Source organism: Ralstonia sp. 110700041-2, from assembly GCF_056280165.1.
In genome coordinates this window covers 225335-339897 of record NZ_JBSFAI010000004.1, presented here as the reverse complement: position 1 = coordinate 339897, position 114563 = coordinate 225335, and the positions used below count along the sequence as shown (strand labels likewise).

The following is a 114563-nucleotide window of genomic DNA, read 5'->3' as shown; positions in this document are numbered from 1 at the left end:
CGTCATCCTGGTAATGATCGGGATTGCGATCGCGCTGCAGCAGGCCGAAGCCACGCGGGCTGTCGTCGGCAAAGCGCTGGCTGCGCAGCACGGGCGGATTGGCCAGCGGCCGCCAGATCCACTCGCCCGAGCCACGCCAGATGGCCAGGCCATCGGAATCATGGATTTCCGGGCGCCAGTCCGATGCGCGCCAGCGACGTGCGGCGCTATGGCGATCGCCGGCGCGGTCGGTGCGGTCGTTCTCGCCGTAGAGGAACATGCTGGTCAGCGGCGCGATGCCCAGACGCTCGATCGGCTTGCGCACGTAGAGCGTGGCGGCCACGTCCATCACGAGCGTGTCGCCGGGGCGGATGTCGAAGCGGTAGATGCCGGCCACGCTCGGAGAATCGAGCAGCGCATAGACGCGCGCCGTATCGGCATCGGCGGCCGGGCGCACCAGCCAGAATTCAGTGAAGTCCGGAAACTCTTCTGCGCGAGGCAACCCCGTATCAATCGCCAGGCCGCGCGCCGACATGCCGTATTGCCACTGCCCGCCGACGGCGCGAAAGTAGCTGGCACCCAGGAAGGCCGTCACATCGCGCGTCGGGTCCGCCTTGGTCGTCAGCCGAAAACCGGCGAAACCGAGATCGGCCGGCAGCGCCTGGTGATCCAGTCCGCTCTTGCCGTAATCGAACATGGCCGGGTCGTAGGCAATCAGGCGGGCATGGCCGTCCACCACCTCGTGCATCTGGACAGCCGACTTGAAGAACAGCCCGAGGTGGAAGAACTTGGCCTCGAACGGCAAGTGCTGGCCGGCCCACAATGCGTGATCGGGGCGATAGCCAATCGATTGATAGCCGTCCCAGCCAAGCGTGACCAGCGGCTTGGGCAACTGCGTGCTGCGGGGCCGGTATGGCCTTGTGGCCAAGGCCCGGGCACGCGCCAGCAGGCGGGCTTCGTCAAACGGTTCGGGGGCGCCAGCGGCGGTGCCGGGCGTGGCGCTGCGGGACAAACCAGGAGCCAGGGCAAGCAGCCCGGCGGCCAACTGCTTGAGCAGGTCGCGACGGTGCATGGATGGGGGCAGGACCAGGGGATGAGCCAGGGGTGATTCATCTTCGCACAACCCACGCCCAGGCAGCATCCGGTAAAAACCTTTCATTGGACCCACAACCCTGCGCCGTGACCGGGATTGCGCCAGTTGTGCGTGGCGCGGGGCCGCCAGTTGGAGCACAATCCCGGGTCTGTTCGCATGTACAACGCATATACGTCGCCTATGGTGAACAGAACAGATTCGAGCAATCGGCCTGGCTAAACGGGTCGACGCCCGCCACGATCATCACGGCGCCCATGCTTTCACAATCCTCCACGCCCCCGCTGCCCGATACGGCCTCGACCGAACCGTCCCCCGCCATTGCGGCTGCGCTGGAGTCATTCGGCCGCTACTACGACGACGTCCTGCTGCCCATGTGGCTGGGGCCCGGCTGGAATGCACAGGCCGGCCTCTGCTATGAGGCGCTCATCGTCGACAACGGCGCGCTGGTGCCGGCATCCACCGCGCGCTACCGGGCGATGGCGTGTGCGCGGCAGCTGTATACCTTCGCGCGTGCCACACAGCTCTCCAGGCGCCACCGCGATCTCTGCGCCGAACGCGCCGCTGCCCTGTGCCACGCGCTGGACACGCGCTTTCGCGACACGATCCACGGCGGCTGGCTGTTTGCGATCGACAGTGCGCTGGCCCCGCACGACACCACCAAGGATCTGTACACGCACGCGTTCGTGCTGTTTGCCGCCGCACACTGGCTTGCCGTGAGCGGCGACCCACGTGCGGCCGCGCTGATGCATGACGCGCACGACGTGATCGCCCGCAGCTTTGCGCGGGCCGGGGTCAAACCGCTGCCGGTCGCGTCCATGGACGCCAGGTTCAGCACCACGCTGGCCGGCGTCGCGCAGAACCCCGTGATGCACCTGACCGAGGCCTACTTGGCCGCCGCCGCGCTCGACGAACCGCCCGCCTGGGCCGAGACCGGGGTGCGCACGCTGGCCGAGGGCATCCTCGCGCGCTTCATCGACACGCGCACGGGCAGCATCGCCGAGTTACCGATCGACGAGGCCAGCACCGACAACCGCATCGAACCCGGTCACCAGTTCGAATGGTTCTACCTCGTACGCGCGCACGCCGATGTCTTTACGCGCTCCGAAGCCGGCCTCCATCTGGCCGAGAGCCTTGCCCGCGCGGTGGACGCAGCCTGCGCCGACGGCGTGGATGCCGACACCCAGGGCGTGTGCCTGTCGCTCAATCTGGACGGCACGATGCGCGACGCCAGCCAGCGCATCTGGGCGCAGACCGAATACGGCCGCGCCCTCGCGCTGTGCACCGAAACGCAGGGCGCCATGCTCGCGCGCCTGCTGCCGGTGTGGTCGGCGCGCTTCCTGCACGCACAAGGCTGGAACGAGGTCATCGACCCGGCCGGCCAGCGCCTGCGTGCCGACATGCCGTCGAGCACGCCATACCACATCACCACCTTTTACGAGGCGGCCCGCAGTTCGCTGTCCGGCTCGCCCGCACGTTGTACCCAAGCTGTTGAATGACATCCACCATGCATACCACCAACCCCAATGAATCCAAGGCTCGCACCGTCTTCCGGGTGGTCAGCGGCAACTTCCTGGAGATGTACGACTTCATGGTCTACGGCTATTACGCCAAGGCCATTGCCGACACCTTCTTCCCCGCCGGCAACGAGTTCCTCTCGCTGATGCTGTCGCTGGTGACCTTTGGCGCCGGCTTCCTGATGCGGCCCCTGGGGGCAATCTTCCTGGGCGCGTACATCGACCGTCACGGCCGCCGCACAGGGCTGATCGTCACGCTGGCGCTCATGGCCTGCGGCACGCTGCTGATCGCGCTGGTGCCAAGCTACGCCACCATCGGGCTGGCGGCGCCGCTGCTGGTCCTGATCGGCCGTTTGCTGCAGGGCTTTTCGGCCGGCGTGGAGCTGGGCGGTGTGTCGGTCTACCTGGCCGAAATCGCCACCCCGGGCAAGAAGGGCTTCTTCGTGAGCTGGCAATCGGCCAGTCAGCAGGTGGCCGTCATGTTTGCCGCGCTGCTGGGCGTGCTGATGTCGTACCTGCTGCCGCCGTCTGAGATGAGCGCCTGGGGCTGGCGCGTGCCGTTCCTGATCGGCTGCCTGATCGTGCCGTTCCTGTTCATCATCCGCCGCTCGCTGCAAGAGACCGAAGAGTTCCAGAAGCGCAAGCACCGTCCGGACCTGCGCGCCGTGTTCCGCTCGATGGGCCAGAACTGGCGCCTGGTAGGCGCGGGCACGCTGATGGTCGTGATGACCACGGTATCGTTCTACCTGATCACAGCCTACACGCCGACCTTCGGCAAGAGCGTGCTGCACCTGTCCGACATGGACAGCCTGATCGTCACGCTGTGCGTGGGCGCCTCGAACTTCTTCTGGCTGCCGATGATGGGCGCGGTGTCTGACCGCGTCGGCCGCCGCCCGCTGCTGATCCTCTTTACCGTGCTGATGCTGGTGACGGCCTACCCGGCCATGCAGTGGCTGGTTGCTGCACCGTCGTTCGCCCGCATGCTGACCGTGCTGCTATGGCTGTCGTTCCTGTACGGCAGCTACAACGGCGCGATGGTCGTCACGCTCACCGAGATCATGCCGCCGGAAGTGCGCACCACCGGGTTCTCGCTGGCGTACAGCCTCGCCACAGCCATCTTCGGTGGCTTCACCCCGGCGATTGCCACATGGCTGATCCACGAAACGGGCAACAAGGCGATGCCGGGCGTGTGGGTGTCGTTCGCCGCGCTGTGCGGGTTGATTGCCACGCTGGCGATCGTCAAGCCGGCGGGCAGGCATGAGCATGGGGCGGGCACGGCGCCTGTGGCCTGACGGGCATTTGGGATGAAGGAACGCCTCTTGGAGGGGAATCTCTCTGAGGGTCGTTTTGATTTTCGGCTTTTGTTTTCTTCTGGGATTTTTTTGTGGCCCCCCCTTTCGTTCCCTGCCGGGACCGACTCACTTTTCTTTGTCTTGCCAAAGAAAAGTAAGCAAAAGAAAGGCGCGCCCGAGATGGCGACACCCCCTTGAATTTGTGTGACCGTGCGGGGAAGGAGGCAAACTCGCTGCGCTCAGACAGCCTCCTTCCTTGACCCGCCCGCTCATAAAAATTCAAGGCGCCATCAAGGGCTCAACGTCAAAAGAGAAAGGCCAACCCGTCGCGCGGTTGGCCTTGTCGTTTGGGCTGGCGCCCAGAGGGTGTGGCTTTTGTCTTTTGACTTTCCTGCCCTAGATGGCGCCTTGAATTTCTGTTGCAGGGAAGAAAAAGGAAGGGAAACTGTCTGAGCGCAGCGAGTTTTTCCCTTCCCCTCCCTGCGACAGAAATTCAAGGAGGGGGTCGCCATCTCGGGCGCGCATTTCTTTGCTTACTTTCTTTGGGCAAGACCAAAGAAAGTGAGTCAGCCCCGGCAGGGGATGAAACAAGGGATGCACCACCAGCAAAGAACCCCCCGTTCCTCCTCACTCCCAACCCCGCCATTCAGCACAACAAGCTTCACGCGCCCAGCGTTACTGAATCACCATCCCATTCGGCCCCACCACGCCCAACTCCACATAGTGCGAGCCCGGACGCGTGCGGTCGGAAAAGTCCACCATAAACCCGCCGCCAACATCGAAGTTGCGCAGGTGGGCCAGCTCGCGGCGCACCTGGTCGCGCGTGGGCTTGGGGCCGGCGCGGCGCACGGCTTCGGCCAGCACCTTCGCGGCCACAAAGCCTTCCACCGCCCGGAATGAAAGTTCGACATCCTTGGCGCCCACGGCCGCGCGTGCGCGGTTGAATTCGCGGATGACGGGGTTCACGCCCTTGCCGGGGTTCGGCATCACGAGCGCCAGCGAATAGCCGCGCACCGCGTCGATGCCGGCCACCCGGAGCAGGATGCCCGGATCAATCGACGACAGGCCCAGCAGTTGCGCGCCGCCACCGCGCGCGCGGTATTGCTTGATGAACTGCGCGGCGGGTTCGGCCGTGGCGCCCAGGAAGATGGCCTGCACATCGGCGCCGAGCAGCTTGTCGACGGCGGCGCTCACCGAAGCCGTATTGCGTGGGTACGAAGCCGTGCCGCCCATCGTGAGTTTGTACGGCTTGAGCGCGCGCTCCACGCCTGCCAGCACCTCCTTGCCGAGCGCATCGTCCTGATACAGCACGCCGATGCGCGTGACGCCAATGGTAACGAGCGCGCTCACCATCTTGTCGATCTCTTGCCGGTAGCTGGCCTTGATGGGAAACACCAGCGGATCGCCGGTCATGCTGGACGCCCCGGTGGCCGGCCCAACCAGCGGCAGGTTGGCTTCGGTCAGCACGCCGCTGCGCATGAGCGCTTCCACATTGGCGGTGCCGACCACGGTAAGCGCCGCCACCGGGTTGTCGATCTTGGCCATGTCGCGCACGTTGCGGACGGTCTGTTCGACCTTCTGCTCGTCGTCACGGGCGACCAGGCGAATGGTCTCGCCGTTGATACCGCCGTCCAGGTTGAGCCAGTCGAAATACAGCCGCGCGCCCGCATTGAGCGCCCGCCCCGTCGCGGCTTGCGTGCCGGACAGCGGCAAAGACTGGATGATGCTGATGTCGGCGTGGGCCGCTGGCGCTGTCAACGCGGCCATGCATGCCACACACGCGGCAAGCGCGGCCCACGGCCGCAAGCACCCCATCGCTCCGCGCGCCCCCCGGCTACGCGTGTGATTTCCCGTTTGCATTGTTCGCACCCATGTCGCCGCGTGCCTCCTGGGCAACGGCGTTTTTTTTTGTCGAGACCGCTTCGGCGGTCCGCTTTCTAGTGTGGCGCCCACCCTCGTCGACGCCGGGCGATAGCCTGCCATCGACCTCCGGCTTCCACAAGTCCTGCCGGCGCATTTACACTGGCCCGACTGTTTCTGTCGCGAACCCGCCATGCCACAGCGCCTCCTGCCTACCGATATCGAAGGCCGCACGCCGCCCTCCGCGGCGCACCCGGTGCGGCTCTACACGCGGCAGATGGAGGCCAATACGCGGTTTCCGCGCCACACGCATCCGTGGGCGCAGGTGGCGTATAGCCACAACAGCGTGCTGCGCGTGCAGGCGGGCGACACCGCCTGGGTGGTGCCGCCCTCGCGGGCGATCTGGATTCCGCCCGGCATCGAGCACGAGGTGTGGGTGGTCGAGGCCGCCTTCCTGCGCACGCTGTACGCTGACCCGTCCGTGGTGACGGGCGCGTTGGCGCAGTGCCGCGTGATGGAGGTGTCGCCGCTGCTGCGCGAGCTGATTGCCGCGATGGACGTCCGCCAGCCGCTGCCGGCCGCGCGCGAGCAGGCGCTGGCCATGCTCATCCTCGACGAGCTGCGCCGCAGCGCCCCGCTGCCGCTGGATCTGCCGATGCCCACCGACAAGCGCCTGCGCGCCCTGTGCGAACGCGTGATGGCCGACCCCGGCACCCCGCTCACCTTCGACGCGCTCGCCCGCGATGTGGGCGCCAGCGCACGCACGCTGGCGCGGCGCTTCCGAGACGAACTGGGTGTGAGCTTTTCGCAGTGGCGCCAGCAGGCCGTGCTCGCCAGCGCCATCCCGATGATGTCGCAGGGGATGCCGCTGTCGCGCGTGGCGCAGGAACTGGGCTACAACAGCCAGAGCGCGTTCTCTGCGATGTTCCGCCGGGCGTTCGGCAGCAGCCCGAGCGCGTTTCTGCATCGGCCAGGCGGCGACGAGACCTAGCTGCCCCGATCACCAACCGCGAGCGCGGCTGGTCGGGCCACATTGACGTGGCGGCGCCGGTCGTGAGCTAGGGCAGCGACACGATCACCGTGAGCCCGAGCCTGCATTTCGGCCCGAGCAAGTACATGCAGACGTACTTCGGGGTAACGCCGCAGCAGTCGTCCAACAGTGGCTTTGCGCAATACAGCGCAAGCAGCGGCCCGCAAGGCGCCACGCTCACGGTGTGGCCTGGACGCATACCTTCTCGCGCCACCGGGCCGTGCGGACGGCGGTGGGCACCTCGCGCCTGCTGGGCAATGCGGCCAAGAGCCCGATCGTGCAGAACAAGCAGAGCTACTTCGGCGGCACGGGCCTCGTCTACACGTTCTGATCGGGCCGCCAATCAAGCGAGGGCATCGAGCCACGCCACGGTTTCGCGCCACCACGGCGCACCGGACGATGCGCGGAAGAAGCCCATGTGGCCGACGCCCTTGGCGCCCAGCGCCGCGCCGCTCACCTGGCGGCGCGTGACGCGCGTGGCGGGCAACTTCGCGATGAGCGCGTCGATGGCGTTGGCGGGCGCCATCGGATCATCGTCGAAACCCCAGGCGAGCAGCGGCACGGCGAGCCTCGGGTAACGCGACGTATCCAGCCCCGCGCCAGGCGCAAAGAAATAGCCACGCCGACGGGCAAAGCGCGCCCAATCGCCGAGGATGGCAGCCGGAATCGACATCGGCCCCATGCCGACGGCCGCCAGCGGCAGCATGCCGCCGCGCACGCGCGCCACCGCCAACGGAATCCGCACATGCAGCAGCCACGCGAGCTGCGGACGCGTCAACAGCCCGCGCCACGGCCAGAGCCGCGCATTCGCCAGCGACACCGCCACGTGCACCAGCGCATCGGCGTGCACGATATGCGGCGCCAGCCCCGCCAATTGCCCGCCCGCGCTGTGGCCGAGCACCACCAGCCTGCGGCCGCTGCAGCCCTCGGGGACGAGCGTGTCGTGCACCCATTTCAGCACGGCGTCGATGTCGTGCCGGCCCCAATCGGCAAAGCGCGGCGTGCCCGGGCCGGTCGCGGCCGCCTCACCAATGCCGCGATAGTCGAACGTCACCACACGCCAGCCCGCCAGGCACAGGGCCCGCGCAAACGCCGCGTAGAACCGGCGCGGCACGCCCAACGCCGAGCAGATCACCACCGTGCCGTGCGCGCCCAGCCCAGGGCTGGTGACCGTCACGGGCAACGTCCAGCCATCGGCTGTGCGGACGTGGTCATCGCGGGTGGGAAGGGCATCGGCGGGGTAGTCGATCGGTTCGCGCTGCATGGGAACTCCGCTCGGGGTGTCGGGATGGACCCAGTATTGGTCCCGCCGAAGACGGTCACAATTACGCGGCACGTAATCGCAGCAGCTACTCGACTCTGCTTCAATAGGCGACATGACGCCCACCAAGCCCGCCTCCGCCCCGTCCAGCGACGACGACAACCTCATGCTTGAAGACGCCAACACCGTCCAAGCGGCGATTCATCCGCCTGAAGCGGCGCTCTCGCGCTTCCCGCAGTTGCTGCGCTTCTGGCGTACGCGGCGCGGGTATAGCCAGCTGGCGCTGGCCCTGGCGGCGGGTGTGTCGCAACGGCATGTGAGCTTTCTGGAATCGGCCCGCGCGGCACCCAGCCGCAACATGATCCTGCAACTGGCCGAGGAGCTGAACGTGCCGCTGCGCCATCGCAACCAAATGCTGCTGGCGGCCGGTTTCGCTCCCGCCTATTCCGAACGGGGCCTCGCCACGCCGGCCGATGAGGCTTCGCCGATGATGCAGGCAGTGCGCCATGCGGTGAAGCTGATCCTCGACAAGCAGGCACCGTATCCGGCCATCGTGCTCGACCGCTTCTGGCATGTGCTCGACGCCAACGCCGCGCATCGGCGCCTGATGCGCTGGGCCATCGGCGACGACCGGTCCGAAGGCGCGCCAGGCGCCGTCAACATGATGAAGCTGGTGTTCGACCCGACCGCGCTGTGGCCGGCCATTGCGAACCCCGATGTCGTCGGCCGCTACTTGGCCCGGCGCGTGCGGCAGGAGCTGGCCCTGCAAGCCATCGACCCCGCGACGCAACGGCTGCTGCACGACATCCGCGCGATGCAACCTGCGCTGTTCGATGCGGCTGATGCACCGCCCCCCCCCGCCGCATCAGCCCAGGACGCCGCTGATCCGCCGCCGTTCCTGCCCGTCTCACTGCAGCGCGACGGCGTGACGATCTCGCTGTTCTCCACGCTCACCACGCTGGGCACGCCGCGCGATGCGGGGCTGCAGGAAATGCGCATCGAGTGCTTTTATCCGGCAGACGAGGCGTCGCGGCGGGCGTTGGAGCGTATTACGCTGTAAGTTGCACCCGATTGCAACGAGAATCATTCTCATCTATATTGGCCGGTCGATTTGCCTCCCTCCGGCGGCCCTTGCGCCGCCTTGTGCTTCATGACCGACCTGTCCCATCCCCCGCTTGCGGCTGAGCCGGCCGCCAAACCGGCGGCCAATGCTCGCCCGGCCAAGGCCAAATCCGAACACCCGGCCAACCGCCGCACCACGATCGTCCGCTGGCTGCGCAAGACCCACGGCTGGTTCGGCCTGTGGGGCGCCGTGATGGGCCTGATCTTTGGCGTGTCGGGCATCTGGCTGAACCACCGCGCGGTGTTGAAGCTGCCCGTGACGCAACAGCGCATCAATACGCAGATCGCCCTGCCCGACCCCGTGCCCGCCACGCCCGAAGCGATGGCCGCTTGGCTACAGCAGACGCTGAACACGCCGGAACCGGCCACCCGCACGCGCGTGGAAAAGGCCAAGCCGGTGGCCTGGGCCGAGCGCCCGGCCAAGGGCGAAGGCGCCAAGGACGAGAAGAACGCCGACGCACCGCGCGGACCCGCCGCCAAGCCGCTGATGCAGCCCGAGCAATGGACCTTCAACTTCGGCGGCGCCACCTCGCAAATCCAGGCCGAATACTGGGCCGGCAACCGCTCGGTAGCGATCCGCCAGACCGATAACGGCTTCCTCGGCACGCTGATGAACCTGCACAAGGGCGTCGGCATGACCGTGCCGTGGATTCTGCTGGTGGATACGCTGGCCGGCTGCCTGATCTTCCTGTCGATCTCGGGCCTGTGGCTGTGGGTGATGACCACCAAGCGCCGCACGGTCGGCTGGACGATCTTCGGGTTGGGGAGCCTGCTGGCGATCGGGCTGGCGATCTCGCGGCTTTGAGTGCCGCATGTGTTGTGGATGGCGCCCGCGTGGCGCCATTTTTTTCCCCTTCGACGCGTCGTCGCGGTCGATTACGGGCGATCGACGCTGCGCTCGGTCAGCAGCCGCTGGATTGCCCGCATGCGCGAACGCACCATCTCGTCGCGGCGCTGCGCCACGCAGGTCATCAGGATTTCGATAACGGTCAGATGCACGAGGTACGCCTCGGTGCCGACCCGCATCACCGCATCTTCCGGCACGTCCACCGTCAGCGCGATCTGCGCGCGCTCGGCCAGTGGCGTGCCCGCTTGAGTGATGGCGATCACGCACGCACCCTGCTCGGCCGCATACGCGATCGACTCCAGCAGATACGGCATGCGCCCCACGTGCGAGAACGCCACCACGACGTCGGACGCGCCGAGCATGGCGGCTGACACGAGCTGCAGATGCGCATCGAAGTAGGCGTTGGACGCCAGCCCTAACCGCATGAGCCGCGCCTGCATGTCGTTCGCCATGAACGATGAGGCCGCACCGGCCGCATAGCAATCGACGCGGCGCGCGCGGGCAATGCGCTCGGCGGCGGCGTCGACCTGCGTGGTGGACAGCGATTCACGCAGCTTGGCCAGCGCCCGCGTAGCGCCGTCAATGACCTTGCTGGCGACCAGCGCAGGCGGGTCCGCCCGGCCGACATGGCCCGGCAGCGTCGGCTGCGCGTGCGCCAGCTCGGCGGCCAGCGTGGCCTTGAACTCGCGCAAGCCTTCAAATCCGAGCGCCTGGCACATCCGCACGATGGTCGGCATCGACACGCCGGCGCGCACGGCCAGCGTCTCCACCGATTGTTCGAGCGACAGCTCCGGCGCGTCCAGGATCAACCGCGCCACGCCCTGCTGCGCCGGCGAAAGCGCGGGCAGCTGGGCGCGCAAGGCGTTGAGCAGGGGAACGGAGAACGAAGGCATGGGCGATACGTGGGCGGCGAACAGAAATGAGCGTCGCCAGTGTAGCGGCAGCCCCGCCCCACGCCGCCTGCCCGAGGGAAAACCCCCAAGAATCTGTAAGCCGGCGGTTTACGCTCAGAGCCCCTTCAGAGGGCAACGCCCCGGCCAGCGCGACGCGTGCGGCGCTTTACCGGTGCATGCGTAACTTCAACCCTTACAGCGCAGACTTGCCTGAGAGTCGGCCCCCGAGCCAGGCCGGAAAACCCGTTCCGGCCAACACAACAGTCGTGACGACAATAAGGGAGCCACATGACCACTTCGATCCGTTCCATTCCGCTATCGGCCGTTGCAGTGTCGGCGCTGCTTGCCTGCGGCGCGGCGCACGCGCAATCGAGCGTCACGCTGTACGGCGTGATGGAAACCGGCCTGCGCTACAGCACCAACAACGACGCCGAAGGCCACGGAAAGGCCGAGATGGCGGGCGGCTACTACAGCGGCAGCCGCTTCGGCATTCGCGGCTCGGAAGACCTGGGCAACGGGCTGAAGGCCGTGTTCCACCTGGTCAGCGGTTTCGCGCCGGACACCGGCGTGGGCTCCACCAACGACATGGGCCTGGGCGGCTACAAACCGACCACGCCCGCCACCTCGCGCCTGTTCGGGCGCCAGGCGTATGTCGGCTTGGAAGGCGGGTTCGGCTCGCTCACGTTCGGCCGGCAAGAGAACCTCGTCTTCAACACGGCCGGCCAGTACGACGCGCTCTCCATCGGCAACCTCGGCGCAACGGCATGGCACGTCACCGCCACCGGCGTGCGCATCGACAACTCGGTCAAGTACGTGGGCGATTTCAACGGCTGGCGCCCGGGCGTGATGGTCGGCATGGGCGAGCAGGCGGGCGCGTTCTCCGCAGGCAACTACAGCGCGCTGTCGCTCAACTACGCCAGCGGCCCGTTCGCCTTCGGCGGCGCGTGGGAGCAGCAGAAAGACCTGCAGTCGGTCGGCACCCGTACGTGGACGACCGGCGGCAGCGTACAGGTCGGCCCCGCCAAACTGATGCTCGGCTACATCAACTACCGCGATGGCACGCCGACCAAGAACGACCTCATCCTGGGCGGCGTGAAGTACGACTTCAGCGGCCAGTACAACCTCGTGGTGGGCGGCATGGCCACGCGCCAGCGCGACCCCGACGGCCTGCGCTACACCGCCTACGCGATCATGAATTACGTGGTCAGCAAGCGCACGTGGCTGTACGTCGGCATGGACTACACCCACCAGAAAGACGCCGGCACCGTCCTGGCAGCCGCACTGCCGAAGGCCTCGCAGACCGGCGTCATGGTCGGCATGCGCCACGGCTTCTAAAACGAAGACACGGCCTGGGCGCCAACAAATGCGCCCAGCCGGTTTGGCTGTTGACTTTCCCTGCCCTAGATGGCGCCTTGAATTTCTGTTGCAGAGAGGAAAAAGGAAGGGAAACTGTCTGAGCGAAGCGAGTTTTTCCCTTCCCCTCTCTGCGACATAAATTCAAGGGGTGGGTCGCCATCTCGGGCGCGCCTTTCTTTGCTTACTTTCTTTGGCAAGACAAAGAAAGTGAGTCGGCCCCGGCAGGGGACGATACGCGGGATGGACCAGCAACACACCTTTAAGCCGGCGCCCCCGCAGCGGGTGGCTCGGCCGTAGGCGGCACCTTCCGCTCATCCGGCCCACCAACCCGCGCCATCCACTCCTCCAACGCCGCCGAAGTCCGCAACACCGTCCCCGGCGCCGCCAGCGGCACGTGCGCCTTGTCGAACGCATCCTTGAGCACAACGTTGAAGGCCCGCAACACATCCGCCTGCTTCTGCGGACGCGTCTTGAACCGCCCCTTGACGATCATCGCGCCGCCTTCAAAGCGATCCAGCCCGAAGATTTCCGCACCGCCGAGCAACGTGTAGCCAAAGCGCGGCTCACCCGCAATCTGGTCAGCCGCCGCGCGCACGAGATCGATCGCCTGCTGGGGCTCGGCCTCCATCGCCACGCGCACTTCAAAGTCGGCAAACGAGTAATCGCGCGAGAGGTTGCGCACGGTCTTGATCTGGCTGAACGGAATCGACAGCACCGCGCCCGTGCCATCGCGCAGCCGCACCGTCCGGATAGTCAGGTTGATGACGGAGCCCGTGGCCACGCCCACGTCCACCACATCGCCTACGCTGATCGTGTCTTCCATCAGGATGAAGATGCCGGTGATGAAGTCCTGCGCCAGCGACTGCGCGCCAAAGCCGACCGCCAGGCCGATCACGCCGGCGCCGGCCACCAGCGGCGTCACGTTCACGCCCAGGTTGGCCAGCACGCCAATGCTGGCCGTCACCACCAGCGTCACCTTCAGGCCATTGCGCAGCAGCGGGAGGATGGTCAGTGCACGCGTGCTGGGCTGCGCCCGCGCGGAGGCCGGCGACAGCGCCCGCAGGATCGCCGTGTCGAGCAGGATCCAGACGAGCCAGGTGGCAAACACGGTGCCGATCAGGCCCACCAAGGCATCGGCGATGCGCTTGCCGTTGACCGAACTGTGTGTGACCTCCACCAGCGTATGGCCCCACACGCGCAGCACCAGCTCTAGGAAGGCGATCCAGATGACGAGCTTGATCAGCGCGCCAACAAAATGCTTGAGCCGCTCGAGATAAGGCGAGCTGCGCGTCAGACGCAGGTGCGCGCGCCAATTCGCGCGGGGGCGGACCAGCGCCGACAGGAAGAAGGCGGCCACCAGCAGCAGCGACGTCATCACCGCGCGGCGCGCCACGACGTCAACGTTGTCGGGCATCGTCAGCGTGGCCATGACGGTGGCGCCCGCCAGCACCACCACCGGCACTGGCCAGAACGCCGCCAGCAGGCGACGGATCTGATTGCCCGTGTGTTCGCCGCTGCGCAGCTCCAGCGGACGATTGGCGATCAACTGGCCGATGGGCCGCCGCGCCCACAACGCGCCCACCGCCAGCATCAATGAAGACACCACGTTGCACACCGTGGCCAGCAGCAGACTGAGCGAGCCGCCCAGCACCAACGCGACGCGCGGGTCCACCAGCGCATCGCCGCAGGCGCCCAGACTGGCCGTCAGAAAGATCGGCCACATGCCATGCTTGAACAGGTATTCCACTGCCACGCGCCGATGCGCGCTGCCGGAAAACAGCGAGAACAGCATCGCCACGCCCGCCGTGATGATCGCGCCCCATACGATGGCGTAGGCCAGCACCAGCGCCAGGACGAAGCCCGGCGAGGCGTCGTGGTCGAGCCGCATGATGACGGCAAAGGAAATCGCCCACGGGCCGATCTTGCGCAGCGCGTCGATCAATAGCGCGCGCGTCGTCGGGTGCGGCCCGAGGCCCACGGTGAGGCCAAACACGCGGCGGATCAACCAGCCCAGGCCCAGCAGGCCAGCGGCGATGGCGGCCCAGATGCCAACGGTGCTCGCAAGGTCGGCAAGCAGCGGCATGCGCTTCTCGGGCGCGACGAGCAGGCTCGCGTTCCCGCTGGCGGCCTCGATGCGGCGCAGCCAGTAGCGCGGCGCACCGGCTTCCACATCGGCCTGCAACGAGCCGTTCTCGATGAGCGAAGCCACCGCGCCCAGCAGGCCCGGCGCCTGTTCGGCCTGCACCTTCTGCTGCGCGCTCATGCCGTCTCGCAACTGCTTCAGTTCATTGACGAGGGCGGTGCGTTGCTGGTCGTTGTTGAGCAGCGTGATGACGGTGTCGAGCGACTGGCGCGTCTGCGCAGGGTCCGCCGCGGGCGCCGATGCGCTGGCGGTGGAAGTCGGCAGCCCGGCCAGCTTGGCAAACGACACCGGCGCGGCATCGGCCATGTTGGCGACGCACGCCATCAGCAAGAGCAGGAGCGATGCGAGCGGCCACAGTCGCCGCGTGCAAAACAGGGAATGAGTACGCATGACAGGGAAAGCGATCGTGCAGACATCGATCACGGCACGATACGCGAATTCCCCGGGCGTACAACCTCAGCGCTTGGCGCCCGGTGGCAGCGGGGCGCGCCGCCAGAGCCAGACGGCTGTGCCCAGCGCACATGCCATGCAGCCCATCACCAGCGTCACGACGCCCGGCCAGCCCCACGGCGCGTAGAGCTTGCCGCCTGTCGTGCCGATCAGGCTGGAGCCCAGGTAGTACGCCAGCAAATACAGCGCTGCCGCCTGCCCCTTGGCACGCTGCGCGCGGCGCCCGACCCAGCCGCTGGCCACCGCGTGCGCACCGAAAAAACCAAAGGTGAGCAGCGCGATGCCGCCAATCACCAGCAGCAGCGGCCCCGCCAAGGTCAGCAGCACACCCGCCGACATCAGCACCGTGCCCGCCAGCAGCATGCGGCCCCGGCCATGGCGATCCGCCAATCGGCCGAACCATGCAGAGGCACCAATGCCGAGCAGGTACACCATGAAGATGCCGCCCACCGCCGTCTGGCTGAGAGCATACGGCGCATCGAGCAAGTGAAAACTCGCGTAGTTGTAGATCGTGACGAAGCCGCCCATCAGCAAGAAGCCCATGGCGAACAGCGCGCGCAGACCCGGCTCGCGCAGATGGGCGCCCAGCGTGTCGAACAGATCGGCCAGCGCCACACCCTTGCGCGGCACAAAGCGGCGCGACGGCGGCAGCAGCCACAGGAAGGCCATTGCCGCGAGCAAACCCAGCATGCCGGTAAAACCGATGGCGGCGCGCCAACCGAAATGGTCCGCCACGGCGCCGGTCATCACACGCCCCGCCATCCCGCCGAACGCCGTCCCGCCGACGTACAGGCCCATCGCCATGCCCAGCCCTTGCGGATGCACCTCCTCGGCCAGATACGCCATGGCCACCGCAGGCACGCCACCCAGCACCACGCCGAGCAACGCCCGCGTGGCCAGCAACCCGTGCCAGCCTGGCAACACCGCCGCCGCCAGCGTGAGCACCGACGACAGCACCAGTGACACGCCCATCAGCGTCTTGCGATGGATCGACTCCGACAGCAGCCCCGCAAACAGGATCGCAAACGCCAGCAGCAGCGTGGACACCGACAGCACCAAGCTCGTCTGCGCGGGGGTGAGGCCAAAGTCGTGCGCCAGCAGCGGCATTAGCGGCTGCACGCAATACAGCAGCGAGAACGTGGAAAATCCCGCCGCGAACAGCGCCAGATTGGCGCGCAGATAGCCAGGATGGCCCCGGACCAGCCAGCGGGAATGATCAGCGGGTTCGATGGCGGGTAGAGGGGACGGCGGCGGAGACGGCGAATGGGTCGGCGAAGGCGGAAGCGGAGCGTTCACGGCGGGCGGGTTGAAACAAGCGCAGGGGCGGGCGCCTATTATCGTTCGCAGGCACCGTTCCTGCTGCGATGCGACATCGACCTTGCTGCGCAGCCTCCATCTCGCTCATCTGCCCGATCATGGAAACCACGCTCTACTACTGGCCCGAAATCCAGGGCCGCGGCGAATTCGTCCGGCTCGCGCTGGAGCAGGCCGCCGTGCCCTATACCGACCTCGGCCGCGAAGATGCATCCGCCATCGAAGCGTTTCTCGACGATGCCGGCATTCCGACACCGCCGTTCGCGCCACCGTTCCTGGTGTCCGGCCCGCTGGTGATCGCACAGACGGCCAACATCCTGCTTTACCTGGGCCAGCACTACGGCCTGGCCCCGCAGGACGAAGCCGGTGGCCTGTGGACGCACGGCCTGCAACTGACGATTACCGATTTCGTGGTGGAAATTCACGACACGCACCATCCCATTGCGTCATGCGAGTACTACGAAGATCAGCGCGCCGAAGCCAAACGCCGCACACAGGATTTTTTGGATAATCGCGCGCCCAAGTTCCTGCACTACTTCGAGCGCGTGCTCGACCGCAACCCCGCCGGCCCGACATGGGCCGTGCGCGATGCGCTGACGTATGTGGACTTGTCGCTGTTCCAGATCGTGGCGGGGCTGCGCTATGCCTTTCCACGCCACATGCGGCGCTACGAACGCGAGCTGCCGCATCTGGTGGCGCTGCATGATCGCGTGGCGGCGCAGCCCAACATCGCGGCGTATCTGGAATCGCCGCGGCGCATCCCGTTCAACACGATGGGCATCTTCCGCCACTATCCGGAACTCGATGCGCTGAAATGACAAAACCCGGCGCAGGCCGGGTTCGCAGTGGATGCGTCGTTCCGGCTGCCAGCGGCGTAGCGAGCAACCGGCAGCGGATGTCTTCCAGCGCGGCGGGCCAGCTTTCGATGGCCGCCAGATCATGGATGTCCTGCAGATCGATCAGCAGGTCCACCACCTGATCGTCGTCGACATTCACGCCGGAGCTGCGTAGCGCACGCGCGAGTGGATCCTCGCTTGGCACACGCAGCAGGCTCACGCCGAGGCGCTCGATGGCGCTGCAATAGAACGCATCGTCGATGAGAATGCCGACGCCGCATCGGCGGTTATCGAGGCCGCGGTAGCGCGGCTCGCCGTCGGTGTCTTCAGAGCGGCATTGCTGCGCGAGCAGGTGCGCGCGCACGCGTTCAAAAATGTCCTCGATGGCGAGGAACGTCCCCTTCCCTTTCATGGCGTCACCTTCTTTAGGGTGATCTGTGACCGGCCGGTCGGTCAGAATGTATCGACGAGAGCGCCGCTCAGGCCGAATTGGCGCGCAATCGACTGCAGACGCTCCTTCCACTCCCACGTGCCGAACACGTCGTGCGCGTTCTGCAGCTTGGAGAGCAACTCGACGGTGTCGCGGTCATCCACATCGATGCGCGCACGCTTGAGCGCGCGGCGCAATGCGATGACGCCGGCGTCCATGTAACGCGGGATCTCGTTGGTGGGCTTGAGGATGTAACGCACCGGCACGCTTTCCATCGACGTGGTGTAGTCGCGCACGCCGATCAGGTTGCCGATGGGGCAGCAGCGGCCGCCCTGGCCGTGGTACGCAGCCCCGCCGCGCGGGAGGATGGCAGCGCCGCCCTGACCGAACAAATGGCGAACTGCGCCGTCGTAGATTTCTTGTTTGCTGAGATATTGCGTCTTCATGTTCTTTCCCCTGACCCCAGATTGCAGGCGTCGCCGATTCGATTCACTTCCGACTTCCGGCCTGACGTTGCGTCCGACGTCGCACATCTGCCATCCGTGCGATCTATCTTGGTTCAGGATGCACCAGAACCATGGGCCGAAAAAGGACCGGAATGTAAGTCATTTTTACCGTTTGCTTTTTGGCAACGGATTGCCCGAAAAGGTGCGCCAGTCAACGCTTTATAGGTGCCTTTCACACCACGCGATCACACTGTTTTCGGATGTCGTGATGCACGTTCGCAACAGCGTGTGCGCAAGGCTGCGCGCACGTGGCGCATGGGTCGTAGGCGCGGCGCTTACATCCCGATGATCTGGTCTGCGTGGCCGAGGCAAAAACCACGTCGGTCATGGTGCCCGCAGGTGGGCATCACCTCGTAGCCGGCGGCGCGCAGCAATACCGCACGCGCGGCAACTTCCACCGGAGGCAGGGGCTGCCCCGAGTGCTCATCGCGCACCAGCCGGCCGAGTTGGGCAAACGGCTGGTGCAGCAGATGGTCCAGATCCAGCGAACCGCAGTACCGCATCACATCACCTTCTTGAAAACAGCGGCGGCACCGGGGCACGCCGTTACATCGATTCGTCTGCCAGCTCAGGACACGGAACCAGCGTCTGGCGCACACGCGCATACGCGCCACGCTGTGCCCAGATCGCGTCGGTCAGAGCGGCGATCAGCGCGTCGCGCGGCAGGCTTTGTGGTGCCACGCCGAACTGCGCCTCCACGGTACGTAGAGCCTCCGTCACTTCGCTTCGCCATCGGGCGTCGAGTCGCTGGGTCATGTGGTTCTCGCTGGGTCGGTTCTGGCGCGGTGGGCGGCGGGCTGGTGCCCACTCTGGCCGCGCTGGGAAGGGATTGGCGGAATGGGTTCCGCTCTTGTTTGTGAAGAACGGCACACGGGGCCGAAACTTGATTGCCGCAGCGGGGGGTAACCGGTGCTCCGTCGTGCTTGGCAACACCCGGCGCCACTCCGCCAAACGGGTTCCCCCATTCGCGCAGCAACTTCGGCGCGCTACCGTGGCCCAATCGGTTCCGAAACCGCCCACCCCCTACCCACCGATGAAGATGGAGCGTCACGTGTCCCGACTGTCTTTCCTGCGCCGTACCGTCCTCGCCCTTGCGTGCGTGCTGGCCGTGCCCGCCGTTGCTACGGCCGGCGCGCCCGATCCGCGTCAATACATGCACGGCATCAGCGCGGTGCCTGGCGCAACGGCCAACACCTTCAACGTATTCTTCAGTAGCTCGGGCCTGCCCCCGCGCGGTGCCGATCGCAGTGGCAGCTGGCCGCACGATGTCTATGTCGCGCAATGGCATGCCGACACGGGCGTGCTCGATGCCCCGCGCATCTTCATCCAGAAGCCGGAAGCGCAGGAGCCCGTGACGGTGGCGCGCAACCGTGCTGGCCAGGTGATGGTGTCGTTTGAAGACGGCTGGAATGCGCCGGAAAACGTCAACCAGCGCTTCGGGATCTACGACACCGCGCTGCGGCCCATCAAGCCGTATCCGCAACTGGTGGAATCCGGTAGCCATTCGGGCCATATCACGGCCGTGGGCGAGCGCTTCGTGGTGTTCTATTCCGACGGCTGGATCACCGGCGGCGGCGTCGACAACCTCGGCAGCGGGAACGGCGTCTACCTGAAGGTCTACGACGGGCGCGGCCGTCGCCTGCACAACGTCGATGTTGCCGATGGCCGGCGCGAATGGTGGCCCATGGTGGCGGGCGGCAGCACCAATGCGCTGCTGGCCTGGCAGCAGTTCGTACCAGGGCAGACCGAAGCCAATCTGAAGATCGCCGTCTTTGATCCGGTCAGCGGGCGCGTGACGGGCGAGCAGCTTCTGCACAAGCATCTGCAGTACTACACCTACAACGTCACGTGGATGCCGGCGATCGAGCGGTACCTGCTGGTCGGCGTGGCCAAGGGTAACGGCTTTGCCGATCTGATCGACACCACGGGCAAGGTGCGCGCGTCCATTTCATGCATGCCGGCAACGGTGCGCGAGGCAGGCATCACCGTCAACCAGAGCACCGCCTATACGCCCGCCGCCGATGGCCGCCTGCTGCAACTGCAGGCGGGGCCGGATTCGCTCACGCTATCTGCCACGCTGCTGAACACCGATGGCAAGCGCGTGCAATGGCGCCCGGTGGGCAGCACCGGTTTGCTGCGCACGTCCGGGGCAATCGACTGGATGTCGCTGACGGAAAAAGGGTTGGAGCAGCTGCATTTCGACCCCGCCAAGACGCAGCCGGCCAACGCGGTCGATCAATGCCGCTAGCGCGACAGGCTTAGGCTAGGCGTCTGTGACGAGCACGCGCAGGCGCACAAGACCATCCCACCGCGCGTGGACGGCATCGGCAATGCGCGCGAGTTCGCCAGCCAGCGCGGGCGGCAAGACCAGGTCAACTTCCACCGCCCCATCAACGTAATGCAGCACGCAGTGGCGCGCGTCGAGCGGCGTGCCGGGCGGCAGCAGTTGTGCCAGCACGGCGCGCAGCGCCTCGCGGTCGGGCAGCGGCACGGGGTCGGTCGCGATATGCTCGCGAGGGTCGACGTGAATTTGCACGTCGAGCACCGCCATCGCCGTATGCGCCGTCAGCACGTTGGTGCGGGCCCGGACAGCAATCGCATGGCCCTCGCTCACGGAGACGCGCGGATCCACCTCGATATGCGCGTCGACCAATGCCTGGTCTCCTGTCACACGCGTACGCAGGTCGTGCACGTTGATCACGCCCGGCGTGGCTTCCAGGCTGGCACGAATCGCCTCCACCTGGGGGGGCGGCAAGGCCCGGTCCATCAGGTCATTGAGCGCTTCCCAACCAAAGCGCACGCCCACACGGCCAATCATCAACCCGACAACGCAGGCGGCCACCGGGTCGAGCCAGTGATAGCCCATCAGGTTGCCCGCCACGCCGACGGCCGCCACCAACGACGACACCGCGTCGGAACGCGCATGCCACGCATTTGCAATCAGCATGCGTGAGTTGATGCGCTTGGCCATGGCCAGCATGTAGCGAAAGAGCCCCTCCTTGGCCGCCAGCGCGATCAACGCCACCACTAGCGCCGGACCATGCACCGGCGCCGGCCCCTGCGGCGAGCGCAGGCTCTCCACCGCAGCCCAGATCATGCCCGCACCCGCCCCGACCAGCAGCAACCCCAGCCCCAGCGACGCGGCGTTCTCGTAGCGCGCGTGGCCGTACTGGTGGTCTTCGTCCGGTCCCTTGTGGCTGTTGCGGTTGGCAATGAAGACGATGCCATCGGCGATCAAGTCGGACAACGTATGCAGCCCGTCGGCCACCAAGCCCTGCGAGTGCGACCACAGCCCCGCCGCAATCTGCCCCGCCGAGAGCACGCAATTGACGCCCGCACTCACCAGGGTGGAGCGTTCGGCGCTCTGCTGGCGCGCGGCCGCGGAAGGTGCTGTCGAGGATGTGGGCGTCATGGGAAATCGGTGCAATTGAAGCGTGCGAAGCAATCGCGAGCATTGTGCCACGCACCAACGCGCCGCCTGAGTCAGATCTCATCGCCGCAATCACAACACGTTGCGACAAATTTGCACCAGAAGGGCGCGGATCGGGGGGGCACGAATAGGACTTTTCCGATGTTCCACGCTGGCGGCTTCGGCGATTCTCAGCAATGCGGCAAACACGTTGCCGCACGTTACACGCTCGGAGATACGTCGACATGCAGCCTCCCATCCAACTCGTCATTGCAGATGACCACCCCGGTGTGGTGGCGGCCGTGCGGCGCCTCGTGTCCGGCGTCCACGGCTTCGAGGTGGTTGGCGAAGCCAGCAACGCCGATGAGCTGCTCGCCGTGCTTGCGCGCGTGCGCTGCGACCTCGCCATCACCGACTACGCCATGCCCGGCAGCCGCTATGGCGACGGCATCATCCTGCTCGAATTTCTCATGCGTCGCCACCCGGACCTGCGCGTGATGGTGCTCACCATGCTTGAGACCCGCGCGCTGATGAGCAACATTCTGCGCGCGGGCATCAAGGTCATCGTCAGCAAATCCGACGAGCCGCAGCACATCCTCGAAGGCATGCAGGCGGCGGTGGATGGTCGCATCTATCTCTCGCCGCTGCTCAATGCCAAGCTGCTCTGCCGCAACGGCGAGCCGCAGCCCGCCCACGACGACCCGGTCGCCAAGCTCGGCAAGCGCGAGCTGGAAGTGCTGCGCATGTACGTAACCGGCAAGACGGTCAGCGAGATCGCCCAGCAGCTCAACCGCAGCGTCAAGACCATCAGTTCGCAGAAGCAGACGGCCATGCGCAAGCTCGAGCTTGGTAACGAAGCGGCGCTGTTCGACTTTGCCGTGCGTCACGGCCTGCTTGGCAGCGGCGAGGGCTGAGCCGATGCGGCGTTCCCTCTTCGCGGTTTCCGCCGTCGTCTGTGCGGCCATCCTCGTTTGGTGGGGCGGGGACGGCGCACGGCAAGCCGATACCGGCGACGCTGGGCAGGGGCCGGTGTATCGATTAGCCCGCTTTCCGCCGATGCTCATCGTGGGCGTCATCGGCAACGCGATGATGCCGCTGGAGGGCATTGAGGCGGACCGGCTCAGCGGTTTCTCCGGGGATCTCCTCATGCAACTGATCCCGCACGATCAAGTGCGCGTGGTACCGCGCGTATTCGCACGGCGCGACGAACTGCTCAAGGCAGCATGTCGCGGCGATGTCGACATCATCATGAGCGTGGCGCCACGCTCCCAATACGACCACTGCCTGGAGTATTCGGCACCGTATCTCGAACGCCCCACAGCGGTGGTCGCGCGCACGGAAAACGTCGAAATAGCGCAGAACCCGTTCGGCGCGGGCGTTCGCGTTGCGGTCGAGCAAGGCTCTTCACTGGAGGAGGAGCTGGCCCATGAATATCCGAACATCGCGCTGTTGAGCACGCCCACAGCAGCCGACGCTTTGGACGCCGTGCTCGACAAGACGGTCGACGTCTACGCTGGCGTCACCTACCCGACACGGGAATTGATAGCGCGGCCGCGCTACCGGGAGCTATCGATCGTGCAGCTTGCAAACCAGCAGGTCGATGCGCTCCATTTCGCCGCGCCCCGGGATCGCGCGACGCTGATTCGCCATCTGGATCGCCATCTCGCGCAGTTGCCTGACACCACGATGAGCCAACTTCGCGCGCGCTGGATCGCTCAGGGCGGTACGTCGACCGTGGCGCTGCAATTGTCGGACGATGAGCGCGCCATGCTGGCATCGCTGCCCCCGTTGCGGTATGCAGCCGACCCGGATTACATGCCGTACACATTTGACGACACTGGCGGCGGCCTGCTCGGCATCTTCCCGGAGTACCAGAATTTCCTTTCGCGAACGCTGGGCCTGCAGTTCGAGCGCGTCCCCGTGCGTGACTGGGCCGACGCGCTCGACAAGGCGGGCAATGGCGAGGTCGACATCTTGCTCGGCATGTCAGATCAGGATGCTCGCCCAGCTGGATTTGCGCTCACGCAGCCCATCGATGCCACGCCGCTGGTTATCGTCGGGCGCAACGATGCGTTGACTGTGGCGGCGTTGTCCGAGCTTTCCGGCAAGACTGTCGCACTGCCTGCCAGCGATACGCTGACCGCGATCTTGCGCCAAAACGTGCCGAAAATCCGCCTCGTGTCGGCGGGTTCGGTCGACAACGCGCTGTCCATGGTGGCAAGCGGCAAAGCCGATTTCACCATTGTCAATCTGCCGGTGGCCGACGCGTTGATCCGCCACCATTTTCCGGGCGAACTGAAGGTCACGGGCTCGGCCAACACGGTCGAGAGCATCGGCGTGGGCGTGTCGGCAAGGTACGCCGCGCTGGTGCCGCTCATCAACCGCGCGCTCTTCGCCATGCCCGAAGGCGAGCAAGTAAGCATCCGCAACAAGTGGCTGTCGGTCAGCTATCAGCTCGGTCCTTCGGCGTCGGCCGTGCTTGGCAAGTTTGGGCCGGTGGCCGCGCTGGTGCTGGCGGCACTGGTGGCGCTCTTCATCAAGCAGATGCAGTTGCGCCGTGAAAATCATCAGCGCCGCCGCGCTGAAGAAACCCTGGCCCAACAACTGAGCTTTCAGCGCGCGCTGATGGAGGCCGTGCCGTTCCCGCTCGTCGCCAAAGACGCCGCGCAGCGTTACGTTGCCGTGAATGCTGCGTTCTGCAACATGTTTGGCCAACCACGCGCTTCTTTGCTGGGGCGCACGCCGCAGGAGCTCGGGCTGTATTCGGTCAGCAACACGTCGCCGCTGTCCGACATCAACCAGCGCGCTGCGCAGATCAGCGAAAGCACGCGCGAAGAACTCATCATCGACACGCCGGACGGGCAATCGCGCAACGTGCTGTACTGGATCGAGCCGTTCCATCTGCCGGACGGGCAACCCGCGGGCACCGTCGCCTCGCTGGTCGACATCAGTGAGATCCGCGAGGCGCAAGCGCGAGCCGAACGCCTTGAACAGCGCCTGCGCGAGGTCACCGAATCGCTGCCCGCGCTGGTCTATCAGTTCGAGCTGCCACCGGGTCAGGTCCAGGGGCGCATCACCTACGTCGCGGGCAAAGCGTACGAGACGCTGGGCGTGCAGCCTCAGGATCTGCTGGACTACCTGTCGACCCCGGAGCTACTCATTCACGAAGACGACCGGCAGCGCATGCTCGACACGGTGCTGGTCTCGGCGCAGCAGCTGACGCCCCTGGACCAGCAGTTTCGCCATGTCAGCGCAGACGGCGTGGTCCGCTGGCTTCATGCGCGCTCGATTCCGCACCGCGAGGCGGACGGCCGCACGGTCTGGAACGGCTACCTGAGCGACGTCACCGCAGAGCGCGAGCAGGCCGACGCACTGGAAGCGGCCAAGAACGCGGCGGAATCGGCATTGCATGCGAAAGACCGCTTCCTGGCCATGATGAGCCACGAAATCCGCACGCCCATGAACGGCGTGCTGGGCCTGGTCGAACTGCTGCAGCAGACGAAGCTCGAGGGCGAGCAGAAGCAGATGGTCTCGCTGGTGCAGGATTCGGGGCGCGCGTTGCTGCATATCCTCGATGACATCCTGGACTACGCAAAGATCGAGGCCGGTCGCTTGGATATTTCTCCGGCGGCCACGGACCTGCGCGAGGTCTTTGATGGCACGGTCGGCTTGCTGGCGAGCCGCGCACACGAAAAATCGCTGGCGGTGCATGTGACTGTGGCTGCCGACGTGCCGGCCAGCGTCTCGGTCGACAGCATTCGTCTACGCCAGATCCTGTTCAACCTGCTCTCGAACGCCATCAAGTTCACCGACACCGGAAGCGTGCGCCTTTCAGCGGAATGCGCGCGCGTCACCGACGACACGGCGCATCTCATCATCTCCGTCACGGATACGGGCATCGGGATCTCGCCGGCGGTACAGGCCACGCTGTTCGCGCCATTCGTGCAGGCCGAGCGCTCGACCACGCGGCGCTACGGCGGCACCGGCCTGGGCCTGGCCATCTCCCGCCAGCTCGCGGGTCTGATGGGCGGGAAGCTCGTCATGGAAAGTGCCCAAGGGCAAGGCACCGCCGTGACGCTGGAACTGACCGTGCCAATGCTCAAGGCGCGGTATGCGCTGCCGCAACTGGAAGGCCGCAGCGTTGCCATTACCGTGGATGACGCGGCCGTGCGGCACAGCCTCACGCAGCTGGCGGTCGCGGCCGGGCTCCGGCCTGTGGTTGCTGCAGACGCCGACATCCTCCTGACCACCACGGCGCCGGCACACGAGCACGCCATCCGCATCACCTCCGAAGCCAGCTATGCCGAACCGGGCAACGCGCTGAGCATCAATCCGCTGAACTGGCACGCTTTCGTGCAGGCGTGCGAGCACGCGCTGCGTCGAGCCGGGCACGCGCACGTGGCGAGCGTGGCGGCCCACACACCGCCGGCCGCCGCGCCTTCAGAAGCGCCCGGTGCACATATCCTCGTGGCGGAAGACCATCCGATCAACCGCGAACTGATCGCCAAACAACTCCGGCTGCTGGGTTATCGGGTCACGCTGGCCGAAGATGGCGTGGTCGCGCTCGAACGTCTGCACGAACACCGTTTCGACGCGTTGCTCACCGATTGCCACATGCCGCGCATGGACGGCTTCGATCTGGCGCGGCATATCCGCCACGAAGAAGGCGACGGCCCTCGCCTGCCGATCATCGCCATCACGGCGACGACGCTGGCCGAGGAGCACGCACGCTGCCGCGCCGTCGGCATGGACGCCAGCCTGCTGAAGCCGACCACGCTCGCGACGCTGCAGGAAGCGCTGTCTGCGCTGTGCACCGGTGACGTTCCCGCGGGCGCCGGCGGGGCCGCGGAGGAGCCGCCCACCCTCTCGCTCGACGACCTGCACGCCGCGCTCGGGACGGACCCCGCAGCCATCGGTTTGGCGCAGGTCTTCCTCTCGTCGCTGGCCGATGACGCGCAGCGCCTCCAGCCGCTGCTGGACGCGATGGACCGTGCAGCGCTGCGCCGTTGGGCCCATCGCACCGGTGGTGCCCTCGCGCTGTTGCACAACCCGGGCGTGGATGCCGTAGCGGAAGCGTTCCGCCATGCCGTGCATAACGGCAGTGCGAACGACATCCGTGCTGCCGGGGCGCGCACGATGAGGCTTTTGACGCATATCAACGGACTACTCAGCGCCTTCGGATCCCCCGCCGCCGACGTTGTGCACCGCACGCAAGTGACGGATTCATAAGGGAAAACCGTTTCAAGCGGTGCATGCACCGCTTTTAGATTAACCGTTCCAATCGGCCGATTGACTCGGTCGGGGCAGCCTCCTACGATGACATCGATCAATGTCACATTAAGAGGCGCCCATGTGGTGCCCACGGAGACACCACGTGAACGCACGGACCGACTTTCCGCGCGCCGACGCCTTTGCGTCGGCCCCGCACAGCGCTGACGCCCCGCCCCTGATCGATGCCGCCATCATCGGGACGGGCTTTGCCGGCCTGGGCATGGCGATCCAGCTCAAGCAGCACGGCATCGACAACTTCCTCGTCTTTGAAAAGGCGGGCTCCGTCGGGGGCACGTGGCGCGACAACCATTACCCCGGCTGCGCGTGCGATGTGCAATCGCACCTGTATTCGTTTTCGTTCGCGCCCAATCCGGACTGGTCGCGCATGTATTCGCCGCAACCGGAAATCCGCGCGTATCTGGAGCGCTGCACGGATGAATTTGGCGTGCGCCCGCATGTGCGCTTTCATCACGAGCTGGCGCGTGCGGCCTTCGACGACGCTGCAGGCGTGTGGAACCTGGAGATGGCCGACGGCCGCCGGTATCGTGCCCGCACGCTGATCTCCGGCATGGGCGGCCTGAGCCGTCCGGCCTGGCCGAATATCCCCGGCATCGAGACCTTCCAGGGCAAGGCCTTCCACTCGCAGCTCTGGGAACACGATTACGACCTGCGCGGCAAGCGCGTCGCCGTGATCGGCACCGGCGCTTCGGCCATCCAGTTCGTGCCGCAGATTGCGCCGAAGGTCGGCCGGCTCGACCTGTATCAGCGCACGCCGCCGTGGATCCTGCCCAAGCCCGACCGCAAGGTGTCGCGCGCAGAGCACTGGCTGTTCCGCCACCTGCCGTTCACGCAAAAGCTGATGCGCACCGGCATCTACTGGATGCTGGAGTCGCGCGTGCTCGGCTTTGTGATCCATCCGAAGCTGATGAAGGCGGTGGAGCGCATGGCGCGCGGCCACATCAAGCGCCGCATTGCCGACCCCGTGCTGCGCGAGAAGGTCACGCCGGACTACACCATCGGCTGCAAGCGCATCCTGATCTCGAATGACTATTACCCGGCGCTCACGCGCAAGAACGTCGACGTGATCACGTCCGGTATCGCTCGCGTTGAGCCCAACGCCATCGTCACCACCGACGGCACGCGGCGCGAAGTCGATTGCCTGATCTTCGGCACGGGCTTTCATGCAACGGACCCGTTCCCGCGTGGCGTGCTGCTCGGCAGCCAGGGCGTGGACATTGTCGACATGTGGGACAAGCACGGCGCCGAGGCCTACCTGGGCACCACCGTGTCGGGCTTCCCGAATTTCTTCATGGTGGTGGGCCCGAACACGGGGCTCGGCCACTCGTCGATGGTGTTCATGATCGAGTCGCAGGTGGCGTACATCGTCGACGCGCTCAAGTCGATGCGTGCGCACAACGTGGCGGCCATCGACGTACGCCCCGACGTGCAGCGCCGCTTCAACGACGGCATCCAGAAGCGGCTGTCGCATGCAATCTGGTCTGCCGGCGGCTGCGTGAGCTGGTACCTCGATCCGAAGACCGGCAAGAACACGACGCTGTGGCCGGGATTCACGTGGCAGTTCCGTCGCGCCACCGCGCATTTCCGGCTGGCCGATTACCGCACGCGCCCGATGGCGGTGCCCAAGGGTGTGCCGCTGCGCGTACCCGCCCGCACAGTGCCGGCCGCTCAAAACACCCCCAACGAAGAAGCGCTCGACCGCGTCTGATGCGCGTCAGCCCCACGGAGACCCCGCCATGAAGTCATTCAACAACCAGGTTGCCGCCATCACCGGTGCTGCGTCGGGCATGGGCCGCTCGCTGGCGCTGCGGCTGGCACGCGAAGGCTGCCACCTTGCGCTGGCCGATCGCAATGAAGCGGCGCTCGCGCAGACGCTGCAACTGGTGCGTGCGCATGAAGGCGACCGCATCCGCGTGACCACGCATGCCGTCGACGTGGCCGACCGCGCCGCGGTGTACCGCTGGGCCGAAGAAGCGGCCGCCGCGCACGGCAAGGTCAACCTGATCTTCAACAACGCGGGTGTGGCGCTGTCCAGCACGATCGAAGGCATGGAAGACGACGAGCTGGCCTGGATCATGAACATCAACTTCTGGGGCGTCGTACACGGTACCAAGGCGTTCCTGCCGCTGCTCAAGGCAACGGGCAACGGCCACATCATCAATACGTCGAGCATCTTCGGCATCTTCGCGCAGCCGGGTATGGGCGCCTACAACGCCAGCAAGTACGCCGTGCGCGGCTACACCGAAGCGCTGCGCCAGGAACTCGATCTGATGGACTGCGGCGTGTCGGCCACGTGTGTCCACCCGGGCGGCATCAAGACCAACATTGCCAAGTCGAGCCGCGTCTCGCCGAGCATGAACGGCTTCCTGGTGCGCGACGAACAGCAGGGCAAGGCCGAGTTCGAGAAATTCTTCATCACCTCGGCGGACAAGGCTGCGGAGGTGATCCTGGACGGCGTGCGCAAGAACAAGCGCCGCGTGCTGATCGGCCCCGACGCGCACGCTGCAGACGTGATGGCCCGCGTGCTGCCTGCCGCGTATCAGGCGCTGGTCGTGCGCGAAGCGCGCCGCACGCGCAAGAAGGCACTGCGCGACGATGCGGCGCCGGCCACCGCGCGCGCCAAGTAGGAGGTGCCGATGACCACGGCCACCACCGGCGAACCGTTTGCCAGTCCCCCGCGCGCGAATCTGCTCAACGTTGCACGCGCCATGCTGCGCCCGGGCCGCATCGGCTTGCGCAGCATCGGCCGCGATGTGCTGATCGCGCGCTACGCCAAGCCGCAATCGCGCTACCTGCCACTGATGGGCACGCGCGTCCATTACACCGATGAAGGTGCCGCCAATTCCGAAGGCACGTTGCTGCTGATCCACGGCTTTGGCGCATCGCTGCACACGTGGGATGGCGTGCTACCGCAGCTCACGCGGCGCTACCGCGTGATCCGGCTCGACCTGCCGCCCTTCGGCATCACCGGCCCCCTGCGTGATGCGCAAGGCCGCCCGCGCGCAATGGAGCTGCCGCTGTACCGCGACTTCATCGACGCGTTTGTCGACACACTCGGCCTGTCGAAACTCACGCTGATCGGCAACTCGCTCGGCGGCATGGTGTCGTGGGACTTTGCCGTGCGGCACCCGGGCCGCGTCGAAAAGCTCGTGCTGATCGACTCGGCAGGCTTTCCGATGAAGCTGCCGATCTACATCGATCTGTTCAATCACCTGGGCGTGCGGCTGACGTCGCCGTGGATGCTGCCCGAGGGGATCATCCGCGCCGCCACGCGCGATGTATATGGCGACCCGTCGCGCGTGTCCGAACCGACGCTGCGCCGCTACGCCGATTTCTTCTATGCCGACGGTGCACGACAGGCCATCGGCAAGATGGTGCCGAAGTTCCGCTTTGACGATGTCGATACCAGCGGGCTGGCCTCGATCCGAGTGCCCACGCTCATCCTCTGGGGCCAGCGCGACCGGTGGATCCCGCCCGCGCACGCCGGCGAATTCGCCCGCCGCATTCCCGGCGCCACGCTGCGCATGTATCCGGCGCTCGGCCATATCCCGATGGAGGAAGACCCCGTACGCGTGGGGACCGACCTCTGTGCATTCCTCGATCAAGGGCGCGCATCGACGCGCCTCGCCGCAACCACATTCCAGGAGAACCGCCCATGATGCCAGTCCGCCGCGACGTGCATCCTCACCTGCCGGCTGATCGCATCAGCAACTGGCACGAGCGAGGCACGCACGTCACCCACTTCCTGAACGCGCTGTCGATCTTCTTCCCGACCGGCGAGCGCTTCTTCATGGACAGCGTGCGCAACTACCGTCATCTGGTGACCGACCCCGAGCTCAAGCAGGCCGTGGCCGGCTTCATCGGCCAGGAAGCCATGCATACGCGCGAGCACGTGTTGTACAACGACCTCCTCGATCGCGCCGGCCTGCCCGCCACGCGCATCGACCGCTTTGTCGGCAAGTTCCTGAACGTGCTGCGCAAGTGGACCCCGAAGTCGCACCAACTGGCCGTGACCGTGGCGCTGGAACACTACACCGCCATGCTGGCCGGCCAAGTGCTTTCACATGAAGATGGCCTGGGCCGCAACTCGGAGCCCGGCTACCGCCAGGTCTGGCTGTGGCACGCCATGGAAGAGACCGAACACAAGGCCGTCAGCTACGACGTGTGGAATCTCGCCATCAAGCCGGGCCTGCGCCGCTACATCCTGCGCACATCGACGATGCTGCTGACCACGCTGCTGTTCTGGTCGATGGTGTTCTACGTGCATCTGCGGCTGATCTTTGCCGATCGCACCTGCAAGAACATGTTCTTCGGTCTGGGCAAGGCATTCCACTTCCTGTGGATTCACCCGGCGCCGCTGCGCAAGATCATCCCGGAATTCTTCGACTTTTTCCGGCCTTCATTCCACCCGTGGGATGAAGACAACCGTGACGCACTTGAACGCCTGCCCAAGCTGATCTCGGAAATCGAAGCGTATGCGGCAGCGAACGGCGAAGCGCCGTCGCCGTCGATCCGCCGCAAGCTGTCGACGGCGGGTGCAGCGGGATCTTGAGCAGGCATTCAAAACGCCTGCAGCACCCGTCGTATCGGGATCAAACTAGAAATAGATCAGGCGCGCCCCACGCATGGGCGCGCTGGAGACACTAGCCTTTGTCCGGCCCGGGCGCGCTGCCCGGCGGTTCGTGCATGTGCTCGATGACCTGCGCCACGCGGTCGCCCAGGTATTTGTTGGCGGCCGTCTCAAGTGCGCGCATCAGCTCGGCTTCGACTGCCACCAGCGCCAGCGGACGGATGCGCCAGATCACGTCGACCAGACGCGGCACGTCTTCGACCGGCGGCAGATCGCTGCCGTACTTGTCGAGTTCGCGCACGACCATGGAGACAAGATCGTCGGCCACCGCCTGCGTATGCGGCCGGGCACGCTCGATGATGTCGAGCACCTCAACAAGCGGGAAACCGGCCTTTGCCATCTGCGCGCCGGCCAGCAGCGCCTTCGGGCTGCGCGCCAGATAGCCGAGGCCATCGGGCTCAAGCAGGCCGAGCGAGATGGCCCGCGCCAGCGCCTGACGCGACATGGCACGGCCAAACAGCTTGGCAAGCGCCAGGAGCGAGTAGTGCTTGGGCGACTCGTCCGACCAGGGGCTCGCGATGGCCGATTCGAGCCCGAGGATGGAGCGCAGGTCATGGCCTTCGACGATGGCCTTGAGCAGCTCCTGGATGTTGGAGAGCGTGTAGCCGCGCCCGAGCAGGTGATTGATGAGCTTGAGCCGCCCCAGATGCGCCTGCGTGTAGATGCCCACGCGTCCGCGCCGCTCGGGCGGATCGATCAGGCCGCGGTCCTGATACGAACGGACGTTGCGGACAGTGGTTTCGGCCGCGCGCGCCAGTTCGTCGATGGTGAACTCGCGGGCGGGCGGAATGGCAGGCGGACCGGCGTCGCCGGTTGGTTTGCGGGCGGGCATGCAAAAAATTCTACACGAGCGCGGCGACAGACCGCGTCGGTTGCCGGAACGTTTCCGGTGCGTTTCTCACGACGAGGAGACCGTCGATGTGGGACTTGACCTTGCGTCATCGAAATAGCGCGCTGCGGGCTGCGGGCGCAGTGGTGGCGGCGCTGCTGCTGCAAAGCTGCGCCACCGCCGGCGACGGATACGGCGCCATCGAAGCCGACAAAGCCAAACAGCTTGAAGATGCACGGGCCCAGGCGCGCGCGCCGTTCCAGGTGGGCAATCTCGCCACGCGCGAGGTGCGGCCCGCCACGCTGCGCGATTCGGGCCAGCCCGATGCGATCTCGTATCTGCGGCATGTCGATTTTCGTTTCGATGGCGGCGTCGGCTTCCTGGTCGACCAGCTCGCGCTGCGCATGGTGCCGCGTGCACCGGGCGATCCGGTGTGGCTCGACGATGTGTCGTCGTACACGCTGCAGCCGGTGAGCGGTTCGGTGCGCGTTACGGCCGAGAGCATGGCCGCGCTCTTCAACACCGTGGTGTTTGCGCGCGGGCCGGGTGAAGATCCGCCGCTGCGCGGCTTCAGCTTCTCGCTTGATGACGGCACGCTCGACATGCGCGCCGAGATGCACCGGCGCGGCGCCTGGGTGCCGATCGAGCTGCGCGGCCCGCTGGTGTTGCGCGATCCGCAGACCATCGTGTTCCACCCCAACGTGGTCAAGGTGCGCGGGCAGGACGCCGGCGCGCTGATGGGCGCGGCGCATATCGAACTGGCCGATCTGTTGCCGGTATCGACGCCTGCCGTGCAGCTGACTGGCAGCGAAATCGTCATGCAGGTGCCCAAGCTGTTTCCGCCGCCCGCGCTGGAGTTGAAGCTCTCCGCCATTCGCGTCACGCGCGACGGGCTGCTCATGCAGATCGGCGATGGCAACCCGCAGATGCCGCCGCTGGCCAACGCCGCCGACGCGCAGCGCCCGTACATCCTCTTCCGCGGCGGTGACATCCGCTTCATGCGCTCGATGCCGATGAACGCGCGCATCGATATCGTCGTGGCCGACCCGGCCAAACCCTTCGTGTTCAACCTGTACCGCTATCGCGACCAGCTTGTCGCGGGGTCGCTGCGCTTCTCGCCGGATGGCGGCATTCGCGTGCTGATGCCGTCGTTCGACACCCTCGCCGCTGCCAAAGCCGCCAAGGCAACAGCAATTGCCAAAGCAGGCAAGCCTGCCCTGCAACTCGCCAAGAGGACCGCGCCATGATCGCCCCCGCCTTCGCTCTCGCCGCTGTGATGTTGCGCCTGGCGCTGGTGACGCTTGGCTTGGCCGGGCTGCTCGCCAGCGCACTCGCCCGCGCCGCCGAGCCGCCGATGGCCAACGCCCAACGCAAGGAGTTGACGACGGTACGCCAGCAATGGGCGCAGCGCTGCGATCCGTCCTCCGGCGCGCCCAATGCCAGCGGCCCCGCCGTCGCGCGCGACTCCGGCACCGCACCGCCCGTCGTGCAGATGCGGGATGTGGATTTCCGCATCACCGGCGACATCGGTTTCCACGTGCATCAACTGACCGCGCAGCTCGTGCCGCACAAGCCGGGGCAGCCCGTCGACATGGACGACCCGGGGCAGTTCGACATCCGCATCCTCGGCGGGGAAGTGACGGTGCCCAAGGATTCGCTCGACGCGCTGTTCAACCGGTATCTGCTCGACTATTCACCGCGCTCACTCAATGCGCTGTCGCTGACACCCGGCGACGGCGTGCTCGACGTGTCGGGGGGGCTGAAGCTACGCAATCATTTTCCCGGCGTGTGGCTGCCGTTCGGCATGCGCGGCACCTTGGCGCTCAAGGAATCGCGCTTTCTCGTCTACACGCCCACCGAGGCACGCGTGATGGGCATCCAGACGCTGGCGCTGCTCAAAGGGATGGGGCTGGAGCTGTCGCAGCTTGCGCCGCTCAATCGCACCGGCGCCAAGCTGGATGGCAACGACATGGTGCTGGACCAATACACGGTCTTCCCGCCGCCGCGCCTGGTCGGTCAGATGAAGACGGCGCGTGTCACGCCGGACGGGCTGGTGCTCGGGTTCGGCCCCGCGCCCGCCATGTGTGCGCCGGCGCCAACCGACGCCGCGAGCCGCATCTGGATCCAGTCCGGCGACCTGAAGATGTACAACGTGCTGGTGGCCAACAGCCGCGTGCTCGTGACCGATACATCAACGCGCGGGCCGCTGCGCTTCGACCTGTACCACTACCGCGAGGCCGCCGCGCGCGGCACCACGCGCATGGATGCCGATGGCACGCTGCGTGTGGACCTCGCGCCGGCAGGGGCCGCTCAATAGCGCCATCGTCACAGCGCATTACTTCTGGCAGACGGCATGCAGGATCGCCTCGCCCTCTGAGCGCGGCACGACGGCCTCCCAGCGCGGGCCGTCGATGGTCTTGGTGAGCACCGTGCCGTGCTGGCTGTCCTGGATCAGCGCACTGACCGGCAGGATACGCCCCTCCTTGCAGTCGTAGACGGACGTGCGCGTATCGTATTGATACGCCTTGCCGTCCGAGAGCTTGCGCGGCGCGTCATAGGCGTCGCGCGTCGTGGCGCGCACAGTGCCATCCTTGTTGCGCTCGATGGAGTCTTTGTCCAGATAGAGCGAGCCGCCGTTGTCGGCCAGCGGGGCCAGCTTGACCCAGTTGTCGGCCGCCGTGGCCGTCGAGCTACCGATTGCCAGCGCAGCAGCTACCCAGTAGATCAGCGTCGTTCGTTCCGTTCGCATCGCAACCTCCGTTTGCCTCATTGCACAGACGTATGCGGGGCGCAGCAGCATGGCTGCATCGTTCTCCGCACATCAAAAAATGCGTAGCAAACGGCATGCCCCGCGCGTGACACTGCCGCGGCAGGCAACAAAAAAAAGCCCGCTCGGGGCGGGCTTCTTCGGGAATGCAAGGGCGGCTTACTTGGCAGCAGCGGCCATGTAGTCGACGGCGGCTTTCACGTCGTCATCGGAGCCGGCATAGGTGCCCTTGGGCGGCATCGCGCCCTTGCCGTGCAGCGCGGAGTCATACAACTTGGCCTTGCCTTGGGCGAGGCGCGGCGCCCAGGCGGCCTTGTCGCCAAACTTCGGCGCACCGGCCACACCGGCGGCGTGGCACATCTGGCAAGTCGACTCATAAACCTTCTTGCCAACTTCCCCCGCCGAGGCTTGCGGTGCGGCGGCTGCAGCCGGCGCGACCGGTGCTGCTGCCGGTGCCGGCGCAGCAGCGGCCGGAGCCTGTGCTGCCGCCGGTGCGGATGCATCCGGCGCTGCTGCCTGAGCCGGTGCTGCGCCCGCGCCTGCCGGGGCGGCCGGTTCCTGCAGCTTCCCACCGGCGGAGTTGGCCATGTAGACGATGGCACGCTCGATTTCGTAGTCGCTCACATCATCGGGCGACGTGCCGCCGCGTGCGGGCATGCCCCCCTTGCCGGCCAGCGCCACCTTCGTCAGGCCATCCAGGCCCTGCGGCAGCCGCGGACCCCAGCTTGCCGCATCGCCAAATTTCGGCGCGCCGGCCACGCCTGCAGCGTGGCAGGTCGCGCAGACTTCCTTGTAGAGCTGCTCGCCGGTCTTGAAAACGCGCGGTGCGTTCGGGTCTTTCAGTTCGAGCTGCGCAACGGGCTTGATGCGATCGTTGACGGCCTCTTCCGACATGCCGGAACCGCCTGCGCCTTCCCGGGCGCCCAGGCCAACGTAATTGGCCAGCAGGATGATGATGAGGATGGGAACGGCAAAGGCGGCGATGACCGCGATGATCAGCTGCTTGGGGGTCTTGATCAGAGGCTCGTGTTCGTCGTGTTGCGCGTCGCTCATGCTCAACTCTCAGGATGGTGGAACCGCTCTTGGAGCCCTCGGAGCGCCGCCGGCAAGGTCACGAGCATCGCCGGCAGTGCGTGGGGGCCGCATTGGATCGCGATGAGGGCAGGAAGACCATGGCGATTGAATCGCCGCGTCGGCCCAGACAGACCTGTCCCCGTCTTTCTTCTGGCAAATAACGCGCGATTATATCCGCAATGCTTGGGCCTTTGACACGCGGGACAGCCCTAGGCGCCGCTTTTCGACCTGCGTCAAAAACCCAACGAAACGTTGCAGCAGCCCGCCTGGTACCGGGCCGTTCACGGGTCTGCGATGGACGCTTGCGCCCAAATGCGCTATCCTGCGGGGCTTCTCTTTCGGTGCGTTCTGTGCCGATATGCGCCCGTAGCTCAATGGATAGAGTACTGCCCTCCGAAGGCAGGGGTTGCTGGTTCGATCCCAGCCGGGCGCGCCAAAAATCAAAGATTTACGCAACTTGTACGGTTTTCCGACGCCAGAACCGCGCTTCTGCGCTTCTGCCGCAACGTGCAGGCCTGCCTATTCCCGAACCTTATTCAGCTTCCCAGCCTTTTTCGATTCATCGATCGCGCTGCGGGCACGCTTAGAAAATAGTCACCTCATCAGGAGTCGAGTCGTGAGCCGTTACTGGAGCGATATCGTTCAGCAACTTGTGCCCTATGTCCCGGGCGAACAGCCGGCCATCGCGCGGCCCATCAAGCTGAACACCAACGAGAACCCGTACCCGCCGTCGCCGCGCGTGGTGGCCGCGATCGCTGCAGAGCTGGGAGAGACGGGCGAGAATCTGCGCCGCTATCCCGATCCGCTCTCGCGCCGGCTGCGCGAGACGGTCGCCGCGCATGTCGGCCTCAAGCCGGAACAGGTTTTTGCCGGCAATGGGTCGGACGAAGTGTTGGCGCACGTCTTCCAGGCGCTGCTCAAGCACGACAAGCCGCTGCGCTTTCCGGACATCTCGTACAGCTTCTATCCGACCTACGCGCGGCTTTACGGCGTGCAGTGCGAGGTGGTGCAGCTGGCGGACGACTTCTCCATCCGCGCCGATGACTATCTTGGCGACGCAGGCGGCGTGCTGTTCCCGAATCCGAACGCGCCGACCGGCCACGCGCTGCCGCTGGCAGAGATCGAACGGATCGTCGCTGCGAACCCGTCGTCTGTCGTCGTGGTGGACGAGGCCTATGTGGATTTCGGCGCGGAGTCCGCCATTGCGCTCATCGACCGCTATCCGAATCTGCTGGTTGTGCACACGACGTCGAAGTCGCGCTCGCTGGCCGGCATGCGCGTGGGCTTCGCGTTCGGGCACGCGGCGCTCGTCGAAGCGCTCAATCGCGTGAAGGACAGCTTCAACTCGTATCCGCTGGATCGCCTCGCGCAGGCTGCCGCCCAAGCGGCTTACGAAGACGAAGCGTACTTCCGCGCCACGTGTGCGCGCGTGGTGGCAAGCCGCGCGCGGCTGACGCAATCGCTGCAATCGCTGGGGTTCGAGGTCGTGCCGTCGATGGCGAACTTCCTGTTCGCACGGCATCCGCACCACGATGCCGCAACGCTGGCAGCACGGCTGAAAGAGCGCGCCATCTTCGTGCGCCACTTCAAGCTCGCACGCATCGACCAGCATCTGCGCATCACCGTCGGCACCGACGATGAATGCGACGCATTCTTAAACGCGTTGCAGGGTCTACTGAAGTAAGTACACACACGCGTGCGGCAAATTGCCACCGGGGTCGGCCGGCCATTTGGGGGGCGGCGCCCCGCGCTGACGGCTGCACGCCCCGATCGTACGGTGCATGTGGGTACTTGCGCGGCATGGCACGGCGCCAATCGAAGGCCACGAACATCCGCGATTGCTGCGCTCAGGTATGGGGAACATTGACCGGACGCAGATGCCGCCGCCCGATTGCTGTGCCAGAATGCACAAGCGGGTAAACGGCGCGCCGACGCCGTCCGCTGTCTCCTAGGGCGAGCCTGAGCACTGCGCGGGCGGCACGGGACGCCACACAACACACTCCCACAAAAGGAATCAGCATGTCCAATCGTCGTCAATTCCTGAAGAGCATCCCCATCGTGGCCGCCGCGGGCGCCGTCATGTCGATGTCGGACCTCGCACTGGCTGCACCGATGGTGGCGGAAACCGATCCGCAAGCCAAGGCACTGGGCTACGTGGCTGACACCACCAAGGCCGACAAGGCCAAGTTCCCGAAGCACACGCCGGATCAGCACTGCGGCAACTGCGCCCTGTACCAAGGCGGTACGGCTGCGCAAGGCGGTTGCCCGCTGTTCGCCGGCAAGGACGTCGCCAACAAGGGTTGGTGCAGCGCCTGGGCAAAGAAGGCCTGAGCGAAGCGGTATCGCATGCAAGCAAGACGGACCCTGCGGGGTCCGTTTTTTTATGGGCGCGCTCTACAATGCGTGCCATGCCGTTCACATTCACACCCACCGTCCTCGTCATCGACGACGAGCCGCACATCCGACGCTTCGTCCGCGCTGCACTGGAGGAGGAAGGCTGCGAAGTCCACGAAGCCGACCGCGTCGAGCGCGGCCTGATCGAAGCGGGCACGCGTCAGCCGGATGCGGTGATTCTCGATCTCGGCCTGCCCGATGGCGACGGCATGCAGTTGATTCGCGAGTTGCGCACCTGGACGGAAGTGCCGGTGCTCGTGCTTTCGGCCCGCGTGGATGAGCGCGACAAGATCGAAGCGCTCGATGCGGGCGCGGATGATTACCTGACCAAACCCTTCGGCGTGGGCGAACTGGTTGCGCGCCTGCGCGTGCTGTTGCGGCGACATGCCAAGCGCGGCGAAGACGGCGGCAGCGTCATCCGCTTCGGCGAGGTGGAAGTCGACCTGGCGCGCCGCCTGGTCAGCCGCAACGGCGAGGCGGTGCATCTCACCCCGATCGAATACCGGCTGCTGGCGGTGCTGCTCGGCCGCCGCGGCACCGTGATGACGCACCGCGAGCTGCTGCGCGAAGTCTGGGGCCCGGCGCATTCCGACAGCAGCCACTACCTGCGCATCTACATGGGCCATCTGCGCCACAAGCTGGAACGCGATCCGGCGCGGCCCGAACACCTGCTGACCGAAGTCGGCGTGGGGTACCGGTTTACGGCGTAAGCCGGCTCACTGTTCCTTGATGCCGGCGGCGCGCACGATGCGGCCGTTGCTGTCGTATTCCGCCCGGATGGCCGCGGCAAACTGTTCGGCCGTGCCGCCGGCCGGCACCACGGCGGCCTGCGTGAGGCGCTCGCGCAAATCGGGCGCAGCCAGCGCCTTGTTGATCTCTGCGTTCAATCGGGCAATCACGGGCGCAGGCGTCTTGGCGGGGGCGAACACGCCGAAGGTCGAGGCCATATTCGCCTTGGCGTAACCGAGTTCGGTGAAGGTCGGCACATTCGGCAGCGCATCGAGCCGGTGCGGCGCCCCAACCGCCAGCGGGCGCAGCTTGCCGCTGGTGATGTGTTGCATCAAGGTCGGACCGACGTTGGTCGACATGACTTCCACTTGGCCGCCCAGCGCATCCGTCAATTGCTGGCCACCGCCCTTGTACGGGATGAGCGTGATATCGACGTGCGCCTGCGACTTGATCTGCTCCAGCGCGAGATGCCCCACCGTACCCAGGCCCGATGTCGACCAGCGGATCGAGCCCGGTTTGGTGCGCGACTGGCTCAGCATGTCGGCAAAGCTCTTGCCTGTGAACGACGGCGTGCCCAGCAGGATCATCGGCGCATACATGACATTGGCCACGGGCGCGATGTCTTTCTGCGGGTCATACGGCAGCTTGCTGAAATGCGGGTTGAGCGTGAGCGGGCTGACCGATGAGAAGCCCAACGTGTAGCCATCGGGGGCCGACTTGGCCACGGCATCCATGCCGATGCTGCCGCCGGCACCGGCGCGGTTTTCCACCACCACCGGCTGGCCCAGTTGCGCCGACAGCTTTTCACCCAGTGCACGCGCCACGTTGTCGGAAATGCCACCAGTCGGATAGGCGACGATGATGCGGATCGGCTTGGCCGGATAGTCCTGCGCTTGCACCGGCGCAGCAGCAAGCAACGGCAGACCGGCGCACAGTAGCGCAGCAGAAGCAATCAGACGACGGCGGGCAGTACGTGCGGAAGTCATGGCGCAATGTCGGAGGAAAGAAACGGAAAGAAACATTGTAGGCCGATGCCCAGGCAAGCTCGCCCCGGCGAAATACAAAAACGGCAGGCAAAAGAAAAGGCGCCCGAAGGCGCCTTTTCCGTTCCCAATCGAGTGACAGCGTCGATTAGAAGATGTGGCGGATACCCACGCCAACGCTCGTCTGGTTCGACTTGCCAACGCCGGTTGCGTTGCCGCCACCCGACAGTTCCGGCAGAGCTGCGTCCTTGACCTTGTTGTAGTCGACCGTGCCATACACTTGCGTGCGCTTGGACAGGGCGTACTCGGCCAGCAGCACGCCGGTGTAGCGCTTGCCGTCGTTGCCGGCGGTCAGGGCAGCGTTGTTGATGCTGTCGTAGTAGAACGCGCCCGTCAGAGCCAGGGCCGGGGTGATGTTGTACGTCACGCCCAGGATGCCGACGTGGTCACGACGCTTCGTGGCGCCCGGGGTCAGGCCAGCGCCCGAGGTGGCGTTGCCGTAGATGTTCAGGCCGAAGGCGCTGCCGCCGACGCAGTTAGCCGAGCTGTTCACGCAACCCGTGGCGTCGCTGCTGTCGATGTAGCCTGCGAACAGCTTGGCTGCAGCGATGGTGTAGTTACCACCGATACCCCAAACGGTTTGCTTGTTGCCAGCAATATCCTTGTGCTGCTGTGCGAATGCGCCGATGTAGGCCGGGCCGAATTCATAGGCCACCGTGCCGCCAACGTACGAGTTCTGGCTTGCAGCACCCGGCACTTCGCCAAAGCCGTAGGCCAGGCCGACCGACAGGCCGTTCCACTTGCCTTCGTACTTCAGCATGTTCGATTCACGCAGACCGGTCAGGCCGTAGTACATCCACGAATTGCCGTCGTAGTTACCCACGCCCAGCGGGTCGAAGTTGCCGCCCGTCGTGAAGCCGAAGTTGTATTGACGGCCCAGGGGATGGTGCCCAGGTCCTTGTTCGACAGACCCACGAACGATTGACGGTTGAACAGCGTACCCTTGCTGCTCATCGTGCCCGAGTCGGAGTTGAAGCCGCTTTCCAGCACGAACAGTGCCTTGTTGCCGCCACCCAGGTCTTCCGAGCCCTTCAGGCCCCAGCGGCTGTTCGACACAGCACCGCTTTCCATCTGGGTCACGCTGTTGCCAGCTTGGTTGGCGTTGTTGATGTAGTGAATGCTGGTATCGACAATACCGTACAGCGTCACGCTCGATTGGGCATAGGCAGAACCTGCGAACAGGGCGCCAACTGCGACCAGAATGGCAGACTTTTTCATGTGGGCTCGTAATAAAAGAGTTGTCTCAAACCGCCCGACCCCGTGTGCATGAGGTTGGGCTCCTCCGTTTCCTTAACTTCCGTGTCGGAAGTGCCGCGCAAATTTAACAAAAGCCCATATGCGCGGCAAAGCAATTCACGGAATCGTTCTACCAAGTGTGGTAAGCGCGCATCGCTCTTAATGCGCTGCACCAAATCGGCCTATGGCAAGGCTTGCCGGCTCGGGACGCCCTGCTGTGGTGCATCAACGCCGAGCGCTGGCTTTCACCCCATCTCTTGATTAGACAAAAAGGTTGGGAGATTGCCGGTGGCGTTACGCCATTGGCGCGCTTTTCAGCGCCGTTCACGCTGACTTGCATCATTTCGGCGCCGACAACAAACCGTTCGTCGCTCCACCGTGGATGCGGCATGCCTCCTGACCTAGGCTGTAGACCGTGGCAGGACATCAAATGACCACGCCTAAAACAGCACCGAAAATCAGTTGAAGAAGGAGTTCGCCATGCGACTCAAGCAAATGGGGTTGGCCGCCATGTTGGCGGTCGGGGCCCTCGCGGCGGGCAGCGCTTGGGCGCAGGCCAGCCGCGTGGAAGTGTTCGGCCAGAATGCTCGCGCCGAACGGTTTGACGTCTATAGCGACGGTGCCCGCACCGGCCGCTTCGACACGTATACAGAAGGCGCGCGCGCAGGCCGCTTCGATCCCTATTCGGAAGGCATGCGCAGCGACCCGGCCGGCCGCTCCCGCGAGGGCGGCGGCACGGTCTACGGGTATCCGGTTCCGAATTGATGCGCTGAACGGCATTCACCGCGTTCGTCACGCAGCCGTCACGCATTGATCAGTTACGGGCCTGTCTCCAGGCATCCTCCGTTTTCCGCCTCTTGGCCCACTCTGGCCCCGCTGGTGATGCGCCGGCGGGGCTTTTTCATGCGCGCTCAGATGAGCTTGTCGAGCGTGATCGGCAATTCGCGCACGCGCCGGCCGGTGGCGTGATAGACGGCGTTGGCGATGGCCGCCGGCACGCCGGTGATGCCGATCTCGCCGATGCCCTTGGCGCCCAGCGGGTTGATGTGCGGGTCCGCCTCGTCGAGTACGAGGATGTCGATGTCGGGCACATCGGCGTTGACGGGCACGTGGTACTCCGCCAGGTTGTTGTTGACGATGCGACCGTAACGCGGGTCCAGCAGGCTCTCTTCGAACAGCGCCATGCCTATGCCCCAGACGATGCCGCCCATGAGCTGGCTACGGCCCGTCTTGGCGTTGAGCAACCGCCCGACGCCGTAGCTCCCCACTATGCGCGAGACGCGGATCACGCCCAGGTCCGCGTCGACATGGACCTCGGCAAACACCGCGCCGAACGAGTGCATTGAGAACTTCTGCTTCTCTTCGCCCGGCTGCACCTTGGCGGTCACCTCGATGGGGCGACCATAGCGGGCGACTACGGCAGCCGCCGGTTCCCGAGCACCGCTGTGTGCGCTCAGAACACCATCGGCCACCGTGATGGCGCCCGCGTCCAGCCCATGCAGCGGCGAACTGGCGTCGGCAATGGCCGCGGCAATCAATGCATCGCGTGCCTGCTGGCCGGCGGCCTGCACCGCGGGCGATACGCTGGCCACGCTCTGCGAGCCGCCCGACACCGGCGCTTCGGGCATGCGCGTATCGCCCAGACTGAAGAGCACGCGGTCGACGGGCATGCCCATGGCATCGGCCGCCACCTGCGTCATCACCGTGTAAGTGCCGGTGCCCAGATCCTGCGATCCCGATTCGACCTGCGCCGTACCGTCGGGCAGATAGCGCGCCGTGGCAGCAGCCGCGCTGCGATTGGCTGGGTACGTGGCCGTGGCCATGCCCCAGCCGACGCGCGTAGTGCCCTCGCGCATGCTGCCCGGCTGCGGGTTGCGGCGCGCCCAGCCGAAGCGCTCGGCGCCCGTCCGGTAGCAGGCAGCCAGGGATTTGCTCGACCACGGGATGCGTTTTTCCGGGTCTTGGGCGGCATCGTTGCGCAGGCGCAGTTCCACGGGGTCGATGCCAAGCGCGTAGGCCATCTCATCCAGCGCGACTTCCAGCGCGAACGTGCCAGTGGCTTCGCCGGGTGCGCGCTGGAAGGTGGGCGTACCGACGTTCAAACGCGCCAGCCGATGCGTCGTCCGCTGGTTGGGCGTGTCGTAAAGCATGCGCGTGACGATGGCGCAGGGCTCGGTCCAATCCTCAATCATCGACGTGGTGGTCAGCGAGTCATGAGAGATGGCGGTGAAGCGGCCATCGCTGGCGGCGCCCATGGCGATGCGCTGCTCGGTACGCGGGCGCCCGCCGACGGGGCCGAACATCTGCGCCCGCTCCAGAACAAGCTTGACGGGCCGCCCCGCCTGGCGCGCGGCCATCGCCGCCAGCACCACGTGCGACCACACCGAGCCTTTGCAGCCGAACCCGCCGCCCACGAACGGGCACACCACACGCAGCTTGTCAGGCGACAGACCTAGCGTCTTGGCGACGGTGCGGCGCACACCCGAGACGTACTGCGTGCTGTCGTACAACGTGAGCGAATCGCCCTCCCACACGGCGATGGTGGCGTGCGGCTCCATCGGGTTGTGCGCTTCCATGGGCGTCCCGTAGATGGCCTCGATGCGCTGCGCCGCCTGCGCCATGCCGGAGGCCATATCGCCGCGCATGGTATCGGCCGATTGCGTCTGCACCTTGCCGGGCGAGTGCGCATCGGCGCGGGCGGTTTCGAAGTCGAGCCGCGCCGGCTGCTGGGCAACCTCTACGCGCACCATGCGCGCTGCGGCCTGCGCGTGTTCCAGAGTGTCGCCCACGACGACCGCCACGGGCTGGCCGTTGTAGTGCACCTGATCGTCCTGCAGCAACGAGAGCACGCGTCCGGCCGGCGGTTCCAGCGCGGGCTTGCCATCGTTAGGCAAGCGCGGCGCGTTCTCGTGCGTCATCACCAGCAGCACGCCGGGCATGGCCTGCGCAACGTGTGTATCCACCCGGGTGATTCGGCCGGCGGGCACCGTGCTTTGCACCAGCACCGCATGCACCAGACGCGGCACCTGAAACTCGGCCGAGTAGCGTGCCTGGCCCGTGACTTTAAGCAGACCGTCAGTGCGGTCCAGCGGTTGGCCGACGTTGCTCATGCCACGCCTCCAGTCGGGTCGGAAGCCACGGTTAGCGCGCGCGCCACCGCACGCTGTGCGAGCGGCACCTTGAAGCCGTTGTCGCGCAGTGGCTGTGCGCCCTGCACGGCCAACGCGCCGGCCTGGGCAAACAAGTGCGCGTCCAGCACCTGCCCCGCCAGCATCTGCTCCGCCGCATGCGCACGCCACGGCTTGTGCGCGACGCCGCCCAGCACGATGCGCGCCTCCCGGATCGTCCGCCCATCCGCTTGCAACGCCAGCGCCGCAGCCACCGACACCAGCGCAAACGCATAACTGGCACGGTCGCGCACCTTCAGGTAATGCACGTGCGAGCCGAACACGGGCGGCGGCAGATCGATGGCGACGATCAGCTCGCCGGGCCCGAGTGTCGTGTCGATTTCGGGGTGCGCTTCCGGCAGCCGATGGAACGCGTCGATCGGGATACGCCGCTCACCGCGCGCGCCGTGCACCACCACCGTGGCGTCGAGCGCGGCCAAGGCGACGGCCATGTCGGACGGATGCGTCGCCACGCATGCCTCGCTCGCACCCAGAATGGCATGCATGCGATTGAAACCCTCGCGCGCGGCACAGCCGGAGCCGGGCTGCCGCTTGTTGCACGCCGGGTACGCCGTGTCGTAGAAGTAATGGCAGCGCGTGCGCTGCATCAGGTTGCCGCCGTTGGTGGCCATGTTGCGCAGCTGCCCCGACGCACCCGAGACAATCGCCTCGCTCAGGAGCGGATAGCGCGAGCGCACCAGCGGATGCGCCGCCGTGTCGGCATTGCGCGCCATCGCGCCCAGTCGCAGGCCGCCGTCGGGCAACGCGCGAATCTGCGCCAGCGGCAGGCGGCTCACGTCCACGAGGCGCTGCGGCTGCTCGATCCCGCCCTTCATCAGGTCCAGCAGATTCGTCCCGCCGCCGATATAGCGCGCGCCCGGCTCGTTGCCCAGGCGCACGGCAGCCTCGACGGAAGATGCACGGTCATAAGCAATCGATTGCATGAGGCTCCTCAGGCACCGTTGCCGGACTTGGCAGCCACCACGCGAATCGCCGCCACGATGTTGGGGTACGCGCCGCAGCGGCAGAGGTTGCCGCTCATGCGCTCGCGTATTTCGTCTTCGGTCAGCGCAACGGCGCCGTCATTACCGAGCGCCGCGGGCGACGTGACGGTGCTCGGCATGCCGCAGCGCGCCTCTTCCAGCACCGCCACCGCCGAGCAGATCTGGCCCGGCGTGCAGTAGCCGCACTGAAACGCGTCGCGTTCAAGAAACGCGGCCTGCACCGGGTGTAACGCCGCACGGTCGACCACGCCGTCGTGCACGTGCGCCAGGCCTTCGACGGTGGTGATGTCCTCGCCTTCGTGCATGATCGCCAGCGTCAGGCAGCTGTTGATGCGCCGGCCATTCACGAGGACGGTGCACGCGCCGCACTGACCGCGGTCGCAGCCTTTCTTGGTGCCGGTCAGACCCAGCACCTCGCGCAGCGCATCGAGCAACGTGACACGCGGCTCCAGCGACAGCCCATACCGCTTGCCGTTGATATTGAGCGACACCGGCCTTGCCGGTGCCAACGCGGCCGGGCGGGCCGCACCTGGCGCCGAAACGCGCGCTGCAGCCGGCTCATGCGGCAGCGCCAAGGCCGAGGCGGCGGCGGCCGCGCTCTGCAAAAAGCCGCGCCGGCTCGGCCGCGCGGGCGCTCCCTCCGGTTCGCAGGCGGGGTCGTTCGATGCTGCGGCGGGATGTTCGGACATGGCGCACGCTCCACCGGCCGGGCGGCCGTAGCTGGGGACATGCGTCAGGGGAAAGCAAGCGGAATACCCGGCACCCGGGCGGTGGGAAGCCGCAGGGCAGCGGCTTCGCGCAAGAGAGCTGCTGCGGCGCGTGTAAGGCTTACGCGCCGCATTGCAGTGCGGTTACTTGGCCGGGCCGACGCGATCGCGCGACACGTCCATGATCATGCGCGTCAACAGGTACAGGCGCGGCACGATGGAGTTCAGGTCGACATATTCGGCGTCATTCGAGTGCGCGCCAAAGCTCGCCAGGCCAAAACGCTCGATCACGGGCGCCTTCGTCTTCGACGCGGCAAACGCGGCATCGGTGCCGCCGCCTTCGGCCTTGTCGTCAATCTCCAGCGTCTTGCCGAGTTCGCCATAGATCTTCTGAGCGTGTTCGGCCAGCGCGCGCGACGCCGGCGTGGCTTCCAGCGGCGGGCGACGGCGCTCGAACTTGGCTGTGACCTGCGTATCCGGGATCAGTTTGTTCTTGATGCGTTCGTTGACGGTTTCTTCCAACTTGTCGGCGTCGGCTGCGCGCAGCAGGCGCACATCGGCCTGAGCGCTGGCCGCGGCCGGGATCACGTTGCGGTTCGTGCCTGCCTGCGCCACTGTCCAGTTCACCTTGAGGCCCGTTTCGGGCTTGGACAGATCGCGCATCTGCAGCACCTGGTGCGACAGTTCGTACAGCGCGTTGCGGCCCTGCTCCGGCGCGCCGCCGGCGTGCGAAGCCTTGCCCTTCACATCCAGCAGGATCGCGCCGATGCCGCTGGTGGCCACCGACAGCTTGTCCGACGTCACGCGCGTGCCTTCGCACGAGAACACGGCGTCCTGCTCGGCGCCCAGCTTGGCCTGCATGGCCCGCGCGCCCGGCGAGCTGATTTCTTCATCGCCGTTGATCAGCACCGTGAGCGTGCCGTATTGCTTGAAATTGACGGCCTGCAGGATCGACACCGTGTGGAGGATGACCGCGACGCCGTTCTTGTCGTCGGCAATGCCCAGACCGTAGGCGCGTTCACCGTCGATGCGGAATGGCTGCTGCGCGAGCATGCCCTTGAGATACACGGTATCCATGTGCGCAATTAGCATGATGTTGCGCTTGCCATCGCCCTTGAAGCGCGCGAGCACCATCTTGCCGATCTTCTCGGGGGTATCGGCCATGCGGTAAGCGTGGTCGCTGGGGTCGATGAGCTTGACGTCGCCGCCCATGCCGCGCAGGCGCTCGGCAATCACGCCGGCAATCTTGTCCAGGCCTTCGATGTCCTTGCTGCCCGATTCGATCGAGACCAAAGTCTTCATGGTGTCGATCAGCGCGGGTTTTTCCTGCTGGGCGCGCTTGTAGATTTCAGCCGGCGGCACGGCGGCAGCGTGGCCGGCAGCCAGCGCACCGACCAGTGCGACGGCGGCCAGCACTGCAGGGCGCAAACCCTTGGGCAACAACGGGGCTCTCATGGATGTTTCCTCACCTGTTCTTAGTTATGGTCTGCAACAAAACCGCGATTTTCTCACGCCAGCCTGAGGATTGCCCGAGGGCTATCCCCCCTTCGGATAGGCACATGACACCGCGCAAAGGAATACTGATAGAGATGCGTAAAACGAAAGCGCGGCGATGACACTCTCGCTACAATTGCTGCCATGCAATACATCCATGTCGTCAACGGCGAAGTTGCCGGCGCCACACTCAAGCAGGCGCTCGCACAGGCTGGCCGCCCCGATTCCGTAGTCGTGCTGCGCGACGATCTCGCCGTCGGGCCGCTGGTCGACGTCGACAGCGTCGCCATGGCGCGCTCCGGCTTCTGGCAGCGCGTGGCGCCCAACAGCAACATCGATTTCGCCGCCGAGATGCGGGACGCACTTGCGTCACTCGCCGACCTGCGCGATGCCACCACGGAAGTCGCCATCTGGCACGGCCAGAGCGCGTCGGATCAGCTCATGCTGCGCCGCGTGGCGTTTCACCTGCATCAATCGCCCCAGCGCATCAATGAAGTCGGCATGGATGTGCGCGAACTTGAGGCGCCCAACGGTCAGGGCCCGCTAACTACCATCGGCATGTATTCAGGCGCCCGGCTGGCGCGGCGGTTTTCGACCATCGCGCCGGTGTCGGTGCTGCGCATCGGCCGCCTGGCCTACGAATGGCAACAGACCGTGCGCGAGAACGCCGATACGCGGCTATGGAAGGGCAACACGCTGGTACCGGTGTCGTACGGCACGGTGGATGAAGTGATCCTGGAGCATGTTCCCACTGACTGGGCCAGCGCACGGGACGTGGTCGGCAGCATCATGGGCGCCATCGACGGGCTGCTCGCCAGCGACTGGTTTGTCTTCTGGCGCTGCCGCGAACTGGTCGGCAACGGCCAGTTGCTGTTGCGCGGCGAGGCCGATTCGCTCAGCACCTGCGAACTGCGGCGCAATGTGAGCGTGGCCGTGTAAGCGCCGCGCAATCCTGCCAGTCTGCCCCGAGGAGCGCCCAAAAGCGCTCCTTTTTGTTTGTTCACGCTGCTTGCGCCTAGAACGGGGTTCATCACCAGCGCGGGTCAGCCGTCGCGTCGGATGCCCGCGCGCGCGGGGCAATCAATCGGAGCGTCGGCGTCGCCACCGTCACCTTCGTTGGCCAGGTCGCTGTCGGGCTGCATGCCTTCCACGTCGCTGTGGTCGTCGCCCTCGCCCCAGGGCATGCCGGATTCGCGCAGGCGCTTGCGCTGCATGCGGTCGCGCTGGAACATTTCGGTCAGTTCGTCACGCCCTTGCTGTGCAAGGGAAACGAGCTTCTTCTGATCGCGGTAAACCGGGTAGACCTGCTCCATTGAATTGAGCGTGTGGCGGCGGAACGTCTGCGCGATGCGGTGCGCTTCGTAGGGCTCCTTGCCCAGGCCCTCCAGCACCCGGCGGCTAAGCATGAGCGAGCCCTCGAACATCTCGCGCTCGATCACTTCCACGCCGCGGTCGCGCAGTTGGTACACGTGCGACACGTTGCGCGCCCGCACGTACAGCTTCAGGTGGGGAAAGCGCTCGCGCACGCGGTCGACCACCTCCAGGTTGGTTTCCATGTCGTCGATGGCGACAACCATCATGCTGGCCTTGTCGGCGCCGGCGGTCTCCAGCAGGTCCATGCGCGTGGCATCGCCGTAGAAGACCTTGAAGCCGAAGCGGCGCAGCATGTCGATCTGGTCGGGGTCGTGATCGAGCACGGTGGCGCTGTAGCCCTGGCTATAGAGCATGCGACCGACAATCTGCCCAAATCGGCCGAAGCCCGCGATGATGACTTCGTTCTCCTGCGGCTCGATCGTGTCGGGCGCGCGCTTCTTGCCATCCATGAACCGCGGCACCAGCACCTTGTCGTGCAGGAGCAGCAGCAACGGCGTCGCGGCCATCGAGAGCGCCACCACGAGGTTGAGCGCAGCAGCCGTCTCCGCACCGAGCACGTTGCCCGCCACGCCGGGGCCGAACACCACGAATGCAAATTCACCACCCTGCGAGAGCAGGAATGCAAACAGCCACGCCTGCCCGCGCGCAATGCCAAAGCGGTTGGCGAGCAGGCGCAGCGCGCCAATCTTGACCGCCAGGAACACCGCAACCAGCCCGATCACAGCCCACGGCTGGCGCATCAGCACGCCAAAGTCGATCGACATGCCGACGGCCAGGAAAAACAGGCCGAGCAGCAGGCCCTTGAACGGCTCGATGTCGGTTTCGAGCGCGTGACGGTATTCGGAATCGGCGAGCAGCACACCGGCAATGAAGGCGCCCAGCGCCATCGACAGGCCCACGCCGTGCATCAGCAGCGCAATGCCCACCACCAGCAGCAGCGAGAACGAGGTGAACATCTCGCGCATGTTGGTGCGGGCAATTGCGCGCAGCACGGGCCGCAGCAGGGTGCGTCCGCCAAAGATCACGGCTGCCACCACGCCCACTGCCTTGGCCGCCGCCACCCAGCTATGGCCGCCGGACGCGTCGCTTGCGTCCGTCGCCAACAGTGGCAGCAGCGCGATCATCGGGATGGCCGCAATGTCCTGGAACAGCAGAATGCCGAAGCTGGCCGTGCCAGCGGGCGTGCGCATGAGGTTGCGCTCGGAAAGCGTGGCCAGCGCAATCGCCGTGGATGACAGCGCCAGGCCCAGCCCCGCCACCACAGCTGAGCGCCACGGATGGCCCACCGCCATGACCGCCAGCCCGACGGCCAGCGCACACACCACAATCTGCAGCCCGCCGTAGCCGAAGATGCTCCGCCGCAGCGACCACAGCCGCGCCGGCTCCAGCTCCAGGCCAATCACAAACATCATCAGTACGACGCCGAATTCAGAGAAATCCAGAATCGACTGCACATTGGTGATGAGCCGCAGGCCCCACGGCCCGACGATCACCCCGGCCAGCAGATAGCCGAGCACCGAGCCCAGCCCCAGCCGACGCGCCAGCGGCACCGCTGCCACAGCCGCAGCCAGGTAGATGACGAAATTGACGAGCAGATCGTGCGATTGCATAGGCAGGGAAGAGATCGGAAACGTCAGGCGACGGAGTTGGCGTCGGCATCGGCCCGGAGCCAGGGCTGCAGTGCGGCGCGGACCTGCGCGATATGGGCGTCGATGACGTCAGCAGACGCATCGTCGGCGTCGTGCAGCACATGCGGCGGCTGCCATTGCATGCCGCACAGCGCGGCGGTCTGCTGCAGCGGCAGCAGGAACATGTCGAACGTGTGGCCGTGAACGCCATCCGGGTTGTAGGAATGCGCGCGGCCGCCAGTGGTGGCGAGCACCATTAGATGCTTGCCGCGCAACGCCGTGCCGCCCGGCCCATAGGCCCAGCCCATCTCCAGCACCACGTCGATCCACTCCTTGAGCAGCGACGGCGTGGCATACCACTGCACCGGAAACTGGAAGACGATCAGCTCCGCCGCTTCCACCGCTTCCTGCTCGGCACGCACGTCGATGTCGAAATCGGGGTAATGCCAGTACAGGTCGTGCATGGCCACGCCGGGCAAGCTGGCCAGCGCACGCGCGAGTGGCTTGTTGGCGCGCGACCGGCGCGGCGCAGGATGCGCGTAGATCACAAGAATGCGCGAGGGTGTCATGGAAAATCAGGAGGCTGGGGCGTCTTGATGGCGCATCTTCGCACGGCTATTGTTGAGCGGCGTTACAGGCGGCGATCGTACTGCGGGTAGTGATGTAACGCGTGCGGCACTTGGAAAGCGCACGCCCCATCTCTTTTGCGCGACGCAGCATTTACGTTGTTGCTGCACCACACCGCTGGAGACCTTGCTCAGATGCGCTAAATCAATGATTTATCGGGAAATTCTATGGAAAGTCTGACACCAGACTTACGGGGAAACCCTGATTGCACTACAATAGCATGGTGCATTGCACAACACTCAGTTGCCCCCCCCTGAGTGCCCCGGAGGTGTCATCCGCGCCTCCAACTCATCACTTGCCGCCCTCCACTGAAGGGCGCGATCAGAACAGGAACCGTGTCGTGAACCCGCTCGAACTGAGCAAGGCCATCGGCGTCGTCACCCAGGACGACATCGACAAAACGGAAGCCGCGCAAGGTGCGCCGCGTTCCACCGTGCTGGTGCGCGAGCTTGCTGCGCACCACCGGTCGCGCCTGCTCAAACACCTGCTCGCCCTGGGCGAGGAAGACCGTCTGCTGCGTTTCGGCCAGGTGGTACGGGATCACGTCATCGAAGCGTACGTCGACAGCATCGATTTCGACCACGACAAGGTCTTCGGGGTCTACAACGAGCGCCTGGAGCTGACCGGCGTGGGCCACCTCGCCTACCTGCGCGACAACCCGCAAGGGCGCGTGGCGGAGTTCGGCGTGTCGGTGTCGGAATCGGCGCGCGGCAAGGGCGTAGGCAGTGCGCTGTTCCAGCGTGCCGCCATGCACGGCCAGAACACCAAGGTTCGCACGCTGTACATGCATTGCCTGTCGCGCAACGCGGCCATGATGCACATCGCCAAGAAGGCTGGCATGCGCGTGCAATACGCCTATGGCGAGGCCGATGCCTACCTCGAATTGCCGCCCGCCGACACGATGAGCCTGTTGACCGAAGCCATCGACGAACAGGTCGCCGATCTCGACTACATGCTCAAGCGCAACCTGCGCGATGTGCGCCGTTTCGGCCAGCGCTTCTGGCGCTCGCTGGTGCCGCAAAAGCGCGCTGTGTAAGCGCATCGCTCTGCAACAAACGCCCGGCTCACCACCGGGCGTTTTTGTTTGGTGTTGGGCGTTGCTCGCCATCTCCCGCCTAGGGCAATTGCGCGCTTGTCAGCCGCGCGGGTGCTTTCCCTACGATGAGGATGCGGCACCTCTCGCTCTCCAGCGGCGGCCATCAGCGTCGCCCGCGAGCCGATGCCGAGGCAAGAAGGAGACGACGATGAAGACACCATCCGCGCAATCGATACTGCTGCCAGCGGCCATGCTGCTGTGCCTGGGCGCCGCGCCCGCTGCCGCCCAAGACGCCGCCATGGGCGACATGACCATGATCAACCCATCCGCCCTGAAGTGGGTCGACGCGCCGCCCGGCTTGCCCAAAGGCGCCAAGCTTGCCGTGCTCTACGGCGACCCCGGCAAGGACGGCCCCTACGTCGTACGCCTGAAAACGCCAGGCGGCTACAAGGTGCCGCCGCACTGGCACACCGAGACCGAGAACCTCACGGTGATCTCGGGCACGCTGTACCTGGGCAGCGGTGACACCATGGACATGGGCGCCGCGCATGCGCTCAAGACCGGCGGTTTTCACAACCTGCCCGGAGGCATGCACCACTACGCCTTCACCAGGGCGGCGACGGTGGTGCAGATTCATGGCACGGGGCCGCTCGATATCAAATACGTCAACCCGCAGGACGATCCCTCGCCCAAGCAGTGAAGCCCGGCACGCCACCGATGCCAATTGCCAGCCACCGGCAAGGTACATCAACAGCCGTTAACACGCCGCCGACGGGCGCTGGCTACCATGCCCCTCCACAGGTCAAGCAACCACGGAGGGGCAGATGGTCACCAAGGCCCAGGCCAGACCGAAAACCGATTTCGAGCGCTGGCAGGACCACGGCGACGCCGCGTACATCCGGAAACTCGATTACGTGCTCACGCTCATCCCGAAGATCGGAACCGCCGCATGCAAGTAGGACGCCTCCTCGTCGCCGTATCGCTGCTGACCGCACAATCGACCATGGCCGCAGATGCGCTGACCGGAACCTTCCGCGGTGACGGCGTGCCTGCTACGGCGCCTTGTTCCTGCGCTCGAACACCATCGAATGGAATGCCAGCTTCTTCAAGTGCGGCCCCACGCGCTACAAGGTAATCGAGCAGGACTTGTCCGGCGACCACCCGCACGCGGCCTTCAAGATTGAAGACCATCGCAAGCGCTGCGGCCTGGCCGTCATCGAGGTCTCGCGCTACAGCGAGTTCTCCTGGAGCGTAAAGGGCTACCAAACAATGGAGGCGTACCAGAAGCGCGAAGAACCCGACTGGAAGGATTCCGCCGATCCTGCACGCCAGGTCGCCCTGTGCGGCATGCGCAAGGAATAGCGCAGCCAACGCGCCGCCGCCATGCAGCCGCTCCAACGCTTCGCCCTGGAGAAACACAGGGGCCCGTATGAGCAATGGCCCATGCGCACGCGCGTGATTGTCGACGGCGTGCCGCACCCGACGCTCACCATCCCCGGCTACGAACTGCTGCGGCAGTACCAGACCGATCTCGGCTTCGTCCTCATCACCAATTACGACTGCCCGTTTGAAGAGGCCGTCTCCATCACGCTCGTCGCGCCCGACCTTTCACGCGCGATCAGCACCGGCACCATCGGTGCGGCGTACTACACGTTCTGGCTGGATGAGGTGGAGTGGATCGATGCGGACCACTTTCGCCTCACCTGCGAAGACGCCGTGGGCGATTGGCTGGTCACGCTGCGCGCCCGGCATATCCCGGTGTTATCCCCGGCGGTTTTCATCAAGCGCCGCGTGGCGCCACCGACCCAGCCTGCGGCGTAGAGTGGAACGCCGCCCTATGCTGCTCGCGGCTACCCAATAGACCGCCGAGCGCCGCAGTTTTGGCCTCATGTGTCGCGCTCAAACACCTGAATTCGCTTGCATGAGAGCGACACCTCGCCGTCAAACTGCGGCGCGCGGGGCTCAAAGGTTCGCACTCTGCCCAAAAACATCCCACCCATCGGCCCTCCGAAGCCCACGCTTCGCCATCAGAGATACGAAGTCATCGAGTCGAGGCTGGCGTTCCGCCGTCAGAGGGTCGAAGCCGTCTGTCAGAGGTCGAAAGTTTCGACCTCTGACTGCGGAATGCGAGTATTTGAGACTCGCGTGCCGCCCGCAGCGATTCAGGCTCGAACAAGGAAGGCCCACGATCGGACCGCTGAGGTGCGTCATCGGCGGTTTAGGCCTTTATGGCGCAACTAGCCAATCCCTTAAACCACCACCGGCAACGCCGTCGTATCCTTGATCCGCTCCAGCGCAAAACTGCTCTTCACATCGATCACCGCCGGGTGGGCGAGCAACTGATCGCGGATGAAGCGCGCGAAGTGCTCCATGTCTTCCACGAACACCTTGAGCAGGTAATCCATCTCGCCGGTCATGGCGTAGCAGGTGACCACCTCGGGCCATGTCGCCACGGCGGCGCGGAAGATGTCGGACGGGCCTTTCCCTTTGGGCGCGCCGCCCTGCTTTTCCAGGCGCACGTTGATGTACGCCGACAGCCCCAGCCCGATCTTGGACGGGTCGAGCAGCGCGGCGTATTGGCGGATGACGCCGGACTCTTCCAGGCGCCGGATGCGTCGCAAACACGGGCTGGGCGACAGATTCACCCGCTCGGCGACTTCCAGGTTGGTGAGGCGGCCGTTGTTCTGCAGGACTTCCAGGATCTTCCGGTCGATCTTGTCGAGTTCCACTTTATTCATTTTGTTGCTCCGCACCAATTAACTCGGCAATTTTCTTGCGCAAATTTAGCAAGGTGGGCACAACTTCGCAATTTTTGCTTGGATGGACACACCTACACTGCGAGGATCGTCAAAGACCTGTGCGCTCCAGAGCGCGCCCCCACAGGAGACTCACCATGCAATTCACGCCTTGGGAAAACCCGATGGGCACCGCCGGCTTCGAGTTCATCGAATACGCCGCGCCGGACCCCGTTGCCATGGGCAAGCTGTTCGAGAACATGGGCTTTACCGCCATCGCGAAACACCGTCACAAGAACGTGACGCTATACCGCCAGGGCGAAATCAACTTCATCATCAACGCCGAGCCGGATTCGTTCGCGCAGCGCTTTGCGCGCCTGCACGGCCCGTCGATCTGCGCGATTGCGTTTCGCGTGCAGGACGCCGCGTTTGCCTACAAGCGTGCGCTGGAGCTGGGCGCCTGGGGCTTCGACACCCACAGCGGCCCGATGGAGCTGAACATTCCGGCCATCAAGGGCATCGGCGATTCGCTGATCTACCTGGTGGACCGCTGGACCGGCAAGAACGACGCCAAGGCCGGCGACATCGGCAACATCAGCATCTACGACGTCGATTTCGTGCCCATCGCGGGCGCCAATCCGAACCCCACCGGGCACGGCCTGACCTACATCGACCACCTGACGCACAACGTCTACCGTGGCCGGATGAAAGAATGGGCCGAGTTTTACGAACGCTTCTTCAACTTCCGTGAAGTGCGCTACTTCGACATCGAAGGCCAGGTCACCGGTGTGAAGAGCAAGGCGATGACGAGCCCGTGCGGCAACATCCGCATCCCCATCAACGAGGAAGGGACGGAGAAGGCTGGTCAGATCCAGGAGTATCTGGACATGTACCACGGCGAGGGCATCCAGCACATCGCGCTCGGCTCGACCAACCTCTTCAACACGGTGGACGCACTGCGCAGCAACGGCATCAAGCTGCTCGACACGATCGACACGTATTACGAACTGGTCGACAAGCGCATCCCCGGCCATGGCGAAGACGTGGCGGAACTGAAGAAGCGCAAGATCCTCGTCGACGGCGCCCCGGGCGACCTGCTGCTGCAGATCTTTTCGGAAAACCAGCTGGGCCCGATCTTCTTCGAGTTCATCCAGCGCAAGGGCAACCAAGGCTTTGGCGAGGGCAACTTCAAGGCACTGTTCGAGTCCATCGAACTCGACCAGATGCGCCGCGGCGTGCTCAAGGCCGACGACCAGCCGGCCTGAAGACCCTCAAGCTTCAGGCGTGCTGTACCCGCACCCCGATGGTTCGCCATCGGGGTGTTTTTCATGGGCGTTGCGGCATGCGCGCATGCGGCACTGACACGGCCCCGTAGCCAAACCAACCCGCACCGGTCTTGCAATGCATTGAGGATCGGAGGGGCGCAGGCAATAAAAAACGGCGCCCGAAGGCGCCGCTTGCGTGCGGAGATTCAGACGAGGCGTCACTCGCCCTTCGTCGCCGACGGGCCACCCGGCATGGCAGCGGCCGCCGGGGTGTTCTTCTGCGCCTTGCGGGCGTCGTGGCGGGCCTTCATGTAAGCGCGGATCTCGTCTTCGGTGATCTTGCCGTCGTGGTTGGCGTCGATCTGGTCGAAGTTCTTGGCCAGACGCGGCATGCCGGCCTGCACTTCGTCCTTGGTCAGGCTGCCATCGTTGTCCTTGTCGGCCGCCTTGAACTTGGCGTCCAAGCGCTGCGCCATCTTTTCGTGCATCTCGCCCTTGTGGGCCTTGTGCCAAGCGGCCAGCTCGTCCTTGCTCAGTTGGCCGTCGTGGTTGGTATCGATCTGGTCGAAGTTCTTTTCAAGCCACGCGTGGCCCTTGGCCTCGTCGCGCGAGACCTGGCCGTCGCCGTTGGTGTCGATGGCCTTGAAGCCGCCATGGTGGCCGGGCTTGCCTGCGCGGGCGTCAGGTTGCGGCGCGGCCGGTACCGTGGCGGTGGCCGGCGCCTGTGCGCTGGCAGCGGGGGCACTGGCATCCTGAGCGCGGGCGTTCATGCCCGACATGGCCAGGAACAGGGCCGAGGTGGCGAGGAAGGCTTGGACAGCACGTTTGTTGGTCATGGTCAGCTCCTTTTCACATGGACTGTGTAGCGGATTAGAACCCGACAATGCCGGCGCGTTGCCCGCATTTACACGCTGTTACCCCAATGACACCCGTTGTAATATGCGCCCGCCAACGCCTGGCGAGCCGCATCAGACGCGACATGCCTATTGGTCGGCGCCCGGCTGGGGGGTGTCGCCCTTGCGTGCGGCGGCCGCTGCGCGGTGGCGAGGGCCGACAATGCCGCCGCCCTGGCTCGTAGGCTCCTCACCCGTGTTGATCTGCGCTGGTGCAATGGGCAGCATGGCGCCCGGCATGGAGGTATTGGCCGGATTGTTGGCAACCGGCGGCGCTGGTGGCATGGCGGGCGTCGATAGCGGAGCTGCGGCGCCTGCAGGCGGCAGCGGCATCGCCGGTGCATTGCGATTGGCCGGCGACCCCCCCCCCAAGGCGCTCGCCGGCAGCGGAATCTCCTGGCGCGCGCCGTTGCGCTCGATCACCACCGAGCGTGCCTTGATTTCCACCAGCTTGATATTGGACGACAACGACTTGCCGGCGCGCACGGCCTGCGGTGCGCCACCGTCCACCGACACGATGGCTGCCCCGGAACCATCTGCCAGATCGGCCACCACGCCCATTACCTGCACATCGCGCGGACCGTTCTGCGGGCCACCGCCGAAGAGCGTGACGGCGGCGCCGGTCTCCAGGGCATCGGTCTGCGCCACGCGCGCCTCACGCGGCGCGCCCAGCGAGCGCAGCGACGACAGCGTCAGCACCCAGTGCGTCAGCAGCGCACACAGGGCAGCAAACAGTACAAGGCTGAGCAGGCGGGACGACTGTCGAGCGTTCATGAAATGGGCGAGGCACCGTAGGAATACGCCGATTCTATCCGCCCTTCATGCCGGTTCGGTGAACAGCTTGGAGGGGCGGCTCTAGCGCCAACGCAGCATGACCCCGCCACGCAATATATGGTCATATGTCACGGATATACTGTGTCTCTCACCCTAATTGCCAACTCTGTCGCCATGATGCAAGGCCAACTTCGCTCCTCCTTCCGCCAGCGCGCCCTCGCCCGACACGCAGCGCGTGGCTTCACCCTGATCGAAATCATGGTGGTGGTGGTGATCCTGGGCATCCTCGCCGCGCTGGTGGTGCCGAAGATCATGAGCCGCCCCGACGAGGCGCGCATCATCGCCGCCAAGCAGGACATCGCTTCCATTTCGCAGGCGCTCAAGCTCTATCGCCTGGACAACGGCCGCTACCCGACGACCGAGCAGGGCATCAGCGCGCTGGTCACCAAGCCGACCACTGAGCCGATCCCCAACAACTGGAAAGGCGGCGGCTATCTGGAACGCCTGCCCAAAGACCCGTGGGGCCATCCGTACCAATACCTGAACCCAGGCGTGCGCGGTGAAGTGGACGTCTTCAGCTTCGGCGCCGACGGCCAGGCCGGCGGCACGGGCAATGACGCCGATATCGGCAACTGGGACAACTGAGCCGCTGCAGTCGCCTCAGCCACCCTCGCACCATGTTCGGCCAATCACGCCGCCACCAGCCCCCTCGCGGCTTTACGCTGCTGGAGTTGCTGGTGGTGGTGGTCATCATCGGCATCGTGCTGGCCGTGGTGGCCGTGAACGCCACGCCCAACCCGCGCTCGCAACTGGTCGATGACGCGCAAAAGCTCGCCCGCCTGATCGAACTGGCTCAGGAAGAGGCGCAGCTCACGTCGCGCCCTGTGGCGTGGGAAGGCGATGCGCAGGGCTGGCGCTTCTACGAATCGACCCCCAACGGCTGGCGCCTGCTCACGCGCGACGTGCTCGCGCCGGGCCACTGGCGCCAAGGCATGGACAACGTACAGATCGTCGCCGGTGCCGCTGCGGTCCCGGGCGCACCGCAGCGCCTCGTGTTCGGCCGCGAGGCGATCGGCTTGCCGTGGCGCGTGGCGCTGACCTCGCAAGGATCGCGCGTCGACGTGGTATCCGACGGCGGCCCCCGCGTGCTGACGGAGATGCAAACGCAATGACGCGCAGCCATCGTCCCACGCGCACGCGCGGCTTCACCCTGCTCGAAGTCCTGGTGGCGCTGACCATCGTGGCCGTGGCGCTCACCGCCACCATGCGCGCCATGGGCAGCATGACCACCGCCAGCGATTCGCTGCAGACGCGCATGATCGCCACCTGGAGCGCCGAGAACCACCTGGCAAACCTGCGCCTCGCACGCGTCTTCCCAGACCCCGGCGCGCGCGGCTTCGCCTGCCCGCAGGGCGATACCCAACTGTGGTGCGAAGAGACCATCGCAACCACGCCCAATCCAGTGTTCCGTCGCGTGGAGGTCGCCGTCTATCCGGATGCGTCCAAATCCGTGCGACTGGCGTGGCTCGTGACTCTGTTGCCGAACGATGCGCGCAATGTCTTCTAATCGTTCCGCGAACATCGGCACGCGCGGCTTCACCCTGCTCGAACTGCTGGTGGCGATCACGCTGCTGGCCATTCTGGCCGTGATCGCCTGGCGCGGGCTCGACAGCATGACCCGCACGCACGAGGCGCTGGCCCAACGCGATGAACGCATCGAAGCACTCAAGACCGCCTACGCCCAGTTCGATGCCGATTGCACCCAACTGGCCGATCCGAACACGCTGTCGCGCTCACCGGTGGAGGTGGACGCCAACCGCGTGCTGATGGTGCGCGACCGACGCGGGGAGAGCGATAGCGGCCAGCCGCCCGCGTGGCAAGTGGTGCTCTACCGCATCGTCGACGGCCGGCTCGAACGCCTCCAGACTCAACCGATCACCAACCGCGGCGACCTGCGCAATGCGATGGACAACCTGCGCCAGGGCGGTGTGGGTGCCGCGCGCTACCTGCTCGCCGCCAACGTTGACAGCATCAGCGCCCGCGCCTGGATCGAACCCGGCGGCTGGATGGACAGCACGGGCGCGCTGTCGGCGGCACTGTTCCCGGCCGGCAGCAACACCACCACCCTCACCGGCTTGCCGTCGGCTTCCACGCCCAGCGCGTCGGCGCCCTCGGCCAACAGCCCCGGCGTGGTGGTGCCGGCCGCCTCGGTGCGCGCGGTGGAACTGGCATTGCTCGTGCGCATGACGCCGCAGGGCGCGCCGCAGCGCTTCACGCGCATCTGCATGACGGGGCTTTGACATGGCGCGATGCTCCCGTCGATTGTCTCAACGTCATCCGCAGCCCGGGCGCCAGCGCGGCGCGGCCATCATTACAGCGCTGCTCGTCGTTACGCTGGCCGTGGTGATCGTGTCGGGCATGCTGTGGCGCCAGCAGGTGGAGATCCGCGCGGTGGAAAACCAGCGCCTGAAATCGCAGGCCACGTGGATCGCGCGGGCGGGCATCGACTGGGCGCGCCTCATCCTGCGCGACGACCAGCGCCGCACCGGGGCGGTAGACCACCTGGGCGAAATCTGGGCCGTGCCGATCCAGGAAACCAAGCTGTCGGACTTTCTCGGCAGCTCGCTGCGCACGGACACGGCCGGCGAAGAGTCCTACCTGTCGGGCCGGATCTTCGATGCCCAGGCGCGCTTCAACCTGATGAACCTGCTGATAGCGCGGACGCTGGGCGGCCGCATGATCATTACCGGCCGCGACAAGAACGCCATCAAGGCGTACGGCCTGCTGCTGCAGTCGCTCAACATCGACCCGAGCCTGGCCAATGTCACGGCGACGTACCTGGCGCAGATGTTGGGCGGCTTCCAGTCGATCGAAGGCATGCAGGGCGGTCAGCAAGGCGGCGAAGACAGCGGCGGGGGCGGGAGCGGCGGCAGCAACAGCAGCGGCCCGCGACCGCTCGACGACGTGGCCAGCCTGCTGACGATCCCGGGCTACACGGCGGACATGGTCGCCAAGCTGCGCCCCTACGTGATCGTGCTCCCCACCCGCACGCAGATCAACGCCAACACGGCCAGCGCCGAAGTGCTGGCCGCCGTCATCCCGAACCTGAGCCTGGACCGCGCCCGCTCGCTGGTGCAGGCGCGCGACCGCGCGTACTTCCGCAACATCGGCGACGTCACCAACCAGTTGCGCGGCATCGCGCCGGGGGTTGACACCACCGCAGCGGCCAACCTGCTGGACGTGCAGACCCACTATTTCCTCGTCTACGGCATGGCCCGCCACGAGCGCGCCCGGATCGGGGAAGTGGCGCTTGTTTCACGTGGCGATCCGATCAACAATAACGCGACCCGCATCGTGTGGGTCCGCCGCATTGACGAGATTCCGTCATGACGGCGGCGCAACACCCCTCCGCGTGCGTACGCGCCGCCTGTAGACAGACCCTGGCCTTCGCCGTATTGTCATCCGCATCGTTCAGCATCGCGGGTCTTGCGCAATCCGGCGCTTCCGTTGGCAGTTCGCATTCACACTCTCAAGATCAATAGAGGAGCGGTTTGACGACCTCCCTGTACGTGCGCCTGCCGCACCGGCCCATTCAATCGCCCGAACGCTGGTCGACGGGCGCGCTTGCCTCCGTGCCGTTCGCGCTGGTGCGTGAAGAAGGCGCGCTTGGGACCCAACGCGTTCAGCGCGAAGGCACGTCGCGCACCGACGAACTGCCCGCGGCCGATCGGCTGGTCCTCCTGCTGCCCGCCGCCGATGTGTTGCTGGTGCCGGCCAACGTGCCGCCGCTGGCGCTGCCCAAACTGCGTCTGGCCCTGCCCAACTTGGTGGAAGAACGCCTCGTGCAGGACGCGCAGCAATGCCATATCGCCCTCGGCCCGCGCCTGGGGGATGCCCCGGCCCGTGGCTGGCGGGCACCCCGCGAGCCACAATCGCGCGCATTGATGATTGCCGACCGCGCGTGGGTCCGCTTCATCCTCGATACCTTTGCCGGCCACAAGCACCGCACCTGTCATCTGCTGCCTGCGCAGCTTTGCCTGCCGTTTGAAACGCCTGCCGCAGCCGCAGCGCTGGCTGCAGAACCGACAAACGCCGTCGAACGTGCGGAGCCGTCGCTCGATGCTTCTGCTGAACCTGTTGTCGAAATGCCCGTGGCTGAAGCCGTTGCGGCGGTCGCCCCAGCAACCATCGCGCTCGACGCAGCGCCACCGTCCGACCCGGACGCGCCTGTCGCCATCGACATCACCGTACGCACCGGCCGCGCCGAGGGCTACGGCCTGCGCGTGCTGCCGGCCAACGTCGGCAACTGGCTGGGGATTGCACCCACGCCGGCCACGCTGATGGTGTCGCCCGCGCTGCGCGAGTTGGCGCCCGGCCTGTCGACCGACCCCGCCACCGCCACGCTGGACTGGTCCACCTGGGCGGCCGGCGCACGCGACGCCCTCGCTTCAGGCGAAGCCGATCTTTGTCAGTTCGACTTTGCACGCGGCGGCGTGGCCGGCATGGACTGGAGCCTCTGGCGCCTGACGATCGCACTGGCCGTGCTGCTGGTGGTCGTGCAGCTCATCGGCATGAACGCGCGCTGGCTCACGCTGCGCGCCGAGCAGAAGCGGCTCGATACCGCCATGCGCGCGCAGTTGCAGACAGCCTTCCCGAATACGCCGGTGATCCTCGATCCGCCCGCGCAGATGCGCCGCCAGGTCGAGCAGCTGCGCCTGGCCGCCGGCAAGTCGGCTCCGGAAGACTTCCTGCCGCTGGCCGATCGCTTTGCCCAAGCCGCCACCGGTCTCGCGCCCGATGCGCTTCTCGCGCTCGATTACCACGGCCGCGCGCTCACGGTCACACTCAAGGACGGTACCGACACCGCCAGCCTGCGCACCGCGGCCCGCAATGTCGGCCTGAACATGGACACCGCCGAGGCCCCGCGCGGTGCCGAGGCGACCGTACCGGGCTCGCGCTGGACGGTCTCCATCGCCCAATAACGATTCCTCCATGGCGACTTCCTCCCCCTCTTCTTCCCGATCGGCATCCCGCCGCCTGCCGCGCATAGGCGTGCCGGACTCGGTGCGCGACGCGGCCACGACGTTCTGGATGCAGCGCGAACCGCGCGAACGCCGCATCCTGGCCGGTGGCGGCGTGGTGCTGCTGTTGGTGATCGTCTACCTCGTGCTGTGGGAGCCGGCCTTCGAAGGCCAGCGCCGCATCGAGAAAGCCCTGCCGCAAATGCGCAGCCAACTCGCCGAGATGGAAACGCTGGGCCAGGAAGCGCGCGGCCTGTCTGCCATTGCCGCCGCGCCGGTGCCGCGCGGTGCGGAACTGCAGCAGGCACTCAACACGAGCCTCACCAACCACGGCCTGAAGGCCACGCGCATGGCGATGTCAGGCGAGAGCGTGCAGGTGCAACTGGACAAGGTGCCCTTTGGCGCTGTCGCCGAATGGCTGCAGGAGGTGCGGCAGGCCCAGCGCATGAAGGTGATCGACACGAACATCAAGTACGTGGGCGCGACGGCCCTGGTCAACGTGACGGCGACGCTGCAAGGCCCCGCCGCCACAGGCCGCTGACGGGTCCGATCGTGCCGATGGGGATTGAATCGCTGCCGCCGCTGCGCCTGCGCCGCCGTGCCGGGCCGGACCAGCGCACGGGCCTCGGCTGGCGTGTGCTGTGGTGTGGCGTGGCGCTGCTGGCCGTGGGCGTGACCGTGGTGGCACAGTATCCGGCCGCGTGGGCGGCGGAGCGCATCGCCGCAGCCACGGGCCACCGTGTTTTGCTGGCCGACAGCCAGGGCAGTATCTGGCACGGCAGTGCAACGCTTGCGCTGACCGCCGGCAACGGCGGTGCCGATGCGACCGTGCTGCCCGGCCGGCTGTCGTGGTCGATCGACGTGCTGCCGCTGCTGACCGGCACACTGCGCACGCACCTCGAGCACGATCGCGCGCTGGAAAAGCCGGTCACGCTGACGGTCACGCCGGGGCATTGGGAAGCAGAGGCTGGCGCAGTCGCGCTGCCGGCATCGTTACTGGAAGGCGTAGGCGCGCCATTCAACACGCTCAAGCTGGATGGCCGGCTGCGGGCGGAGTGGACGCCGCTCTCGGGCCAATTCGGCAGCGGAAAGGGCCAGCCAAACACCGCCCAGGGCGCGCTGACTGTCACGCTCGAGCAGGTATCATCCAGCCTCAGCCGGGTACGGCCGCTGGGCAGTTACCAGGCGGTGGTGTCGTTTGGCGGCGTGAGCGGTGCGCCGATGCAGTTGTCGCTGTCGACACTGGCCGGGCCGCTCACTCTGCAGGGCCAGGGCACCCTTGGCCAGGGCGCGCATTTTGACGGGGTGGCGAGTGCCACCCCGGAGTCGGAACCGCAATTGATTGGCCTGTTGAGTCTGCTGGGCCCGCGCGACGGGTCGCACCATCGACTCCGCTTTTGATCCTCAAGCCGGCGCGCGAGCCAGCGTGCCGACAACCATGAACGAGACCATGTACAACGCCTCTTCCCGACTCACCGTTCGCGCCATCGTCCTGGCATGCTGCGCAACAATGGTGGCCGGCTCGATGCCAGTCTTTGCCGCCCCACCGGGCGCGGCATCCTCCCAGAACGGGGCCGCCGGCAACCCGGGGGAGGAGGTCTCGCTGAATTTCGTCAACGCGGATCTGGAATCGGTGGTCAGGGCCGTCGGCCAGGCCACCGGCAAGAACTTCATCGTCGACCCGCGCGTGAAGGGCACCGTCAACCTCGTCACCGAAAAGCCAGTGACGCGCTCGCAGGCACTCGAATCGCTGGGCTCGATCCTGCGCATGCAGGGCTACGCGATTGTCGAGGGCAACGGTTTCACCAAGGTCGTGCCGGAAGCCGACGCCAAGCTGCAAGGCTCGCCCACCAGCGTGGGCGCGGCAGGCGCGCGCGGCGGCGAGCAGGTCGTCACGCAGGTCTTCCGCCTGCAGCACGAATCGGCCAACAACCTGGTGCCGGTGCTGCGCCCAATGATCGCGCCCAACAACACGATCACCGCGTACCCGGCCAACAACACGCTCGTCATTACCGATTACGCCGACAACCTGCGCCGCATCGGCCGCATCATCGCGTCGATCGACACGCCCGTGGCCGGCGAGACCGAACTGATTCCGCTGAAGAACGCCGTGGCCATCGACGTGGCGGCCACGCTGCAAAAGCTGCTCGATCCGTCGGCCGGTGGTGCAGGCGGCGCGGCCGGTGCCGGCGCGGCGCTGTCGGACCCAAGCCTGCGTACGTCGGTCGTGGCAGAGCCGCGTTCGAATAGCGTGATGGTGCGCGCGTCGAGTGCGGCACGTCTGGCACAGGCCAAACAACTGATCGCCAAGCTCGATGTGCCGAATGCACGGCCGGGCAACATCTGGGTGGTGCCGCTCAAGAATGCCAACGCGGTGCAGCTGGCGACGACGCTGCGCGCGATCGTGGCGGCCGATGCCACGCTGTCGGCCTCCGCATCGACCGGGCCGGGCGGCCAGAGCGCCGCGCAAGGCGCGACTTCGCAGCCGGCCGGCGGCGTGAGCAACCTGCAGAACCAGAACACGCAGAACACCAACTACGGCAGCGGCTCGGGTTCGGGCAGCGGCTCGGGCAGCGGCAGCTCGTCGTTCCGCGCCTCGTTCGGGCAGAACAACACGCCGACCACCGGCGGCATCATCCAGGCCGATCCGGCCACCAATGCGCTCATCATCACCGCCAGCGAGCCGGTCTACCGCAACCTGCGCGCCGTGATCGACGACCTCGACGCGCGCCGCGCGCAGGTCTATATCGAATCGATGATCGTGGAAGTGACGGCCACCAAGGCTTCGCAGTTGGGCATCCAATGGATGGCCGGCGCGGGCGGGCCGACCACCTTTTTTGGCGGTGGCACCAACTTCGGCTCCGGCGCCAATAACCTGATCAACCTCGCGGGCACGATTGCCACCATCACCAGCGGCGGCATCGGCAGTACGGCCGCGCAGACTGCCATCGGCACGCTCTCAAACAGCGTTGGCCAGCTCAACGGCGGCAACTTCGGGGTGTTCAACAGGGGCAGCGGTTTGGGCGCCATCCTCAGCGCGCTGGGTTCGGACGGTTCGGTCAACGTGCTGTCCACGCCCAACCTGATTACGCTCGACAACGAAGAGGCCAAGATCCTGATCGGCCAGAACGTGCCGATCACGACCGGCTCATATGCGCAGACCGGCGGCGCGGCTTCGGTCACGCCGTTCCAGACCTTTGACCGCAAGGACGTCGGCATCACGCTGCGCGTCAAGCCGCAGATCACCGATGGCGGGCTGGTGAAGATGCAGATCTTCCAGGAGTCGTCGGCCGTGGTGCCGGGCACGCAGAATGCCACGCAGGGCCCGACCACCAACGTGCGCTCGATCGAGACCAACGTGCTGGCCAACGACGGCCAGGTCGTCGTGCTGGGCGGACTGCTGGAAGACAACTACCAGGACGGTGAGCAGAAGGTGCCGGGCCTGGGCGACATCCCCATCCTGGGTGCGCTGTTCCGCTCGGAGAACAAGACGCGTGTGAAGACCAACCTGCTGGTGTTCCTGCGTCCGATCATCCTGCGTACGGCCGATGCGACCGGCACGCTGTCGGACAACCGCTACAACTACATGCGCGACACGCAGCAGGGCTTTGTCTCGCCAAACATGCTGCCGACCACGTCGGACAAGGACACACCGGTGCTGCCCGCGCCCAACGCCATGCGCCCGGCTGAAAACTACGGCGACGTGTCGATCGTGCCGAAGGGCCCGGCCGGTACGCAGGTGCCCCCGGGCGCCCCGATGCCGATGCCGCAAGGCACCACGCGCAGCCAGCCGCGCCTGCAGAACTTCGCCGCGCCCACCTCGGGCGGCTACGACGGCAACGCGCCGCGTAATGGCGGCTGACAACGGACAACGAACCATGGCAACACACGCTTCCACCACCGACGTCAGCACGCTCGAGCCGCCCTCGCAGTCGGCCGTGCGGCTGGTGCCGTATGCGTTTGCGCGCGACGCCAAGTTGCTCGTCGCCCGCCAGGACGTCGACACGCTGGAGGTGTGGGTCTGCCCCGAAACCTCGCGCACGGCGCTGGCCGAACTCGGCCGCGTGTTCGGGTCGCTGCATCTGGTGACGCTCGACGCGGCGGCGCTATCCACCGCCACGCAGACGGCCTACAACGCGCAAGACGGCAGCGCGGCCCAGGTCGTGGGTGAAGTGGAGGGCGAAGTCGACCTCTCGCGCCTGATGCAGGACATTCCGGCCGTGGAAGACCTGCTCGAATCCGAAGACGACGCGCCGATCATCCGCATGATCAACGCGCTGCTCACGCAGGCCGCGCGCGAAGGCGCCTCGGATATCCACATCGAGCCGTTCGAGAATGCATCCGTCGTGCGCTTTCGCGTCGATGGGACGCTGCGCGACGTGGTGCGCCCGAAGAAAGCGCTGCACGGCGCGCTGATTTCGCGCATCAAGATCATGGCGCAGCTCGACATTGCCGAAAAACGCCTGCCGCAGGACGGCCGCATCACGCTGCGCGTGGGCGGTCGCCCGGTGGACGTGCGTGTGAGCACCCTGCCCACCGGCCACGGCGAGCGCGCCGTGCTGCGTCTGCTCGACAAGGAAGCCGGCCGGCTCGACCTCGGCAAGCTCGGCATGGGCGCCGGCACCCTGGCGCGCTTCGACCACCTGATCAACCAGCCGCACGGCATCGTGCTCGTCACCGGCCCCACGGGTTCGGGCAAGACGACCACGCTGTATGCGGCGCTGTCGCGGCTCGACGCGGCGTCCACCAACATCATGACGGTGGAAGATCCGATCGAATACGACCTCGACGGCATTGGCCAGACGCAGGTCAACCCAAAGATCGACATGACGTTCGCCAAGGCCCTGCGCGCCATCCTGCGCCAGGACCCGGACGTGGTGATGATCGGGGAAATCCGCGACCTGGAAACCGCGCAGATCGCCGTGCAGGCCTCGTTGACGGGCCACCTGGTGCTGGCGACGCTGCACACGAATGATTCCGCATCCGCCGTGACGCGCTTGATCGACATGGGGATCGAGCCGTTCCTGCTGTCTTCATCGCTGCTGGGTGTGCTGGCGCAGCGGCTGGTACGCCGCCTGTGCGTGCATTGCCGCCGCGAAGAAGTGCTCGAACTCACGCCTGCGGAAGTGGAAGCCGTGGCCGGCACGCCCGTGGCCGATGGTGTGGCACCGGCCACGCCGGCACGCAAATCGGTGTGGCATCACGTCGGTTGCGAGCGTTGCAGCAACTCTGGCTACCAGGGCCGGACCGGCGTGTACGAACTGCTGACCGTCACGCCCGAAATCCAGACGATGATCCACCGCCAGGCCGCTGAATCCGAGATCAAGGCGTTCGCCATCGGCCAGGGCATGCAGACGATGCGCTTGGATGCACAGCGCTGGATCGACACCGGCGCCACGTCGCTGGAAGAAGTGCTGCGTGTCACACGCGACTAAAGCGCGAATAAACGAATAGCGCATGCCAGCCTTCCGCTACGAAGCCGCCGACGCCACCGGCAAGACCGACAAGGGTGTCATCGAAGCCGACAGCGCACGCCAGGCGCGCACGCTGCTGCGCGCACGCGGGCTGACGCCGCTGCTGGTCGACGCGCTGGGCGCGCAGGCCACGAAGCGCAGCGGGTCCACCTTCGGCAAGCGGCTATCGGCGCAGGAAAACGCGCTCGTCACGCGCCAGCTCGCCAGCCTGCTGGTGGCGGGCCTGCCGCTCGATGAGGCGCTGGCCGCGCTGGCTGATCAGGCCGAACGCGCGTACGTCGGTGAACTGCTCGCCGCCATCCGCGCGGAAGTGCTGGGCGGCAGCTCGTTGTCGGTGGCGCTGGCGCAGCATCCGAAGGATTTTCCCGACATCTACCGTGCCCTCGTATCAGCGGGGGAGCACTCGGGCAACCTCGGGCTCGTGCTGTCACGCCTGGCCGACTACATCGAAAGCCGCAACGCGCTCACATCGAAGATCAAGCTGGCCTTCACGTACCCCGCCATCGTCACGGTGGTGGCGTTTGCGATTGTGATCTTTCTGCTGTCGTACGTGGTGCCGCAGGTGGTCAGCGTGTTTGCCAACACCAAGCAGAAGCTGCCGACGCTCACGATCATCATGCTGTGGCTGTCGGACTTTGTGCGGAACTGGGGCTGGCTGGCGGCGATCGTGCTGGTGGCGATCGGCGTGCTGATCCGCAATCTGCTCAAACAGCCGGCGTTGCGGTTGTCGTGGCACAAGTGGCTGCTGACTGCGCCGCTGTTCGGCAAGCTCGTTCGCGGCTACAACACCGCGCGGTTTGCGAGCACGCTGGCGATTCTGACCAGTGCCGGTGTGCCGATTCTGCGTGGGTTGCAGGCAGCGGGTGAGACGCTGAACAACGTTGCGCTGAAGACCAATGTTGAAGATGCGTCCACGCGCGTGCGCGAAGGGACTTCGCTGGCGCGGGCGTTGGCGGCGCAGAACCAGTTTCCGCCTGTGCTGGTGCACCTGATCCGCTCGGGTGAGGCGACGGGGAATCTGCCTGCGATGTTGGAGCGGGCTGCGCAAGGAGAAGCGCAAGAACTGGAGCGTCGGACGTTGTTCCTTACTGGCTTGCTGGAGCCGGCGCTGATTTTGACGATGGGTGTGGTGGTGTTGCTGATTGTGTTGGCGGTGTTGATGCCGATTATCGAGATTAATCAGTTGGTGCACTGAGGTTTTTTGTTTTTTGGGCTTTTGGCCCCCCCCCTTTCGTTCCCTGCCGGGACCGACTCACTTTTCTTTGTCTTGCCAAAGAAAAGTAAGCAAAAGAAAGGCGCGCCCGAGATGGCGACCCATCCCTTGAATTTGTGTGACCGTGCGGGGAAGGAGGCAAACTCGCTGCGCTCAGACAGGCCTCCTTCCTTGATCCGCCCGCTCACAAAAATTCAAGGCGCCATCAAGGGCTCAACGTCAAAAGAGAAAGGCCAACCCCATCGTGAGGTTGGCCTTGTCGTTTGGGCTTGTGCCCAGAGGGTGTGGCTTTTGTCCTTTGACTTTCCTGCCCTAGATGGCGCCTTCAATTTTCGTAAGCGGGCGGGAAAAAGGCCGGGAACTGTCTGAGCGCAGCGAGTTTTCCCCGCCTCCGCCCGGTTACGGAAATTGAAGGAGTCTTTCGCCATCTCGGGCGCGCATTTCTTTGCTTACTTTCTTTGGGCAAGACCAAAGAAAGTGAGTCAGCCCCGGCAGGGGATGAAACAAGGGATGCACCACCAAGACCAAACCAAAACCAAAACCAACGACTACCCCGCCCCCTCACGACATCACGACATCACCACATCCCCCACCGGCACCCGCGTACTATCCCTCCACTCCTGCACATAGTCAGGCGTACCCGCCGGCGCGGCCTCCACCACCGGCGGCAACGGCAACAGCGCCATCGGCAGCACCCCAGCCCACACAGGCAAGTCAAGGTCTTCAGCATCATCCTTCGGCCCGCCCGTGCGCACTTTGCACGCCGCTTCATCCAGCGGAATGCGCAGCACGGTCGTGGCAGCGAGTTCCTTGGCATTGCCGGGCCGCGCCTGTCGCGAACGGCCAGGCGCGAGCACTTCCATGAAGGTATCGAGCACCCCAGCTTTCTGCGCATCGGGCACAACTTCGAACGCACCGTAGATGACGGCCGAGCGGTAATTCATGGAATGGTTGAACGCCGAGCGCGCCAGCACCAGGCCGTCGATGTGCGTGATGGTCACGCAGACCTGCGCCCCGCTGCCTGCCAGCTTGAGCATGCGGCTGCCGTTGGAACCGTGGATGTAGAGATGACCGCCCTCGCGCCAGCACGCGGTCGGGATGCAGTGCACACCATGCTCGTCGGCGAAGGCGATGTGGCAGACGTAAGCCTCGTCGAGGATGGCGTGCAGCGTGGTGCGGTCGTAGTGGCCGCGGTGCGCGACGCGGCGCACGCGGGTGCGTGCGGTGGGCGATGTGGATTCCGTGGTGGACACGCGAGGCTCCGAATCTTGTATCGATGTGCCGACGATAGAAAAACCGTGGCACCATGAGTAGACCCATCAAAATGGAATGTATTGGAGCCACGATGGACTACGGCGTCCTGCTGTCGAACTACGAACGCACCGCAATGCACCGCGAAGGCGTGGCACGCGCCTCGCAGCAGCATCGGCTGTATGCCTGCCTGCGGGCGGCCATCCTGAGCGGACAGATCGAGGAAGGCACGCGCCTCGCGCCATCGCGCACGCTGGCCGAAGAACTCGGTATCGCGCGCAACTCGGTGCTCTACGCCTACGAGCAGCTCGCCACGGAGGGCTTCGTACTGAGCCGGCGGCAAGGCACGGTGGTGGCGCGCGTTGGCCTGCAGCAGACGCCTGCGCAGGCGCCCGAAGCCGCGCCTGCGCTGTCGCACCGCGTAAAAGATCTGGAACGCCCGCGCGGCGACATGGACGACCTGCTGCCCTTCCTGCCCGGCACGCCTGCGCTGGATGAATTCCCGCTGGCGCAATGGCGCCGTTGCATGGAGCGCGGATGGCGCCGCATCGGTCCCGGGCAGATGGGCTACGGCCCGGTCGAAGGCAATGTCGCCCTGCGTCAGGCCGTGGCCGAATACCTGCGCGTTTCGCGCGGCGTGCGCTGCGACGCGACGCAGGTTTTCATTACCGATGGCACGCAGAACAGCCTCGACATGTGCGCCCGCACGCTCGCCGATGCGGGCGACACCGCATGGATCGAGAACCCCGGGTACTACGGAGCGCGCGCCGCCTTGCAGGCCGCCGACATGCGCCTGGTACCGATCAGCGTCGACGCCGATGGCCTCGCCCCGCGCGAGGAGGACTGGCGCGACACGCCGCCCAAGCTCATCTACATCACGCCGTCGCACCAATACCCGCTGGGCGCGGTGATGAGCCTGGAGCGCCGCCTTGCGCTGATCCAGCACGCGCGCGCTGCCGGCGCGTGGATCATCGAAGACGACTACGACAGCGAGTTCCGCCACACGGGTGCGCCGCTATCCGCCGTGCAGGGCCTGACTGAGAATGCGCCGGTCATCTATCTCGGCACGTTCAGCAAGATGCTGTTCCCGGCGCTGCGCCTCGGCTATATGGTGGTGCCACCTGCGCTGGTGCCCGCGCTGAAGAAGACGGCCGGTGCGCTGATGCTGCGCGGGCGCGTGGCTGAGCAGCTCGCGCTGGCCGAGTTCATCGAGGCGGGACATTTCACGCGGCACCTTAGGCGCATGCGTCGCCTCTATGGCGAGCGCCGCGATGCGCTGCAGGCCGCGATCGAGCGTCACCTTGATGGCATCGTCACCGTATCGGGCGGCGCGGGCGGCATGCATCTTTCCGCGCGGCTCGACGCCCCGGTGCCCGACACCGAAGTCAGCCGCGCCGCCCGTGCGCACGGAATGGTGTTGCGGCCGCTGTCGCGCTTCTGCCTGCCGGGCACGCTGACCGCGCAATACAACGGCCTCGTGCTCGGCTACGGCAACGTGCCGGCCGAAGCGATGGACGGATTGGCCCTGCGCATACGCGACGTGATCGAGAGCGTAGCCGGCTGATTCACCAGCGCGGCTCTCGCCTGCATGGCTTTTTCGCAAATGTTGCATGCACCGCACAACCGGTGCAACCGCCCCGTGCGACGCGGTGCATGCGTGCATCGGACACCACAACCAAGGGAAAACCCACCCCCATTCTTGCTGCGTTGCACGGTGTCCGGAATGTCACGCGATGCTACGATGCCTCGACTTACGGCTGTCTGCCAGTTTCCACAAGAAGCGGCGCAGGCGGCACCAAAAGAGACCTGCTGTCGGTGATCCCGGCACACCCACACGGAGCACGCATGAATGCCCCTCTGAACGACGCGCTACGACGCGCGCTCGAAACCGTTTCCCTGGACGACAAGTACACGCTCGAGCGTGGCCGCATCTACATCAGCGGCACGCAGGCACTGGTGCGTCTGCCAATGCTGCAGCAGGAGCGTGACCGCGCCGCTGGGCTGAATACTGCGGGCTTCATTTCCGGCTACCGCGGCTCGCCGCTGGGGGCGCTGGACCAGGCGCTGTGGAAGGCCAAGAAGCATCTGGCCGGGCACAACATCGTCTTCCAGGCGGGGCTCAACGAAGACCTGGCCGCCACGGCGGTCTGGGGCTCGCAGCAGGTCAATCTGTATCCGAGCGCCAAGTTCAGCGGCGTGTTCGGCATGTGGTACGGCAAGGGGCCGGGCGTGGACCGCACGATCGACGTGTTCAAGCACGCCAACTCGGCCGGTTCGTCGGCGCATGGCGGGGTGCTGGTGCTGGCCGGTGACGATCACGCAGCCAAGTCCTCCACGCTGGCGCACCAGTCCGAGCACGTCTTCAAGGCGGCCGGCATTCCGGTGCTGTATCCGTCCAACGTGCAGGAATATCTCGACTACGGCCTGCACGGCTGGGCGATGAGCCGCTACTCCGGCCTGTGGGTGTCGATGAAGTGCGTGACGGACGTGGTGGAATCGTCCGCCTCGGTGGACGTCGATCCGCATCGCGCGCAGATCATCCTGCCCGAAGATTTCGCCATGCCGCAGGGCGGCCTGAACATCCGCTGGCCCGATCCGCCGCTGGTGCAGGAAGCCCGCCTGCTCGACTACAAGTGGTACGCCGGCCTGTCGTACGTGCGGGCCAACAAGCTCGACCGCGTGGTGCTCGATTCGCCGCAGGCGCGCTTCGGCATCATGACCGCCGGCAAGGCGTACCTCGACGTACGTCAAGCGCTGGTCGACCTCGGCCTTGATGAGGACACCTGCCGCCGCATCGGCATTCGCCTGTACAAGGTCGGCTGTGTATGGCCGCTGGAAGCACACGGCGCGCGCGCCTTTGCCGAGGGCCTGCAAGAGATCCTGGTGGTGGAAGAGAAGCGCCAGATCCTCGAATACCAACTCAAGGAAGAGCTGTACAACTACCGCGACGACGTGCGTCCGCGCGTGTACGGCAAGTTTGACGAAAAGGACAACGCCGGCGGCGAATGGTCGGTGCCGATGGCCAATTGGCTGCTGCCGGCGCATTACGAGCTGTCGCCTGCCCTGATCGCCCGCGCCATCGCCACGCGTCTGGAAAAGTTCGAGTTGCCGTCAGACGTGCGCGCGCGCATTGCCTCGCGCATCGCCATCATCGACGCCAAGGAGAAGGCGCTCGCCCGCCCGCGCGTCACCGCCGAGCGCAAGCCGTGGTTCTGCTCGGGTTGTCCGCACAACACGTCGACCAACGTGCCGGAAGGCTCGCGCGCGCTGGCCGGCATCGGCTGCCACTACATGACCGTGTGGATGGATCGCCGCACCGACACCTTCAGCCAGATGGGCGGCGAAGGTGTGGCGTGGATCGGCCAGATGCCGTTTTCGGGCGACCAGCACGTGTTCGCCAACCTCGGCGACGGCACGTATTACCACTCGGGCCTGCTGGCGATTCGCGCGTCGATTGCAGCCAAGGTGAACATCACCTACAAGATCCTCTACAACGACGCCGTGGCCATGACGGGCGGCCAGCCGGTCGACGGCCCGCTCTCCGTGCCGCAGATTGCCGCGCAGGTGCATGCCGAAGGGACGTCGCGCATCGTCATCGTCACGGACGAGCCCGAGAAGTACAACGCCGCCATCAAGCTGCCCGAAGGTGTGACGGTGCATCACCGCGACCGTCTCGACGCCATCCAGCGCGAGCTGCGCGAGGTGCAAGGCACCAGCGTGCTGATCTACGACCAGACCTGCGCGACTGAGAAGCGCCGCCGCCGCAAGCGCGGCACGCTGGTCGATCCGGCACGCCGCGCGTTCATCAACGACGCGGTGTGCGAAGGCTGCGGCGATTGCTCGGTCAAGTCGAACTGCCTGTCGGTCGAGCCGCTGGAAACGGAGCTGGGCACCAAGCGCAAGATCAACCAGTCGTCCTGCAATAAGGACTTTTCTTGCGTGAACGGCTTCTGCCCGAGCTTCGTGACGGCCGAGGGCGCGCAGGTGCGCAAGCCGGAATCGCACGGCGTGTCGATGGAAGGCCTGCCGCTGCTGCCGCATCCTGAGCTGCCCGCCATCCAGCGCGCGTACGGCGTGCTGGTGACTGGCGTGGGCGGCACGGGCGTGGTGACGATCGGCGGCCTGCTCGGCATGGCCGCGCACATCGAAGGCAAGGGCGTGACCGTGCTCGACATGGCGGGCCTGGCGCAGAAAGGTGGCGCCGTGCTCTCGCACGTGCAGATCGGCGAGCGTCCGGATTCGATCCACGCCACGCGCATCGCCATGGGCGAGGCGGATCTGGTGATCGGCTGTGACGCGATTGTCTCGGCGTCTGACGAAGTGCTGTCGAAGGTGCAGCACGGCCAGACGCGCGCGATCGTCAACAGCACCGCATCGCCCACCGCCGACTTCATCAAGAACCCGAACTGGCGCTTCCCGGGCAGCTCGACCGAAGCGGACATCCGTGCGGCCATCGGCGATGCCTGCGCGTTTGAAGACGCCAGCACGCTGGCCGTGCGCCTGCTGGGCGACGCCATCTACACCAACCCCCTGGTGCTGGGTTTTGCGTGGCAGAAAGGCTGGCTTCCGCTGACACACGACGCGCTCGTCCGCGCGATCGAACTCAACGGCGTGGCCGTCGAGAAGAACAAGACCGCGTTCGAATGGGGCCGCCACCTCGCGCAAGACCGCGATGCGGTGCTCAAGCTCGCCGACGACGCCCCGCGTGCCAAAGCGGATGTGATTGCGCTGCCCTCGCTGGACACGCTGATCGCCCGCCGCGTCGATCTGCTGACCGCCTACCAGAACGCCGCGTATGCCGCCGAATTCCGCGCTGTGGTCGAACGGGTGCGCGCGGCGGAAGCAGCCGTGGTCGGTGCAGGCCAGGCGCTGGCGCTGACGGAAGCCGTGGTGCGCAATCTGTCGAAGCTGATGGCGTACAAGGACGAATACGAAGTCGCCCGCCTGTACACCGATCCGGCATTCCTCGACAAACTGCGCGCGCAGTTCGAAGGCGAACCGGGGCGCGACTACCAGCTCAACTTCTGGCTCGCGCCGCCCATGATGGCCAAGCGCGACGAGAAGGGGCACCTGGTCAAGCAGCGCTTTGGCCCCAACACGATGCGCATCTTCAAGGTGCTCGCCAAGCTCAAGGGCCTGCGCGGCACGGCGTTCGACATCTTCGGCAAGACTGAAGAGCGCCGCACCGAGCGCGCGCTGATCGGCGAATACCGTGCTCTGATCGATGAACTGGTGAAGAGCCTGACGGCGCAGAAGCTGGCGCAGGCCGTGGAACTGGCCCGCCTGCCGGAAGACATCCGCGGCTTCGGCCATGTGAAGGAGGCCAACCTGGCCGCGGCGCGCATCCGCTGGAACAAGCTGCTCGCGCAGTGGCGCGATCCGGCTGCGGCACAGCAGGCAGCCTGATCGGCGCCAAGCATTCAGCATCGCCATGAAAAAACGGAGGCTTCGGCCTCCGTTTTTCTTTGTGCGCGTCTGACTCGTCAGCCCGGCACGATCTGCTGTGCGTAGTCGTACAGGTCCTGCAGGATGGTCTGCGCACGCGTGTCGCCGTTCTCTGCGGCTTCCGCGCCCAATTGCTGAAGCCGCTCGCCGAAGGTCTCGAAGGTCATGTAGCCATCGCGGCCTTCGAACAGGCGCTCGGCGCGCAATTGCTCCCACCGCTCGTATTCCTCTTCGTTCAACGTATCGGGAAAGTTGCGTGCGCGGTAGCGGAACAGCAGCTCCGGCAGACGCGCATCGGCAAACTCCGCATGCAGGCGCGCGAGCTGTTCGCCGCTGAGCGTGCGCAGCTCGTTGAGCAGGCGGCGATCGTCGTTGCCGACGAATCCGCCGTAGAGGTTCTGGTCGACGTCTTCAATCGGCTCCAGTTCTCGGGCGTACACCTGGCGCCACGTTTCCCGCATGTCGGGTGCGCCTTGGGCGATGGCGGCGTGGCGTTCGATCATGGCGAAGTCGATGCCCCAGCGTTCTGCCTGCGCGGGTTGCAGCGTCTTCATGTTGCTGATGACGATGGGTGACTTGTTGATGTGGATCGACTTGATCGGCAGCCGCGTGGTGCCTTCGGCCAGATCGGCCGTGCGCGTGAACATGCGTTCGCGAATCGTGGCGACGTCCATGTGGAACAGCTCGGACGGGTCGAACGCCAAGTCCCACACGATCAGTTCGTTCTTGTTGGCCGGATGACCACCCAGCGGCCACACCACGGCCATGCAGCCGCGCTCCACGCCGTACATCCCGGAGATGTGCAGCAACGGCCGCGGCGCATCGCCGATCTCGGCCACCACGCGGTCTTTCTTGCGCAGCGCCAGGCAGAAATCGAACAGGCGCGGCTGCGCATTGCGGATGAGGCGCGCCAGCGCAATCGTCGCGCGCACATCCGACACCGCATCGTGCGCCGCCTCATGCACCAGGCCGTTGGCCTTGGACAGATGCTCCAGTTTGAAGCTCGGCCGGCCGTCTTCATGGGTGGGCCATTGAATGCCCTCCGGGCGCAGGGCCCACGTGGTGCGCACCACGTCGAGCAGATCCCACCGCCCGCATTCGTTCTGCCACTCGCGGGCGTATGGGTCGATCAGGTTGCGCCAGAACAGGTGGCGTGTGACTTCGTCGTCGAAGCGGATGGTGTTGTAGCCTACGCCGATGGTGCCGGGCGTGCCCAGTTCGCGCTCGATGGCCTGCGCGAAACGGTATTCCGGAATGCCTTGCCGGGCGCACTGCTGCGGCGTGATGCCGGTGATGAGGCACGACACCGGATCGGGCAGCCAGTCGTTGGAAGGCTGGCAGAACAGTTCGACCGGCTCGCCAATCTCGTTCAGCTCGGCATCGGTGCGGATGCCCGCAAACTGCGCCGGGCGATCACGGCGCGGCACGGCGCCGAAGGTTTCGTAGTCGTGCCAGAGAAAGGTGGGAGTGACAGGCAAGGCAGCGGCTCGCTGGAAAACACTGAAGATGCCGGCATGCTAACAGCCTGCCGCCAGGGCCGCGCAAACCCGGGGTGGCGCGAGAGTAAGCTAACGCCGTTGCCCACCTTCACTGACGCGCCGACGCGCCCGAGCCACCCCCATGCGCATCCTTTTCTTCAGCAGCCACCGTTACGACGAAGACAGCTTCCGCGCCTCACTCGCGCGCGGCGGCCACAGCTTCGACCTTGTCTTCCAGCGTGCGCACCTCGACGCGCAAACGGCGTCTCTTGCCGCCGGCTTTGAGGTGGTGTGCCCGTTCGTGAATGATTCCCTCAGCGCGGAAGTGCTCGAAGCGCTGGCTGCGGGCGGCACGCGGCTGATCGCGCTGCGCTCGGCGGGTTTCAACCACGTCGATCTGCCGGCCGCCCAGCGTCTGGGGCTGACGGTGGTGCGCGTGCCGGCGTATTCGCCACACGCGGTGGCCGAGCATGCGGTCGGCATGATTCTCACGCTCAACCGGCGGCTGCACCGCGCCTGCAATCGCACGCGCGAAGGCGACTTCTCGCTGGATGGATTGCTCGGCTTCGACCTCGCGGGCAAGATCGTCGGCGTGATCGGCACCGGGCAGATTGGACAGGTGTTCGCGCGCATCATGGCCGGCTTCGGCTGCCAGTTGCTGGCATTCGATCCGTTTCCGCAAGCCTCGCTGGCGCCCCTGGGCGTGCGTTACGTACCGCTACCGGAATTGCTGGCGCAGGCCGATATCGTCAGCCTGCACTGTCCGCTCAACGCTGGCACACATCACCTGATCGACGCCAGCGCTCTGGCCAGCATGAAGCCGGGCGCGATGCTCATCAACACGAGCCGCGGCGGCCTGGTCGACAGCCCCGCGCTGATCGACGCCCTCAAGACCGGCCAGCTCGGCCACCTCGGGCTGGATGTCTACGAAGAAGAGGCCGATCTGTTCTTCGAAGACCGCTCCGCCGACGTGCTGCAGGACGACGTGCTGGCGCGCCTGCTGAGCTTTCCCAACGTCATCGTCACCGCGCATCAGGCGTTTTTCACGCGCGAGGCGCTGGCGGGCATTGCCGACACCACGCTCGCCAACGTGGCGGCGTGGGCGGCAGGTGCACCCGTCAATGTGGTGAAGGCTTAGGCCGGCCGATCAAGCTGCCGCGGCTTTCGGCTGCGACAGTTCGCTTTCGCCTTCCTTCACGTAGATGGAGTTGCGTGGCTTGGCCAGCACGCGTCGCACCATCGGCTCGAAGAACGAGAGCGGCAGGTTGTCGTAGTCGGGCATGAAGGCCGCGGCGTCGTACTTGGCGCAGAACTCGGCCGTGCGCTCGAACAGCTCAGGCTGGCTGCGGTACTGCTCGCGCAGGTTGCGGTCGAGCCCCAGGTGGTGGAAGAAGTAGTAGCCCTGGAAGATGCCGTGTTTCTCGACCATCCACAGGTTTTCGGGGCTCACGAACGGCTTGAGGATCGCCGCAGCGATGTCCGGGTGGTTGAAGCTGCCCAGCGTGTCGCCAATGTCGTGCAGCAGCGCGCAGACCACGTATTCCTCGTCGCGGCCATCGCGGTGGGCGAGCGTGGCGGTTTGCAGCGAGTGCGCGAGACGGTCGATCGGGAAGCCGCCGCAATCGCCGTCGAGCAGCTTCAGGTGCGCGAGCACGCGGTCGGGCAGGGCGCGGGCAAACGGCATGAATTCCGCCGAGATGGCGGCCCAGTCCTCGCGCGTGCCCTGCTCCATGTGAGAAAACGCCGCGCGCGGGGCGGTGTGCTTTGGATCGGTCATTGGGGGTGTCTCCTTCATCGCCGGAATGGTCGCGTTGGTGCCGCGTCGTAGTTCTTGAATGGCTGGATGCGCGGCTAGCCGACCATTCTCTGCCCGGCGCTTGCGTGCAGACTGTCAAGCGTTTGACAATGATCGGACTGCCCTCGCCGCATCCTGCCGCCATGCCCGCAGACGCCTCTCATACCGCCCCTGCTCCCACGCCCTCGCAACTCGCGCAGGGCTGGCTGCGCGACGCCCCCGCCGACCTGCTGGCCGAGATTGCGCCCACCGCGCGTGTGATCACCTACCCCGACGGCGAATGCGTCCACCCGCACGGCGGCCCCGCCCAGGGCATGTTCCTGATCATGCGCGGCCGCGTGCGCATCAGCCGGACAACCGACGGCGGCAGCGAACTCGTCTACGGCGTGCTGCGCGCGGGCGAATGGTTTGGCGAGATCGCGCTCATCGACGGCGGCGGCCGCACGCACAGCGCCCATGCGCAGGGGCCGACCACGCTCGTCCTGCTGGGCAGCGCGGCGTTTGCGCGTGTGGTGTCAGCCTACCCGGCCGGCATGTGGGCGCTAATGCAGCAGCTCTGCCAGCGCATCCGCCTGATCTTCGACGAGTTCGAGCACGCCAGCGAAATGCCCGCCGATGCGCGCCTTGCCCAACGCCTGCTGCAGCTCGCCCGCGCCGGTGATGGCCGCACCGTGGCCGCCAGCAATGAAGAACTCGGCCGCATGCTGGCACGCTCGCGACAGACGATCTCGAAGTACCTGCAGGCCTGGCAGCGTGCAGGCTGGATCCGCTGCCATTACCGGACAGTCGAGATCGTCGACGCGGCAGCTTTGCGGATGCTGATGGACGCGCACGCTTCCTGATCGTGCCTAACGCTGCGTCGCGTCCCGAGGTGACGCAATTGCCATGACGCATTCGGCACTTTGTGGACACAAGATTGCTTTTCGGAACCTTTGCAAGCGCACATCTGTCTTGAAAGATGGGACGTGATGTTTCATTCTCATAAGAGAGGCGGCCCGCTTTTTGCGAGATTGCCGACGGAGGAAACGCCTTGTCACAGGTTCGTCTGGAAACGCCATCTGCGAGCGAGCGCATGCCGTGGTCGATCCAAGAGATCGGCTACGACAGCATCGACGTTGCGCGCGTGCGCGAAAACCGCACCCTGTTCTACCTGGTTGCGAGTGCCTCGTTTGTCGAGAGCGGCTCCGACCTCTACGCCGGCAACCTCGCTCAGTACTACGCCGATCGGCCCGAAACCGCGCATTGGCTGACCCATCATTGGGAACGCGAAGAGCTGCAGCACGGTCGCGCGTTGCGCCGCTACGTTGAAACCGTCTGGCCCGAGTTCGACTGGGAGCGCGGCTACGCCCGCTTCTTCGAGGAATACTCGGTCACCTGTTCGGTCGACCAGTTCGAGCCCACGCAGGCGCTGGAAATGGTCGCGCGCTGTGTCGTCGAAATGGGCACGGCGACCTTCTATCGCGCCATCGCACAGGCAGCGGCTGAAGCCGATGAACCGGTGCTGCGCGACCTCGCCAGCCGCATCTCGGCCGATGAAGTCCGGCATTACAAACACTTCCTGCGATTCTTCAACGAGTGCAACGCAAGCGAGGGGGTGGGCCGCGCGCGCGTGCTCAGGGCGCTCGCCTCCCGCCTGCGTGAAATCAAGAATGAAGATTCGATGATCGCGCTGCGCAATGTGCTGCGCATCGAGCGCGGCCAGGAAGATGTGCCTGACGCCGATGTGCGCGCCCTGAACTCGCGCGTCAGCGCGCTGGTGCGCTCCTATCTGCCGCTCGACATGGCCGCCAAGATGCTGCTCAAGCCGCTGCACCTGCGCCCGGGCTTCGAGCGCTCGATCCGGCCACCCCTGGTGGCCGTGGTGCGGCGCGTGATGCTGCACTAGATCGCCGCGCACGAAGGAGGCGCCAACAAAAAACCCGGGTTGAAGCCCGGGTTTTTTATATCTAGCCGACAGAATGCCGATTAGAACTTGTGGCGGATACCGACCACGGCGCCCAGTTGGTTGCCATCGAACACTTGGTTCTGGTTCGATTGCAGCGTCGAAAGATTCGACGAGGTGCCATTGATGCCCGCGACGCCCAGAATCGAGCTGCGGCTGTTCTTGGCATAGGCCACGTTCATGTACGCATCGGTGCGCTTGGACAAGGCATAGTCAGCCCCGACCACGAACAGCCAAGGATTGCCGACGTTGGTATTCGCATCGTTGCTCGCCAGAGCACCCAGCAATTCGCCGTTCTTGAATGTCTGGTAGTAGGCGGTACCGGTCAGCGTCAGCGCGGGCGTCGCTTGATAGCCGGCGCCAAGCCAGTACAGGTTCGAACGCAGGTCGCCATTGACACCGGTCGAGCCCAGGTCATGGCTCATCTTGTACCAGCGGTAGCCTGCATAAAACTTGGCAGGGCCGACAGCGTAGGTTCCACCGATGGTGGCACGCTGCTCCTTCAGGTCCGCCATGAAACCGTTGGTGAAGAAGGCATTGCTAGCGCCATTCGACTGGTCATACACCGCACCGACCGCGAACGGGCCGGTGGCATAGTTCAGGCCGGCGCTCCACTCACGGCCCAATTTCGTCATGCCAGCTTGCTCGTTGCCGTCACGATTGAACGCGTATAGCGCCGATGCCGTCAGGCCGCCGAAGGTACCGACGTACTTGACCGCGTTATCAGCACGGCCAGCCAAGTAGGCATCTTGCGAAGCGATTGAATAGCGCGAGGCGATCGCCATCGGGTCGTATTGCAGCGCGAAGTCGTACAGCAGGTTCTGCTGGCGGCCCAAGGTCAGTTGGCCCCACTGGCCCTGCAGTCCGACGTAGGCAGCGCGACCGAACAGGCGGTTACCTTGCGCCGAACGGCCGTCGTCGATGTCGAAGCCGCTTTCCAGGTTGAAGACGCCCTTCAGGCCACCGCCCAGGTCTTCAACGCCGCGCAGACCCCAACGCGAGCCGGACATGTTGCCCGACTGCATGCCGACGCGGGAGTTGCCTTCCGTGCGAGCAGCATTCGGCGCCTTGTTGACCCACTCAACGCCGGCATCGACCACACCGTACATCGTCACGCTCGATTGAGCGAAGGCGCCAGCCGAAACCAGGGCGGCAGCAGCGGCCGCAAACAGCTTGATCTTCATATCGTCTTCCTTGAAAAACACTATCGCGAGGATTTGCGATCGGCGGCCATTATGTATTCCGGTTTCTCATCTTCACCAATTTCAAAAACAGCCTGTGGTAAATATGAAACCCAAGCATTTGCAGCGAAATTAATCATATGAATCAACACCTTGCTATCACAGTTCGAGAACCGTAAGCATGGCTTACGAGAAGGCAATCCCATGGCTTACGCGACGTAATCCATTGCATCAGAAAAATCATCCAAGCGATGATAAAAATTAAAGTATTAGCACGTGCGGATTTTCGATTATGATTCGGCCCGAAGCTTGAATGACAGTTTCACAGCTTCACATCGACTTTAAGAGACCGCCTTAAACAGCGGTCTCTTTTTTTGCCTGTCAATTGCGCCGATGGGTCAGGCGGGAAGTCCGACCTTCCTCAAGATGCGATGCTTGAACGTGGACACCGTCTTGGGCGAGATGCCGAGGCGCTTGGCGATCTCTGTGTTCCGATGGCCTTCGGCCAGCAGTTGGTTCACACGCATTTCGCGCTGGGTAAGCGTGGCAAGCCCAGCGCCTTCCGATGGCCCCATCGCAGAGGCGGGAAACGAGAGATAGCCGCGTGCCGCCAGCAACAGTGCCGCCGTCAGCACAGAGGTCGCTTCCGATTTCGGCACGTAGGCGTTTGCGCCCGCCAGGAAAGCGAGCCGTGCCTCGTTGCCGGTGGTCTGGGCAGACGTGACGACTAGGCCAATATCGCGGCGCTGCGCGCGCACGCGACGCACGAGTTCCAGCCCGTCCAGATTTGGCAGATTGATATCAACGATGGCGAGCTTAGGGCGCGCGGAGCGGATCAACTGCAGCCCCTGCGCGCCATCGGCCGCTGTGGCGACAAGCTGGAGATGCGGCGATCCGGCAAGCAAGGCTTGAATGGATTCGAGGACGATCGGGTGGTCGTCGATGGCAACGACCGAATGGAAGGTTGGTTCTGTGGCGGACATGGCGGGCGGTGACTGAGCGGGGTTCCATGTTGCGAGTCACCGGTGCGGATCAGGTTCCGCGCGGTACAAGTTTGCACGATTGCCAGTCAATCCTTGTACCGATTGCTACACCACATCATTAGTTCATGACATCTTGCCGCTTCAGGCGAGCCGGAACACGTCCACCGCGCCGCGCAGTTCCTGGGCTTGCTGGCGCAGGCTTTCGGCCGCAGCGGCAGCTTCTTCGACCAACGCAGCGTTCTGCTGCGTCACCTCGTCCATCGCCGTGACCGCGTGGTTGACCTCTTCGATGCCTTGCGACTGCTCGCGCGACGCGTGGCTGATCTCGCCCATCAGGCCGGCGATGCGCTCCACGCGCGTCACGATGTCCTGCATGGCGTCACCGGCGCCGCGGGCGGCTTCATTGCCGGCCTGCACTTCTTCGACCGAGCGACTGATCAGTTCCTTGATCTCCTTGGCGGCGGCTGCACTGCGCTGGGCGAGGCTGCGCACCTCGCCGGCGACGACAGCGAAGCCGCGGCCCTGTTCGCCTGCGCGGGCGGCTTCCACGGCGGCGTTCAGCGCCAGGATGTTCGTCTGGAACGCGATGCCGTCGATGATGCCGGTGATGTCGGCGATCTTCTGCGCCGTGGCATGGATGCCCGACATGGTGCCGACCAGCCGCTCCACGGTCTGCCCGCCTGCGTTGGCCGCCTCGCTGGCGGATTGCACCATGTCGTGCGCGTGGTGCGCGCTCTCGGCGTTCTGGCGCACGGTGGCGGCCAGTTGTTCGATGCTCGATGCGGTGCGCTCAAGGTTGCCGGCCTGCGCTTCGGTACGCGCGGAAAGATCGGCGTTGCCGGCGGCGATCTGGCCCGTGCTCGACGCGATGGTCGAGGCGCTGGCGCGCACCTTGTCGACGATGCCCGAAAGGCCGTCGCCAACGCCATTGACGGCGCGCATGACCTGGCCGATTTCATCGCTGCGCGTGGTGGGCAGGCGGTGCGTGAGATCGCCCGCAGCCACACGCTGCGCGACGTTCACCACCTCGGCCAGCGGCGTGCTCACGGTACGGCGCAGCATCCAGTACAGGCCGCCGGCCAGCAGCGCGCCGAGTGCCAGACCCAACAGCAGAAAGCGGTTGCGGGCAGCCACCAGATCGGCGTCCAGTTCATCCACATAGGCCGTACCGGCAATCACCAGTTGCCAATCCGGGTATTGGGTGAAGACGGTCAGGCGCTCGCGCGCGGTGCCAGCTTCCGTGTCGGCCAGCGTGTGGCGCAACGTGCCGTCCTTGCGCGCGATCATCTCGCGCACCCAGGCCTGGCCGGCCGAGTCCTTGGCGTCGAGCAGGTTCTTGCCTTCGCGGTCTTGCGTGTGGTCGATCAGCACCTTGCCCTGGTCTGCGCCGGGCTTGCCGTCGATAACGAAATAGCCGCCCGTCTTGCCGATGCCGTGCGAGCGGATTTTGTCCTTGAGCAGCGCCAGTTCCGAGCGCACGTCCACACCTACGTAGAGCGCGCCGATGACCTTGCCCGAGGCATCGCGCACGGGTTCGTACTTGCTCATGTAGGGCGCGCCAAACAGCCAGGCCAGGCCGCGGAACGGCTCGCCGGCCATCAGCGCCTTGTAGCTCGGGTGGGCGCGATCAAGCAGCGTGCCGATCGCGCGTTCGCCGTTTTCCTTCTTGAGCGAAGTGGTCACGCGCACGAAATCGTCGCCGGTCCGGGCAAACACGGTGGCGATCGTGCCGCCGGTGCGCGCGAAGAACTGGTCCGGCACGGTGAAGTTGAGGTTCAGCACCGTGTCACCGCTCTTGAACGTGGGCGTCGGCTTGCCGGCCACTTCAACGGTCTGCGCCGGATCTACGCTGTACGGCCCGGGCGCGGCGTCGGCAAAAGCGGTCAGGAAGCGGTCGGCCTCGGTGCGCATGGTGCCGTCGAACAGGCCGATCATGTCGCGCATGGCGGCCTCCTGGTTATGCATGGCCGATTGTGTATTGGCCTCCAGCATGCGCAGGCTCGATTGCGAGTTCGCCAAGGCAAACATGCCGAACACGAGCACCAGGGCGATCAGGCCAATCACCGCCAGCCTGGTACCGAGGCTTGTTGGAGGTTGTGAAACCTCAGAAAGGGGCGCAGACGCTCTCATGCTTTTTTCCTGGGGGTCGTCAGTCAAGTTAACAACGGATCAACCCAGAAAAGCTTGAGCGCAAACGTTTTGCAGCCCCTTATGTCTGGCAGACCAGACGAGTTTCCGCAATCTCGGACGTCATCTGTCGCAGGTCAGCTCGACGTGCTGAGGCGTGAGCCTGGCGGGGTTGCCCGCCCCCAGTTCGATACGCCAGTCAGCCCCGTGCACGGCGGTCACGTCGCGGCCGTCCACGGTCGCCCGGCAACGGGTTGCATTGGCAAAGCGGATGAACGGTCGCGTATAGCCGGCAACATCGACCGACAGCGAGCGGCCATCCGCACTGCGCCGCCAGTTCGACAACCGGCCGCTGGCCTCGCGCACGTAGGGCTGCGTTGGCGTGGTGTTCTCTAGCGCGAAGCGCGCCGAACCACTGGCCAGATGGATATAGGTTCCCCCCGGGCCCGCAGCGTAGCCGGCCACGTCGCGTGCATCGGCAAGGCGTGGCACGCCGGGTCCGGCCCAGCGCACGGTCCGCAGGTCGCCATTGCCGCGCACGACCCAGGCATCGCCGTCGCGGGCTACAGCGTAGGTGCGGAAATCGAGCACCTTGCGAATGTAGTCCGACGCGTAGACCGGCATGACCGGCTGCGCGACAGCCCAGTCATACACCTGCCGCAGAGCCGTCACCGAGGCCAGCTTGGTGCCCGAATACATGTGGTAGTAAATGCCGATTGGCTTGAAGCGGTAAGGCTTTTCGGTCAGCTCGAACGTTTCGATGGCCCGCGAGAAACCGTAATACGGGCCGTGCCAGAGGTTGGTGTAGATGTTCTCGTTCTGGTCGGGCGCAAATACCTGGAAGAGGCCATCGCCTTTGTCTACGCCCAGCGGCGCCACGGCGGTCCAGCTCGGGTTGGAGCGCGTGATGTAGGTGTCGCCGCCGTTCATGTTCAGCACACCGGCCTCGACGGTCTTTTGCACGGCAATCGGCGGCACCTGGCCGTTGCCGCTCCACAGCAGCACCTTCACCTGCTTGCCTGGCGGGGCGAGCTTGGTGTTGATGTAGTGGATGGAGCCCGCGATCTCGCGATCGAAGCTGAAGCGGTAATTCGGAATGTTCAACGAGAAGGCGGTGTCGGTGCCTTCGGCCGTGGCGGCGGAGGCCGGATCGGGCGGGTTGGTGGTGCGCAGCCAGTTGAACGGGTGCGAGAACGTATGGCTGGCCAGCTCCACGTAGGGCTGCGCAAAGAGGGTGCGCGCGATCGGCTCGAGCTGCGGCGTGAGCTTCGGGTACACGCCGTCGACCGCCACCTCGCCCTCGATGATCGACACGGTGGTCGGCACCTTGTAGCGATCGAGGATCTCGCGCAGCAATGCCTGGCCGGAGAACTCGCTCGGTGGAAACTCAGTGCGGGAGGCGAATCCGTCGCCGTCGATATGAACGGTCATCAATCGGCGGCCGTTCTCCGTCGTGGTATCTGGCACGGGCATGGCGGGCAGTTGCAGCGCGCGGCGCAGAAAATCGAGCGGCTGGATCACCCAGCGCGCCTGGTCGACATCGGGCATGCGGAAGACGCCAAACGGCTGCAGCACATAGCCGCCCCACGGCATGATGGCCGCCGCATCGTAGGCGTAACTGCCGGCGGAGAGCCGCAGCAGCGACTGCGCCCCCGCGACGCTGGGGTCGACCTTCACCCCCACGGCCATGCGCCGGTCGGGATGAGGCTGCAACTCGAAGCCCACCATGGGATCGCGCAAAACAATGTCAAGCGGCCCCGCCGGCGTGCCGGGCACGGTCTGTAGATCCAGCATCCGCGCCGTGGTGGCATCCATGTTCAGCCCGAACTGGTTGAACATCGCCACGCGAACACCGGCGCCCATCGTGCGCCTGAGCCACGATGACCACGTGCCCGGTCGCGATGCGTTGCCGTCGAACCAGGTGACGACGCCGGCATAGCGGTCGGGCGTCACGGCCGGCAACGGCTTGTTGGCGTCGGCAAATTCGGTGCGATAGCCGAGATAGTTGATGGGCATGGCCAGATAGAGCACCGATGGCGCGGTGTTGCGGCTGGTGCCGGGCTCCTGGGGTTCGACCAGCAGGACACGGCGCGGCATCACTTCCAGCCGGCCGATGCCGATGAAGTCGGCGCCGGGCGTGGTGGCGTAGCTGGTCACGCCTGCAGCGCGCGCCATATTGGCGGTCTCACGCAGACAGGTACGGTTGTAGTTGGGGCAGTAATCAAGTGCGACGGCGGGTATGCGGTACTGCGCACCGATCTTGCGCAGCGTGGCAACGCGTGCGGCGCGGTCGGCATCGGTCACCTCTTGCAAGCCTTCCCCGCCGGTGCGCTCGCGCACCAGCCCGGCCGTCACCACGCCGGACAACTGCGGCGCGAGCGTCTCAAGCCACGCCGTGCCGCCGGCCAGCAGCCTGGTCTGCGGTGCACGCGCATGCAACGCCTGGACCAGTGCCGCAACGGCATTGGCGGCATCGGGCGCGCCGCGCTGGAGCGCGTCCAGCCCATCCAGCAGGAAGCCCGCGTAGCCCTGCGCGAGCAGCGGCGCAAAGACCTGGTCGATCACGTTGGCAGGCCAGGCGCTTGTGCGCATTGCGTCGGTCTGCTGCGTCAGGTCCACGCGAGCGAACCAGAGCGTGGGCGATGGTTGCTTCGGATCGAAGCTGCCGGCCGTGGCCGGCTCCAGCACGACCCAGTCGAAGGCTTGCAGTTCAGCGACGGGGACATCGCGGCCGTAGTAGAAGGCGATCTGCGGCTCTGCCGAAGCGGACGTCGTCGGCTGCTGTGCACGAACGTTCGCAACGCCGAGCGCCAACGCCACGGCACCCAGCCACATCGGCCACATCGGCCACATCGGCCACATCGGCCACATCGGCCACCGCCACGATAACTTGCTGCCCTTTGCCTGCGTGTCCTGCATCCCGGTCCTCGAAAAGTCTGTCCGACATGCATTGTGCCGGGCGGCCATCCGATTGCAATGTTTGTGGGCCGGGGCGTGCCCGCCGCGATGCCCCTTGGGGGCACATGGCGGGAACCCGGCTCAGTAACCGACCACCGTGTAGTGCGGGAATTCCGCTTCGAACGCCTTCTCCAGGTCGTCGACGCTGGCGACAGCCGACGTGTAGACAACAGTTGTCGAGCCGCTGTCGTAGGCCAGCGTGACAGCCCAGGTGCCATGCGCCTGGTTGACGCGATCGCGTGCGGCCTGGGCCGCCAGTTGACCCGGGCCGTTATCAGGTTTGGTTCCGTAGACTTTGCAGTGGGACATGGCAATCACTCCGAAGATGTGGAAGGAATGCCGCCGGCGCACGGGCAAGGACACGCGCGGTCTGCCTGGTCTGCGTTCTCAACGATACGGGCGAACAGACGCACTGCCGGCGGGTCCCGCCGGCATGCACCAGCGACACGGCCAGCGTAAAAGCCGGGGCCGCGCGCCGGAATGGTGCGTTCGTCAGGGCTGACGTTCTAGAACGCCGACTTCACCACGCCGCCGTCCACACGCAGCGCAGCGCCCGTGGTGGCCGACGACAGCGGGCTGGCCACGTAGGCAACCAGGTTGGCGACTTCCTGCGTGGTGGCAAAGCGCTTGATGAGCGAGGTCGGCCGCGCCGTCTCGAAGAAGGTTTTCTCGAACGCTTCGAAGCTCTGCCCGCCCGAGAGCTTTTCGACAAACGCGTCTACGCCTTCGGAACGCGTCGGCCCCGGCAGCACGGCATTCACCGTGATGGCCGTGCCCGCGGTCAACTCGGCCAATCCGCGCGAGAGGCCCAGCAGCGCGGTCTTCGTGACACCGTAGTGGATCATCTCCACCGGAATCTGCACGCCACTCTCGCTGCTGATGAACACGATGCGTCCCCAGTTCTGTGCACGCATACCAGGCAGGTAGGCGCGCGACAGCCGCGCGCCGCTCAGCACGTTCACGTTGAAGAAGTGCTGCCACTCGGCGTCGTCGATTTCCTCGAACGGCTTGGGGTCGAAGATACCGAGGTTGTTGATGAGGATGTCGACCTTGGGAAAGCGGCCGAGCAGCGCGTCGACCTGGCCCGGATCGGACAGGTCACCGGCAAAGCCCTCGACCTGGGCGTCGGGCACTTCGGTGCGCAGGCGTGCAATCGCGTCGTCCACGGACGCTTGGGTACGGCCGTTGACGATCACGCGGGCGCCTTCGGCGGCCAGTGCTACAGCAATGGCATGACCGATGCCCTTGGTCGAGCCGGTCACGAGAGCGAGCTTGTTCTGAAGGTGGAGGTTCATGGCATTCAAAAAAGGAAAATGGAGGAGGACGAGCACGCCGCGCCACATGGTGCAAGTTGGTCACGGCGTCGACGTTTCAACCATGATACGAACCGCCTCGCCCCTTGGCAGCCGCAATCGTTTTGCAGCGGTATCCAACGAGATTTGACGATCGGCGTTGGTATCGATCCCGGCTTGACGGCCTGGGCAAGCGACGATTAGTGTGCAATGAAGTACGCCCAGCGTTACGGGAACGCGGCGCGCCTTACAAGCCGGATCACCGGCAGAACGGGGAGCACGACCATGAGCATCGACGTACAGACACCTGAGGCCGCCGACACCAGCACCAGTGAAGGCGCCTACCAGCTTGACACCATGGACCGCGATACCAACATCGGTAGGCTCGTGCACCGGGTCCGACACGCGTTGGTGACGCATATCGACAGTGCCCTGGCATCGCTGGACTTGACAGCCGCGCAATGGACGGTCGTCATCTACCTGGCCGAAGACCTGGCCACCACGCCGGCCGAACTCTCGCGCCTGCTGCACTACGATCCGGGCGCGATGACGCGGCTGATCGATCGGCTGGAGAAGAAGAACATCGTCAAGCGCGCGCCCAGCGATGCGGACCGCCGCTCGGTGGTGGTCTCGCTCACCGAGCAGGGCCGCGCGCTCTATCCGGAAATCCGGCCGCTAATCATCGACGTGCTGAACCACCTGCTGCGCGGGTTTTCGCAAACCGAGGTCAAGCAGTTGGAAAACCTGCTGTTGCGCGTGCTGCACAACGCCTGATCGGATCAGGCGTTTTCGGTTGGGCAGTCTCAGCCGACAGCGTTGCCGGTGCGCTGGGGCTCGGGCGGGTGCCGCTTAGCGCTCACTGCCCCTCAAGCTCGTGCTTGATCTTGAACAGCTCGGTATCGGTGCGAATACCCAGCTTGCGATAGGCCGATTGCTTTTGCGAGCTGATCGTCTTGATGCTGCGCGCAAATTTCTCGGCAATGTCCGTGACCGACATGCCGTCCAGGCAGCAGCGCAGTACCTCGCGCTCGCGCGGGCTGAGTTCGGAGCGGTCGATCAGGGCGGACAGCTTGGTGCCATTGGTGACGGGCGCGGGCGCATCGGCGGAAAGCGCATCGCGCTCCATCTCGGCAGCCAGCGCGGCATTCAGGCGCTTGCCGCCCGCGGCCACCGTGCGGATGGCGCGTACCAATTCCGACAGATCCTCTTCCTTGCCGACAAAACCGCGTGCGCCGGCATGCATGACCATGCCCACCGTCGCCATGTTGTGATGCGCCGACGCCACCAGGATCTTCAAGTCCGGATAGCGCACGCGGATCAGGCGGATCAGGTTCAGCCCGTCAATCTCGGTGGGTCCGAGCGAGTAGTCCATCAGCAGGACATCCACCTCAAGGCTTTTGTCTTTGAGTGCCTGCACGATTTCGCGACCCGAGGCGAACATGCCGGAAACCTCGATGTCGGCCTCCTGTTTCAGGCGCGCAGCCAGACCATGGCGGACAACCGCATGGTCATCGAGCACGATCACGCGGATCGGCCGGGTCGCGGTCCAATTCATGTTGGCAGGTTCCTATTCGACGGGGATTACTCGCAGCACAAGAGCGCCCCAAGATGCCGCAGAGGCCGACATCTTAATAGCATTCCGGCGTAGCAACGGTGGTCACTTGGCCTCGACGATGGTGTCGTCTCGGGCGTAGACGCGGCAATTGACCCATCGCTCGGTACAGAAAGCCATCGCCCGAAATTCTGCGTTCTGGCCTACGGCCCAGGAGTAGTGATCGCCGTCGGAGGCGACAAAAATCTTCGGCCACGTTTTCTTCAGATACATATCGAAGCCGGCCTGTTGGTTTCGCCCGAGTTCGCCGGAGCGGCCTGGTGGCGCCGCCTGCGCGCTCGATGCGTAAGCGGCCGGTGCAGCCGTCGCCTGAGCCAGCGATTTCTGCCCGCGCGCAGGGACATCGGCAATCCAGTCCGCAGGAATCGCGAAGTTCAGGTTCTGCCCCATGGTGAGCACGACTTGATGGTCTGTTATGCCAATCAATCGGCCGTCCGCATCGAACAGGCCGCCCCCGCTGGACCCTTGTGAGATTGGGGCAGACGTCTGGATGCTCTTGAGACGTCCTTCGTCATCGGTACGCAATGACGAGATCAAACCCTCACTGATCGTCAGCTCCAGCCCCAGCGGATTGCCGACTGCGTACACCTTCTGCCCCGTCACGAGCGCGCTACCCGGAGCAAGCGTCACTGCAGGCGCGTGGAAATCCGCGACCCGCAGTTGACAGAGGTCGCGCTCCACGTCGGGATACTGCAAGCGAGCACCGTAGCTTGCGTTGCCGCGTTTGAGCCAGACTTGCTTGCCGCCGCGCAGCACATGGCAGTTCGTAATCGCCACACCATCGGCAATGACCACTGCGCTGCCAATGGACAGCGGCCGGCCGTCCGAACCCGCAACGCGGACCTCCCAGACGCTAGGCGAGACCTTGGCAAAGACCGCTGCGGGCTCAAGCGCGACCGCGCGCTCTGCAGCGCCGGCGCAGACCACGGCAGCAGCCAGCAGTGAAACCAGTCGAACGATATGCATGTTAGTCAAGCGGGCCGCCTCATTGGGGCACCAGCAAATCTTTGAGGTCGCTCAGCGTGGTCGATCCATCTTCCGAACGGGTGCGATCACGCATGTGCGCGATATCGGCGTCGGTCAAGGGCTGGCAAGCAGATTGCGTTGCCCATTGCCGATAGCGCGCAGCCACCGGGCGCCATGACAGCCCATTGCTGGATTCGATGAGTGCCGCCCGACAGCCCCGCTCGCTTTCGGAGTAAGTCGAACGCAACTGGTAACGGTGCCCCGTCAGCGGAACGAAACTCACCGCAACCGAGCAGAAATAGGTCAGGTTCCCCGCCGGACGCACGAAGTTCACGGCCATGGTCGTCGGCACGTCGGTCAGCACACGCACGGAGCGCGCTGGCTGGTTCGTGGCAATTGCCACGCGTTGCCCCGTGCATGTGCGGGCGTCATCGAATACCAGCAATGCGGCGGCCGCGCCGCTGGCGGGCCGTATAAACTCAACCGGCACGGTCCGGGCACCCGCGGGCGGTTCTACATACGGCTGTGCGCAGCCCGCAAGCCACAAAGCGCCTCCCAACAAAGAGGCGGTCATTCTGAGCGTCATGCGCTCCCCCCCAAAGGCAACCTTTTCTGAGATCGGCATTTCCTTCTTCGAGCGCAGTGGCACGCACGCTCGATGCCGCTGAAGTGTAACCAAAGGTGACGGAGAGGGACTGACCTGAGTACCAGCGTTGTGCGCGCGCGTCGGCCGCGGGTCAGCCGCGCTCAGGCCAGCGCCGCGTCGATGCGCGCCTGCGTGCTGCGGCGCGCGCGCTCGAACACCGCCATGTCGCCCATCAGAAACGCCACGTTGGCGTTGGAGCGAAACGATTCGATCTCAAAGACGAGCTGATCGACGTCGACATCCGCGCGCAATTCACCGGCCGCCTGCGCCGCGGCAATCGTCTCGCGAAACCGCGCACGCACCGACTCGCGGTGTCCGCGCACACGATCCTGGATCGCGCCCGGGCGGGCCCGGTATTCGTAGCTGGCCGCGCAGACAAAGCAGCCGCCTGGCGATGCGCCGCTGGCCACGTAGTCGAACCAGCCGTCGGTCAGCGCCCGCAGGCGGGCAAGCGGGCTTTCCAGCGCCAGCGCGGGCTTCACCACCTTCTCGCGGTAGTGCACCACGCCCGCGTCGAGCGTGGAGAGCTGCAGCGTTTCCTTGTCGCCGAAGAGCACCTGGATATTGCCCTTGCCCACGCCTGCATCCGTGGCCAAGCGGCCGATGGTGAGGCCCTCCAGCCCATCGGTGGAAGCGATGGCGGTGGCGTGCTCCAACACCTGGGCGCGCGCGCGTTCGCCACGCTGGCGGCGGCCGTCGGTTTTGTTCATGGCAATGCCCTATCGATGAGTGGGGTCAACACAATCGACCCTTGACGTGGGCCAATCGCCCTTTAGTATACGTACGACCGTATATTAATAACCCGAGATCGCCCATGTCAACGGAATCCCTTTCCGCCGGTAGCGTTGCCTCGCCAGCCAAACGGCACTGGCCCGCGCTGGCGGCGCTGCTGACCGGCAACTTCGTCACCATTCTCGACCTGTTCATCGTCAATGTGGCGATTCCGGACATCCGGGCCGGCCTGCATGCGAGTTTTGCCGAAATCCAGCTCGTGATGGTCGGCTACAGCGCGGCGTATGCGGTGTTCCTGCTCAACGGCGCGCGCCTGGGCGATCTGTTCGGACGCAAGCGCATGTTTCTGGCAGGCATGGCGCTGTTCACGCTCGCATCTGCGCTGTGCGGGCTGGCCACCACGCCGTGGATGCTGATCGCCATGCGTGTCGGCCAAGGCCTGGGCGCGGCCATCCTCATGCCCCAGGTGATGGCCTCGCTGCGCGTACTGTTTGACGGCGATGCGCGACGCCGCGCATTCGGCACCATGGGCGCCGTGCAGGGCGTGGCGGCGTCGGTCTCGCAAATCATCGGCGGCTGGCTGATCGCGCATCCGCTGGCGGCCAACGTGTCGGGCTGGCGCGCGGTATTCCTGGTGAACGTGCCAATCGGCATTGCGGCGCTGCTGGCGGCGCGGGCCTCCGTGGCGGAATCGCGTGCGCCGGTGGCCGCGCGATTGGACGTGCACGGCGCCGTGGCCGGCGCGGTGGCGCTGGCAATGCTGCTGGTGCCGATCATGCAGGGCCGCGAGTCCGGCTGGCCGTGGTGGTCGTGGGCGGTGCCGCTGGCTTCTCTGCTGGTCTTCCGCCACTTTGTGCGGGTGGAGCAGACGCTGTCGGCGGCGGGCCGCGTCCCCATCATCGAGATGGCGCTGTTCCGCAACCGCAGCTTTGTGCTGGGCGTGCTGGCGATCTTCCTGTTCTACACGGCCATCAGTTCGTACTTCCTGGCGCTGACGATCCTGCTGCAGTTCGGGCGCGGCTTGTCGGCGTTGGCAGCGGGGCTGGTGTTCACGCCGGCGGCCGTCGCCTTCTTTACGGGCTCGCTGACGGCGCCCCGCCTGGCCGAACGCATCGGGCAGCGCGCCTTGTTGCTGGGCGTAGCGATCTTCGCCGTGGGCATGGTTGTCCTGGCCACCATGGCGCAACTGGGCGCGGGCACTGCGTGGCTGATCCTGCCGCTGATGCTCAACGGCTTCGGGCAAGGCATGGTGATTCCGCTGTCGCTCAACACCATCCTGAGCGGCGTGGAAACAGCCCAGGCCGGCATGGGCGCCGGTACCGTTACGACCATGCAGGCCGTGGGCAATGCGGTGGGCGTGACGGTGGTGGGCGTGCTGCTGTTCTCGCTGCTCGGTCAGGTGGAGGGGGCCGATGGCGCGGTCGCGGCGGAAGCGGCAACACACGCTGCGCACTACGGCCACGCGTTTGCGCTGGCCACGCTCTACAACGTGGCGGCGACGGTGCTGTCCTTCGTGCTGTTCTGGCGCGCGTGGCGCCGTCACGCCTGAGCGGGCTTACTTGCGCACCCAGCCGCGCCGCACGCAGGGCGCCAGCACCACGCCATGCAAGGCCAGCCCCAGCCGGTGCAGCGGCTCCGACAGCGTATACGCCACACGCCCGCTGCAAAGCCATGCGCACAGGGCCGACACAGCCGCCGCGCCCAGCATGTCGAACGGATAGTGCACGCCCAGGTAGATGCGCGCCCACGCCATGGGCAAGCCCAAAAGCGCCAGCAACACGCCCACGCGGCGCAGGCGTGCGTTCCACATCAGGCTGAATGCCACGGTCCACAGCGCCGTCAGGTGGTCGCTGGGGAACGACGAATCCGGCGCGTGCGGCAGCAGATTCGTGCCCAGTTCAATCGCAAACGGCCTGGGGTGATACCACGCGAGGCCGAAGCCGACGTTGATCGACAACGCCAGCGCTGCAGCCACGCCGGTCTGCAGTGCCTGCCTGCGCGTGGTGGGCTCACCCCACAGCCAGCCGGCGACGAGCGTGAGCGGCACCAGCCAGATCGCGTATTCGGCAAAGGCCATCGCCAGCCAGACGGTGGCAGCCGATGCGTCGGCCGACGCGTTGATCCAAAGAAACAGCGTGTGATTGAGTGATTCCATACAGCGTTGGCCAAGGGCCCGGGGGTTTCAACAACCGTGAGATGCCGGACCCACACTACTAAAGATTCCCTTCAATTCCCTTGGAACCGGCCTGTGGGCAAGCCTAGGCCACCCGACTTAGGCCAGCCGTAGCGATCTCCTTTTTGCCCGGATCATTGCCTAGGCTTTTCCCACCGCCTGACGCTCCCTAGGATGTAGGCACACCGACACGCGGGCAGGTCGGACACGCACAGTCTCGAACTCCGGGGATGAATGGAAAGTTTTCTGATTCAGCGGGACACACGCCGGCAGGCGACGTTTGCCGGTGCGATTGCGCTGCTGATCTTGTTGACGCTGGGCGTCGCTGCACCACGCGCAGGCCTGCAATGGTCAGCGACCAACCCCTTCATGCCGATGTGCACGCTGACCGCGTTCACCACGGCCAGCATCGCCGCGTTTCTGCTGGGCGCGCTCACGTAACGCACATCAAACATCAAGCACCCGTGAGCGTTTGCCCTGCCCGTCTTTGCTGTCTTCTTTATTTCTTCTGTATATAAAAATAGTAGTAGTAGATAACGGTGGACCGTTTCTGTGGATAGCTGCAGAAAACGCTTTTGCGTCAACGGCTTGCGAATTGCACAACCCATCGGACAGTGTGTGCCGTTGCGTGGATGACTCGTGCAGGGCACGCCCCACCCTCTCGGCAACCACCAAAGTTATGCCCGTGCTGCGGACAACCTGACCCCGGGCAGCCAACACAGTTGTCCCTGAAGTTCTTCACGCGCTTATCCACATATCCACAGCGGCAATCGCGACCATGTCCATGCGCGCAAACGCGCTTCCAGATCGGTGCCTTTGATTGCCATCCTCCAGCAGCATATTCTTGGGTAGATGCTCGGAAAACGGCCTCCAACTGGCGTGCCTTAGACGCCCGAACCCGCTGCGACGGGGCTTGATATGGATACCAACGCAGACAGATTGCGAAAACCGGCAAGCGATGCAGCCATCGCCCACGTGCCCGTGGAGGAGCGTTATCGCACCTTGGTCGACGCGATACAGGACTATGCAATCTTCCTCCTGGATCCCACAGGTCACATCGCAAGTTGGAATGCCGGTGCCCAACGCATCAAGGGCTATCACGCCGACGAAATCCTCGGCCAACACTTCTCGGTCTTCTATCCTGCCGAGGCAATTGCGCAGAACTATCCGGGCGAAGAACTCAAACGTGCCGCCGCCCTTGGCCGCTGGGAAGACGAAGGATGGCGCATCCGCAAGGACGGCTCGCGCTTCTGGGCCAACGTGGTGATCACTGCCCTGCGGGATGAAGACGGCGACCTGATCGGCTTTGCCAAGGTCACCCGGGACCTGACCGAGCGCGAGCGGCTCAAGCAGCTCGAGTACGCGAGCGAGTTGGCATCCCGGGTCGAAGCCACTCGCGAAGAAGAAAAGAAGCGTATTGCGCGCGAGCTTCATGATGACCTCGGGCAGCAATTGACTGCGCTGAAGATGATCATCACCGGCCTGCTTGCAGATGACAGCACCACGCCGGAAGCCCTGGCATACGCGCGCGAAAGAACACTGGCGATGAGCCATGCTATTGACCACGCGCTCGCGTCGGTCCGGCGTCTTGCAGCGGGCCTGCGGCCGACCATGCTCGACGACCTGGGGCTGCTGCCCGCGCTCGACTGGCTCGTCACCGATTTCGGACAACATACCGGCCTGCGGGTCGCACTGAACTGCAATACGCATACGGTGGCGTTCAACGACGCCGCCTCCACCGCGCTGTTCAGGATCGTGCAGGAAGGTCTGACCAACGTTGCCCGGCATGCGACGTCGGCAACGAAAGTCGTGGTCGATCTCCGATGCGACCGGGCAAATTGCGAGCTGGCGATTCACAACGATGGCGCCGTCGTCACGCACTCCACCAAACCCGCAGCCGGGCGGCCGCCGTCATCGGGGATCGCCGGCATCCGCGAGCGCGTGCGCCGCCTGGGAGGGACTTTCGCTGCGGGGCCGCTCCCGCAAGGCGGATACCGCATCCAGCTTGCGATTCCGCGGACAGCGATCGCGCTCGATGTGCCACCCGGTCGGTAGGCGTCTTCCACTCGACCGAATGGAAAGCCCCACCTGTTACGTGTGGCGCATCAAGTGGGGCATTTTCGAAACGTCAATGAACGATCGTTCTTCAACACGACCGGAGAACAGCGACGGATTCGCATATACGAACCCCATGGGCAGTGCGACGCAGAATGCCCGCGCCGCCCGCACAGCGTGCAATAGTCGTCCATGGCAATGACCTTTATCGAGAGCCGGATGTCACCGACTTCAGTATCTGTGTGACGCCCAGTTGTCGCTATCAGCGGGCGCTCATTGTGTTGTCCGGGCGCGCCCTTGTTTCTGTAGGTGAATACGGCAGGCGCTGTCAGCGCAGCCTGACAGCATTCGGCGCCCCAGGTTGGCGCCGGGTGAATGGCAACGGGTGCATCGGACTGGCTCAGGCGGAGCGAGCCGACCAGATCTTTTTACGGTTCAGCAGCAGCGGAATGACACCGATGGCGATGCCGCCCATGCCCACCACATTGGTGACCCAGTCGAAGGTCGGGATGCTGTAGAGCGCAATGAAGAAGAGGAAGAGCCCACTTGCCACCGGCCAGATGACATGGGTGATGGCGACCCACGGCCCCTGCGTCAGCACCTTGCGGTAGTACCAGCCGCAAGCCAGCCCGGTGAGCCCGAGGTAGAAGCAGATCTGGAAGCCGATGGCGGTAATCGAATCCTGCAGGATGACGTTGATCGTCGGCAGATAAGATGACACAAACAGCAGTGCGAGCCCCGTCAGCCAGATGAAGAAGATGGCGATGTGCGGCGTGCGCCAAACCGGATGCAGGCGCGCATAGCGCGCGTGCAGTGCGCCGTCGCGGCTTTTGGCAAAGAGCGTGCGCGTGAACTGCAGCATCTGGGTTTCGACGGTTCCCACCGTGCTCAGCAAGACCGCAACGATCGCGACGTAGCCCCAGGTCGGCCCAAACAGCTTCTCTGCAATGGCGAAGATGATGTTCGTGTTGTAGTGCTGGATCTCGGCATCGGACAGCCCGAGCTGCGTGATGACGATGAAGACAAGGAAGAACACCATCAAGAACACCATCGACCAGAACGCGGCGCGGCCGGGCGTGCTGTTCGCGTCGCGCGTCTCTTCGCTGAGGTTCATCGTCACGTCCCAGCCGTAAAAGAAGAAGATCGCCACCAACGCGCCGTTGGCGAACAGCTTGGGTGTGAACGCGAAAGGCCAGAACCAGACCCACGAGAACGGGTGCTGCGGCGTACGCGGAAACACCATGAAACTCGCGACGATGATCCCCAGCAGGATGACACCCTCGACAATCGTCATCAGCACCTGCACGTAGCTGGTGAGCTTGATGCCCTTGACGACTACCACGCTGACAAACGTCAGCCATGCCGCCGCGATCAACGTCACGTAGTGCACGTTGTTCATCATGGGCCGATCAAAGATGAGCAGCGTGGCATTTGCCGCCGGAATCATGGCAGACACCATGAACACGCAGCACAGCACCAGCAGCGCCCAGCCGGCAAAGAAGCCGAGTGCGCGCCCGAATACCATGCTCACCCACGAATACGAGGTGCCGGCACTCGCCAGGGCACGGTTCATGTTGATGAACGCGTACGCAATGCCAAACATGATGAGCCCGCACACCAGGATGCTGGCCGGCGACTGCGTGCCGGCCGTCCCGATGATGGTGGAAGTCGTGATCTCGATGCTGTAGGCCGGGGCAGTACCGGCGATGCCCATGATCACCGATTCAACGATACCCAGGGAATCGGCATTGAGCTTGGCGGGTTGGTCCATGGGTGCGCGACTCCCAGTCGAGATTGGGGGGCAATAGACCGATTTTTACCCTGTGCCGGATAGGCGGGCAATAGGGGCGTCTCTGGGCTGGAGCGGTGTCGTGGACGTGGGTTCTGGCAAGCCTTTGCTCTGTATGGCCAAGACGCTCGGAAAGAGCCAAGCCTGAAAATATCGACCGGGCAGCACATGCGCGCGCCCCTATCCCCTTTTGAGCTGGGTCGATACGGGACCAGGAATGCCGTCATGGTTGGGCGTGCAGCGGCGTTCTCGCGCTCTACATGGCCTCGTTGGCAGGCGTGACGTCTTCCGGGCCGGAGCTGGTAAGTCGAGCACTAATCCATCATGAGATGACGCATCAACAGTGCCGGGTCCGCGATCTCGAGAATGAGACGACGTAGCACGCGTTTGCGCATGTGCTCTTCGTCCAGCACCCACGGAGCGCTGACCTCGCTGAGATGCCGCGCGATCGCATCGCGGTGGTCGGCTCCTTCCGGAAGGCCCAGGCGTGCAGCCAGCAAGCCGGCAACGACGTCATCGATCTCTACGTCCAGGTGCTTCGCGTCAATGGTGAGTTGCAGCTTCATGGGCGTGATCGAACCTCAAAAAGCCGGCACCGCAACGGGAACTCGCGGCGCCGGAATGCAGTTGCACCGGCCGGCGAACCGGCCAGTCGATGGCAGCACAACTGCGTGGTTCAGTAGTCCAGCTCAGGGGCCGGCACTTGCGCGGGCTTATCCTCTTTCGGTGCCTCCGCGATGGTCGCATCCGTGGTCAGGATCAACCCGGCGACAGACGCAGCGTTCTGCAACGCGGTGCGCGTTACCTTGGTCGGGTCGACGACACCCGCTTCCACGAGGTCGCCGTACTCTCCGGTGGCCGCGTTGTAGCCGTAGTTGCCCTTGCCTTCGGCGACCTTCGCAATCACGACGGACGGCTCTTCACCGGCGTTGGCGACGATGGCGCGCAACGGTGCTTCCAGCGCGTGCTGCACGATGCGGATGCCGGCATCCTGATCGCTGTTCGCGCCCTTGAGGTTGAGCACTGCAGAGCGGGCGCGCAGCAAGGCCACGCCACCGCCCGGAACGATGCCCTCTTCGACGGCCGCACGGGTGGCGTGCAGCGCATCGTCGACACGGTCCTTCTTCTCCTTCATCTCGACTTCGGTGGCCGCGCCCACCTTGATGACTGCAACGCCGCCGGCAAGCTTCGCCACGCGTTCCTGCAGCTTCTCGCGGTCGTAGTCGCTCGTGGCCTCGTCGATCTGCACGCGGATGGACTTGACGCGGGCATCGATGCTGGCCTGGTCGCCGGCACCGTCGATGATGATGGTGTCGTCCTTGCGAACCTCCACGCGCTTGGCCCGGCCGAGGTCCTCCAACGTAGCCTTCTGGAGCTGCTTACCGGTTTCTTCGGAGATGACCGTTGCGCCGGTCAGCACGGCGATGTCTTCAAGCATGGCCTTGCGGCGATCGCCAAAGCCGGGGGCCTTGACCGCAGCGACCTTCAGGATGCCGCGCATGGCGTTGACCACCAGGGTGGCCAGCGCTTCGCTCTCGACATCCTCCGCCACGATCAGCAGCGGCTTGCCGGCCTTCGATGCCGCTTCCAGGATCGGCAGGAGGTCGCGGATATTCGAGATCTTCTTGTCGTGCAGCAGGATGAGCGCATCGTCCAGATATGCGGCCTGCTTTTCTGGGTCGTTGATGAAGTACGGGCTCACGTAGCCGCGGTCGAACTGCATCCCTTCGACCACGTCCAGCTCGTTGTCGAGTGACTTGCCATCCTCGACTGTAATGACCCCTTCCTTGCCGACCTTCTCCATGGCATCGGCAATGATCTTGCCGATGGCCTCGTCCGAGTTGGCCGAAATGGAGCCCACCTGGGCAATCTCGCGGTTGGTCGAAATCGGCTTCGACAGATTGCGAAGCTCATCGAGCACGGGGGCCACGGCCTTGTCGATACCGCGCTTGAGGTCCATCGGGTTCATGCCGGCGGCCACGTGCTTCATGCCTTCCTGCACGATGGCCTGAGCGAGCACGGTGGCGGTGGTGGTGCCGTCACCGGCAATGTCTGCGGTCTTGGATGCGACCTGCTTGACCATCTGCGCGCCCATGTTTTCGAAGCGATCCTTCAGCTCGATTTCCTTGGCGACAGACACGCCGTCCTTGGTGATGGTCGGGGCGCCAAAGCTGCGCTCGATCACAACGTTGCGGCCCTTGGGCCCGAGCGTCACCTTCACGGCATCGGCAAGAACATTCACGCCCTTGACGATACGGACGCGCGCGCTGTCGTGGAACTTGACGTCTTTTGCACTCATGTTTGTTGCTCCGGATAAGTCGTTGACTCAACACGTCGCGAACAACCGGCCTATTTGCGGTGTCCTGTCCGGCAGTGTTCGCGAGCGGCTCGAGGCCTCAGGCGGCCTTGGCAACCGCCTCGGCGTGGGTTTCGATGACGCCCATGACGTCTTCTTCACGCATGACGAGGAGTTCCTCGCCATCGACCTTGACGGTCTGCCCGGCGTACTTGCCGAACAGCACCTGGTCACCGGCCTTCAATTGGAGTTCGCGCTGCGTGCCGTCCTGAAGCAGGCGGCCCGTGCCGACCGCAATGACTTCACCTTGCTCGGGTTTTTCTGCGGCGGAATCAGGAATCACGATGCCCGAGGCCGTCGTCCGTTGCTGTTCGATTCGCTTGACGATAACCCGGTCGTAGAGGGGACGAATCTTCATTTCCATCTCCTGAGCGATAGATCACCAAAAAAGGGAATCCGGCTTGCGCGCCGTTCAAGCATGGCGCCTGAACGGGGCTGACAAGCCGTGCCAAATGCTTGGCGGATTGCAAAATAGAAGCGCTCCGCGGCGACTTCAAGAGGCTCGCGAACGGCGTGTTTGTAACAAAATGTTTCACGGCAACAGGATGCGCCGGACGGCTCCAAGGCGGTAGACCGTACGGCTGCGTACCGGCCGGTGGCGCGGTAGTTGGCGGGGGATTGGAAGGACAGGACAGGGCGGCTCGCGTCCACCATCCGGGCCGAGCGTATCGTCCGGCTCCTCAAGCGCCTGCCACACGCCACCCTTGACGGGCCGGAACAGCCAGCGCAGGTAGCCTTCGTTCGCTGCAATCTGCATCAACTCGGCACGATCGGGGGCGCCATCGATGAGTGCCTCGTCCGCCGATGCACCCTCGTAATCGCCGAATGCCTGACGGCATGCCAGCGCTTCACCTGCGGATGCGCCCACCACGTTGCAACCGCGTCGCTCGACGCGCTCAAGATCCCATGCACCGAGCTGCCAGGCGGCATCGAGCAGCGCCTCGTCAACGGCTTCGACGCTCTGCCAGGCGTGCGTTAGTTGAATGGCCGAGCCCGGTACGGAGCGCGGTGGAATGTCGACTCCCGGCAACACGAGCGGGCTGGCGCGGCGAAATCCATGCCAATGCAGGATCGCCACGAGCGGCGTATTCGGGCGCCGGGCCGCTGTCACGGTCACCGCGACCAACGGCAGACGCACCGCGTCCATCTGTTCATGCACTGTGCTGAAAAGGTCCATGAAGCCTCCGAATGATGTGTCCAATGGCCTCTTGAAATTTCTGCCTGCTTCCCTATTTTAGGTTTCGTCAATGCAGTCGCGGTTCTCGCGCTGCGTGTTTCGATTTGTTTGTCAGTGGCCCGCCACGGACGGATGAACTGGAGCGCGTAGTTCGGTTCAGTCTCCGTGCGGGCCCTTCAGGAGCCAGCCATGAGCGATCTGTTTTTTGGCACCGATCTGCTGGGCGAATTTGATCGCCTGCAACGGCAGATGGCCACTCTCTTTGCGGGGGCACCCGCCAGCCTGCGCGCCACGCGCCTGGGCACCTTTCCACCCGTCAACATTGGCAGCACCGATGACTCGGTCGAGATCGTCGCGTTCGCCCCGGGGCTCAACCCCGCGCAGATCGACGTCTCGATCGACAAGGGGCTGCTCACGATCAGCGGCGAGCGCAAGCGCCCGGATTTCGAGATGACCGACGACACGCGCGTATATGCCGACGAGCGTTTCACCGGCGCGTTCCGCCGCGTGATTGAGTTGCCACAGGACGTCGACCCCGACAAGGTCAATGCACGGTACGTCAACGGCTGCCTGACCATCAGCGTCGGCAAGTCGGAGGCATCGAAGCCGCGTCAGATCACAGTGCAAGGCTGAGCCACAGCTTGCCCAAGCATGAAGGAGCCCATCATGAACGACACCACACAATTGGCGACCCAGGCGCAGCCGGGTCGTGCCACGGTCGCAAAGCAGCCGGCGGAGCAACCCGCCGCACGCCAGACGCACCTGGCGCCGCCTGTCGACATCTTCGAAAACCGCCAGGGCATCACGCTGTTTGCCGACCTGCCGGGCGTGCCGCGCGAGAAGCTCGATATTCGCGTGCAGGATGGCACCCTCACGGTCGATGCCGAACTGATGGTGCCCACCCCGTCAGGTCTGCGTCTGCAGCATGGCGAAGTTCGGCACCCGCATTTCTCGCGCACCTTTGTGCTGAGCCCGGACTTTGACGCTTCGCGCATCGATGCGCAGTTGCGCGACGGCGTTCTCAAGCTGACCATCCCGCGCCGCGACGAGGCGAAGCCGCGGCGTATTGAAGTCCAGGCCGGCTGAGCCCATCACCGGCCGTCGTTTTGCCTTGCAGGCGGGCGCGCTCCTTGCGCGCCTGCATTTGGCACCGTGCCCCCTGGTTACGGTTGTTTGTTACTAGGAGACAAAGATGCTGAGTGCACACGAATTTGCCACGCTGATGTTGATCAGCCAGTCACCCGAGCAGGTCGACATGAACCGCGCTGAATTGGACGCGCTGCTGGAGCGGCAATTGGTCATGCTCGAACGCTCCGCCGAAGGGCACCGCCGCCGTGCGCGGCTGACCGATACCGGACGCTCCGTGCTGCGGGCGTTGAATGCGGTCGATCGTCAAAAACGCGTTGCACCGGGATCCGCTCGCCGGGATGCCGACTAGCCTGTGGCTTTGCACGCGCACCTCTCGAGCCAGGGCAGAACATCCCGCGCTCAGGCGCGTTCGTTGCGTTGCCGTTCGCTCCACCTACGTCACGTCTTGCCGTCTGCCGGGCGCCACGACCCCTGCGCTACCACGTGTACGGGAAGCGAAGCGTAAAGACGTAGTTCGGCGCGTCCGGCGTCAGGCCCATGGCCAGCGTGGCGCTGATCGACAAGTTCTTGGTCAGCACATGGCTGATCCCGAACGTCATCGTGCCTACGTTGGTTTTGCTGCCCACCACCGACTGTTCGGCGCCACCCTCTGGGGTGATGCGCGTGTTGCCGGAGAATGCGGTGCTGTAAGCCATCGTCAGCGCCGTGCGGTCGTTCAGCGCCAATGCAAGGCCTCCGCCCAGGGTGATGGTATCGCCCAGCTTGACCTTGCCCGGCTGCACCACGCCTTCGGTCGAGGAGATGTCAGCAAACGAGCGCGGCACGTAGTACGTGTAGCTGGCATTGGCAAACAACACCACCGGGTCGTACGTCTTCAGGAAAGACATGCCCAGCGTGCCGCTCCATACACCGTTGCCGGTCGGCAGTTGCTGGTCGATGATCAGGTTGTTGTTATTGCTGTCGGCATGGATCAGCTTGATGCCAAACGGTGAACGCCCGGTCGGTGCACGCACGCGAAAGCTGCCGACAATGTCCGGCAAATCCGCTGACTCTTTGACGAGCTGATAGTAGATGCCGGCACTCACATCGCCCAAGCCCGCGGACGTCTTGTCTGCCTCGCTGACGGTGCTCGATGCCCCACCCGCACCGCCGCTGAAGAACGTGCTGGAGCGATACACGGCCGGCACTGTGAAATCCGCGCTCAGCCGATCGCTGAAGCCATAGCGGCCGGTGACGTCGAAGGTCGTGACATTGGCCTTGGTCTGGACCAGGTTGATCTGCCCGAGAAAGATCGCATCCAGCGCCAGAAAGCCCGACAGCGCGAGGTTGCGGCGGTCGTAGTAGCTGTAGCTGATGCCGGTATCGATTGTGAAACGTCGCTCAAACAGCGGCGCGTGCTCGGATTGAAAGACAAGGTCCTTGCTCTGGATGCGAGGCTTGTCGTTGGGGTCGGGGCGCGCGGCGGTTGTGCTTTCCGACGCGGGCGCCGTGTTGCCGGATTGGGCGACCAGCGCAGACGACGGCGATTGTGTTGCCGTGGTTGCGCCCGCAGCGGATGCCTGTGCGTTGCCGGCACCGACGCCACGGCCGCGCACGCGCACCAGCTCGAGGTCGCCGACGCGCTCTTCCAATGCATCAATGATCTTCTGCTGCCGCTCGATGATGCGCTGCAGGCGCGCCAGGCGCGCGTCAAAGGAGTCTTCGGCAGACGGCGCCGATTGCGCTTCGGCCGCTGCAGGAAGCAACGACCAACATGCCACTGCCCACGCCACTGCCGTGCGTCGGTGTCCCATGTTTCCCCCCGGAAAGCAAGGCGGAGGCTAAAGAGCCTCCATTTCAGCGCACCGGCCCTATTGCCGAGCGCCGCCTCTCACTGCCTGCCTGTGTGTTCTTCTATTGCGTCGTTATAGGAAATTCTGCATCGGCACGTCTAGCGGCGTAAACCCGCCACCGCCTGCAATGCCTGCGCCACGCCGATCTGAGCCAGCTGCTGACGCGACATCGTCTGCATCTGCAGTTGGATCGACAACTGATTGGCAATCAACTGCGCATTGCCCGCCATTTGCGCCACCTGCATCACGCTCCCCGCCGCCCCGGCCAGATTGGGCGTCACCGACTGCGAGACGACGCCCATCGGGCTGGTGATGGCAACCTGCACGCCACCCGCGCCCGCCTGGGCCTGGGCGGTGAATCCGTTCTGCGCCGCCGTTGCCAACGCGCTGCCCGAAGGCAGTGTAGGCAATGGAGCGGTCTGCATCGAGATCGATGTGGTGTTACTCGCCAGATTGTTGTTGCCAGCCACCTGTGTCACCTGGCCGACACCGTTGACCTGTACACCGGCCCCGCCGGAGGCTGTCGCCCCGGGTGTGGCGCCCGCCAGAGCCCCTATGCCCATCTGCACCGACGCCAGTGTGCTCACTGCGACGCTGGCGGTACTGGTGCGCAGGTTGGTGGCGAGCAGCCGCGCTTCGGCCGCTGCCTGCCCTGCTTCGTTGCGCCATTGCGAGGCCATTTCAATCATGAATCCGCTGACGATGCTGGCGCCGAGGTATTTGCCGCGCTGCTGGGCCAGCTCACCGTCATCGGCCAGCTCGACTGCGGTGCCGGTATGAAACAGTACGGCACTGTCGTGCGCTTCGGCCGGCGCGGAAGGATCAGGGAGCGGCCCGGCGCTGGCTCCGGCACACCAGCCGGCATACGCGAGCGGCAGCATCCATGCGAGTGTCTTGGTTTTCATCAGAACAGGTCCCACCGGGCAGGTCCAAATTCCATCTGGATCGGCAGCATCCCTCCCGAGAACGCGGCGTTCTCACGCGCACGCAAGCTGGGAGCATTCGTCTGCAGCAATCCTGAATCGGCCTGGACCGACACGTCGCCGACGATTGCAAATACGAGGCCATTCCACGCAGGCGCAAATTCCCACTCCTGCATGATGCGATTGCCCAGTGCAGGGTCGGCGATAAACACCCGCCCCTGGGCCGCGCGCTTGACGACCACGAAATGTTGGTACCCGTTCAGGCTCAACAAGACGATCACCGGGATCGCCAGATCGCGCAATGCCGCCATGTCCACACGGTAGCCACGGCCCCTAAAGCCGAGTGTCTGCACATAGTTGCGCATATCGAGCATGGAGAATCCTTGCTCGGCGACCTGCTTCGGGTCGCTCACTTTCATCATGTCGGCAATGACGCGGCGCTCATCGATGTCCAAGCCATAGCCGTAGCGCAGCAACGTGCCGACCGCAGCCGCCCCGCAACTGAAATCCTGCTGCTGTCGCATCACACTGCGATAGCGCAGTTCCGCCATGCTCTTGACCGGCTTGTTCAGTGGCATTTCGCTGTCGGCGCGCAACGCAATCGCGCCCTCCTGGGCACTGGCCTGCGTTGCCCACAAGCCGCCTGCGCAGAAGAGACACAACATCACCCTGCCCACCGATTGCCGGTTCAGTCGCATGAATCCCCCCCTTGGGGAACGGACACCCGACCGCCGGAGCAGCGGCCGGGTGTTTGGACGCTAGCCTTAGTTGGCGGCCTTGGCCGTGGCGATTGCCAGGCCGTTGTGCTGCAGGTTGCCCGCGCCAGCCGCGATGTTCACGCCGATGTTGCCCATGGCGTTCATCAGTGCAGTGCCGTTCAGCGATGCGACATTGGTCGGATCGCAACCATTCAGGCGCAGCGAGTTGTTGTCAGCCGACTGCTTGTTGTAGTCGGTGGCCTTGGCGATACGGCCCGACGTGTTGGTCGATGCAGCCATGCCGTTCTCTTGCAGCTCACCTGCGCCCGCAGCGATGTTCACGCCGATGGTGCCCTTGGCGCCGTTCAGAGCGCTACCGCCCAGCGATGCCTTGTTGGCCGCATTGCCGATGGACAGGGACTCACCCGGGTCCGCCTGGTTATTGAACACCTGGGCCGAAGCGAACACCTTGCCGGCATCCACGGCCGCCAGCGCAACGTCGTTGGACTGCACATTGCCAGCGCCGGACGTGACGTTCACCCCGACTGCGCCCTGCGCGCCCTTGAGCGCCTGTCCATCAACCGTCGCCGTATTGCTGCCACGCCGCAGGTCGACCGAGTTGTTGTTGCTGGATTGCGTGGAATCGACAACCGCCGACGATTCCGAGCTGAACGGCACGAAACCCAGCGCGAGGCCGTAGCCCTGCACGTGGATGTCATTGCTGATTTCGGTCACGTTGCTGATAACCGCCCCGGAGGAGCGCGGACCGTCGTCTCGTCCCTGAGCGTGGGCTGCACCTGCAGCCAGCAGGGCGAGTACAGCAATGGCAGTCAGTTTGGCTTTCATGGTGATCTCCCTTCCTTCTGTTGCTGTTAAAAAAGAGTGCCCGCCGGGGGACGGAGCACAAAGACGTTGGATACGACATTCCCCGTTCCTGCCGTCTGGTTGACCTGCACAACGCCGGAGGTATTGCGCAACGCCGTCGATGCGATCGACGCGTCTTGCCTGGCCTCCGCCGCGGGCGCGGCATCCTGACGACGAGACTGTGCAGCCACGCCCGACAGGGCATTGTCGGCAAGTGGCTCAATGTGATGGGATTGCTGTTGCACAACCGACGCAGTGGGGGCGATCACCGCGACGTTGAGCTGTGCGTTGCCGGCACCGCTGGCCTGATTGATCGACACCAGACCCGCCGCACCATTGAAAGACGCGCCCGCCAGCCGGCTCGATGCCGATACGCCCGACCGTACCCGCCCGACAAACTGCGATGACACGACGCGCGCCTCATCGGTCGACACGGCGGCTACGTTGGCCTGCACGTTGCCCGCCCCCGAGGCCTGATTGACGGCCACGCGCCCGGCCGTGTTTGCAGCGGCATCGCCCTCCACCACGGCGGACACCGGCGCACTTTGGGCCCACGCCGCGCCAGCCGGCACGGCGCTCAGCACCGCCACTATGAAGTGCCACGTTAGAGACTTCACGGCTGCCCGCCACGCGAGAGCGGCGCCAGTGCGCCGCTGATCTGCGACGCAATGCCCGCCGTGGCCTGCACCACTTGCCCGCCTACGCCGCCAACGGCAGCGCCGCTCACGGCATTACCGACGGAAAGCCCGCCCGCGGTGGGTTGCAATCCGGTTCCCGTGGATGAAGTCAGGGCGCGCTGCAGGCCTGTCGCTGCGTTGCCGGAAGCGGCGCGCGATGCGCCAAGTTCGCCGTCAGACAGCACCGACATGACCGACCCGACGGATTGATTGAACGCCTGCGTAGGAAACGGGCTCACCGCCGTGCGGATGGGCAGTGCATCGGTCTGAACGCCCCGATAGGCGACGCGCGGGGTGACATCGCGCTGCACGATGATGTCGCCCTCGTCGGCATGTGCCGGCGCCAAAGCAAGCGCCATCGCCAGACACGCAGCCAGTGCGGTTGGCTCTATCGCGCAAAAGGTCGCCCAACGCCAAGCATGGCGCTGCGAGGTGATTGTCGGCATGGCTCGCTCCTCCCCGGGGGCCCTAGAGCGACATCCATGCCATGACGACTAACCGCCTGATTTGTCTAGAAAATCACCCGTCAGGAGAGACCATGCACCCCTGCAGCACGCATTTTTGTGTCATGGCTGAAACAGGCAAGTCACTGAATTGAGCGAAGCAAGCCTGCCAGGACAAGGAATCGTCAGGGCGGGCATGCCAATTGGAATGTTTCAGCCGTGAAGCAGTCACTGCGACGACGCTCTCACCCTACGAGGCACGCTGCCTCGTTCCCGGCCACGCGGTTACACCATGGTCGCCAACCGCCCCGGCGATGAGAAGCTAGAATCGCGCGAGCTGCCACCAGCGACCAGCCGCAAAACGTCACGACCACTCACCCGCGGGGATTTGCGCAATGGCCATGAAACGCCTCGTCCTTTCGGTCCTGCTTCTGTTGGTGATTGTGGTGATCGCCGGCCTTGCATCGCCATGGCCCAGCGTGTTGGTCATCCGCGCCATCTTCGATCACGGCGCTGCGCAGGCATCCAAAGCATTGGAGCCGTTGGTTCCCAACGATGTGGCTGTGCAAACCGGCCTGGTCTACGACCCCAGCGACGCGGATGGGCGCCTGGACATCTATCGCGGCAAGGCGGCCACCCCGGACGGCCCTGTCGTCGTGTGGTTTCATGGCGGCGGATTTGTTTCCGGGCGCCGGGCCGATCTCGCCAACTATCTGAAGATCCTTGCAGGTAAGGGCTTTACGGTCGTCAATGTGGACTACACCATCGCGCCCGATGCGACCTATCCCACGCCCATCCGGCAGGCCAACATGGCGCTTGCGTTCCTGTCCACGCAGGCTTCGCAATTGAAGATCAATGCAAACAAGATGGTCTTGGCGGGCGACAGTGCGGGGGCGCAAATCGCGGCGCAGACGGCGGCCTTGGTGACGAACGAGCGCTATGCGCAAGCGCTGGGAATCTCACCCGAGCCATTGGCAAACCAGATCGCCGGCGTCTTGCTCTATTGCGGCGTGTACGACATCACGCAGATGGGCCAAAGCGGCGGCTTGGGTGCCTGGTTCGTCAAGGCGACCGCGTGGGCGTACAGCGGCAAGCGAGACTGGCATCAGGCCCCGGGGTTCGACACCATGTCGATCACCCCTTACATCGCCCGCGGCTTTCCGCGCGCGTTTGTGAGTGCGGGCAATGCCGATCCGCTCGGGCCGCAGTCGGTGGCCCTCGCAGCCGCGCTGCAGGCGCAGGGAGTGAATGTAACGAGCCTCTTCTTCCCGAAGGACTACCAGCCCCCGCTCGGGCACGAATATCAGTTCCGGTTGGACACCGACGCCGGCAAGGGTGCGCTGGCGCAATCGGTGGCCTGGCTCAGGTCGCTATAGGTGGAAGCGCCGCAAAGCGCGAGCGCGCCTGCTTTACAAGCTGCGGCGCGACGTGAGGTTTGCAGTGATCCACGCTGCCACGTGGCTAACCGGAATGGCATGGCGTTGATTGAACGCCCCGCCCCTGTCCCAGCCCGCCGAGCAAAGACTGCTCGATCCACTCCAGGCGGCTGAAGGGGCGGGCCAGAGCGGCCCAGGGCGGCTTCCGGCTTGCCGGCGACCCGCCCGTAAGTCACGGTGCCGCCCCGGCCGGCTACACGCTCTGGCTGGACGTCCGCCGCACTCAACGATCCGAACGCTCGACGACGACCTCGCTAATCTGAAGCACCGGTGCAATGTCGGTGTAGTTGACGATATCGGCCAGGATCTCCGCGCCGTGCTGCTTCATGGCCGCCTGGAACGCATCGGCCGATTCACAGATGAACGCGCACATCGCCACGTAGGCAGGTGGCGTGCCGGGTGCTCCGCCGGCCAGGCCTTTATCGACGGTGTAATACGCACAGGCATTGCCAAGTCGCGCCTTCGCCAGCGGCATGTGGCGTTCGCGGTAATAGTCGTGGTCGAAGCGTGCGCCTTCGGCGTAGGGGTACATCACGGTCACTTTGATCATGCGGTTCTCCTTGTGGTCATTTAAGGCTTGAAGGATAGAGTGATTGCGGTGGGGCAGAATCGAGCGCCGCCTTGGTTACCGTCGGGCGTCAACACGCCTTGGATGCGAAGGGTACGCAAGGGCGAGAGCCGGAACAGCAGGTCGCAAGTCGTTTCTCCGTTTCCGGTGTAGCGGTACATCCCCTCGGCGATTTTTTTCGCATCGCCCGCTTCAGAGTAAATGCGGTAGTCGGGGCCATAGATGCGAAACCAGAAACGTAGCCCCTTGTCGGGCGTCGGTTCTACAAACGCTTGGTCAACAACAAGTGCCCGATTGAATGGCTCGCGCGTCGCGAAGATGTTGTTGACTGTGGCGTATGCCTGAGGTTTGGCGCGCCATGCTGGTTGCTCCGCCTCTTCGGCGTGCGCGATGACGCAACCGCCGCAATCAAAAAGACACTGAGTTTTCGCGTCATTTTTTAGTCCCCCAGCAAGGCAGCCATGTGACCTCAGTCGATCGCCGAAACCTTGATCGGCGTCCCCTGCGCGGGCTGCTGGGTATGTGCGAACAGCTGACCGAGGCTTAGCCTTTCGTTCCAGATATGGCGCAGCCCCAGCCCATACCGCTTCTCAACATCCTTTGCCAAGGTTTCGAGTTCGAGCGCGTCTGGAGTCCATTGCCGTGGGTATAAGGTCCGATATATCGCCAGAATTTCATCATCCGGCCTGAGCATTAGCGTCTCCCCGTCGTGCAACGCAAACGCGCGGACAAACAGCAGCAGAAATTCTCGAATCTCTGGCTTTGAGGCTGACGGGAAAGCTCTGCGCCAGTTTTTTCCCTGACAGCTGCGGCCACTGAACGGTGCAGGCAACTTCGTTCCAGGGAACGCCGCCGATAGCAGGGCAACGAGAAACAGTGCGATAACAATCAAGGTGGTCATGACCCGCCCATATCCGAAATTGGAGACCCGGAAACCGCTGAGTTCTCGGAGTGCTGGCAACGTGCGTGCGGCCCATTCTAGCGGCCCGCCTTTGCGCGCGTTGATCACGCCCCGCCCGCACCGAAAACCCATCTAAAAAAATTAGCTTGCAATTCAATAGCACGCTATATATATTCCCCTCCATGAACACACGCAAGCCTTCCTCCGCACGCCGTGACCTCGCCCTGGACGAGCAGCTTTGCTTTGCGCTGTACTCGACCATGATCGGGATCAACAAGGCGTACCGGCCACTGCTCAAGGCGCTGGACCTGACGTATTCGCAGTACCTCGTCATGCTGGTGCTGTGGGAGCAGGACGCCCAAACGGTGTCGGAGATTGGCGAGCGCCTGTTCCTCGACTCCGCCACGCTCACCCCGCTGTTGAAGCGGCTGGAGGCGGCGGGGCTGATCGAGCGGCAGCGCTCGGCTGAGGACGAGCGGCGGGTGATCATCTCGCTCACGGCGGCAGGCAAGGCGCTGGAGAAGCGGGCCGAGAAAGTGCCGGCATGCATGGCTGCGGCCATGGAGTGCGCGCCCGGCGAGCTGGAAGAACTGCGCACACAGTTGAATGCATTGCGGGGGCGGCTCTTCAAGAACGCCGCCTGAGCACATACGTATCGCCGACGGGCGCCTGATCGCGTCCGTTTTTTTAAACCGATTAAATAGTGCGCTATTTAATCGTAAGCAATGCGGCACGGCCTCGACAGCCGATGCGCGTACCTCCCCTCTCACAGGAGAACCACCATGTCGATCGAAAACGTCCTCTACCGTGCCAATGCTCGCGCCACCGGCGGCCGCGATGGTCGCGCCATCACTGACGATGGCCGGCTCGACGTGCGCCTGACCACGCCGACCGAACTCGGCGGTGCCGGCGGCGAAGGCACCAACCCCGAACAGCTGTTTGCCGCCGGCTACAGCGCATGTTTCCTGGGCGCCATCAAGTTTGTGGGCGCGCGCGACAAGATCCGCGTGCCGGTAGATGTGTCCGTGCAGGGCACCGTTGGCATCGGCGTCATTCCGAACGGCTTTGGCATTGAAGTCGACCTGAAGATCAGCCTGCCCGGCATGGACCCGGCCGAAGCGCAAACGCTCATCGACCGCGCGCACATCGTCTGCCCGTACTCCAACGCAACGCGCGGCAACATCGACGTACGCCTGAGCCTGGTCTGACCCGCACCCCCCTCCCCCGACAACCGATAAGAAGCACTGCTATGAACCGCATGACCAAATTTGCCGCCGGCACCCTGCTCTCTGTGGCAGCAAGCGTTGCCCTTGCTGCGGGCAGCCCGGGCGTGGAACGCAACACCCAGTCCTTCCTCGACGCCCTGGCCGCGGGCGGCGGACAGCCGCTGGAAACACTGTCCCCCGCAGATGCGCGTGCCGTGCTGGTGGGCGCGC

At 65.2% G+C, this 114563-nt stretch carries 104 protein-coding genes, 1 tRNA gene and 3 pseudogenes (2 of these 108 running past the window's edge); 56 read left to right on the top strand and 52 right to left on the bottom strand.

From position 1 onward, the window contains the following. A protein-coding gene (locus tag ACUXH0_RS08340) for an OpgD/OpgG family glucan biosynthesis protein (protein WP_024542590.1) crosses the window boundary here: on the bottom strand, nt 1-1051 show its 5' portion. Its footprint begins 563 nt before the window's first position; only the first 1051 of its 1614 coding nucleotides appear in the window; its start codon is at nt 1049-1051; its stop codon lies beyond the left edge, outside the window. 275 nt (nt 1052-1326) lie between these two features. Between ACUXH0_RS08340 and ACUXH0_RS08335 the strand changes: the two genes are divergently transcribed. Further along, a complete protein-coding gene (locus ACUXH0_RS08335; RefSeq protein WP_012436604.1) occupies nt 1327-2568 on the top strand; it encodes an AGE family epimerase/isomerase in 1242 nt (413 codons plus the stop codon). A gap of 8 nt (nt 2569-2576) precedes the next feature. Further along, entirely contained in the window at nt 2577-3878 is a 1302-nt protein-coding gene (tcuC, locus tag ACUXH0_RS08330) for an MFS transporter (RefSeq protein WP_024542591.1), read from the top strand. 675 nt (nt 3879-4553) lie between these two features. Here the strand turns inward: tcuC and ACUXH0_RS08325 are convergent. Further along, the gene (locus ACUXH0_RS08325) at nt 4554-5645 is read right to left on the bottom strand and encodes an ABC transporter substrate-binding protein (RefSeq protein ID WP_037022384.1); all 1092 of its coding nucleotides are present in this window, start codon (nt 5643-5645) and stop codon (nt 4554-4556) included. Between the two features lie 286 nt (nt 5646-5931). On the opposite strand from ACUXH0_RS08325, the gene ACUXH0_RS08320 reads away from it, so the two are divergent. Together ACUXH0_RS08320 and ACUXH0_RS08315 are read left to right on the top strand one after the other, a co-directional pair. Continuing rightward, nucleotides 5932-6729 (top strand): AraC family transcriptional regulator, encoded by a 798-nt coding sequence (locus ACUXH0_RS08320; protein WP_012436607.1) that lies wholly within the window; start codon nt 5932-5934, stop codon nt 6727-6729. Between the two features lie 223 nt (nt 6730-6952). Next, nucleotides 6953-7099, top strand: coding sequence for a MipA/OmpV family protein (locus ACUXH0_RS08315; protein ID WP_310735954.1), 147 nt, complete (start codon nt 6953-6955; stop codon nt 7097-7099). 12 nt (nt 7100-7111) lie between these two features. On the opposite strand, the gene ACUXH0_RS08310 is transcribed toward ACUXH0_RS08315, so the two are convergent. Next, nucleotides 7112-8032, bottom strand: coding sequence for an alpha/beta hydrolase family protein (locus ACUXH0_RS08310; protein ID WP_012436608.1), 921 nt, complete (start codon nt 8030-8032; stop codon nt 7112-7114). 112 nt (nt 8033-8144) lie between these two features. On the opposite strand from ACUXH0_RS08310, the gene ACUXH0_RS08305 reads away from it, so the two are divergent. Together ACUXH0_RS08305 and ACUXH0_RS08300 are read left to right on the top strand one after the other, a co-directional pair. Next, entirely contained in the window at nt 8145-9089 is a 945-nt protein-coding gene (locus ACUXH0_RS08305; protein WP_182593885.1) for a helix-turn-helix domain-containing protein, read from the top strand. 90 nt (nt 9090-9179) lie between these two features. Continuing rightward, a complete protein-coding gene (locus tag ACUXH0_RS08300; RefSeq protein ID WP_182593884.1) occupies nt 9180-9956 on the top strand; it encodes a PepSY-associated TM helix domain-containing protein in 777 nt (258 codons plus the stop codon). 71 nt (nt 9957-10027) lie between these two features. Here ACUXH0_RS08300 and ACUXH0_RS08295 read toward each other — a convergent pair whose 3' ends face one another. Beyond that, a complete protein-coding gene (locus tag ACUXH0_RS08295; protein WP_004628926.1) occupies nt 10028-10891 on the bottom strand; it encodes a MurR/RpiR family transcriptional regulator in 864 nt (287 codons plus the stop codon). Nucleotides 10892-11179: 288 nt separating this feature from the next. Between ACUXH0_RS08295 and ACUXH0_RS08290 the strand changes: the two genes are divergently transcribed. Continuing rightward, on the top strand, nt 11180-12226 hold the full coding sequence (locus ACUXH0_RS08290) for a porin (RefSeq protein WP_012436611.1): 1047 nt from the start codon (nt 11180-11182) through the stop codon (nt 12224-12226). A 280-nt stretch (nt 12227-12506) separates the two neighbouring features. Here ACUXH0_RS08290 and ACUXH0_RS08285 read toward each other — a convergent pair whose 3' ends face one another. After that, the gene (locus ACUXH0_RS08285) at nt 12507-14780 is read right to left on the bottom strand and encodes a mechanosensitive ion channel family protein (protein ID WP_012436612.1); all 2274 of its coding nucleotides are present in this window, start codon (nt 14778-14780) and stop codon (nt 12507-12509) included. 66 nt (nt 14781-14846) lie between these two features. Beyond that, the gene (locus ACUXH0_RS08280) at nt 14847-16136 is read right to left on the bottom strand and encodes an MFS transporter (protein ID WP_012436613.1); all 1290 of its coding nucleotides are present in this window, start codon (nt 16134-16136) and stop codon (nt 14847-14849) included. Between the two features lie 119 nt (nt 16137-16255). On the opposite strand from ACUXH0_RS08280, the gene ACUXH0_RS08275 reads away from it, so the two are divergent. Beyond that, nucleotides 16256-16972 carry a glutathione S-transferase gene (locus ACUXH0_RS08275; protein ID WP_182593883.1) on the top strand — a complete coding sequence of 239 codons (717 nt, stop codon included), beginning with the start codon at nt 16256-16258 and terminating at the stop codon, nt 16970-16972. Nucleotides 16973-17012: 40 nt separating this feature from the next. Here ACUXH0_RS08275 and ACUXH0_RS08270 read toward each other — a convergent pair. From ACUXH0_RS08270 to ACUXH0_RS08255, 4 genes and pseudogenes are all read right to left on the bottom strand, one after another. Next, nucleotides 17013-17402: pseudogene (locus tag ACUXH0_RS08270) on the bottom strand (hypothetical protein); the annotation flags it as partial. Nucleotides 17403-17443: 41 nt separating this feature from the next. Next, entirely contained in the window at nt 17444-17866 is a 423-nt protein-coding gene (locus ACUXH0_RS08265) for a hypothetical protein (protein ID WP_012436616.1), read from the bottom strand. 335 nt (nt 17867-18201) lie between these two features. Continuing rightward, a complete protein-coding gene (locus ACUXH0_RS08260) occupies nt 18202-18429 on the bottom strand; it encodes a hypothetical protein (protein ID WP_012436617.1) in 228 nt (75 codons plus the stop codon). 43 nt (nt 18430-18472) lie between these two features. Further along, nucleotides 18473-18682 carry a hypothetical protein gene (locus tag ACUXH0_RS08255; protein ID WP_004628910.1) on the bottom strand — a complete coding sequence of 70 codons (210 nt, stop codon included), beginning with the start codon at nt 18680-18682 and terminating at the stop codon, nt 18473-18475. 277 nt (nt 18683-18959) lie between these two features. Here ACUXH0_RS08255 and ACUXH0_RS08250 point away from each other — a divergent pair, with 277 nt between their 5' ends. Beyond that, on the top strand, nt 18960-20174 hold the full coding sequence (locus ACUXH0_RS08250; protein WP_012436618.1) for a hypothetical protein: 1215 nt from the start codon (nt 18960-18962) through the stop codon (nt 20172-20174). A 15-nt stretch (nt 20175-20189) separates the two neighbouring features. Here ACUXH0_RS08250 and ACUXH0_RS08245 read toward each other — a convergent pair whose 3' ends face one another. Next, complete coding sequence (locus tag ACUXH0_RS08245) at nt 20190-21338, bottom strand: cation diffusion facilitator family transporter (protein ID WP_012436619.1); 1149 nt, start codon at nt 21336-21338, stop codon at nt 20190-20192. 242 nt (nt 21339-21580) lie between these two features. Between ACUXH0_RS08245 and ACUXH0_RS08240 the strand changes: the two genes are divergently transcribed. From ACUXH0_RS08240 to ACUXH0_RS08215, 6 genes are all read left to right on the top strand, one after another. Further along, nucleotides 21581-22249, top strand: a complete 669-nt coding sequence (locus tag ACUXH0_RS08240; RefSeq protein WP_012436620.1) for a response regulator — start codon at nt 21581-21583, stop codon at nt 22247-22249. Between the two features lie 4 nt (nt 22250-22253). After that, nucleotides 22254-26564, top strand: coding sequence for an ATP-binding protein (locus ACUXH0_RS08235; protein ID WP_012436621.1), 4311 nt, complete (start codon nt 22254-22256; stop codon nt 26562-26564). 145 nt (nt 26565-26709) lie between these two features. Further along, the gene (locus ACUXH0_RS08230; protein ID WP_024542303.1) at nt 26710-28332 is read left to right on the top strand and encodes a flavin-containing monooxygenase; all 1623 of its coding nucleotides are present in this window, start codon (nt 26710-26712) and stop codon (nt 28330-28332) included. A 28-nt stretch (nt 28333-28360) separates the two neighbouring features. Next, entirely contained in the window at nt 28361-29251 is an 891-nt protein-coding gene (locus tag ACUXH0_RS08225) for an SDR family NAD(P)-dependent oxidoreductase (RefSeq protein WP_004628897.1), read from the top strand. Between the two features lie 9 nt (nt 29252-29260). Next, complete coding sequence (locus ACUXH0_RS08220) at nt 29261-30283, top strand: alpha/beta fold hydrolase (protein WP_182593882.1); 1023 nt, start codon at nt 29261-29263, stop codon at nt 30281-30283. Continuing rightward, nucleotides 30280-31176, top strand: coding sequence for a metal-dependent hydrolase (locus ACUXH0_RS08215; RefSeq protein ID WP_012436624.1), 897 nt, complete (start codon nt 30280-30282; stop codon nt 31174-31176). Before ACUXH0_RS08220 ends, ACUXH0_RS08215 begins: the two co-directional genes overlap by 4 nt. Before the next feature lie 91 nt (nt 31177-31267). On the opposite strand, the gene ACUXH0_RS08210 is transcribed toward ACUXH0_RS08215, so the two are convergent. After that, nucleotides 31268-32086, bottom strand: coding sequence for a MerR family transcriptional regulator (locus ACUXH0_RS08210; RefSeq protein WP_012436625.1), 819 nt, complete (start codon nt 32084-32086; stop codon nt 31268-31270). Between the two features lie 86 nt (nt 32087-32172). Here ACUXH0_RS08210 and ACUXH0_RS08205 point away from each other — a divergent pair, with 86 nt between their 5' ends. Further along, complete coding sequence (locus tag ACUXH0_RS08205) at nt 32173-33330, top strand: hypothetical protein (RefSeq protein ID WP_012436626.1); 1158 nt, start codon at nt 32173-32175, stop codon at nt 33328-33330. Beyond that, entirely contained in the window at nt 33327-34400 is a 1074-nt protein-coding gene (locus ACUXH0_RS08200; RefSeq protein ID WP_012436627.1) for an LmeA family phospholipid-binding protein, read from the top strand. The genes ACUXH0_RS08205 and ACUXH0_RS08200 overlap by 4 nt, the downstream gene beginning before the upstream one ends. Nucleotides 34401-34418: 18 nt before the next feature. On the opposite strand, the gene ACUXH0_RS08195 is transcribed toward ACUXH0_RS08200, so the two are convergent. After that, nucleotides 34419-34832 (bottom strand): surface-adhesin E family protein, encoded by a 414-nt coding sequence (locus tag ACUXH0_RS08195; protein WP_004628885.1) that lies wholly within the window; start codon nt 34830-34832, stop codon nt 34419-34421. Nucleotides 34833-35009: 177 nt separating this feature from the next. Further along, nucleotides 35010-35903, bottom strand: coding sequence for a c-type cytochrome (locus tag ACUXH0_RS08190; protein ID WP_182593881.1), 894 nt, complete (start codon nt 35901-35903; stop codon nt 35010-35012). 381 nt (nt 35904-36284) lie between these two features. Between ACUXH0_RS08190 and ACUXH0_RS08185 the strand changes: the two genes are divergently transcribed. The 4 genes from ACUXH0_RS08185 to kdpE all read left to right on the top strand — a co-directional run bounded on the left by ACUXH0_RS08185 (nt 36285) and on the right by kdpE (nt 39028). After that, nucleotides 36285-36360: transfer RNA gene (locus ACUXH0_RS08185), tRNA-Arg, on the top strand. A gap of 180 nt (nt 36361-36540) precedes the next feature. Continuing rightward, a complete protein-coding gene (gene hisC / locus ACUXH0_RS08180; RefSeq protein WP_182593880.1) occupies nt 36541-37608 on the top strand; it encodes a histidinol-phosphate transaminase in 1068 nt (355 codons plus the stop codon). 335 nt (nt 37609-37943) lie between these two features. Then, nucleotides 37944-38255 (top strand): high-potential iron-sulfur protein, encoded by a 312-nt coding sequence (locus ACUXH0_RS08175; RefSeq protein WP_004628878.1) that lies wholly within the window; start codon nt 37944-37946, stop codon nt 38253-38255. Between the two features lie 68 nt (nt 38256-38323). Continuing rightward, nucleotides 38324-39028 carry a two-component system response regulator KdpE gene (kdpE, locus tag ACUXH0_RS08170; protein ID WP_004628876.1) on the top strand — a complete coding sequence of 235 codons (705 nt, stop codon included), beginning with the start codon at nt 38324-38326 and terminating at the stop codon, nt 39026-39028. Nucleotides 39029-39034: 6 nt separating this feature from the next. Here the strand turns inward: kdpE and ACUXH0_RS08165 are convergent, their stop codons facing one another. Together ACUXH0_RS08165 and ACUXH0_RS08160 are read right to left on the bottom strand one after the other, a co-directional pair. Next, nucleotides 39035-40033 (bottom strand): Bug family tripartite tricarboxylate transporter substrate binding protein, encoded by a 999-nt coding sequence (locus ACUXH0_RS08165; RefSeq protein WP_012436630.1) that lies wholly within the window; start codon nt 40031-40033, stop codon nt 39035-39037. Between the two features lie 145 nt (nt 40034-40178). Continuing rightward, nucleotides 40179-41308, bottom strand: a pseudogene (locus ACUXH0_RS08160) (porin). 498 nt (nt 41309-41806) lie between these two features. On the opposite strand from ACUXH0_RS08160, the gene ACUXH0_RS08155 reads away from it, so the two are divergent. Next, nucleotides 41807-42091: a hypothetical protein gene (locus ACUXH0_RS08155; RefSeq protein ID WP_004628870.1), complete on the top strand. Its 285-nt coding sequence runs from the start codon at nt 41807-41809 to the stop codon at nt 42089-42091. Between the two features lie 146 nt (nt 42092-42237). On the opposite strand, the gene ACUXH0_RS08150 is transcribed toward ACUXH0_RS08155, so the two are convergent. The 4 genes from ACUXH0_RS08150 to ACUXH0_RS08135 form a co-directional block, all read right to left on the bottom strand. After that, nucleotides 42238-44436, bottom strand: a complete 2199-nt coding sequence (locus ACUXH0_RS08150) for a xanthine dehydrogenase family protein molybdopterin-binding subunit (protein WP_012436632.1) — start codon at nt 44434-44436, stop codon at nt 42238-42240. Then, complete coding sequence (locus tag ACUXH0_RS08145; RefSeq protein WP_012436633.1) at nt 44433-45437, bottom strand: FAD binding domain-containing protein; 1005 nt, start codon at nt 45435-45437, stop codon at nt 44433-44435. The genes ACUXH0_RS08150 and ACUXH0_RS08145 overlap by 4 nt, the downstream gene beginning before the upstream one ends. Before the next feature lie 8 nt (nt 45438-45445). Then, the gene (locus ACUXH0_RS08140) at nt 45446-46186 is read right to left on the bottom strand and encodes a 2Fe-2S iron-sulfur cluster-binding protein (protein WP_012436634.1); all 741 of its coding nucleotides are present in this window, start codon (nt 46184-46186) and stop codon (nt 45446-45448) included. A 162-nt stretch (nt 46187-46348) separates the two neighbouring features. Then, nucleotides 46349-47659 (bottom strand): M20/M25/M40 family metallo-hydrolase, encoded by a 1311-nt coding sequence (locus ACUXH0_RS08135; protein WP_012436635.1) that lies wholly within the window; start codon nt 47657-47659, stop codon nt 46349-46351. Nucleotides 47660-47842: 183 nt separating this feature from the next. Between ACUXH0_RS08135 and ACUXH0_RS08130 the strand changes: the two genes are divergently transcribed. Then, nucleotides 47843-48637: a DUF1835 domain-containing protein gene (locus ACUXH0_RS08130; protein ID WP_004628859.1), complete on the top strand. Its 795-nt coding sequence runs from the start codon at nt 47843-47845 to the stop codon at nt 48635-48637. 104 nt (nt 48638-48741) lie between these two features. Here the strand turns inward: ACUXH0_RS08130 and kefC are convergent, their stop codons facing one another. Continuing rightward, entirely contained in the window at nt 48742-50682 is a 1941-nt protein-coding gene (gene kefC, locus ACUXH0_RS08125) for a glutathione-regulated potassium-efflux system protein KefC (protein ID WP_012436637.1), read from the bottom strand. A 23-nt stretch (nt 50683-50705) separates the two neighbouring features. Further along, nucleotides 50706-51269: a glutathione-regulated potassium-efflux system oxidoreductase KefF gene (kefF, locus tag ACUXH0_RS08120; protein ID WP_004628856.1), complete on the bottom strand. Its 564-nt coding sequence runs from the start codon at nt 51267-51269 to the stop codon at nt 50706-50708. Nucleotides 51270-51667: 398 nt separating this feature from the next. On the opposite strand from kefF, the gene ACUXH0_RS08115 reads away from it, so the two are divergent. From ACUXH0_RS08115 to ACUXH0_RS08095, 5 genes are all read left to right on the top strand, one after another. Then, nucleotides 51668-52363 carry a GNAT family N-acetyltransferase gene (locus tag ACUXH0_RS08115; protein WP_004628855.1) on the top strand — a complete coding sequence of 232 codons (696 nt, stop codon included), beginning with the start codon at nt 51668-51670 and terminating at the stop codon, nt 52361-52363. 208 nt (nt 52364-52571) lie between these two features. After that, entirely contained in the window at nt 52572-53063 is a 492-nt protein-coding gene (locus ACUXH0_RS08110) for a cupin domain-containing protein (RefSeq protein ID WP_004628852.1), read from the top strand. A gap of 124 nt (nt 53064-53187) precedes the next feature. Further along, the gene (locus ACUXH0_RS08105) at nt 53188-53322 is read left to right on the top strand and encodes a hypothetical protein (RefSeq protein WP_004628851.1); all 135 of its coding nucleotides are present in this window, start codon (nt 53188-53190) and stop codon (nt 53320-53322) included. Nucleotides 53323-53425: 103 nt separating this feature from the next. Continuing rightward, entirely contained in the window at nt 53426-53725 is a 300-nt protein-coding gene (locus ACUXH0_RS08100) for a hypothetical protein (RefSeq protein ID WP_012436638.1), read from the top strand. A gap of 21 nt (nt 53726-53746) precedes the next feature. After that, nucleotides 53747-54184 (top strand): hypothetical protein, encoded by a 438-nt coding sequence (locus tag ACUXH0_RS08095; RefSeq protein WP_012436639.1) that lies wholly within the window; start codon nt 53747-53749, stop codon nt 54182-54184. 428 nt (nt 54185-54612) lie between these two features. Here the strand turns inward: ACUXH0_RS08095 and ACUXH0_RS08090 are convergent, their stop codons facing one another. Beyond that, on the bottom strand, nt 54613-55101 hold the full coding sequence (locus tag ACUXH0_RS08090) for an Lrp/AsnC family transcriptional regulator (RefSeq protein WP_004628844.1): 489 nt from the start codon (nt 55099-55101) through the stop codon (nt 54613-54615). 155 nt (nt 55102-55256) lie between these two features. On the opposite strand from ACUXH0_RS08090, the gene hppD reads away from it, so the two are divergent. Beyond that, a complete protein-coding gene (gene hppD / locus ACUXH0_RS08085; RefSeq protein WP_012436641.1) occupies nt 55257-56363 on the top strand; it encodes a 4-hydroxyphenylpyruvate dioxygenase in 1107 nt (368 codons plus the stop codon). Nucleotides 56364-56581: 218 nt separating this feature from the next. On the opposite strand, the gene ACUXH0_RS08080 is transcribed toward hppD, so the two are convergent. Further along, nucleotides 56582-57199: an EF-hand domain-containing protein gene (locus ACUXH0_RS08080; protein ID WP_012436642.1), complete on the bottom strand. Its 618-nt coding sequence runs from the start codon at nt 57197-57199 to the stop codon at nt 56582-56584. 147 nt (nt 57200-57346) lie between these two features. Next, nucleotides 57347-58030, bottom strand: a complete 684-nt coding sequence (locus tag ACUXH0_RS08075; protein WP_182593879.1) for a type II secretion system protein N — start codon at nt 58028-58030, stop codon at nt 57347-57349. 174 nt (nt 58031-58204) lie between these two features. Here ACUXH0_RS08075 and gspG point away from each other — a divergent pair, with 174 nt between their 5' ends. From gspG to gspF, 11 genes are all read left to right on the top strand, one after another. Next, a complete protein-coding gene (gspG, locus tag ACUXH0_RS08070; protein ID WP_009239680.1) occupies nt 58205-58675 on the top strand; it encodes a type II secretion system major pseudopilin GspG in 471 nt (156 codons plus the stop codon). 32 nt (nt 58676-58707) lie between these two features. Beyond that, the gene (locus ACUXH0_RS08065) at nt 58708-59202 is read left to right on the top strand and encodes a GspH/FimT family pseudopilin (protein WP_012436644.1); all 495 of its coding nucleotides are present in this window, start codon (nt 58708-58710) and stop codon (nt 59200-59202) included. Then, the gene (gene gspI / locus ACUXH0_RS08060; RefSeq protein WP_004628832.1) at nt 59199-59597 is read left to right on the top strand and encodes a type II secretion system minor pseudopilin GspI; all 399 of its coding nucleotides are present in this window, start codon (nt 59199-59201) and stop codon (nt 59595-59597) included. Before ACUXH0_RS08065 ends, gspI begins: the two co-directional genes overlap by 4 nt. Next, a complete protein-coding gene (locus tag ACUXH0_RS08055; RefSeq protein WP_024542304.1) occupies nt 59578-60330 on the top strand; it encodes a PulJ/GspJ family protein in 753 nt (250 codons plus the stop codon). The genes gspI and ACUXH0_RS08055 overlap by 20 nt, the downstream gene beginning before the upstream one ends. A gap of 1 nt (nt 60331) precedes the next feature. Then, nucleotides 60332-61420: a type II secretion system minor pseudopilin GspK gene (gene gspK, locus ACUXH0_RS08050; RefSeq protein ID WP_012436645.1), complete on the top strand. Its 1089-nt coding sequence runs from the start codon at nt 60332-60334 to the stop codon at nt 61418-61420. Nucleotides 61421-61581: 161 nt separating this feature from the next. Next, nucleotides 61582-63012, top strand: coding sequence for a type II secretion system protein GspL (gene gspL / locus ACUXH0_RS08045; protein ID WP_182593878.1), 1431 nt, complete (start codon nt 61582-61584; stop codon nt 63010-63012). Between the two features lie 10 nt (nt 63013-63022). Further along, a complete protein-coding gene (gene gspM, locus ACUXH0_RS08040; RefSeq protein ID WP_024974032.1) occupies nt 63023-63592 on the top strand; it encodes a type II secretion system protein GspM in 570 nt (189 codons plus the stop codon). Nucleotides 63593-63609: 17 nt separating this feature from the next. Further along, the gene (locus tag ACUXH0_RS08035) at nt 63610-64452 is read left to right on the top strand and encodes a type II secretion system protein N (protein WP_012436647.1); all 843 of its coding nucleotides are present in this window, start codon (nt 63610-63612) and stop codon (nt 64450-64452) included. 37 nt (nt 64453-64489) lie between these two features. Beyond that, nucleotides 64490-66913, top strand: coding sequence for a type II secretion system secretin GspD (gene gspD / locus ACUXH0_RS08030; RefSeq protein WP_012436648.1), 2424 nt, complete (start codon nt 64490-64492; stop codon nt 66911-66913). Nucleotides 66914-66929: 16 nt separating this feature from the next. After that, nucleotides 66930-68486, top strand: a complete 1557-nt coding sequence (gene gspE, locus ACUXH0_RS08025; RefSeq protein WP_012436649.1) for a type II secretion system ATPase GspE — start codon at nt 66930-66932, stop codon at nt 68484-68486. Nucleotides 68487-68508: 22 nt separating this feature from the next. Beyond that, on the top strand, nt 68509-69720 hold the full coding sequence (gene gspF, locus ACUXH0_RS08020) for a type II secretion system inner membrane protein GspF (RefSeq protein ID WP_004628817.1): 1212 nt from the start codon (nt 68509-68511) through the stop codon (nt 69718-69720). A 587-nt stretch (nt 69721-70307) separates the two neighbouring features. Here gspF and ACUXH0_RS08015 read toward each other — a convergent pair. Then, entirely contained in the window at nt 70308-70991 is a 684-nt protein-coding gene (locus ACUXH0_RS08015; RefSeq protein ID WP_004628815.1) for a pyridoxamine 5'-phosphate oxidase family protein, read from the bottom strand. A 92-nt stretch (nt 70992-71083) separates the two neighbouring features. On the opposite strand from ACUXH0_RS08015, the gene pdxR reads away from it, so the two are divergent. Then, nucleotides 71084-72553, top strand: coding sequence for a MocR-like pyridoxine biosynthesis transcription factor PdxR (gene pdxR, locus ACUXH0_RS08010; protein WP_012436650.1), 1470 nt, complete (start codon nt 71084-71086; stop codon nt 72551-72553). A 281-nt stretch (nt 72554-72834) separates the two neighbouring features. Next, nucleotides 72835-76395, top strand: a complete 3561-nt coding sequence (locus ACUXH0_RS08005) for an indolepyruvate ferredoxin oxidoreductase family protein (protein WP_012436651.1) — start codon at nt 72835-72837, stop codon at nt 76393-76395. Between the two features lie 77 nt (nt 76396-76472). Here the strand turns inward: ACUXH0_RS08005 and sbcB are convergent, their stop codons facing one another. Further along, entirely contained in the window at nt 76473-77912 is a 1440-nt protein-coding gene (gene sbcB, locus ACUXH0_RS08000) for an exodeoxyribonuclease I (protein WP_012436652.1), read from the bottom strand. Nucleotides 77913-78054: 142 nt separating this feature from the next. On the opposite strand from sbcB, the gene ACUXH0_RS07995 reads away from it, so the two are divergent. After that, complete coding sequence (locus ACUXH0_RS07995) at nt 78055-79050, top strand: 2-hydroxyacid dehydrogenase (RefSeq protein ID WP_012436653.1); 996 nt, start codon at nt 78055-78057, stop codon at nt 79048-79050. Nucleotides 79051-79059: 9 nt separating this feature from the next. Here ACUXH0_RS07995 and ACUXH0_RS07990 read toward each other — a convergent pair whose 3' ends face one another. Then, nucleotides 79060-79689, bottom strand: a complete 630-nt coding sequence (locus ACUXH0_RS07990; protein WP_012436654.1) for an HD domain-containing protein — start codon at nt 79687-79689, stop codon at nt 79060-79062. 128 nt (nt 79690-79817) lie between these two features. On the opposite strand from ACUXH0_RS07990, the gene ACUXH0_RS07985 reads away from it, so the two are divergent. Continuing rightward, the gene (locus tag ACUXH0_RS07985) at nt 79818-80549 is read left to right on the top strand and encodes a Crp/Fnr family transcriptional regulator (protein WP_012436655.1); all 732 of its coding nucleotides are present in this window, start codon (nt 79818-79820) and stop codon (nt 80547-80549) included. A gap of 230 nt (nt 80550-80779) precedes the next feature. Continuing rightward, on the top strand, nt 80780-81592 hold the full coding sequence (locus tag ACUXH0_RS07980; RefSeq protein ID WP_012436656.1) for a ferritin-like domain-containing protein: 813 nt from the start codon (nt 80780-80782) through the stop codon (nt 81590-81592). 80 nt (nt 81593-81672) lie between these two features. On the opposite strand, the gene ACUXH0_RS07975 is transcribed toward ACUXH0_RS07980, so the two are convergent. The 6 genes from ACUXH0_RS07975 to ACUXH0_RS07950 all read right to left on the bottom strand — a co-directional run bounded on the left by ACUXH0_RS07975 (nt 81673) and on the right by ACUXH0_RS07950 (nt 90193). Continuing rightward, on the bottom strand, nt 81673-82833 hold the full coding sequence (locus tag ACUXH0_RS07975) for a porin (RefSeq protein ID WP_012436657.1): 1161 nt from the start codon (nt 82831-82833) through the stop codon (nt 81673-81675). Nucleotides 82834-83228: 395 nt separating this feature from the next. Beyond that, nucleotides 83229-83813 carry a response regulator transcription factor gene (locus ACUXH0_RS07970; RefSeq protein ID WP_004628799.1) on the bottom strand — a complete coding sequence of 195 codons (585 nt, stop codon included), beginning with the start codon at nt 83811-83813 and terminating at the stop codon, nt 83229-83231. 141 nt (nt 83814-83954) lie between these two features. Beyond that, nucleotides 83955-85943 (bottom strand): methyl-accepting chemotaxis protein, encoded by a 1989-nt coding sequence (locus ACUXH0_RS07965; RefSeq protein ID WP_012436658.1) that lies wholly within the window; start codon nt 85941-85943, stop codon nt 83955-83957. 120 nt (nt 85944-86063) lie between these two features. Then, a complete protein-coding gene (locus tag ACUXH0_RS07960; RefSeq protein ID WP_182593877.1) occupies nt 86064-88859 on the bottom strand; it encodes a polysaccharide deacetylase family protein in 2796 nt (931 codons plus the stop codon). Between the two features lie 120 nt (nt 88860-88979). Next, complete coding sequence (locus tag ACUXH0_RS07955; protein ID WP_004628794.1) at nt 88980-89207, bottom strand: hypothetical protein; 228 nt, start codon at nt 89205-89207, stop codon at nt 88980-88982. 197 nt (nt 89208-89404) lie between these two features. Next, a complete protein-coding gene (locus ACUXH0_RS07950; RefSeq protein WP_012436660.1) occupies nt 89405-90193 on the bottom strand; it encodes an SDR family NAD(P)-dependent oxidoreductase in 789 nt (262 codons plus the stop codon). Between the two features lie 282 nt (nt 90194-90475). Here ACUXH0_RS07950 and ACUXH0_RS07945 point away from each other — a divergent pair, with 282 nt between their 5' ends. Further along, nucleotides 90476-90964, top strand: a complete 489-nt coding sequence (locus tag ACUXH0_RS07945; protein WP_004628789.1) for a MarR family winged helix-turn-helix transcriptional regulator — start codon at nt 90476-90478, stop codon at nt 90962-90964. A gap of 82 nt (nt 90965-91046) precedes the next feature. Here ACUXH0_RS07945 and ACUXH0_RS07940 read toward each other — a convergent pair whose 3' ends face one another. From ACUXH0_RS07940 to ACUXH0_RS07925, 4 genes are all read right to left on the bottom strand, one after another. Continuing rightward, the gene (locus tag ACUXH0_RS07940) at nt 91047-91745 is read right to left on the bottom strand and encodes a response regulator (protein WP_004628787.1); all 699 of its coding nucleotides are present in this window, start codon (nt 91743-91745) and stop codon (nt 91047-91049) included. A 102-nt stretch (nt 91746-91847) separates the two neighbouring features. Continuing rightward, nucleotides 91848-92768 (bottom strand): S1C family serine protease, encoded by a 921-nt coding sequence (locus ACUXH0_RS07935; RefSeq protein ID WP_012436661.1) that lies wholly within the window; start codon nt 92766-92768, stop codon nt 91848-91850. A gap of 19 nt (nt 92769-92787) precedes the next feature. Next, complete coding sequence (locus ACUXH0_RS07930; protein ID WP_249262905.1) at nt 92788-93171, bottom strand: hypothetical protein; 384 nt, start codon at nt 93169-93171, stop codon at nt 92788-92790. A 344-nt stretch (nt 93172-93515) separates the two neighbouring features. Next, nucleotides 93516-94124: a TetR/AcrR family transcriptional regulator gene (locus ACUXH0_RS07925; RefSeq protein ID WP_012436663.1), complete on the bottom strand. Its 609-nt coding sequence runs from the start codon at nt 94122-94124 to the stop codon at nt 93516-93518. A gap of 104 nt (nt 94125-94228) precedes the next feature. On the opposite strand from ACUXH0_RS07925, the gene ACUXH0_RS07920 reads away from it, so the two are divergent. Next, nucleotides 94229-95695 carry an MFS transporter gene (locus tag ACUXH0_RS07920; protein WP_012436664.1) on the top strand — a complete coding sequence of 489 codons (1467 nt, stop codon included), beginning with the start codon at nt 94229-94231 and terminating at the stop codon, nt 95693-95695. Nucleotides 95696-95701: 6 nt separating this feature from the next. On the opposite strand, the gene ACUXH0_RS07915 is transcribed toward ACUXH0_RS07920, so the two are convergent. Continuing rightward, a complete protein-coding gene (locus ACUXH0_RS07915; RefSeq protein WP_182593876.1) occupies nt 95702-96301 on the bottom strand; it encodes an undecaprenyl-diphosphatase in 600 nt (199 codons plus the stop codon). Nucleotides 96302-96553: 252 nt separating this feature from the next. Here ACUXH0_RS07915 and ACUXH0_RS07910 point away from each other — a divergent pair. Then, nucleotides 96554-96751: pseudogene (locus ACUXH0_RS07910) on the top strand (diguanylate cyclase); the annotation flags it as partial. A 486-nt stretch (nt 96752-97237) separates the two neighbouring features. Beyond that, on the top strand, nt 97238-98374 hold the full coding sequence (locus tag ACUXH0_RS07905; RefSeq protein ID WP_182593874.1) for a PAS domain-containing sensor histidine kinase: 1137 nt from the start codon (nt 97238-97240) through the stop codon (nt 98372-98374). Nucleotides 98375-98774: 400 nt separating this feature from the next. On the opposite strand, the gene ACUXH0_RS07900 is transcribed toward ACUXH0_RS07905, so the two are convergent. The 5 genes from ACUXH0_RS07900 to ACUXH0_RS07880 all read right to left on the bottom strand — a co-directional run bounded on the left by ACUXH0_RS07900 (nt 98775) and on the right by ACUXH0_RS07880 (nt 103696). After that, nucleotides 98775-100145: an APC family permease gene (locus tag ACUXH0_RS07900; protein ID WP_004628771.1), complete on the bottom strand. Its 1371-nt coding sequence runs from the start codon at nt 100143-100145 to the stop codon at nt 98775-98777. 332 nt (nt 100146-100477) lie between these two features. Next, nucleotides 100478-100729, bottom strand: a complete 252-nt coding sequence (locus ACUXH0_RS07895) for a hypothetical protein (protein ID WP_004628769.1) — start codon at nt 100727-100729, stop codon at nt 100478-100480. A 110-nt stretch (nt 100730-100839) separates the two neighbouring features. Further along, a complete protein-coding gene (groL, locus tag ACUXH0_RS07890; protein WP_182593873.1) occupies nt 100840-102462 on the bottom strand; it encodes a chaperonin GroEL in 1623 nt (540 codons plus the stop codon). A gap of 97 nt (nt 102463-102559) precedes the next feature. Further along, nucleotides 102560-102877: a co-chaperone GroES gene (locus ACUXH0_RS07885; RefSeq protein ID WP_182593872.1), complete on the bottom strand. Its 318-nt coding sequence runs from the start codon at nt 102875-102877 to the stop codon at nt 102560-102562. Nucleotides 102878-103051: 174 nt separating this feature from the next. Beyond that, nucleotides 103052-103696 (bottom strand): hypothetical protein, encoded by a 645-nt coding sequence (locus ACUXH0_RS07880; protein WP_004628762.1) that lies wholly within the window; start codon nt 103694-103696, stop codon nt 103052-103054. A 189-nt stretch (nt 103697-103885) separates the two neighbouring features. On the opposite strand from ACUXH0_RS07880, the gene ACUXH0_RS07875 reads away from it, so the two are divergent. The 3 genes from ACUXH0_RS07875 to ACUXH0_RS07865 all read left to right on the top strand — a co-directional run bounded on the left by ACUXH0_RS07875 (nt 103886) and on the right by ACUXH0_RS07865 (nt 105134). Next, the gene (locus ACUXH0_RS07875; protein ID WP_182593871.1) at nt 103886-104329 is read left to right on the top strand and encodes an Hsp20/alpha crystallin family protein; all 444 of its coding nucleotides are present in this window, start codon (nt 103886-103888) and stop codon (nt 104327-104329) included. Nucleotides 104330-104362: 33 nt separating this feature from the next. Next, nucleotides 104363-104782 (top strand): Hsp20/alpha crystallin family protein, encoded by a 420-nt coding sequence (locus ACUXH0_RS07870; protein ID WP_182593870.1) that lies wholly within the window; start codon nt 104363-104365, stop codon nt 104780-104782. Nucleotides 104783-104888: 106 nt separating this feature from the next. After that, nucleotides 104889-105134, top strand: coding sequence for a hypothetical protein (locus tag ACUXH0_RS07865; protein ID WP_015855853.1), 246 nt, complete (start codon nt 104889-104891; stop codon nt 105132-105134). A 127-nt stretch (nt 105135-105261) separates the two neighbouring features. Here ACUXH0_RS07865 and ACUXH0_RS07860 read toward each other — a convergent pair whose 3' ends face one another. The 6 genes from ACUXH0_RS07860 to ACUXH0_RS07835 all read right to left on the bottom strand — a co-directional run bounded on the left by ACUXH0_RS07860 (nt 105262) and on the right by ACUXH0_RS07835 (nt 110225). Next, a complete protein-coding gene (locus ACUXH0_RS07860) occupies nt 105262-106578 on the bottom strand; it encodes a transporter (RefSeq protein ID WP_154208007.1) in 1317 nt (438 codons plus the stop codon). 137 nt (nt 106579-106715) lie between these two features. Beyond that, nucleotides 106716-107522, bottom strand: coding sequence for a hypothetical protein (locus ACUXH0_RS07855; RefSeq protein WP_182593869.1), 807 nt, complete (start codon nt 107520-107522; stop codon nt 106716-106718). Continuing rightward, complete coding sequence (locus ACUXH0_RS07850; protein ID WP_012436675.1) at nt 107522-108238, bottom strand: C39 family peptidase; 717 nt, start codon at nt 108236-108238, stop codon at nt 107522-107524. Before ACUXH0_RS07850 ends, ACUXH0_RS07855 begins: the two co-directional genes overlap by 1 nt. 66 nt (nt 108239-108304) lie before the next feature. After that, on the bottom strand, nt 108305-109084 hold the full coding sequence (locus tag ACUXH0_RS07845) for a hypothetical protein (RefSeq protein ID WP_015855857.1): 780 nt from the start codon (nt 109082-109084) through the stop codon (nt 108305-108307). A 26-nt stretch (nt 109085-109110) separates the two neighbouring features. Further along, a complete protein-coding gene (locus ACUXH0_RS07840) occupies nt 109111-109719 on the bottom strand; it encodes a hypothetical protein (RefSeq protein ID WP_182593868.1) in 609 nt (202 codons plus the stop codon). Further along, complete coding sequence (locus ACUXH0_RS07835; RefSeq protein ID WP_009239638.1) at nt 109716-110225, bottom strand: hypothetical protein; 510 nt, start codon at nt 110223-110225, stop codon at nt 109716-109718. Before ACUXH0_RS07835 ends, ACUXH0_RS07840 begins: the two co-directional genes overlap by 4 nt. A 398-nt stretch (nt 110226-110623) precedes the next feature. On the opposite strand from ACUXH0_RS07835, the gene ACUXH0_RS07830 reads away from it, so the two are divergent. Beyond that, complete coding sequence (locus ACUXH0_RS07830; protein WP_203551897.1) at nt 110624-111598, top strand: alpha/beta hydrolase; 975 nt, start codon at nt 110624-110626, stop codon at nt 111596-111598. Between the two features lie 283 nt (nt 111599-111881). On the opposite strand, the gene ACUXH0_RS07825 is transcribed toward ACUXH0_RS07830, so the two are convergent. Further along, a complete protein-coding gene (locus ACUXH0_RS07825; protein WP_009239636.1) occupies nt 111882-112208 on the bottom strand; it encodes an EthD family reductase in 327 nt (108 codons plus the stop codon). A gap of 487 nt (nt 112209-112695) precedes the next feature. Further along, nucleotides 112696-113127 (bottom strand): hypothetical protein, encoded by a 432-nt coding sequence (locus ACUXH0_RS07820; RefSeq protein ID WP_182593866.1) that lies wholly within the window; start codon nt 113125-113127, stop codon nt 112696-112698. 182 nt (nt 113128-113309) lie between these two features. On the opposite strand from ACUXH0_RS07820, the gene ACUXH0_RS07815 reads away from it, so the two are divergent. From ACUXH0_RS07815 to ACUXH0_RS07805, 3 genes are all read left to right on the top strand, one after another. Next, nucleotides 113310-113771, top strand: coding sequence for a MarR family winged helix-turn-helix transcriptional regulator (locus ACUXH0_RS07815; RefSeq protein WP_015855863.1), 462 nt, complete (start codon nt 113310-113312; stop codon nt 113769-113771). 138 nt (nt 113772-113909) lie between these two features. After that, the gene (locus ACUXH0_RS07810; RefSeq protein WP_182593865.1) at nt 113910-114335 is read left to right on the top strand and encodes an organic hydroperoxide resistance protein; all 426 of its coding nucleotides are present in this window, start codon (nt 113910-113912) and stop codon (nt 114333-114335) included. A 41-nt stretch (nt 114336-114376) separates the two neighbouring features. Then, nucleotides 114377-114563: the start of an alpha/beta hydrolase gene (locus ACUXH0_RS07805; RefSeq protein WP_012436682.1), read on the top strand. The gene runs 833 nt beyond the window's last position; only the first 187 of its 1020 coding nucleotides appear in the window; the start codon lies at nt 114377-114379; its stop codon lies beyond the right edge, outside the window.

Coding starts and splice junctions, on each gene's coding strand:
- ACUXH0_RS07860 (WP_154208007.1), bottom strand. CDS start 106,578: ATGGGACACCGACGCACGGCAGTGGCGTGGGCAGTGGCATGTTGGTCG.
- ACUXH0_RS07990 (WP_012436654.1), bottom strand. CDS start 79,689: ATGACCGATCCAAAGCACACCGCCCCGCGCGCGGCGTTTTCTCACATG.
- ACUXH0_RS08200 (WP_012436627.1), top strand. CDS start 33,327: ATGATCGCCCCCGCCTTCGCTCTCGCCGCTGTGATGTTGCGCCTGGCG.
- gspD (WP_012436648.1), top strand. CDS start 64,490: ATGAACGAGACCATGTACAACGCCTCTTCCCGACTCACCGTTCGCGCC.
- ACUXH0_RS07985 (WP_012436655.1), top strand. CDS start 79,818: ATGATCGGACTGCCCTCGCCGCATCCTGCCGCCATGCCCGCAGACGCC.
- ACUXH0_RS08235 (WP_012436621.1), top strand. CDS start 22,254: ATGCGGCGTTCCCTCTTCGCGGTTTCCGCCGTCGTCTGTGCGGCCATC.
- ACUXH0_RS08225 (WP_004628897.1), top strand. CDS start 28,361: ATGAAGTCATTCAACAACCAGGTTGCCGCCATCACCGGTGCTGCGTCG.
- ACUXH0_RS07845 (WP_015855857.1), bottom strand. CDS start 109,084: ATGAAAGCCAAACTGACTGCCATTGCTGTACTCGCCCTGCTGGCTGCA.
- ACUXH0_RS07820 (WP_182593866.1), bottom strand. CDS start 113,127: ATGACCACCTTGATTGTTATCGCACTGTTTCTCGTTGCCCTGCTATCG.
- ACUXH0_RS07975 (WP_012436657.1), bottom strand. CDS start 82,833: ATGAAGATCAAGCTGTTTGCGGCCGCTGCTGCCGCCCTGGTTTCGGCT.
- ACUXH0_RS08195 (WP_004628885.1), bottom strand. CDS start 34,832: ATGCGAACGGAACGAACGACGCTGATCTACTGGGTAGCTGCTGCGCTG.
- kdpE (WP_004628876.1), top strand. CDS start 38,324: ATGCGTGCCATGCCGTTCACATTCACACCCACCGTCCTCGTCATCGAC.
- ACUXH0_RS08055 (WP_024542304.1), top strand. CDS start 59,578: ATGCGCGCAATGTCTTCTAATCGTTCCGCGAACATCGGCACGCGCGGC.
- ACUXH0_RS07825 (WP_009239636.1), bottom strand. CDS start 112,208: ATGATCAAAGTGACCGTGATGTACCCCTACGCCGAAGGCGCACGCTTC.
- ACUXH0_RS07960 (WP_182593877.1), bottom strand. CDS start 88,859: ATGCAGGACACGCAGGCAAAGGGCAGCAAGTTATCGTGGCGGTGGCCG.
- ACUXH0_RS07835 (WP_009239638.1), bottom strand. CDS start 110,225: ATGCCGACAATCACCTCGCAGCGCCATGCTTGGCGTTGGGCGACCTTT.
- ACUXH0_RS08325 (WP_037022384.1), bottom strand. CDS start 5,645: ATGGCCGCGTTGACAGCGCCAGCGGCCCACGCCGACATCAGCATCATC.
- ACUXH0_RS07855 (WP_182593869.1), bottom strand. CDS start 107,522: ATGAAAACCAAGACACTCGCATGGATGCTGCCGCTCGCGTATGCCGGC.
- ACUXH0_RS07935 (WP_012436661.1), bottom strand. CDS start 92,768: ATGCATATCGTTCGACTGGTTTCACTGCTGGCTGCTGCCGTGGTCTGC.
- ACUXH0_RS07885 (WP_182593872.1), bottom strand. CDS start 102,877: ATGAAGATTCGTCCCCTCTACGACCGGGTTATCGTCAAGCGAATCGAA.
- ACUXH0_RS07875 (WP_182593871.1), top strand. CDS start 103,886: ATGAGCGATCTGTTTTTTGGCACCGATCTGCTGGGCGAATTTGATCGC.
- ACUXH0_RS08075 (WP_182593879.1), bottom strand. CDS start 58,030: ATGAACGCTCGACAGTCGTCCCGCCTGCTCAGCCTTGTACTGTTTGCT.
- ACUXH0_RS08250 (WP_012436618.1), top strand. CDS start 18,960: ATGAAGATGGAGCGTCACGTGTCCCGACTGTCTTTCCTGCGCCGTACC.
- ACUXH0_RS07900 (WP_004628771.1), bottom strand. CDS start 100,145: ATGGACCAACCCGCCAAGCTCAATGCCGATTCCCTGGGTATCGTTGAA.
- ACUXH0_RS08095 (WP_012436639.1), top strand. CDS start 53,747: ATGCAGCCGCTCCAACGCTTCGCCCTGGAGAAACACAGGGGCCCGTAT.
- ACUXH0_RS08255 (WP_004628910.1), bottom strand. CDS start 18,682: ATGACCCAGCGACTCGACGCCCGATGGCGAAGCGAAGTGACGGAGGCT.
- ACUXH0_RS08210 (WP_012436625.1), bottom strand. CDS start 32,086: ATGCCCGCCCGCAAACCAACCGGCGACGCCGGTCCGCCTGCCATTCCG.
- ACUXH0_RS07865 (WP_015855853.1), top strand. CDS start 104,889: ATGCTGAGTGCACACGAATTTGCCACGCTGATGTTGATCAGCCAGTCA.
- ACUXH0_RS08285 (WP_012436612.1), bottom strand. CDS start 14,780: ATGCGTACTCATTCCCTGTTTTGCACGCGGCGACTGTGGCCGCTCGCA.
- ACUXH0_RS07815 (WP_015855863.1), top strand. CDS start 113,310: ATGAACACACGCAAGCCTTCCTCCGCACGCCGTGACCTCGCCCTGGAC.
- ACUXH0_RS08290 (WP_012436611.1), top strand. CDS start 11,180: ATGACCACTTCGATCCGTTCCATTCCGCTATCGGCCGTTGCAGTGTCG.
- gspM (WP_024974032.1), top strand. CDS start 63,023: ATGGCGACTTCCTCCCCCTCTTCTTCCCGATCGGCATCCCGCCGCCTG.
- ACUXH0_RS07905 (WP_182593874.1), top strand. CDS start 97,238: ATGGATACCAACGCAGACAGATTGCGAAAACCGGCAAGCGATGCAGCC.
- groL (WP_182593873.1), bottom strand. CDS start 102,462: ATGAGTGCAAAAGACGTCAAGTTCCACGACAGCGCGCGCGTCCGTATC.
- ACUXH0_RS07955 (WP_004628794.1), bottom strand. CDS start 89,207: ATGTCCCACTGCAAAGTCTACGGAACCAAACCTGATAACGGCCCGGGT.
- ACUXH0_RS07850 (WP_012436675.1), bottom strand. CDS start 108,238: ATGCGACTGAACCGGCAATCGGTGGGCAGGGTGATGTTGTGTCTCTTC.
- ACUXH0_RS08165 (WP_012436630.1), bottom strand. CDS start 40,033: ATGACTTCCGCACGTACTGCCCGCCGTCGTCTGATTGCTTCTGCTGCG.
- pdxR (WP_012436650.1), top strand. CDS start 71,084: ATGGACTACGGCGTCCTGCTGTCGAACTACGAACGCACCGCAATGCAC.
- ACUXH0_RS08035 (WP_012436647.1), top strand. CDS start 63,610: ATGGGGATTGAATCGCTGCCGCCGCTGCGCCTGCGCCGCCGTGCCGGG.
- ACUXH0_RS08190 (WP_182593881.1), bottom strand. CDS start 35,903: ATGAGCGACGCGCAACACGACGAACACGAGCCTCTGATCAAGACCCCC.
- ACUXH0_RS08150 (WP_012436632.1), bottom strand. CDS start 44,436: ATGAGCAACGTCGGCCAACCGCTGGACCGCACTGACGGTCTGCTTAAA.
- ACUXH0_RS08335 (WP_012436604.1), top strand. CDS start 1,327: ATGCTTTCACAATCCTCCACGCCCCCGCTGCCCGATACGGCCTCGACC.
- ACUXH0_RS08240 (WP_012436620.1), top strand. CDS start 21,581: ATGCAGCCTCCCATCCAACTCGTCATTGCAGATGACCACCCCGGTGTG.
- ACUXH0_RS08220 (WP_182593882.1), top strand. CDS start 29,261: ATGACCACGGCCACCACCGGCGAACCGTTTGCCAGTCCCCCGCGCGCG.
- ACUXH0_RS07950 (WP_012436660.1), bottom strand. CDS start 90,193: ATGAACCTCCACCTTCAGAACAAGCTCGCTCTCGTGACCGGCTCGACC.
- ACUXH0_RS08205 (WP_012436626.1), top strand. CDS start 32,173: ATGTGGGACTTGACCTTGCGTCATCGAAATAGCGCGCTGCGGGCTGCG.
- ACUXH0_RS07925 (WP_012436663.1), bottom strand. CDS start 94,124: ATGAACAAAACCGACGGCCGCCGCCAGCGTGGCGAACGCGCGCGCGCC.
- kefF (WP_004628856.1), bottom strand. CDS start 51,269: ATGACACCCTCGCGCATTCTTGTGATCTACGCGCATCCTGCGCCGCGC.
- gspK (WP_012436645.1), top strand. CDS start 60,332: ATGGCGCGATGCTCCCGTCGATTGTCTCAACGTCATCCGCAGCCCGGG.
- ACUXH0_RS08310 (WP_012436608.1), bottom strand. CDS start 8,032: ATGCAGCGCGAACCGATCGACTACCCCGCCGATGCCCTTCCCACCCGC.
- ACUXH0_RS08065 (WP_012436644.1), top strand. CDS start 58,708: ATGTTCGGCCAATCACGCCGCCACCAGCCCCCTCGCGGCTTTACGCTG.
- ACUXH0_RS08295 (WP_004628926.1), bottom strand. CDS start 10,891: ATGCCTTCGTTCTCCGTTCCCCTGCTCAACGCCTTGCGCGCCCAGCTG.
- ACUXH0_RS07965 (WP_012436658.1), bottom strand. CDS start 85,943: ATGAGAGCGTCTGCGCCCCTTTCTGAGGTTTCACAACCTCCAACAAGC.
- gspI (WP_004628832.1), top strand. CDS start 59,199: ATGACGCGCAGCCATCGTCCCACGCGCACGCGCGGCTTCACCCTGCTC.
- ACUXH0_RS08320 (WP_012436607.1), top strand. CDS start 5,932: ATGCCACAGCGCCTCCTGCCTACCGATATCGAAGGCCGCACGCCGCCC.
- hppD (WP_012436641.1), top strand. CDS start 55,257: ATGCAATTCACGCCTTGGGAAAACCCGATGGGCACCGCCGGCTTCGAG.
- ACUXH0_RS08175 (WP_004628878.1), top strand. CDS start 37,944: ATGTCCAATCGTCGTCAATTCCTGAAGAGCATCCCCATCGTGGCCGCC.
- ACUXH0_RS07995 (WP_012436653.1), top strand. CDS start 78,055: ATGCGCATCCTTTTCTTCAGCAGCCACCGTTACGACGAAGACAGCTTC.
- ACUXH0_RS07895 (WP_004628769.1), bottom strand. CDS start 100,729: ATGAAGCTGCAACTCACCATTGACGCGAAGCACCTGGACGTAGAGATC.
- ACUXH0_RS07870 (WP_182593870.1), top strand. CDS start 104,363: ATGAACGACACCACACAATTGGCGACCCAGGCGCAGCCGGGTCGTGCC.
- ACUXH0_RS08265 (WP_012436616.1), bottom strand. CDS start 17,866: ATGAAGACGCAATATCTCAGCAAACAAGAAATCTACGACGGCGCAGTT.
- ACUXH0_RS08155 (WP_004628870.1), top strand. CDS start 41,807: ATGCGACTCAAGCAAATGGGGTTGGCCGCCATGTTGGCGGTCGGGGCC.
- ACUXH0_RS08305 (WP_182593885.1), top strand. CDS start 8,145: ATGACGCCCACCAAGCCCGCCTCCGCCCCGTCCAGCGACGACGACAAC.
- ACUXH0_RS07915 (WP_182593876.1), bottom strand. CDS start 96,301: ATGGAATCACTCAATCACACGCTGTTTCTTTGGATCAACGCGTCGGCC.
- ACUXH0_RS07920 (WP_012436664.1), top strand. CDS start 94,229: ATGTCAACGGAATCCCTTTCCGCCGGTAGCGTTGCCTCGCCAGCCAAA.
- ACUXH0_RS08260 (WP_012436617.1), bottom strand. CDS start 18,429: ATGCGGTACTGCGGTTCGCTGGATCTGGACCATCTGCTGCACCAGCCG.
- ACUXH0_RS08245 (WP_012436619.1), bottom strand. CDS start 21,338: ATGACGCCCACATCCTCGACAGCACCTTCCGCGGCCGCGCGCCAGCAG.
- ACUXH0_RS08275 (WP_182593883.1), top strand. CDS start 16,256: ATGGAAACCACGCTCTACTACTGGCCCGAAATCCAGGGCCGCGGCGAA.
- gspE (WP_012436649.1), top strand. CDS start 66,930: ATGGCAACACACGCTTCCACCACCGACGTCAGCACGCTCGAGCCGCCC.
- ACUXH0_RS08145 (WP_012436633.1), bottom strand. CDS start 45,437: ATGCAATCGATTGCTTATGACCGTGCATCTTCCGTCGAGGCTGCCGTG.
- kefC (WP_012436637.1), bottom strand. CDS start 50,682: ATGCAATCGCACGATCTGCTCGTCAATTTCGTCATCTACCTGGCTGCG.
- ACUXH0_RS08110 (WP_004628852.1), top strand. CDS start 52,572: ATGAAGACACCATCCGCGCAATCGATACTGCTGCCAGCGGCCATGCTG.
- ACUXH0_RS08140 (WP_012436634.1), bottom strand. CDS start 46,186: ATGTCCGAACATCCCGCCGCAGCATCGAACGACCCCGCCTGCGAACCG.
- ACUXH0_RS08090 (WP_004628844.1), bottom strand. CDS start 55,101: ATGAATAAAGTGGAACTCGACAAGATCGACCGGAAGATCCTGGAAGTC.
- ACUXH0_RS08080 (WP_012436642.1), bottom strand. CDS start 57,199: ATGACCAACAAACGTGCTGTCCAAGCCTTCCTCGCCACCTCGGCCCTG.
- gspF (WP_004628817.1), top strand. CDS start 68,509: ATGCCAGCCTTCCGCTACGAAGCCGCCGACGCCACCGGCAAGACCGAC.
- gspG (WP_009239680.1), top strand. CDS start 58,205: ATGATGCAAGGCCAACTTCGCTCCTCCTTCCGCCAGCGCGCCCTCGCC.
- ACUXH0_RS07880 (WP_004628762.1), bottom strand. CDS start 103,696: ATGGACCTTTTCAGCACAGTGCATGAACAGATGGACGCGGTGCGTCTG.
- ACUXH0_RS07830 (WP_203551897.1), top strand. CDS start 110,624: ATGAAACGCCTCGTCCTTTCGGTCCTGCTTCTGTTGGTGATTGTGGTG.
- ACUXH0_RS07945 (WP_004628789.1), top strand. CDS start 90,476: ATGAGCATCGACGTACAGACACCTGAGGCCGCCGACACCAGCACCAGT.
- ACUXH0_RS08300 (WP_182593884.1), top strand. CDS start 9,180: ATGACCGACCTGTCCCATCCCCCGCTTGCGGCTGAGCCGGCCGCCAAA.
- ACUXH0_RS08135 (WP_012436635.1), bottom strand. CDS start 47,659: ATGAGAGCCCCGTTGTTGCCCAAGGGTTTGCGCCCTGCAGTGCTGGCC.
- ACUXH0_RS07810 (WP_182593865.1), top strand. CDS start 113,910: ATGTCGATCGAAAACGTCCTCTACCGTGCCAATGCTCGCGCCACCGGC.
- ACUXH0_RS08215 (WP_012436624.1), top strand. CDS start 30,280: ATGATGCCAGTCCGCCGCGACGTGCATCCTCACCTGCCGGCTGATCGC.
- ACUXH0_RS07970 (WP_004628799.1), bottom strand. CDS start 83,813: ATGTCCGCCACAGAACCAACCTTCCATTCGGTCGTTGCCATCGACGAC.
- tcuC (WP_024542591.1), top strand. CDS start 2,577: ATGCATACCACCAACCCCAATGAATCCAAGGCTCGCACCGTCTTCCGG.
- ACUXH0_RS08105 (WP_004628851.1), top strand. CDS start 53,188: ATGGTCACCAAGGCCCAGGCCAGACCGAAAACCGATTTCGAGCGCTGG.
- ACUXH0_RS07940 (WP_004628787.1), bottom strand. CDS start 91,745: ATGAATTGGACCGCGACCCGGCCGATCCGCGTGATCGTGCTCGATGAC.
- ACUXH0_RS08130 (WP_004628859.1), top strand. CDS start 47,843: ATGCAATACATCCATGTCGTCAACGGCGAAGTTGCCGGCGCCACACTC.
- ACUXH0_RS08005 (WP_012436651.1), top strand. CDS start 72,835: ATGAATGCCCCTCTGAACGACGCGCTACGACGCGCGCTCGAAACCGTT.
- ACUXH0_RS07980 (WP_012436656.1), top strand. CDS start 80,780: ATGCCGTGGTCGATCCAAGAGATCGGCTACGACAGCATCGACGTTGCG.